The following is a 99,345-nucleotide window of genomic DNA, read 5'->3' on the forward strand; positions in this document are numbered from 1 at the left end:
TGCGAAGAAGGAAGAGTATGAAGCATTTCACTACATCCGTCAACTCCTTCTTTTCCTGCTCATCGCCGTTTCCGGTGATCCTCAACTGCCGCATTTGACTGCGTCTCATTGGGGAGGCGAACTATAGCCAACTCCAGGCCAGGAAGCAAGCTTTATCCTGAGAAATCATCGTGTGCAGCGTAAAATGGCTGCTTTCCCTCGATCCGCACCTGTCATGACCATCCTGCTCTCCACCCTGAACGCCCGCTACACCCACGCTTCGCTGGGCTTGCGCTATTTGCTGGCCAATATGGGTCCGCTGCAAGCGCAGACGCGGCTGCAGGAATTCGTCATCGGTACAAAAACCACGGAACTGGTCGAGCGCATCCTCCTCAACAAGCCGCGCATCATCGGTTTTGGCGTGTATATATGGAACGTCGAGGAAACCACCAAGCTGGTGGCCATGCTCAAGCGCGTGGCGCCCGAGGTCATCATCGTGTTGGGCGGGCCGGAAGTGTCGCATGAGGCGGGCGAGCAAGAGATCGTCAAACTGGCCGACTACCTGATCACAGGCTGGGGCGACGTCACCTTTCCCAAGCTGTGCGGCGAGATCCTCAACGGCCCGAAGCCGCTGATGAAGATCCATGCAGGCGTGCAAGCGCCACTGGCGGAACTGCAACTGCCCTACTCCCTGTATACAGACGACGATATCCGCCACCGCACGATTTACGTGGAAGCGTCGCGCGGCTGCCCGTTCAAATGCGAATTCTGCCTGTCGGCGCTGGACAAGACGGCCTGGCCCTTCGCGCTGGAGAATTTCCTGGCCGAGATGGAATCCCTGCATGCGCGCGGCGCGCGCCTGTTCAAGTTCGTCGACCGCACCTTCAACCTGAATATCAAGACCAGCTTGAAGATCATGCAGTTCTTTTTAGACAAGATCGAAGCCAACCCGGACGATCCCATCTATGCCCACTTCGAGCTGGTGCCCGACCACTTGCCCGATGCCTTGAAAGAAGGCATCAGCAAATTCCCGCCCGGCGCGCTGCAGTTCGAGATCGGCATCCAGAGCTTCAATCCGGACGTGCAAGCGCTGGTGAGCCGCAAGCAAGACAATCAAAAGGCGGCCGACAACATCCGCTGGCTGTGCGAGGAATCGAATGCCCACCTGCACGTGGACCTCATCGCCGGCCTGCCGGGCGAGGATGAAGCCAGCTTCGCGGCCGGTTTCAACAAGCTGGTGGCGTTGAAACCGCATGAAATCCAGTTCGGCATATTAAAACGGCTGCGCGGCACGCCCATCATCCGCCACACGGAAAACTATGGCATGGTGTTCGACCCGCACCCGCCCTACACCATCCTGGCGAACAAGCAGCTCGATTTCATGAGCATGCAGCGCCTCGTACGCTTCGCCCGCTACTGGGATCTGGTGGCCAATTCGGGCCGCTTCGCCAATACGGTGCAGTGGATGCTCGGTGATGCGCCGTTTGAAAATTTCATGGATTTTTCGAACTGGCTGTACGCCCATACGGACGCCACCCACCGCATCGCCATGGAGCGCCTGGCCAAGCTGGTGGCGCAATGGCTGCAGACGCGCGGCATGAGCGCGCTCGAAGCCAATGCCCTCGTGGCCAGCGACTATGCGGGCGGCGCGCAAGCGGCCGCGCATGGCAAGCCAAGCGAAGTGAGTACTAGCGGCGCCAAGGTGCGCCCGGACGTGGCCCTGCCGCAGCGGCAGGCACGCCATCTGGCGTCCTGACAGGCCGGTGATTGAACAGCGGTAGCGGTCTGCGCCATTCTCCCTTAAACTGGCACGATGCCGACTGTACAATCGCCGAAACTGACCCTCTCCCAGACCAGCTCCCAACAGGGAGCCATCGTGACCGCCAGCGGCACCTGGCAGGTGCATGCCCTCGCGCATGACAATGCCATCAAGGCCATCGATGCCCAGCTCAAGCCCTTGCAGGGCGATGCGAAGGTGCAATGGGACCTGTCGGCCATCGACAGCATGGACCATATCGGCGCCCAGCTGTTCTGGAATGCCTGGGGCAAGCAGCGCCCGGCGCAGCTGACCCTGGCGCCATCACAGGAAGAGTTTTTCCGGCGCATCGAAGAAACGGGCCCTTTGGCAACGCCGCCTTCGCGCGCCAACCGCCTCACGCCCGTGATGAAACTGGGCATGGCCATCCTGCTGTTTTTCGAACATTTGAAGGGGTTTATTGCCCTCGTGGGCCAGGTGACGCAGGACATCGGCCGCTTCGCGCGCCATCCCATGCGTGGGCCGTGGCGTGAAATTTCCGCCAATATCTTCCATGCGGGCTTCCAGGCGCTGGGCATCACGGCCCTGGTCGGCTTTCTGATCGGCGTCGTGCTGTCCTATCTATCGGCGCAGCAACTGCGCGCCTTTGGCGGCGACATCTATCTGGTCAACCTGCTGGGCATGAGCGTCATCCGCGAACTGGGGCCCTTATTGGCCGCCATCCTCGTGGCCGGCCGTTCGGGTTCGTCCATCACGGCGCAGCTGGGCGTCATGCGCGTCACCGAAGAGCTCGATGCCATGCTGGTGATGGGCATCTCGCACGGTTTCCGCCTGATCATGCCGAAAGTGCTGGCCCTGGCCATTTCCATGCCCCTGCTCGTGATCTGGACGGATACGGCCGCGCTGATCGGCGGCATGGTGGCGGCCAAGGTGGAACTGAATCTGTCGGCGCGCTACTTCATCCAGAAGCTGCCGGACGCCGTGCCGCTGGCCAATTACATGATCGGCCTGGGCAAGGGCGTCATCTTCGGCATGCTGATCGCGCTTGTCTCGTGTCACTTCGGCCTGCGCATCAAGGCCAATACGGAAAGCCTGGGGCACGGCACCACCACCGCCGTCGTCACGGCCATCACCGTGGTGATCCTGGCCGACGCCGTGTTCGCCATCGTCTTCAATGGAGTGGGATATTGATGGCGGACAACGATAACGCTTGCAAAGTGAGCGAGGGCAACGAGGGCCAGTTCAACCTGCATGGCAGCGCGCCCGTGGTGGACATCACCAATCTATGGACCAAGTTCGGCCGCACCGTCGTGCACCAGGACTTGAACCTGGAAATCGAGCGCGGGGAAATCCTCTCCATCGTGGGCGGCTCCGGCACCGGCAAGACGGTGCTGCTGCGCCAGATGCTGGGCCTGGAACATCCGGCGCGCGGCTGCGTGCGCGTCTTTGGCGAAGATATCAACAAGGCAAGTTCCGACCAGCTGCAACAGTTGCGCAACCACTGGGGCATGCTGTTCCAGCAGGGCGCCCTGTATTCGGCCCTGACCGTGTTCGACAATGTGGCCCAGCCCATGCGCGAATTGCGCGTGCTGCCCGAGGCGCTGGTGCACGACGCGGTATTATTGAAGATGAATATGGTGGGCCTGGGCCCGGAACATGCGCTGAAAATGCCATCGGACTTGTCGGGCGGCATGATCAAGCGCGTGGCCCTGGCGCGCGCCTTGGCGCTGGAACCGAAGCTGCTGTTCCTCGACGAACCCACGGCGGGCCTGGACCCGGACCTGTCGGAAAGTTTTGTCGCCCTGATCCAGTCGCTGCACCGCGAACTGGGCTTGACGGTGGTGATGGTCACGCATGACCTCGACACTTTGTTCGCCCTGTCCACGCGCATCGCCGTGCTGGCGGAAAAACACGTGATCGCCATCGGCCCCACGCGCGAGGTGATCGAAGTCGACCACCCGTTCATCAAACAATTTTTCCTCGGCGACCGCGGCAAGCGCGCGCTGGCCGTCCTCGATGAGAAACAGGCGGCGGCGGGCAAAGCGGCGCAGCCAGGCGACGACGCCGGCACTGACAAGAAAGCGGAGAAGTAATGGAAAACAGATCACATGCCCTGATGACGGGATTTTTTACGCTCACCTTGCTGGTGGCCGCCATTTTGTTCGGCGTCTGGTTCAACCGCGACCGCGTGGAACGGGTGCCGTACCTGCTCGCCACTACCCTGTCCGTGCCGGGCCTGAACCCGCAGGCAACCGTGCGCTACCGGGGCCTGGAAGTGGGCAAAGTCGACGCCATCGACTTCGACACGCAAAAGGCCGGGCAAATCCTCGTGCACATCAGCGTGGCGCCCGACACCCCCGTCACCAACACCACCTTTGCCACCCTCGGCTACCAGGGCGTGACGGGCATCGCCTACATCCAGCTCGACGACGAACAGGTGGGCTCGAAACTGCTGGGCACCAGCAAGGACAAGCCGTCGCTGATCCCCCTGCGCGCGGGCTTGCTCGACCAGCTGGAAAAGCGCGGCAAGCGCATCCTGGACCAGGCCGAGCAGATCACCAACAAGGTCAACAATCTGCTCAGCCCCGACAACCAGGCCGCCATGCTGGGCGCCTTCAATGAAGTGGGCAAGGCGGCCAAGGCCTTTGGCGCCATTCCTCAGCAACTGGAGCCGACGCTGACGCAATTGCCGCAACTGACGGAACAAACGCGGCAAACCTTGACGGCCGTCAGCACGGCCAGCAAGAACGTGTCGGACTTGACGGCCACGTGGAAAAAGCTGGGCAACGACATCCAGGCGCCAGGCGGCGTGCTCGAGAAGGTCAATGGCACGGTCGAGCGGGTCGGCTACTCGGTGGAAACGGTGGCCAATGGCGTGTCGCTGGAAGTCTTGCCGCAGGTAATCGAGCTGAGCGGCGAGGCGCGCTCCTCGATGCGCGCCCTGAAAACCACCATGAGCACGCTCAATGAACAGCCGCAGAGCATCTTGTTCGGCGCCCCAGACATCCAGCCCGGCCCGGGCGAGCCCGGGTTTTCGGCGCCGGGCAAATAAGGAGAACACCGCATGCCTATTTCACGCAATCTCAGCGCACTCATCCTGGCCGCCGCATTCCTGCTGGGCGGCTGCGCCAGCCGCGGCCCCGTCCCCACGTTTTATGATTTCGGCCCGGCCGCGCCGCCGGCAGCCGCGCAGCCGGCGGCGCCAGCCGTGCCCGTGCTGGTCATCGCCGACGCCAACGGTCCTTCCTGGCTGGACAGCCAGCGCATGTATTACCGTCTGCTGTACGCCGATGCGCAGCAATCGCGGCCGTACGCCTACAACCGCTGGAACACGCCGCCACTGCAACTGCTGAGCCAGCGCCTGAAAACCCGCGTGGCGCAAAGCGGCGTGAAAGTGCTGTCCACCACGGACGCGGCTGCCGGCATGCCGCTGCTGCGCATCGACGTCGATGATTTTTCGCAAAACTTCGATACGCAGACGCACAGCAGCGGCCATGTGTCGCTGCGCGCCTCGGTCTTTCGCGGCCACCGCCTGATCGACCAAAAAACCTTCAGCCGCAGCGGACCGGCCGGCAGCGCCGACGCGCAAGGAGGCGCGCAGGCGCTGGCGGCGGCATCGGACGCCATCGCCGCCGACCTGCTGGCCTGGCTGGGCACGCTGACCATTCCGAAAGAATGACGGCACCAGCTTCCCCCGCCGGCCCGGCGGCACCGCTGCCACCGCCGCGGTCCTCGCCCGTGTCGCGCGCGACCCTGCTCGCCTACGTCTTCCTGATCGTATACGCCAGCTGGTTTCCGTTTACGGGTTGGCACAGCAATGGCTTGTCGCCACTGACGTTCCTGGAAAACACGCGCATGCCCCGTTACTGGACGGGCTTTGACGTGGGCATCAACGTCGTCGGCTACATTCCGCTGGGTGCATTGATCGTGTATTCGCTGTTTCCACGCATCACGGGTTTCTTTGCCGTCATCGTCGCCAGCCTGTGCGGCATGTTGATTTCCGGTAGCATGGAAGCCGTGCAAACCTATTTGCCCAGCCGCGTATCGTCGAATCTGGATTTTTATACGAATGCGGCCGGCTGCTGCATCGGTTCCCTCATCGGTGCCGTGACGGCGCGCAAGCTGCTCGACCATAGCCATCTGTACCGCTTGCGCCAGCGCTGGTTTGCCCAGCACGCCAGCCAGGGCCTGGTGCTGGTGGCCCTGTGGCCGCTGGCGCAGATCTATCCGCAAGGCTATCTGTTTGGCCTGGGCCAGCTGCTGCCCATCCTGTCGGACTGGCTGTCGCGCCTGGCGGGCATGGAGATCGACCTGGCCACGTATTTGCGTCCCGATGTGGTGTTGACCGTCGAGCAATATTGGCTCTCGGAAACGATTATCACGGCTTGCGGCATGACGGGCGCCGTGCTTACCTTGCTGTGCCTGCTGCGCCGCGCCGCGCCCCGCGCCGTGCTGATGCTGATCCTCATCGCCGCCGCCTTGATCGTGCGCTCGATGGCCAGCGCCCTGCTGTTTTCACCGGAAAACGCCTTCGTCTGGATCACCCCGGGCGCCCAGGGCGGTTTCCTGATCGGCCTGATCATGCTGGGCGGCCTGGCGTTCGCCCCGCACGTGGCGCAGCGCCGCATCGCCACCGCCACCTTGCTGCTGAGCCTGGTGATGGTGAATACGACGCCGATCAACCCGTACTTCATGTCAACCTTGCAAGGCTGGGTACAAGGCAAGTTCCTGAACTTCAATGGCGCGGCGCAATTCCTGGCTCTGCTGTGGCCGTTCATGGCCCTGTGGTTCCTGTGCCTGCCCTCGCACCGCCTGAACCGGCAGGAAGACGCGCAGCGCCAGCGGCGCGAAGACCACCCATAAGCGTTATCATGGCGCATTGATGAATCAGCAGGAGCATAGTATGAGCGACGCACCGTATTTTGAACGCCACGTTTTTTTCTGCATGAATAAACGTGAAGACGGCCGCAACAGCTGCGGCGACCATGGCGCGGAAGCGGCGCAAAAGCATTGCAAGCGCCGCATCAAGGAACTCGACATGAATGGCGCGGGCAAGATCCGCATCAACCAGGCCGGCTGCATGGACCGCTGCGAAGAAGGCCCGCTGCTGGTGATCTACCCGGAAGCGACCTGGTACACCTATGTCGACACCAGCGATATCGATGAAATCATCGATACGCACCTGGTGGGCGGCAAGGTTGTCGAACGCCTCAAGATTTAATGCCAATTTAAGAGAATGCCACCAGTATGAGCATCATGAACAGAAACTCGGAAAAATTTACCCTCGCCGGCCATGCAGGCAGCATGGAAGGCTTGCTCGATTTCCCGGCAGACACCCCGCGCGGCATCGCCCTCGTTGCCCATCCGCATCCGTTATACGGCGGCACGATGGATAACAAGGTCACGCAAACCCTGGCGCGCGCCTTTGTCGCCCTCGGTTACGTGGTGGCGCGCATCAACTTCCGCGGCGTGGGCGCCTCGGAAGGCGTACATGACCATGGCGCGGGCGAGACGGACGACATGCAATTGCTGTACGAACACATGCGCGGCCTGTATCCGGGCTTGCCCGTGGCCTTGTCCGGTTTCTCGTTCGGCACCTTCGTGCAATCGAAACTGCAGGAACGCCTGGCCGCCGCCGGCACGCCCGTCGAGCGCCTGGCGCTGATCGGCAGCGCGGCCGGCAAGTGGGCCATGGCCGATATTCCCGCCGACACCATTTTGATCCACGGCGAACTGGACGACACAATTCCCCTGTCCGCCGTCTTCGACTGGGCCCGTCCACAAGACATTCCCGTGATCGTGATCCCCGGCGCCGACCACTTTTTCCACCGCAAGCTCAATCACATCAAGAACCTCGTGATTGCCCTGTGGCATGGTGACAAACCCGCAATAGCAGCAGATGACCATTGAAGTGTGGGCTTACTAGCGCCTCCACGGCTATAATTGATCCGTTTTTTCCACGCGGCCATGCAGGTAGCAACAGCATGGCCCTCAGCCTCCATCTTTTTCTCGCAGACCAGCCCCATGAAAAAACTTTTAGCGGCACTGGCCTCCAGTGTATTTTTCTTTTCCGCCGCCTACGCCCAGAGCGTTCCAGCCCCGACCATCGCCGCCAAGTCCTGGCTGTTGCTTGACGCCACCAGTGGCCAGATCATTGCTTCGCAAGATCCGGACGCGCGCATCGAACCGGCATCGTTGACCAAGATCATGACGGCTTACCTGACGTTTGCCGCCATCCGCGAAAAGAAACTGGCGCTGGACCAAAAAGTGAACGTCTCCGTGCGCGCCTGGAAGGTCGATGCGAGCAGTTCGAAGATGTTCATCGACCCGGCCACCCCTGTATCGATCGACGACCTGCTGCATGGCCTGATGATTCAATCGGGTAACGACGCCGCCGTGGCACTGGCGGAAGCCGTTGCCGGCGATGAGGGTACTTTCGTCGTGCTGATGAACCGCGAAGCCCAGCGCATGGGCTTGAAAAACACGCGTTTTGCCAATCCGCATGGCTTGCCTAGCCCCGACAACTATTCCACCGCGCAAGACTTGTCCGTCCTGGCCAAGCGCGTGATCGCCGACTATCCGGAATTCTACAAGATCGATTCCGTAAAAAGCTTTACGTACAACAAGATCACCCAACCTAACCGCAACCGCCTGCTGTGGCTGGACCCAACCGTCGACGGCATGAAGACGGGCCACACGGAAGCTGCCGGCTATTGCATGATCGCGTCGGCCCGCCGTCCCGGCGGCACCGGCGAGCGCCGTCTGATCTCCGTGGTGCTGGGCACCACGTCCGACCAGGCCCGTACGCAGGAAAGCCAGAAGCTGCTGAACTGGGGCTTCCAGAACTTCGATACGGTCAAGCTGTACTCGAAAGGCCAGGCCGTGGCCACGCCGGAAGTATGGAAGGGCTCGAAAAGCACCGTGAAAATCGGTTTCGCCCGCGATGTGCTCGTCACCGTACCAAAAGGCACGGCGGCCAAGATGAAACCTGTGCTGGAACGCAAGGATCCGCTGGTCGCGCCCCTGGCCGAAAACGCGCCTGTCGGCAAACTGAAAATGATGGTCGACGACAAGGTCCTGCTGGAACTGCCGGTCGTGGCACTGGAAACCATCAACCAGGCCACGATCTTCGGCCGCGCCTGGGATTCGATGCGCCTGTGGATGAAGTAAATATTTCTTGTCTCACGTAAAAAATGCCCGCAGATGCTGCGGGCATTTTTTTCGTCCGCAGACTTTATTTCGCCGGCGCATCCTTCAGGTGCGGCTGGCGCGCCACGGGCGGGAAGGTGCCGTGGCGGCCGGCCGCAAACGTCGCTTCCGTCTGCGATGCTTGCACCGGCACGGACACCTTGCGCACCTTGGCCACCTGCGCCGCCGTCACCGGTGTGCCGCGGTTGCCCCAGCTGGTCTGGATGAAGGTCACCACCTGGGCAGTCTGCTCGTCATTGAAAATGTCGGCATACGGCGCCATCGTCAGCGCCGACGGCGCCGTGCGCGTGGCCGGCACGGCGCCGCCCGACAGCACGATGTTGATGGCCGACGTGGGATCGTTCGTCTGCAGCACGGCATTGCCGGCCAGCGCAGGAAACGCCTTGTCGTAGCCCTTGCCGTCGGAACGGTGGCAGCCGGCGCAACGGTCCAGGTACAGCTGCGCGCCTTTTGAGTTGACGATACCGCTGAACAATTGCTTGCCCAGCTTGTCGTCCGCCACGAACGCCGGCGTGGCCGGGTTCGATGGCGGCAAGGACTTCAGGTATTTCGCCATCGCCGCCAGGTCGCCATCCGTCATGTGCTGCATGGAATGGGCCACGACGTCGTTCATGGCGCCGAACGAGGCCGTGTGGCTGTTGCGGCCCGTTTTGAGGAATTCGGCGATCTGCGCCTCGCTCCAGCGCGCCAGGCCGCCGCCATGCTCATTGCGCAAGGAGGGCACGGACCAGCCGTCGATCACGCCGCCGCCCGCCAGAAAGGTGGTATTGCCCGCGTCCGTCAGCGATTTTTCCTGCATGCCCACGCCACGTGCCGTATGGCAGGCGCCGCAGTGGCCCAGGCCCTGCACCAGGTAGGCGCCGCGCAACAATTGTGCGTCACCCGCGACTGGCGCCTTGTACGGCTGCGGCGTGGGGGCAAACGCCCAGCGCCAGATGGTCAACGGGAAACGCATCGACAGCGGCCACGGGATGTCGGCCGCCTTGTTCGGCGTCGGGTTCGCCTTCACGCCATGCATGAAGTAGGCGTACAGCGCCTGCATGTCCGCTTCGCTCAGGCGCGAGTACGATGGATATGGCATGGCCGGATACACGGTGTAGCCATGTTTCGTCACGCCGGTGCGCATCAGCTTGTCGAAATCGGCAAAGCTCCAGTCGCCGATGCCGGCCTTTTTATCGGGCGTGATGTTGGTGGAATACACCTTGCCGATCGGCGTTTCCATGCCCAGGCCACCGGCGAACGGCTGGCCTTTCGTGCCGGCCGTATGGCAGGCGATGCAGTCGCCGGCGCGGGCCAGATATTCGCCCTGGCGTATCAGCTGGGCGTTCGGGGTGGCGGCGGACCAGGCGATGCTGGGGGTACTGGAGGCGAGCGCCAGCAGCAGCGCGCCCATGGTATGGGTGAATGGTTTGTTCATCTTCTTGTTCTTTATCAGGCGACCAGGGGACGGGGATCTTTCAGGTATTGCTCGCGGATGGCCTTGGCCGACCAGTAGGTCAGCGCGCAGGCGAGGCCCGTCGGGTTGTAGCCGATGCCGACCGGGAACACGCTGGAGCCGACGGCAAACACGTTGTGCACGTCCCAGCTCTGCAGATAGCGGTTGACGACGCTGGTCTTGCGGTCCGCGCCCATGGCCGTCCCGCCCGCCCAGTGGGTAGTCTGGTAGTTGCGCAGATCGAGGTGGTCGCCCACGCTCTTGACGGACACCTTGATAGCTTCCGGGTTCATGGCTTCGGCCACCTTCATCATCTTGTCCGTGACGAAACGGCTCATCTTGATGTCGTTTTCCTTCCAGTCGAAGGTAAAGCGCAGCAATTGCTGGCCAAACTTGTCCGTATAGGTCGGGTCGAGGTCGACATAGCAGTCGCGGTAGGTCATGTTGGCGCCATGACAATCGAAGGAGACCGTGTTCAGGTAGCTCTTCTTGACGGCCTTCTTCCAGGCCGCCCCCCAGGCGGGCGTGCCATCCGGCGTGGCGATGCCGGAAATTGGCTTCGAGCCGGCCGGGTTGCACCAGGCGGGCGAGCCGCCGACAAAACCCAGCGGGCCATGGTCGAAATTGTCGCCATTCCAGTCATCGAGCGCGACGCCGGTGCCGCCGGCACCGATGAAGGGGTTGGTGTTCGTGTCTTCCTTGAAGAAGGTCTGGATGGTGGACATCATCTGGTAGGCGATATTGCGCCCCACCACGCCTTCATTGCTGACGGGGTCGTATGGCTTGCCGATGCCGGAGAGCAAAAACAGATGCGCATTGTTGTAGGCAAAGGCGCTGGCGATGACCAGGTCGGCCGGCTGCTCGACGGCCTTGCCATCCGCATTGATGTAGGTCACACCCGTTGCGCGTTTTTTGCTGCCGTCGAGGTTGATGCGCACGACGTTGCAGTTGGCGCGCAACTCGAAGTTCGCCACCATGCGCAGGGCCGGCATGATGTTGACGTTGGGCGACGCCTTGGAATAGTTGTAGCAGGCGTAGCCGGAGCAGAAACCGCAGAAGTTGCACGGGCCCATCTGGCAGCCATACGGGTTCGTGTACGGGCCGGACGCGTTCGACGAGGCGTTGACGAACGGATGGTAGCCGACGGCCTTGGCCGCGCGGCGGAACAGCTCGGCCGTGTACGGTACTTTTTGCGGCGCCAGCGCGTAATTGTCGGAACGGTCACCCTCGAACACATTGCCGTCGCCGACGACGATGCCGTTGACCTTGTACGCCTGGCCCGAGGTACCAAACACTTTCTCGACGAAATCGAAGTGCGGCTCCAGCTCGGCGTAGGTCACGCCAAAATCCTGGATCGTCATGCCTTCGGGAATGAATTTCTTGCCATAGCGGCGTTCGTAATGGCTGCGGATTTGCAGCTCTTCCGGCAAGACGCGCCAGTGCATGCCCGACCAGTGCAGACCTGCGCCGCCCACGCCCGTGCCGGGTTTGAAGGCGCCGATCTGGCGGTAGGGCACAGCCACACCCGTGATGCTGTGGCGGAAGGTGAACGTGCTCTTCGACATATCCTGGAACAGCTTGCTACGCTGGATATAGGTCAGCTCGTCGAGGGTCTTCGGATAGGCGCCGTCGGGATAGGTGTCGCGGTACTCGCCGCGTTCCAGCGCGACCACGTTCAGGCCCGCCTCCGTCAATTCCTTGGCCATGATGGCGCCGGTCCAGCCGAAGCCGACAATCACGGCATCGACAGGCTTCATTTTTACATCGGGTTTGATATCACTCATGATGGTTTTTCTTTTTCTTTGATCTGCTACAAAAAGTTTTATGCTATGGAGACCGGCGGCAGCGGGTATTTCTTGCCATACTGTTCCACCCAATCCATGTAATCGGCGCGCGCGCCGGGAAAACCCACCATCTTCCAGGCCAGCATGTCCTTGTTGCCGCCATGCACGGGATCGCAAAAATATCCTTCGCGCGTGTTTTGCAGCAGCTGGTTGAAGAAGACTTTCGACGGCACCGCGCCGATGTCCAGGCTACCCTTTTGCAATTGCATGATGATGGCGTCGCGCTCGGCCGCGTTCAGTTGCACGAAAGGCTTGCCGGACTGTTTATGCACGGCCGCGTTCACGCCGGCCAGGGCGCTCTGGTACAGCTCGCGCGGCGCCATGTGGAACTGGTAGCCGAACTGCTCGATCGATGGCACGAATGGCCCCTGCATGTACCACAGCGCGCCATACGCGTACGGCGTGTTCATCTGCGCGTCGATGAATTCATGCGCGCCCGCTTCCAGCGCGCCCGGCCCCTCGCCATCGGCGGGAATCAGGCGGTCGACCAGTGCCGTCAAGGTGGCCCATTCGGTGGCGTCGAAAAAGCGCGGTTTGTAGGCAGGCTGGTCCTTGGAGACGGCCATGGCCAGGCCGCCGCCGGCGCCGGCCAGCAAGGCCACGGCAGGCGCGGCGCCAACGGCCTTGCGCAGGAACTGTCGCCGCTGGGGCGAAATCCCGATGATTTTCATAGGTTTTCCTCAGGCGGCACGAGCCGCCACAGTGGTGGATGTGGGAGTCAGAAAGAAAATGCGGGCATGCGCCGCGGAGAGTGCAGATTTCACGTGGAGATGACTGGGGTATCGCGGCGCATCCACTTGCCGGTGAATTGACCAAGATGATTGACAAGCAGTTGCTTTACATTTACGGTGCGCATCGTACCATAATTAAAAGAAACATTCAGAGACAGGCTCAACGTGATTAAAAAAGAGGCAGCAGCGCGTGGCCGCCCGCGCAAGGCGGGCGTGGAAGATGCGGTGCTCGAAGCGATTGTCATGCTGGTGCGCCAGCATGGGCTGGAAGCGGTGACGATACAGATGGTGGCCGACGCGGCCGGCGTGGGGCGCCAGACGATCTACCGGCGCTGGCCACGGCGCGAAGACATGCTGCTCGACGCGCTCGTCAAGCGCACGGCGGAAAAGCTGCAGCGCGCGCTCGACATGCCGGACGGCCAGGAAATCGAGGCGATCTGCGCGCGCATCTTCGACAACCTGAACGCCGATGGCCGCTTCACCTGCGATTTATTGGTGCTGATCCACAATGATGCGGCCGCGCAGCTGCGCTTTCGCGAACAGATCGTCGCGCCGTGGATCACCCTGGTGGTGCAGCGCCTGGTCAACATCGGCGTGCGCGCCGACCTCGACCTGCGCCTGTTCGCCTTCATGCTGCAATCGGCGCTGGTGTACCAGATGCAGCTGGATGGCCAGCTCGACGATGCCCTGCAGGAACGTTGCTGCCGCTTTATCCGCAGCATGCTGTAGCACTGGATATAATCGTGGCGTCACCTTCTTCGCCACCACCAGAAAGCCAGCCCATGAGCCATGTATTTCCCGCCAGCCTGCAAGCGCCGCGCAGCCGTTTGAGCAGCAACGGTCCCGAACTGTCGCGCATCGTCGCCGGCATGTGGCGCATCGGCGAGTGGAATATGTCGGCGCAGCAACGCCTGGCCTTCATCGAGCAATGCCTGGCACTGGACGTGTCCAGTTTCGACCATGCCGATATCTATGGCGATTACAGCGCCGAGGGCTTGTTCGGCGAAGCGCTGGCCCTGCAGCCGGGCTTGCGCGACAAGATGGAGCTGGTCAGCAAGTGCGGCATCAAGCTGCTGTCGCCGCACCGTCCCGGCCACGCCATCCAGCATTACGACACGAGCGCGGCGCACATCACCAGTTCCGTGGAACAGACCTTGCGCCAGCTGCAGACCGACCGCCTGGACTTGCTGCTGATCCACCGTCCCGACCCGCTGATGGATTTCGACGAGATCGCCGGCGCATTTACCCAGCTACAACAAGCGGGCAAGGTCTTGCACTTTGGCGTATCGAATTTCAGCCGCCACCAGTTCGACTGCCTGCACCGGCGTTTCCCGCTGGTGACGAACCAGGTGGAATTCTCGCCGCTGCACGTGGCGCCCCTGTTCGACGAAACCTTCGACGGCTTGCAGGACGTGGGAGTGGCGCCGATGATCTGGTCGCCGCTGGCCGGTGGCCGGCTGTTCCAGGGGGGCGACGCGAACGTGGAGAACTTGCGCAATGTCATCAAGCAGATCGCGGATCAACTGCAGCGTCCGTTTGCCAGCGTGGTGTTTGCCTGGATCATGCAACTGCCGTGCCGTCCCCTGCCGTTGACGGGCACGGGACGCATCGAGGCCGTGGGCGTGGCAGTGGAAGGCACGCAGTTTACGCTCAGCCGCAGCGACTGGTTCGCCATCCTGCGCGCCGCGCGCGGGCACGAGGTCGCCTGAGATTAATCGATCTCGTCCGGGTCGTTGAACACCTGAGGCAAGGCGATGCCGCGCCAGCCCAGGTACCACGCCAGGTTGAGCAGCAGGGTGGCGGCGATGTAGACGGCGAAGAACAGCGCGAAGAAGCTGGTCTTCAGCCACACCAGCAGGGCGACGGCCACGATCAGCACCAGCAGCGCGGCCAGGCTTTTCTTTTGCTTGGAGCTGGGGAAACGCAAGGTCGACACCATCAGGCTGCCCACGCCGACGAGCAGCAGCATCAGCAGATAGCTGTGCAGCATGGAATCGATGGGCGCCGGCCACGCCACCACCACGGCCGCCACGCAAGCGGCCCCGGCCGTGATCGGCATGCCGACGAAATACAGGGGATCGGTACGCCCCACGTTCACATTGAAGCGCGCCAGGCGCATGGCGCCGCAGGCGACGAAGAAGAAGCTGGCCATGCCGCCGAAGCGCAGCAGCAGCGGATCGTGCACGCCCATCTGCACAAAGCCGTAGCAGTACAACAGGACGGCCGGGGCGCAGCCGAAATTCATCACGTCGGCGATGGAATCGAGCTGCACGCCAAACTGCGAACTGGTGTTCGTCAGACGCGCGACGTAGCCGTCGAGCGCATCGAACACGCCGGCCAGCACCAGCAAGGCGGCGGCCAGGCGATAGGCATCCGCGTCGCCGACAGTCGCGTTATCGACGGAAATGACGATGCTGGCAAAACCGCAGGCTATCGAAAGCAAAGTCACCATGCTGGGCAAGGCGTACTTGGCGCGCTGCAGGCGCGACTTGGGCGATGTGTTCAAATTTGTGGGCAATCAAAGAAATCGGCAATGAGGCTACGCAGCACCAAACGCTGCACTATGCCCATTCTACCCTGCGCAGCTGCGGCACCGTCCGCGCACGAGCACGCGACATATCTTTTCATGGATGCTCTACGGCAGATAAAAATACCTTAGAATCGTTTCACAGGGCAACACGCTGCCCACCACCTCTGTCCGCCTACCTATACAGGAGTCAACTTGATTGCCTCGTCACTGCGTTGGAAATACTGGATACCCGCCCTGCTGAGCGCAGCACTGCTGAGTGCCTGTGGCGGCGGCGATAGCGGCGACAAGACGTCGCTGAGCACCTCGACCCCGGCCGGGCAGCTGACGCAGGAACCGGGCGCTCCCGCCCTCAGCAACAATATCGCCACCGATGGCTTCAACTGGATCAATTACCGGCGCGCTCAGATCGGGCTGACGCCGCTGGTACGCAATGGCCCAATCGACAACGCGGCACTCGGCCACTCCAACTATCTGAACAGCAATAGTGTGGTGGTGCACAATCAAATCAAGGGCAAACCAGGCTTTACCGGCGAAACACTCTACGACCGCCTGACCGCATCAGGCTATGGCGTCACTTCCGTCTGGGGGGAAGTCATCGCGGGCGTGGCGACCAACTCCGGTTTCTACATGGCGGAAAACCTGATCACGGCCGTGTATCACCGCTTCCTCATCTTTGAACCGATCTTCAAGGAAGGCGGCGCCGGCGCGGCCGTCAACAACAGCGGGTATGCCTATTTCACCACCGACCTGGCGGGCAATAGCCGCTATGGCCCCGGCTTGCCAGCCGGACAGATCGTCAGCTACCCGTTCACCGGACAGACCAAGGTCGCCACCAGTTTCTCCAGCAATGAGGAAGAACCCGATCCCGTGCCCAACCAGGACGTGGTCGGCTACCCCATCAGCGTCCATGCGAATTTCGATGCCACCCTCAGCGTGACGGCGTTCACCGTGCGCCAGCGTGGCGCCGGCGCGGACCTGACGGTACGCCTGCTCAGCAAGGAAACCGATGCCATCAATACATCGCGTTCAGTGGCCGCCATCATCCCCTTGGCCCCCCTGCGGGCGGCCACCACCTACGACGTGAGTTTCATCGGCAAAGTCAGTGGCGCGGACGTCACGCGCAGCTGGTCATTCACGACGCGATAGCGATATTGCCGACTGCCAAGCGGGCGCAGCGTCGGGCATGACTGGATGTAGAATAGCTGTTCCTGCTTTACGGCAATTGACAAGTTTTGGGGCGCTCTGCACAGCATGCTGAAACCACACGCCACTTGCGATGATGATGATGATGCCGCCGTTGCGGCATCCGACATGGTCCGTATTCTCGATGTCGAGAACGGACTGGGCCGCATCATGGGCGACCGCATCCTGTACCTGAAAATCCTGCGCCGCTTCCTGCATGACCACGGCACCACGCCGTGCCAGATCCGCGCCGAATTCGACACGGGCAACTATGCCTCCGCGCGCCTGAAGGCGCATACCCTGAAAGGCGCCGCCGGCATGATCGGTGCGCACCATGTGCATGGCCTGTCGGCAACCTTGGAGTCGGCGCTGCGCGCGCAGGCAACCGACCTGGCCCGGCAGATGCTGCAACTGGAACTGGCGCAGGATCAATTGCTCGGTGCGGTCAGCAGCATGCTGGGCACGCCGGAGGCCACCCACACGGCGGCGCAGGACGTGGCGCCCGACCCTGCTGCGCCCGCCATCCAGCTGCTGCTGGCGCGCCTGGCCAGCCACCTGCGCGAAGGCGACGGCGCGGCCATCGACATTCTGGAAAACTCGGCCAGCCTGCTCGCTGCCAGCCTGGGCGTGCATGTCTACCAGGAAGTGGCCGCGGCTGCGCATGAGTTCGACTACGACGGCGCGCTGGCGGCGCTGCTGCGGCGCCGCTAGCGCTCAGCTGTTGTACTGCGCCTCTTCCGCATACGCCACGCCACAACTCTTGCAACAGAAACGGCGCACGGCGTCTAGCGGCTTGTCGCAATACCAGCACGCGCCTTTCGGCGGCAAGGAGGCGATCAATTCCGGCATGGCGGGCAGTGGGCGCGCCACTACCCCATCCTCGCATTCCACGACATCCGGCTGTTTGCTGTCCATGGCGCTTCCTTTCCTAGCGGCACTTCAAGGCCGCTCAGCAAGATTACGTCATTAAAGTTGATGCGGTATGAGCATGCGCAATAGACCGCTCTCCCGTGGGATACATGGCAGCAAATGGCGCTATTCGCGGCGAGGCTGGGTTTGCACACTCGGCCCCACAAGATCGGCCCGTTCCATGCAGTAAGGCTCCCACTCTGTCTCCTGCCGCATGACGAAAGTCATATTGGCAAGACGCGCACCGTGCGCCTGGATGGCTTCCTTGCGCTGGGGTGTATTGACAAGCAAGGCCATCACTTGACCTACCTTGTTTTCATCCTCGCGGACCAGCTCGCCAAGGCCAGCCAGGCATTCACTGCTGCGTATCGCCATCGAATGCGCATGTGACGATTCCCAGGGTGTGGTTGCCAGAATAGCCGCCTGGCTGCTGATGGCAACATTTGCCATGCCCCGCAGAAGCCGGGCATCTCGCGAAAAATGCCGCCGCAGGAACAACTCGACATCATCGCGCACGCCATTATCATTGCTATCAATACCGGCAAGCGTTTGTTTGCCAGCAGCACCAGGATCAGGCGGTAGCACAGTGTCGATCGTCAATTGCAATGGGGCGGCAGCCAAAACCGCGATAGGAGAAACAAGCGCCAATGCGAAAAAAACAATAGCGGTGCTACGCGGGAATGAAGGATATGTCATAGGAACTCCTGGTTGGGAATTCCGACTATAAAACCGTCACACGGCAAGCTATTGCTGTTACACAATCAATATGAATTTGCTTGCGGATACAGAGCCGGCTGAAAACCACATCCAATAAATCATCCGGCGAAATTTCGCCGGTGGCGCTCGACAGTTGCACCTGCGCCAGGCGCAGCTCTTCGGCGAACAGATCGAGCGCCGGTCTTTTCGCCGTTCGAGGTGTATGCAAAAAAACACCTCCGATGCTTATTTCCGAAAGCTCCTGACGGCATCATTTGCATGCTCGGCGATGAGTTTCTTAAGCGCCGGCTGTCCAGCATACTTGGCAGACAGCCGTTTCCACTGCTTCTGCGCCTGGCCGCACGATTGCTCGACGGCCTGCGTGATCTCGCGCTGGCGCTCCTTGTCGTGATCATCCCACTCGCCGGCAAAATGCTCGCACATTTGCGCCTGATCAATGAACTGCGCCACGTCGCGCGGCAGCTTTTCCTCAGCCTGAGCCAGCAAGGGCAGGCAGCACAGTGCGGCAGCGATCCACATTTTCATCGTTGCCCCTTACTTGCCGATGCAGAAACGGCTGAAAATCACGCCCAGCAGATCGTCCGGCGAAAACTCGCCCGTGATGCTCGACAGCTGTACCTGCGCCAGGCGCAGCTCTTCGGCGAACAGGTCCAGTGACTGGTCGTCCTGCGCCGCGTGTTCGGCGGCGATATCAAGGTGCTTGCCGGCCGATTTCAAGGCGATCAGATGGCGTTCGCGCGCCAGGTACAGCGATTCGCCCGTCTGCTGCCAGCCGGCGATGCGCAGCAACTCAGCACGCAGCAAATCGATGCCGATGTGCTCGTGCGCCGACAGATACACGTGGGTGGCGTCCGGCAGGGCATCCACACTGGGCTTGTGGCCCGACAGGTCAATCTTGTTCCACACGCGCACCACGGGCACGCCTTCGGGGAAGGCGGCGACGATGGTTTCGTCGGCCAGCGTCGGACCGTGGTCGGCATCCAACAGGTGCAGGATCACGTCGGCCTTGCCGATCTCGCCCCAGGTGCGCTCGATGCCGATGCGCTCGACGGCGTCGATGGTGTCGCCCGCGCTGCGGATGCCGGCCGTGTCGATGATGTTGAGCGGAATACCCTCGATCTGGATGGTTTCGCTGACCTTGTCGCGCGTGGTGCCGGCAATCGGCGTGACGATCGCCACGTCGGCGCCCGCCAGCGCGTTCAGCAACGAAGACTTGCCCACGTTCGGCTGGCCGGCTAGCACGACATTGAGACCTTCGCGCAGCAGCGCGCCCTGCGCCGCCTGCGCAAACACTTTATTCAAGGCTACGATGACGGCTTTCAACTGGCCGCGCGCGTTCGATTTTTCCAGGAAATCGATTTCTTCTTCCGGGAAGTCGAGGGTCGCCTCGACCAGCATGCGCAAGCCCGTCACCTGCTCCACCAGCGCGTGGATGGTGTTCGAAAACGCGCCCGACAGCGATTGCGAGGCGGACTTGGCCGCCGCTTCCGTGGAGGCGTCGATCAGGTCGGCCACGGCTTCGGCTTGCGCCAGGTCAAGCTTGTCATTCAAAAACGCGCGGCGCGTGAATTCGCCCGGTTCGGCCAGGCGCAAGCCGCTGTCGCGGCCCGCTTCGAGCACGCGCGCCAGCAGCAGCTGTAGCACCACGGGGCCGCCGTGACCCTGCAATTCCAGCACGTCTTCGCCCGTGTACGAATGCGGGCCCTTGAAGTGGATGGCGATGCCCTGGTCGATGATGGCGCCGTCGCTTTCCGTGAAGGGCAAATAGCTGGCGTGGCGCGGTTTGAGTGGCTGCGCGCCGAACAGGGCGACCATCAAAGGGGCGAGATTTTTGCCGGAGGCGCGTACCACGCCGATGCCGCCGCGCCCGGGGGCAGTGGCGATGGCGGCGATAGGGGAAGAGTCGAGTTTCATGGGGATATTGTAGATTAAAAAAAAGCCCGCGCGAGGCGGGCTTTCTGGTCGCTGGCCGGAATTACTTGACGGCTGGCGCGTATTTCTTGGTGATCACCCATTGCTGGCCGATCGACAGGACGTTGTTGACAACCCAGTAGAGTACCAAGCCCGACGGGAAGAAGAAGAACATCACCGAGAATGCCAGTGGCATGAACAGCATCATCTTCGCTTGCATCGGATCGGCCGGAGCCGGGTTCAGCTTGGTCGTGATGTACATCGAAATCGCGTACAGCACGGGCAGGATGCACCATGGGTCATGCTGGGCCAGATCGGTGATCCAGCCGATCCATGGCGCGCCGCGGATTTCCACGGAAGCGTTCAAGACCCAGTACAGGGCGATAAAGACGGGCATCTGGATCAGGATCGGCAGGCAGCCGCCCAGCGGATTGATCTTTTCCGTCTTGTACAGCTCCATCGTGGCCTGGTTCATCTTTTGCGGATCACCCTTGAAGCGTTCGCGGATGGCTTGCATCTTCGGCGTGACCAGTTTCATCTTCGCCATGCTGCGGTAGCCGGCGGCCGACAGCGGGAAGAACAGCAGCTTGATCAGGATCGTGAAGGCGATGATGGTCCAGCCCCAGTTGCCCAGTACGCTGTGGATCTGTTCCATGACCCAGAACATCGGCTTGGCGATGATGGTCAGCCAGCCATAATCCTTGACCAGTTCCAGGCCAGGCGAGACGTTTTCCAGCAGATGCGCGATTTGCGGACCCGAGTACAACTTGCTGTCCATGCTGGCCGAGGCGCCAGGCGCCAGGGTAGGCAATGGCAGCACGTTGCCGATGGCGTACAGGTTGGGGCCGACCTTCTTCGTGAAGATGTCGCGCTTGGCGTTCTCGGGCGGAACGAAAGCGGACACGAAGAAGTGTTGCGAAATCGCAAACCAGCCGCCAGTCGCCGTGGCCGGATACAGGCCCTTCATGGCATTGTCGTTGCCCTTCTTCTCGTCTTCCACGGCCGCTTTTTCGATTTTCTCGAACGTCAGCTTCTGGTACTTGTCCTGTGGCGTGTACAGGGTCGGACCGGTGAAGCTGCTGTTGAAGAACGAATCGCCGACCGGCTTGTTGCCGTCATGCGTCAGCTGCAGATACAGCTGCGGCGTGACAGGTGCCGCGCCCACGTTGGCCACGTCGTGGCGCACGTCGATGACGTAGTCGCCGCGCTTGAAGGTAAACGTCTTGGTCAGCTTGACGCCGCCTTCGACCGCTTCCATCACCAGTTGCACTTGCTTGCCATCGGCCAGGGTGCGTACGCCAGGTTGCACGGTGAAACCGCTCGCGTGCGTAGGGAAGGGGCCGCCGACCAGGCCCGATTGCGCCAGATAGGTATGGTTCGCGCCTTCGTCGAACAGCACTTCGTTTTGCTTGCCGTCATCGGGCTGGCACCACTTGAACAGGCCGAAGCAGCCGCCAAACCAGCCCGGATTGCCCGCGCCCTTGAACTTCAGCAATTCCAGACGCTTGACCTGGCCGCCCAGGGTGTCGATATCGACCTTGATGACGTCGGTGGTGATGGTAATCACTTCGCGTTTGAACGCGGCGGGATCGACAGCCTCACCCGGCAGGGCAGGCACGCCTGCCGCAGCCGAGGCAGCCAGGGCATCCGTCTTGGCAGGGGTCGCAGGCGCCTTGGCGGTTTGTTCCGTGTTCGCGGAGAACATCGACGGCTTGCCGTTCGAGATCATCCATTCGTTCCAGAGAATTACCAGCGAGACGGAAAACACGATCCACAGGATGGTACGTTTATTGATATCCATTAGGGTATTTGTCAGGAGTGGTTGCAACCGCAAGCGGTCGTTGAAGATTGTTTGGCGTCGGCCGGCGGCACCGGGTCGACACCCCCCTCATTCCAGGGGTGGCAACGGCACAGGCGCTTGGCAGCCAGCAGGCTGCCCTTGGCCGTGCCGTGCACGCGCAGCGCTTCCATCGCGTAATGCGAACAGCTCGGATAGAAACGGCAATTCTGTCCCAGCATGGGGCTGATCAGCAACTGATAAGCGCGCAGCAGGAACAGCAGCAGGGTTTTCATGGCGCGGATGGTGGTGGCGTAGCAACAGAACGGGCCTGGGCGGCGATTTGCGCCGCGAACAGGCGGCCCAATTCCTCACGCAGCTCGGCTTTGAGCCGGGTCGTGGTGGCCGGGCCATCCTTGCTGTTGACGGCGCGCGACAAACGCACCACGCAGTCGACCGGCGGCATCGCGCTGTTGCGAAACAGCTCGCGCGTGACGCGCTTGATCGTGTTGCGGGTCGCCGCGCGCGGCGCGAAACGCTTGGCCACAACGACGCCCAGCCGCGCATGCGGCAATTGATTGTGTCGGGTGTACAGCACAAAATGCGCTGTTTTTTGCGAAGGGCGCAAACGAAAAACGGATGAAAATTCATCCGTTTTAACGATACGCCGAAAGCGCGCGAAGTCGTGTGAACCTTCGCGTTGATTGCCGACTGGAGTACAGCTAGCCACGCGATCAGCTGTCAACGACAAGCCTAGACGGCCAGACGTTTGCGGCCCTTTGCGCGACGTGCGTTGAGCACATCACGGCCACCACGGGTAGCCATACGAGCGCGGAAGCCGTGCGTACGCTTGCGGCGAACGACGGAAGGTTGGTAAGTACGTTTCATGTTGGTCTCGCTAAAAACAAAAAAAATGCAAAATCGGGTCTGACGTCCCGTCAGTTTTTGGTGCCAATGACAATCGCGCACTTATGCCAAGGCACAAGCTGGCCAATCTCATCGCCCGCTTGAACGCGCACCAAATCTACTACGCGGAGCGATTTGCGGCCTCCGGTGCTCACTGTGCCTTCGCACAGTTGCGCGCCTCAGCCACAACTCATCACCGCTCGCTACGATTTGGTACTGCGTCGTTAATCCACGCTTAGTCCATATTGTCGTTCCAAATGAATAAACACGGAATACGGGCGGGGAACCCTGAATTATTCAGCATATGCCCCCCTCTTGTCAAGGATTGCCGTGATCGCCTGGAAATTTTCGCGCCGCCCGCCAGTTGCTGGCAAGGCCACGCCACAGGCCGCGCCAGCACTGCCTGTGACGGGATAACCGGGGGATAAGTCGCCTCTTATGCACATGGCGCCCCACCCCGCCACAGAAAAATAAGCGTCGCGCCTGTGGATAACTTTGTCAGTCGGGAGTAGAATAGCGCGTTACGTGTGGCGAGCCCTCGCGCGACGCCGGCCTTGCAACACGGTGAACGCAGGGCAGAATCGATACGCCCTCCCACACCTTTTCACATAGACATACATGGATAATTTCTGGCAGGCCTGTTCCGCGCAGTTGGAACTGGAGCTGACACCGCAACAATTCAGTGCGTGGATCAAACCGCTTATCCCTCTCGATTACGAAGAGGGCAAGCTGCGCATTGCTGCGCCCAATCGCTTCAAGCTCGATTGGGTCAAGACCCAGTTCGCCAGCCGCATCACTGCGCTGGCCATTCAGTACTTCGAAGCGCCGACGGAAGTGCAGTTCGTGCTCGACCCGCGCCTGGCCCTGCCGAAGAAACCCGTCACCGCCAGCACCCCGGCCAGCGATCCGAATGGCGGCGCGCCCAGCGCGCGCGCCGCGGAGCCGCAGCCGAGCGTGCCTGAACTGAGCATCGGCGCCGCGCCGCGCCGCGAGCAGAGCCGCATCAACACCGACCTGACCTTCGACAGCTTCGTGACCGGCAAGGCCAACCAATTGGCGCGCGCCGCCGCCATCCAGGTGGCGAACAATCCGGGCGTGTCATATAACCCGCTGTTCTTCTACGGCGGCGTCGGCCTCGGTAAAACCCACTTGATCCACGCCATCGGCAACCAGGTGATGGCCGACAATCCGGGCGCGAAGATACGCTACATCCACGCGGAACAGTACGTCCGCGACGTAGTGACCGCTTACCAGCGCAAGGGTTTCGACGACTTCAAGCACTACTATCACTCGCTCGACATGCTGCTGATCGATGATATCCAGTTCTTTGGCGGCAAGAGCCGCACGCAGGAAGAGTTTTTCTATGCGTTCGAGGCATTAATTGCCGCGAAGAAACAGATCATCATCACCTCGGATACCTATCCGAAGGAAATCACGGGCATGGACGACCGCCTGATCTCGCGCTTCGACTCGGGCCTGACGGTGGCCATCGAACCGCCGGAACTGGAAATGCGCGTGGCCATTCTGTTGAAAAAAGCCAAGCAAGAAGGCGTGACCTTCTCCGACGACGTGGCGTTCTTTGTCGCCAAGCACTTGCGCTCGAACGTGCGCGAGCTGGAAGGCGCGCTGCGCAAGATCCTGGCGTACTCGCGCTTCCATGGCAAGGACATCACGATCGATATCGTCAAGGAAGCCCTGAAGGACTTGCTGTCGGTGCAGAACCGCCAGATTTCCGTGGAAAACATCCAGAAAACGGTGGCCGACTTCTTCAATATCAAGGTTGCCGACATGTATTCGAAGCGCCGCCCCGCGAATATCGCCCGGCCGCGCCAGATCGCCATGTACCTGGCCAAGGAATTGACACAGAAGAGCCTGCCGGAAATCGGCGAGCTGTTCGGCGGTCGCGACCACACCACGGTGCTGCATGCCGTGCGCAAGATCGCGCTGGACCGCACCAAGAACCCGGAATGCAACCATGAATTGCATGTGCTGGAACAAACGTTAAAAGGCTAAGCGCCGCTTGGGCAAGGCTGGCTCAAAACGTGCTTTACCCTTATTATCTGGGAGAGCGCCGCAGCCGGCCTGCCGGGGCTCCCCTTGCAATGATTGTTAAATTACTACGTTAAACTTCATACCTATACATTGAGGATAAATATGCAATTGGTCAAAACCACCCGAGATACCCTTCTCCGGCCACTGCAGATCGTGAGCGGTATTGTCGAGCGTCGGCACACTATGCCGATTCTGGCCAATATCCTCATCCGCAAAGACGGTGAAAATGTCTCCTTCCTGTCGACCGACACCGAAGTGCAGATCACCACGCACGCGCAAATCGGTTCCGGCGCGGACGTCACCGGCACCACCGTGGCCGCGCGCAAGCTGCTGGACATCCTGCGCGCCCTGCCCGAATCAGGCGACGTCACGATGACCCTGCTCAACAAGCGCCTGACCGTGCAAACGGGCAAGTCGCGCTTCGCCCTGCAAACCCTGGCGGCGGAAGAGTTTCCAACCGTGCAACAGGCGGAAAGCTACAACGCGTCCGTCACCCTGCCCCAGAAAACCTTGAAGCACCTGTTCAACATGGTGCATTTCTCGATGGCGCAGCAAGACATCCGCTACTACCTGAACGGCTTGCTGCTGGTTCTGGATGGCAATAATGTCATCGCCGTGGCCACCGACGGCCACCGCCTGGCGTTTTGCCAGGTCGCCACCGAGCAGACGTTCGCGCGCCAGGAAGTCATTATTCCGCGCAAGACCATCATCGAACTGCAGCGCCTGCTGGAAGAGAACGATGAGCCGGTACAGCTGGACATCGCCGCCAACCAGGTGAAACTGACCTTTGCCGACATCGAGCTGATCTCGAAACTGGTGGAAGGCAAGTTCCCCGACTACACGCGCGTGATTCCAAAAGGCTACAAGAACGACTTCACCATCGGCCGCGATGAACTGCTGCGCTCGCTGCAACGTGCCGCCATCATGACCAGCGACAAGTTCAAGGGCGTGCGCTGCATCATCACCCCGGGCAGCATGAAGATCAGCTCGACCAATGCGGACCAGGAAGAAGCCGTTGAAGAGCTGGAAATCGATTACGGCGGCGACTCCGTCGACATCGGCTTCAACGTGACGTATCTGCTGGACGTGCTGAACAACCTGAAATGCGAATACGTCAACATCGCACTGGGCGACTCGAACTCGTCCGCCCTGATCTCCATCCCCGACAATGCCGACTTCAAGTATGTCGTCATGCCGATGCGCATCTAAAGACCACAGCAATGACGTAGGTCGGATTAACGCAGCGTAATCCGACATGCTGAATCGCCGTCTGTCGGGTTACGCCGTTCCGGCTAACCCGACCTACGGTCATCAGCCAGCAGCCCCGAATCAATCAGCAATCGTTATTTGAGAAAGCAGTCCATGTCCGAGAATCCACAAGACACCCCGATCCAGGCCAAAACGGAAGAATACGGCGCCTCCTCCATCCAGATCCTGGAAGGCCTGGAAGCCGTGCGCAAACGCCCGGGCATGTACATTGGCGACACCTCGGACGGCACCGGCTTGCACCATCTGGTATTCGAAGTGCTGGACAACTCGATCGATGAATCGCTGGCCGGCCACTGCACGGAAATCCACGTCACCATCCACAGCGACAACTCGATCTCGATCACCGACAATGGCCGCGGCGTGCCGACCGGCCTGAAAATGGACGACAAGCACGATCCGAAGCGTTCGGCGGCGGAAATCGTCATGACCGAGCTGCACGCCGGCGGCAAGTTCGACCAGAACTCGTACAAAGTCTCGGGCGGCTTGCACGGCGTGGGGGTGTCTTGCGTGAATGGCCTGTCGAAATTGCTGAAACTGACCATCCGCCGCGATGGCAAAGTGCATCACATGGAATTCGTGCGCGGCGTGCCGCAAGACCGCCAGATCGTCATGGTCGGCGACATCGCCACCTCGCCGATCAAGGTCATCGGCGACACGGACAAGCGCGGCACCGACGTGCACTTCTGGGCCGACGAAGAGATTTTCACGCACGTGGAATTCCACTACGAAATCCTGGCCAAGCGCATCCGCGAACTGTCCTTCCTGAACAATGGCGTCAACATCAAGTTGTCCGACCAGCGCACGGGCAAGGAAGAAGTGTTCGCCTTCGAAGGCGGCACGCGCGGCTTCGTCGAATACATCAACAAGGCCAAATCGGTCTTGCACCCGACCATTTTCCAGGCCACGGGCGAGCGCATGTCCGACCAGAACACGAACATCTCGGTCGACGTGTCGATGCAGTGGAACGATGCCTACAATGAACAGGTGTTGTGCTTCACGAATAACATCCCGCAACGCGACGGCGGCACCCACCTGACGGGCTTGCGCGCGGCCATGACGCGCGTAATCAACAAATACATCGATGAACACGAGTTCGCCAAGAAGGCGAAAGTGGAAATCAGCGGCGACGACATGCGCGAAGGCCTGACCTGCGTCTTGTCGGTGAAAGTGCCGGAACCGAAATTCTCGTCGCAGACGAAAGACAAGCTGGTATCGAGCGAAGTGCGCGGCCCCGTCGAAGAGATCGTCGCCAAGACCCTGGCCGATTACCTGCAAGAAAAACCGAACGACGCCAAGATCATTTGCGGCAAGATCGTCGAAGCGGCGCGCGCCCGCGAAGCGGCACGCAAGGCCCGCGACTTGACGCGCCGCAAGGGCATCATGGACGGCCTGGGCCTGTCGGCCAAGCTGGCCGACTGCCAGGAAAAAGACCCCGCCCTGTGCGAACTGTACATCGTCGAGGGTGACTCGGCAGGTGGCTCCGCAAAACAAGGGCGCGACCGCAAGTTCCAGGCCATCCTGCCGCTGCGCGGTAAAGTCTTGAACGTGGAAAAAGCCCGCTTCGAAAAAATGCTGTCGTCCGAGCAGATCACCACCCTGATCGCCACGCTCGGCACCTCGATCGGACCGGACGAATTCAACGTCGAAAAGCTGCGCTACCACCGCATCATCATCATGACCGATGCGGACGTCGACGGCGCCCACATCCGCACCCTGCTGCTGACCCTGTTCTACCGCCAGATGCCGCAACTGGTCGAACGCGGCCACATCTATATCGCGCAACCGCCGCTGTACAAGGTGAAATCGGGCCGCGACGAGCGCTATCTGAAAGATGACGCCGAGGAAGCGAGCTACATGATGACGGTGGCGCTGAACACGGCCGTGCTGGTGCCGCGCACAGGCGCGGAAGGCATTTCCGGCGAGACCCTGACGGAACTGGTGCGCAAGTTCAACCTGTCGAACACCATCATGACGCGCCTGACGCGCGTCATCGACCGCGCCGCCCTGACGGCCATCATGACGGGCGTGCAGCTGGACCTGTCGACCCTGGACCTGGCGGAAACCTCCGCCCTGGCCCTGCAGACGGCCATCAACGACAGCGCCGTGCGCGTGCACGTGCGTTCCGACGACCTGTCGGAAAAACACATGCTGCGCATCGAACGCATGCACCACGGTAACGTCAAAGTCAGCGCCATCGACGCCGACTTCGTGCAAGGCCCCGACTACGCCGTGCTGAGCAGCGGCGCCGCCACCTTCGAAGGCCTGATCGGCGAAGGCGCCTTCGTGCGCCGCGGCGAAGGCGAGCGCATGAAGGAAATCGCCGTGGTCGACTTCCACCACGCCATGCAATGGCTGCGCGACGAAGCCGAACGCACCGTCTCGAAACAGCGCTACAAAGGTCTGGGCGAGATGAACCCGGACCAGCTGTGGGAAACCACGATGGACCCGACCGTGCGCCGCCTGTTGAAAGTGCAGATCGAAGACGCGATTGCGGCAGATCAAATCTTCACGACGCTGATGGGCGATGATGTGGAGCCGCGCAGGGCGTTTATTGAAAATAATGCGCTGCGGGCGGGCAATATTGACGTGTAAGCCAGCGTCCTTGGTTTCCGTTGCAGCCAAGGCGGCCCTCTTCAGGGCCGCTTTTTTTATGCACGCCAGTATCCTGCTACCAGATTGACATACTTGCTAAAAGCAAGCAATAATATGCCATAAGCAAGCAACTGGGAGCTATCACATGCAGGCGGATCAACTCGGCGAACGCACGGAGACCGTGCGTCGTTTCAACCGTTTCTATACGCGTCAGATTGGCGTACTGCATGAACACTTGCTCGACAGCGCGTTTTCGCTGACAGAGGTGCGCATCCTGTATGAACTGGCGCATCAGGCGCAACTGACCAGCGCGGACCTGTGCCGCGAACTGGGCTTGAACGCGGGCTATCTGAGCCGGGTCATTGCCGGCTTCGAAAAGCAGGGGCTGATCGCCAAGACGCGCTCGCCGACGGATGCGCGCGCGGCGCAATTGCAGCTGACCGAACAGGGACAGCGCACCCTCGCGTCCCTGGTCGACGCCTCGCGGCACGAAGTCGCTGCCATGCTGGAGCGCTTGCCGCCGACGGCGCAGCAGGAGTTGGTCTCTGCCATGGAGCAAATCCAGGGTTTGCTGGGGGAGGGATCGCCCAGTTCATCGCCCAGTTATATCCTGCGCAATCCGCAGCCGGGCGACATGGGCTGGATCATCCACCGGCAAGCTGTGCTGTATGCGCAGGAATATGGCTGGAACAACGAGTACGAGGCACTCGTTGCCGAGATCCTCGCCAAGTTCGTGCGGGAATTCGACCCGGCCCGCGAGCGCTGCTGGATCGCAGAGAAGGACGGCAAGGTAATCGGTTCCGTCTTCATCGTGCGCCAGGATGACACGACGGCCAAGCTGCGCCTGCTGTATGTCGATCCCTGCGCGCGCGGCCTGGGCATCGGCAGCCGCCTCGTCGAGGAATGCCTGCGCTTCAGCCGCCAGGTCGGCTACATGAAAATGGTGTTGTGGACCAACAGCATACTCACCGACGCACGCCGCATCTACGACAAGGCCGGCTTCCAGCTGGTCGAGGAAGAGGCGCATCACAGCTTTGGCAAGGACTTGATCGGCCAGGTGCTGGCGCGTGGCCTGTAAGCAGGCGCTTGACAGCTCCTGATGTGAAAGCGACTGTGGCGACACGAGGACAGTGGCCGCCGATTTCCTCGCTCATCTCCCCACTGCCCCCAAGAAACCAGTACACTAGTTCCTGAGCGCAACTAATTTTGTGCGCGCGCCAAGCCGCCTGCCGTTGCCGGGAGGCGTCCCTGCCGCAAGGCGTGTTGTCTGCCTGGACAAATGTCATGTTCACTTCGCGCAGCCTGTCTCCTGCCTTCTATTACCTGTTCTTTTCAGGAGAACGGGAGCAGCAGCAGCGCTTTTTCAAGGAACTGCATTTCATTTCGATAGCCATCCTGACGTTTGGCCTGGCTTGCTGGCTGGTCACGTTCAGCCTGACCTTGCCGCGCGCTTCGCTCGATCATGCGCAGGCGGCGCTGGGCGTGACGGGCATGCTGGTCGGGCTGGTGCTGACCAAGTATGCGAAGTCGCTGCAAGCGATCATCGTCAGCGGCACCATCAGCGTGCTGTTCATCGCTTTCAGCTTTCGCGTGCTGATGCTGGGCACGGAAGATCCCTCGTTCTGGGTATTGCCGCTGGGGGTGATGATCACCCTGACGACGGCGCCCATCTTCAGCGGCATCGCGTATTACCTGGGCGTGTCGCTGTGCGTGTGGGCCATCCTGGGGCTGGGGCAGTTTCCCGTGCATGCGGGACAGGCTGACCAGCATTGGCCGGTGCTGGCCGTCACTATCAGCGTGATCATCGGCCTGGCGCTGAATATCTATTTTCTCGTCTTGCGCATCCATAACTACCGCGCCCAGCGCGAACTGGCGACGATGGCTTACAAGGATGGCTTGACCGGGCTCAACAATCGCCGCATGTTCACGCAAAGCGCCCGCATCCTGCAGCGCACGGCGCACACGCCCGCATATTTTCTGATGATCGACATCGACGACTTCAAGCAGATCAATGACGTGTACGGCCATGACGCGGGCGATGAGGTGCTGAAAAAGATCGCCGACCTCATCGCGGGGCTGTCGGGCGAGCACCTGTGCGGCCGCCTGGGTGGCGAGGAATTCGCCGTCATTTACCTGGGTGAAAAGAACGCGGCCTGCGCCTTTGCCGCGCAGCTGGTCGACAGCGTCGAGGCGGCTTTCGTGCCGGAACGCAAGGTGTCCGTCAGCATCGGCATGGCGGAACTGATCAAGGAAGCGGACTTGTCGCACAGCTACCGGCGTGCCGATGAGTCGCTGTACCAGGCCAAGAAAAGCGGCAAGAACCGCTACGTGCTCAACGCCGCCTGAGCATTGCCGTTGGGCGCTGCATCGAGCAGCGCCAGCAACGCTTGTGGCGCAATCTTCCAGGGGTCGCGCTGCTCCGGGTCCACCTCATCCCAGCTGTCCTGGGCGCCGATCTTGAGGATGGTCAAGGGAATGTCCTTGCTCTCGAAGAAGGCCAGCATGCGGCGGATCAGACGGCTTACCTTGGCGTGGTCATCTTGATACAAGGAGCAGGTATAGAAACAGCCCTTCTCTCCCATGCGCAATTTCCTGGCCGCGCCGAGACGCGAGTAGACCCCGTACTTGTGCAGGAACTCGGTCACGACCGCATCGTCGACGGGAATACGGCAGGAAATGGTGATCTTGGCCATGGCAAGCGGGACAGTGATTCAATAGCCGAGCTTAGCAGAAAGCGTTTCATTCCTGAAATGCTAAGATCGCGGCCCGCGCATGCCGGCAAGCCCTCCGGCATGGCGTCCCGAGAAGGATAGCCATTGAACACCCGAGGAAACATCACTTTTCGCATGCTGTCGCTGTGCGCCGCCCTGTGCCTGCCGCTTTCCAGCATGGCACAAGCCATTTCTGCCGAGGATGCCGCCTTCGTGGCCGCCACCGTGCCCGTCTCCGTGCCGTCGCCACCGCTCAGCCTGAACGAGCATCCACAAATCCGCGCCGACGTCTTCCGGCTGCTGGGCTATGCGCGTGGCGACTATACGCAGGGCGATACCCTGGTCGCGCTCCAGGTGCTCGACAGCATGCGTTCGCTGCATGACATCGAGCGCACCATGCTGCCCGACGGACGCTCGGTGCTGGCCTCCATCGATGCCGGCACGCACGGTGCGCAGCGCGCCGCCATGCTGTTCGACCCGCAACGCAAGCTGTTGGCGCTGGCCCTTGTCAACGGCCATTGCCAGGCCGCCATCGGCGATGCCGCACCCGCCTGCCTGCCATCCACGCATGCCGTGCTGACCTTGTTCCTGCCACCGGACGCGGAGGATGAGATGGCCGCGCCGCTGCTCGTGTGGGCGCGGCAACTGCCGCCCATGCTGGCGCAGGCTGCGCCGCACCAGCGGCAAAGCATTGCTGTGGTGGAATACATCACCACCCGCCCCGACCAGCCCGGCTGGGAGCAGCGCGACGTGCCGCCCGGCTTCCCCCCCAGCTTGCAGCACCTGCTGCTGCCGAACGCGGAACTCAACAGCAGCTCCAGCGGCGGCAAACTCATCGCGCCGGCGGGCCTGGCCGGTTTGCCCATGCGCACGCCCACGGAAGCGGCCGAAGCCGGCGACGAGCCCATGCCCGATGCCAGCATCACCCTGCGCAGCTATGCCGACTTCCACTGGGTGCTCAACACCTACGCCAAACTGGCCAAGGGCGCGCAAGTGAAGGGGCATGACGACAAGGTGGTGTTCACGGGCAGCGATACGAGCGGCCGCTACACGGTGACCTTGCGCGAACAGGGCAAGAAAGACAGCGTCTTCATCACCGTGGCCAGCTGGAAGAAAGAATAGCTCCTACAAGTAGGCGCCACCCGAGACTTCGATGCGCTGGCCATTGACCCAGCGGTTGCTGTCCGACAACAGCGAGGCGATCATGGCGCCGATGTCATCCGGCTGGCCCACGCGGCCCAGCGCCGTTTGCGCGGCGATGAACTGGTTCGTCTGCGGATTGTCGCGCACGTCGCCGCCGCCGAAATCCGTGGCGATGGCGCCCGGCGCCACCGTGTTGACGGTGATGCCGCGCGCGCCCAATTCTTTGGCCAGGTAGCGCGTCATCACCTCGACCGCGCCCTTCATGGCCGCGTAGGCCGACATGCCCGGCAAGCTGAAGCGGGTCAAGCCGCTCGACAGGTTCAGGATGCGCCCGCCATCGGCGATCACTGGCAGCAGAGTCTGGGTCAGGAAGTAGACGCCCTTGAAATGGACATTCATGAGCTGATCGAACATGGCCTCACTGGTATCGGCAAACGGCGCCATCAGGCCGATGCCGGCATTGTTGACCAGATAATCCAGGGTATCGCGACCCCAGCTTTGCAAGGTGGCTTGCAGCGCATGCGAAAAACCGTCGAACGAGGCCACGTCGCCGCAATCGAGTTGCAAGACGGCGGCGCGGCGGCCCAGTAGCCCGATTTCGGCCGCCACCGCTTCGGCTTCGCCACGTTGCGCATGGTAGGTGAGGATGACGTCGACGCCTTGCCGGGCCAGGTGCAGGGCGGCATTGCGGCCCAGGCCGCGGCTGGCGCCCGTCACCAGTGCGATTGTTTGAGTGGTTGACATGTGCATTCCTTGGGTGGGTGAAGAGGCGACCAGTGTCGCGCCGCAGACAGTCCGCGTGAATAGGCAAAACTCCACATTCCATGCCTAAAACTCCAAACAGCTTGCCAGCCAACTAACAGGCACGCTACGATGGCTGCACAAAAAATAGTCAACACCGTCGCTGCTATCAGACCGGGAATGCCATGTCCACTAACTCATTGGCGGCCGCCATCGCCGCGCATACCGCAACGCGCGACACGCCGGATGGCTTTTATGCGACCGAGATCGCGGCGCTGAAACTGATGCGCATAGGCGAAAAAACCCTGCCCGCCTATGCGCTGTACACGCCCGCCCTGTGCCTGGCCGTGCAAGGTGCCAAGCAAGTGATGCTGGGCGATGCGCTGTTCGATTACGGCGCCATGGATTTTTTGATTGTCAGCGTGGACTTGCCTATTCTTGGCAGGGTGACGCACGCCACGCCGGAGCATCCCTTCCTTGCGCTAATCCTCGAACTCGACGTCAAGCTGTTGCAGGACGTGATACGCCAGCTCGACGGGGAGGCTGTCGCGCCGGGCACGGCGGCGCTGGGCGTCTTCGTGGGACGGCTGGAAGAGCAGGCGGCCGATTGCCTGCTGCGGCTGGTGCGACTGCTGGGCCAGCCGCGCGCCATCGCCATGCTGGCGCCATCCATCCTGCGCGAACTGTATTACTGGCTGCTGTGCAGCCCGCAAGGCGAACAATTACGCCGCCTGGTGGCGCCCGACAGCCGCACCCTGCGCATCGCCGAAGCCATCCACCTGATGCAAGCGGATTTTGCCGCCCCCATCGGCATCGGGCGCCTGGCGGCGCTGGCCGGCATGAGCGTCTCGTCCTTCCATGCGCACTTCAAGAGCATCACGTCGCTGACGCCGCTGCAATATCAAAAACAGCTGCGTCTGCTGCAAGCGCGGCGCCTGATCGTCACGCGCGCGGCCAATGCCTCGCAAGCCGCGTATCAGGTGGGCTATGAAAGTGCCTCGCAATTCAGCCGCGAATACACGCGCATGTTCGGTACGCCCCCCAGCCGCGAACGGGTGGCGGGTGATGTCATGCAGCACTGAAAGATTGCCCCCACGCATAGGCAAATGGCATTGTGCTATTTTGCGGTATGATTTTTTCTGTGCGGCTACGCCGAATCCCTGCCCTGCGCATCTATTGAACATCAATTGCCGACCTTGCTGGAATTCATCCCGTTTGCCGGCCCGCTGGCGGCGGCCGTCATCGCCGTGGTCGTGGCCGGTTTCAGCGGTTTCGAGCACGTGTTCTGGCTGATCGGCTTTATCGCCGCCTACCGTCTGTTCCAGGATTACGTGGTCAACCCATATTTAATGAGCGAAGGCGTGGAAGTGAGCCCGCCGATGGTGATCGTCGGCTTGCTGGCCGGCGACCAGTTGGGGGGCGTGGTCGGCATCTTCCTGTCCATGCCCGTGATGGCGGCCATCAAGATCGTCTTCGTGCGTGCGCGGGCGGCCTTGCAGGCGCGCCATGATGCGCATGAGAAAGCGGAACAGGCGGCAGAGGAAGCGCGCGCCCAGGCCTTGGCCGAGGCGGCGCGCTTGCAGGAACAGGGCAGCAAGGCCACCCTGCCAGCGCAGTAACTTAAGCAGTCACTTAGAATTCTTCCCACTCGCCGCTATTATCAGCAGCGGGCTTGGCCGGACGCGGTTTTGCAGCAGGGGCAGGTGCTGCCGCAGCGCGGGTTGGCGCCAGGCGCAGCGCCGGGCGTTTCAGGGCCGTGCTGGTGGTGGCGGCCACGACAGGCTTGCGCAAGGCAGGCTTGGCGGGAGCCGGGCCGCTGTGGGCGGCGTCGAGCTTGAAAATGCTGACCATCTCGGCCAGCGCCGCCGCCTGTTCCTGCATCGCTTCCGAGGCGGCCGCCGCTTCCTCCACCAGCGCCGCATTCTGTTGCGTCACGGTATCCATTTCCGCCACGGCTTGATTGATCTGGCCGATGCCCAGTTCCTGCTCATGGCCGGCGGCGCTGATTTCGCCCATGATGTCCGTCACGCGGCGGATGCTGGCCACGATCTCGTCCATCGTCGTGCCCGTCTGGCTGACCAGCGCGCTACCGGCGCCCACGTTCTGCACCGACGCTTCGATGAGCACCTTGATATCCTTGGCAGCCGAGGCCGAGCGGTGCGCCAGATTGCGCACTTCCGTGGCGACGACGGCAAAGCCACGCCCCTGTTCGCCGGCACGGGCCGCTTCCACGGCCGCGTTCAGGGCCAGGATGTTCGTCTGGAAGGCGATGCCATCGATCACGCCGATGATGTCGGCAATCTTTTTCGACGATTCGCTGATGCTGCCCATGGTGTCGACCACTTGCGCTACCAGCGCGCCGCCCTTGACGGCCACGTCCGATGCGGAGACGGCCAACTGGTTCGCCTGGCGCGCATTGTCGGAATTCTGCTTGACGGTCGAGGTCAGCTCTTCCAGCGAGGAGGCCGTTTCTTCCAGGCTCGACGCTTGCTGCTCCGTGCGGCTCGACAGATCCAGGTTGCCCGAAGCGATTTCATTGCTGGCCGTGGCGATGGCGCCACTGCCGTCGCGCACGCCGCGCACGGTGGTCGACAGGCGTTCCTGCATTTTCTGCAAGCCCGTCAGCAAGGCGCCCATCTCGTCGTGGCGCGTGATGACGATGTCATTGGCCAGGTTGCCGTCGGAAATGGCGCCGAAATGGCGCAGGGCCTGGTCCAGCGGGTTAAAGATGGCACGCAGCAGCAAGATGCTGGAAATAATGGTCAGCAAGGCACCGACGATCATGCCGCCGATGGCCATGGCCACCTGGGTACGGTAGCTGGACTGGCTTTCCGCATACATCCTGGCGGCCGAGGTGGCCTGGAATTGCGTCAAGGTTTCGGCCGCCTGGTCCAGGGTGCGGTACAGCGGCGTCAGCCCCGTCATCATCAAACCGTCCGCCTGTGCGACATTGCCGTCACGCAAAGCCTTGCTCATGACCAGCAAACCGTTGCTGATGTACTCGCTGCGCTTCTTGTCCATGTCGTCGGACAGGCGCTTTTCGTCCGCGCCTTGCGGCAAGGCCAGGTACACCTTCCAGGACTTGTTGGACGCTTCCATGAACGTTTCGGCACGCGCCAGGGTCTCCTTGGCATTGGCCGCTTCGGGGTGCACCATCACGCGGTCCATCGTGAACCGGGCGCGGCCCAGCAGAATCTGCGACTCGCCGATGGCTTGCGTCGATGCCAGCTGATTGCTGTAGACCTCGTTGAGGCTGTTGTTGGCCGATTTCAGGCTGATGATACTCATGACGCCCAGCACGGCGGTCAGCACGCCCAGCACACTCATGGTGGCAATCAGGCGCATTTTTATTGTTATGTTCGACAGCATGCAATTTTCCTTGGTAGGGGCGCAACCATGCCTGCGCTGGCCAAATGGGATGGCAGCAAGCGCCAGAGAGGCGGGTCACGTGAATTGTTCAGGACAGATCGATACGGCGTGTGCGGCGGCAGGGGGGAAGGCGGCCCGCGCATATCGTCAGGAGTGCAATACAGGGCAACGAGGTCGAGGTTTCCCGTACTTTTAATTTCCTGACTGCAAGATACAGGGAAAGATTACCAGTAGCAATATCCAGCATGGATTTTCACACTTTGTAACAAGCGGATGATGTTTTTTGCGCAGAACGGGCATTCCGCTGTCGTGCGCGGTCGCGCCGGAATGCCAGTTATGTTAATAGACGGTTTCTGTCATGAGCTTGCAGTCGAGCATGGTCAGCACGTGCCAGCCACCGTCCGGCGTCGACTTTCACGGCCCCTGTTTCACGTCATCGACGTACAGACCGCCACCGCCAGGTTCGACCCACTGGCCCTGCTTCTTGCCGTTCACATAGTTGCCCTGCCATTGCAGCACGCCATCGATGCGGCGCTCGCTGGGCCCATTCAAGCGGTCTTTCACGAAATGGTCGAAACCGGTGAAGCTGTGCATGTCCGCTGCGCGCCATTCGGCCACGCCCGGGCTCACTTCCCAGCGGCCCGTGCGCTGGCCCTTGATCATCAGTCCCGTCGTCGTTTCATCGCCGCTTGCATACGTCCATGGTCCTTCCGCCTTGTCGTCGACAAAGGCGCCAGACGAGCGGATGGTGTTCGGCTCTTCGTAGTGCCATATGCCGGTACGCTTGCCCTGCACATACTGGCCGCGGGCAAACACGCTGCCGATGTAGCCATTCACGTCGTATTCGATGAGTACCCCGTCCTGGCTGGCGGCAAAGCGTTGCGGCTGCGTTTCCCAGGTGATCCACTTGACGTGGTAGCTGGGCGCGCGGCTCCCTTGCCAGCCCTTGCCCAGCAGATAGGTCACCGTGAGGAAATGACCATCCTGGCCATCCTTTTTCTGGAAAGTTTTTTTATAGGCGAACGCGGGCGCATCGGCCGGCTTGCCGGGCAACAAGTCGCCATCGATATTGAAATAGCCGACCAGGGTGCCGTGCGCATGCTCGATGGCGTCGAACTCGGCCACGCCCGTGGGCGCGTAATCGATGCTGTAATCGATCAGCTGCAAACGGGCCAGCGCGGCGCGCACCCGCGCTTCGTCCATGGTTGTCGCGCCACGCACGATGGCGTCCAGCGCAGGCTGCAAGGTGGCCACCTTGAACATCCTGCCGCCGCTGCGCTCGTAGCGGTAGGCATGCAAGCCGTAGGCGACATCACTGCGGCTGAGCACGAACGTCGTTTCGCCTTCGCTGTCGAGATCAAGCTGGAACACGGCCGCGATGCTGACCTTGCCATACTTGTCCAGGTTCATGCGTTTTTCGCTGCCCTCATTGCACTGGCAGTAGTAGCCATTGACTTCGCCATTTTCCCGCAGGAAGGCCAGCACCACGCCGCCATCGCGGCGCTCGATGACGCTGGGGTAGGCCATCGGCTGGCCTGCATAAAAACGTGCTGCCGCCTGCGCTGGCGCCAAGGTACCCAGCGCCAGCAGCGCCGCCATCGCGCTCGTCCAAAATATTTGCCGCATGTCAACTCCACTGCCGAAAACCGCCATTATGCATGGCCATTCAGGCAAGGCCGGACACGCCAGGACGCCGGCCAAACAGCGGCCGCTGCACCGTCTGCGCCAGCAGCACGCCCAGCAGCGAAATGCCGCCGCCGGCCAGGTGGTACACATGCATGCTTTCGTGCAGCCAGACGATGGCCAGCAAGGCCGTCAGCAAGGGCAGCAGGTTGACGTAGATGCTGCAACGGTTCGGCCCCAGCAGTTTCACGCCTTCGATCCACAGATAGGACAAGACGATGGATGAGCCGATACCCGCATAGCCGATCAAAGGCAAGGTGGTGGCGTCCAGCCTGGCGTTGCCGGCCGGCAGCAGCAGGAACAGCGGCAGCATGCACGCCAGGGCCGCCAGCGCCTGGCAATAAATGGCTTGCCAGGCGGGAATGGACAAACGCCAGCGGCGCAGCAGCACGCCGTACAGAGCGAAGCTCAGGCAGGCCAGCAGCATCAGCGCATCGCCCGCATGCACGCCCTGCTGCAACAGGGCCAGCACGTCGCCGCGCCCCACCAGGTACAGCAAGCCGCCAAACGACAGCACGCCGCCGGCCGCCATGCCGAGCGTCAGGCGCTCGCCCAGCAGCAGCACGCTGAGCAGGGCCGTCATCAGCGGCGCCAGCGCCGTGACGATGGCCATATTCGTCGCCGTCGTCGATTCGGCGGCGCGGTAGGACAGGCTCTGGAACAGCGCCATCGACATCACGCCGCACAGGGCCAGTTGCCACCACTGGCGGCGGATGGCGGCGCGGTTGCGCCACAGCGGACGGGCGATGAACGGCGTCATCACCAACAGCACCAGCACCAGGCGGTAAAAGGTGATGGCCGTGGGGGCGATGCTGGACGCGGCCAGTTTCGAGACGACGACGTTGCCGGCCCACAGCAGCATGGCCAGGAATGGATACAAAAAGGCGCGCACAGGCATGCGAGGCTCCATAAAACATTGCGGGTATTCATCTTGCCGCAGGTGCGGGGCGCCTTCTCGCGCTAAAATGTCTGAACCTATCGCAAAAATGACCTTATTTGATGGATTGCACCTCCCCCGCCTTTCAGGAATTGCTGCCCGTCACGGCGCGCGCCATGGCGCTGGCCGTCGACTATGCGCATGGCCACGTGATTTCCGTGCACCGCCACACGCACGCGCAATTGCTGTACGCCATCGAGGGCGTGATGACCATCGAGGCGCAGGGCGGGCGCTGGGTGGTGCCGCCCACGCGCGGCGTGTGGCTACAGCCCGGCATCGCGCACCAGGTGCGCATGAGCGGCGCGGTGAAAATGCGCACCGTCTTCATCGACTGCGCCAGCTCTCCGCTGCTGCCGCGCCACAGCTGCGTGCTCGACATCAGCCCCCTGCTGCGGCAACTGATCGTGGCGGCCGTCGACATCGCGCCCGATTTCACGGAAGGCAGCCGCGACTGGCATCTGCTGCAATTGCTGTTGCACGAGCTCGACAGCCTGCCCGTGCTGCCCCTGTATCTACCCTTACCCGTGGATGCGCGCCTGCGCGGCATTTGCGCGCGGCTGATGGCGCAGCCGGGCGAACAGCAGACGGTGGCCCACTGGGCGCAGGAACTGGCGATCACCGAGCGCAGCCTGCACCGTCTGTTCCAGAAACAGACAGGCATGCGTTTTGGCCAGTGGCGCCAGCAGGCGCGCTTGCTGCGGGCGCTGGAACAATTGGCGCACGGCGGCAAGGTCATCGACGTGGCCATGGACAATGGCTACACGAGCCAGAGCGCGTTTGCCGCCATGTTCAAAAAGCATTTCGGCACCACGCCCACGGCGTTTTACCAGGCAAAAGTCATCGCAGCGTAAAAAAAATGCTGCTGTGCATCAATAATCATGGGCGATAGCCGCCGCTCTTGTTATCATCGCAAGCCTTATCGCAGCGCGCCCATCCTGGCAGCGCTGCTGATCCCATTTTCACGCCACCATGACACAGAACTTCTTCCAGACTTTTATCCTGCTCTTGCTCGTTACCGATCCGTTCGGCAACGTTTCCCTGTTCGTCAATGCCCTGAAACGGGTGCCGGTCGAGCGGCGCTGGAAAGTCGTGGTGCGCGAATGCATGATCGCCTTCGGCATCTTGCTGCTGTTCATGTTCTTCGGCCGCCATTTCCTGAACGCCTTGCAGTTGTCGGAAGTAGCGCTGCGCATCGGCGGCGGCGTGATCCTGTTCCTGATCGCCATGCGCATGGTGTTTCCGCAGCCCAACGCGGGCAATAGCGACCACGAGATGGGCGGCGAACCGTTCATCGTGCCGCTGGCCATCCCCGCGCTGGCCGGCCCGTCGGCCCTGGCGACCGTGCTGCTGTTTTCCTCGCATGAAATGAACGAAGTCATCGCCCACGTGGCGGGACTCACGGCCGTGGCCGTCGTCTGGCTGGCCGTCTTCCTGTGCGCCGAACGCTTGCAGCGGGCGCTCGGTCCAAGAGTCATGACGGCGTTTGAACGCCTGATGGGCTTGATCCTGACGGCGATGGCCATTGAAATGCTGCTGGCCGGCATACGCGCGTTCCTGAAGTCCGTTTAACTTCATCATTCATCCACTCAAGGAGTCCAGCATGAGCCGTTGCGCCCACCTTTGCCTGATGGCCGATTACAACCAGTGGATGAATGCCAAGGTGTATGCAGCGGCGGCCAGCCTGCCGCCCGGCGAACTGCAACGCGAGCGGGGCGCCTTTTTCGGCTCCCTGCTGGCTACCTTGAACCACGTGATGGTGGGCGACACACTATGGCTGCAGCGCTTTGCGCAGCACCCGGCCGGCTTCCCCCTGCTCGCCCCCATCCGCGCCATCACGCCGCCCGCGTCGCTCACGCACCCGCTGTTCGCGGCCGAGGATTTTGCCGCCATGCACGCGCACCGGCAATGGCTGGACCAGCTCATCATCGACTGGGCCGCCTCCATCCGGGAAGCCGACCTCGACCATTTGCTGGACTACCGCAACAGCAAGGGACCGAACCGGCGCGAGTTTTTCAGCCTGCTCATGCATTTCTTCAATCACCAGACGCACCACCGTGGCCAGGCCAGCACCCTGCTGTCGCAAACGGGCGTGGACATCGGCGACACGGATTTACTGTTTCGCATCCCCAACCATATTGCCGACTGACGGCGCGCGGTACACCCACGCTTTCACGGCAATCGCTGCCAGCGCCAAGGCCCCCAACAGCGCGCCGCAGGCCAGCGCCCCCGGCATGCCGTAGGACGCGATGGCCATGCCGCCCGCCAATGCGCCCACCGTCACGCCCAGGTTGATGGCGGCGATATACACGCCGATGGCGAACGCGGGCGCCTCGCGCGCTTCGCTGCTGAGCCACACTTGCGTCACGATCAGTCCGCTCGTGTGCGCCGCACCCCAAAACAGCAGCAAGACGGCCAGCGCCGCCCAGCCGATACCGCTGTCCGCAGACTGGTACAGCAGCCAGTACGCCAGCCCCAGCAGCACGGGTTGCAACACCACCGTGCGCAGCACATGCGTGCCCAGCTGGCGCCCCGCGAACAGATTGCCGGCCACGCCGCCCACGCCAAACACCACCAGCGCCAGCCCCGTCTGGCGTGCCGACAAGCCCGCTTCCTGCTGCAGGAACGCGGCCGCATACGCATATACGGCAAACATGGCGGCAAACACCAGCACGGCGGCGGCAATGTTGAGCCACAGGGCGGGTTTGCGCAGCACGGCCAATTGACGGCCATACGCCAGCGGCGCTTCGCGCGGCGTGTCCGGCAAGAACAGGTACAGCCCCAGCGCGGCCAGGGCGTTGACGAGGGCACAGGCGAGGAACGATGCCTCGTAGCCATACTGGGCGGCGATCCAGGTGGTCAGCGGAATGCCCAGCACCATGCCCATGCTGGTGCCCGTGAACGCATGCGCACCGGCCCGCGCCGCCTGCCGCGGCGGATACAGGGCGGCGGCGGCCACCATGGCCAGCGAGAAATACACGGGGTGGAACAGGGCCGGCACGATGCGCAGCGCCAGCAGCCACCCGAAGCGGGGCGCATACGCCGAGGCCACGCTGGCCAGCGCGAACACCAGCAGGGAGGCGATCAGCACCGGTTTGCGGCGCCAGCGCGTGGCCAGCAGCACGAGAAAGGGGCCACCCACGGCGATCACGAGGGCGAACAGGCTCACCAATGAACCCGCCTGCGCAGCCGTCACGCCATAGCGCTGCATGATCATCGGCAAGATGCCGACGACGCCAAACTCGATGCAATACACGCCGAACAAGCCCAGCGCAAGGAAGACGACGGGATGCGGGCGCGTCATGGCATTTCCTTGGCGCCATACACTGCCTGGCACAGTTCCGTCACGAACGGCCCCGCCATGCCCTCCAATGCCGTATTCGTAAACGCCACCACCGACAATTCTTGCGCCGGGTCAACAAACCACGAATGGCCATACGTGCCACCCATGCGCCAGCTGCCCACGGACTCCGGCGTGGCCGCCAGTTGCGGGTCGGTCAGTACCGTCACCCCCAGGCCAAAGCCACGTCCGGGCCAGAACGGCAAGTCGAAATCTCCCGTCTGATTTTCGCCCACCTGGCGCGCCAGCGCCGGCGGCAACAGCGGTGCGCCGCCCAGGCGCAGGGTTTCCAGCAGGCGCATGAAGTCCGGTGCCGAACCCACCATGCCGGCGCCGCCGGACGGAAACGCGTGTGCATCGAGCGCGCGCGCCGGCGATAAGGCAAAACCTGCCATGCCGTCGAGAAACGGCAGATGGTCATCCCCCGCATCGAGCAAGCGGCGCGGCCGGGACTCTCCCGCTGCGCGGTCCGCATACGCGACGGCCAGGCGCGCCGCATCCGTGGTTACAAAACCCGTATCGTGCATGGCCAGCGGCGCCGTCACCAGCTGTGCCACGGCGTGCGCCAGCGGCAAACCCGTCACCGCTTCGATCACGGCGCCCAGCACGTCGGTGGCGATCGAATACGCCCAGCGCTCGCCCGGCGCATACGCGAGCGGCACGGTGGCCAGGCGGCGCAGGTTATCCTCCAGGGAAATACGGGACGCATCCATGCCGTCCGATACCCCCGCCTGCGCATACGCGCCGCCCGGCGGCTGGAAGAAACCGTAGTCGAGCCCGGCCGTGTGCGTGAGCAAATGCCGCACGGTCATCGCCGCCACGGCGCCGTCCGGCTGGCGCGGCGCAAAATACGGCAGCCAGCGCGCCACCAGGTCATCCAGCTGCAAGCGATGCTGCCCCACCAGCGCCAGCGCGGCCGTCGAGACGATGGGTTTGCTGACGGACGCGAGGCGGAAGACTGCGTCCTCAACCATGGGCGTGCCCGCCTCGCGGTCCAGGTAGCCGGCCGCGCGGCGATACACGTCCCGGCCACGCTGGCGCACCAGCACCACGGCGCCCACCAGGCGCTGCTGCTGCAAAACGGCGTCGAGCATGGGATCGAGACGGGCGGACAGGGCAGCAGGAGAGAAGTTGTACATCATGGCTAAGCCTTTCAAATGATCAGACTGCCAAGGTAAGGCAGGCGCGATCAAAGAAAAACAGGCTATAGTTTCTGTCTGTGCGGATGTTTTCATCCGCAATCAATGGTGAGGAAACTGAAGCGACATGGATAATCTGGCGGGATTCACGGCCTTCGTACAGGCGGCAGAGACGCGCAGTTTTGTCGCGGCGGGCCGGGTGCTCGGCATTTCCGCCTCGGCCGTAGGCAAGAGCATCGCGCGGCTGGAAGAGCGCCTCGGCGTGCGCCTGTTTCACCGCAGCACGCGCAGCATCGCGCTGACCAGCGAGGGAACCGTGTTTCTCGAACGCTGCCGGCGCATCCTGGGCGAGATCGAGGCGGCCGAGCTGGAGTTATCGAATAGCAAGAGCGCGCCGCAAGGCCGGCTGCGCGTCAGCCTGCCGCAGGTGGGCAGCCTGCTCAATCCCGTGCTGGCCGCGTTCGCGCGCGCCTACCCGCTGGTGGAACTGGACCTCGATTTCAGCGACCGCCGGGTCGACGTGATCGAAGAAGGCTACGACGCCGTCGTGCGCGCGGGCGAAAGCGCCGACAGCCGTTTGATGAGCCGCCAGCTGGGCCAGTTCCAGCTGCAACTCGTGGCCGCGCCCGCCTACCTGGCGCAGCACGGCACACCCACGCTCCCGGCCGACTTGGCGCATCACACTTGCCTGCTGTACAAATTTCCCAGCAGCGGCAAGGTCGAGGCCTGGCCCTTGCCCGAGTGGCAGGCCCTGCAGGCCGCCGGCTTGCCGGCACTGCTCAACTGCAACAATGTCGAGACCCTGCTGTACTTTGCCGAAAGCGGCCTGGGCATCGCCGCCCTGCCCGACTTTGCCGTGCGCGCCGCGCTGGCCGCGGGCCGTTTGCAGCCGGTGCTGGACGCGCACCGCCAGCACGACGGCGCCCTGCGCATCCTGTGGCCCAGCAGCCGCCACCTGACGCCGAAACTGCGCGCCTTCATCGATTTCCTGGCCACCCACATGTTTGCGGAAAACTGAGTCCGCCTCCGGCGCCGCGCTCGTTGTTTCCACACGACAACTTATTTAATTTGCTACCAATTTTTAAACTTTTCGGGGACTTGATACAAGTTTTTGTGTTGCAGTGCGGAATTTTGAGGAACAATTACAGGCTGGTCGCCCTTACGTATAAACCCGTAGCCGTGGCCTGTCGACGTTTTCCTTCACTTCCGCACCACGAAAGCAATCATGTCACTCACACAATTCAAAATCGGCACCCGGCTCGGGATCGGGTTTGCTGTCGTCCTCGGCCTGCTGGTGGCCGTCTTGCTCGTCGGCCTGTACTCGATGGCGCAACTGAGCGCACGCACGCACGACATCGTGACCGACAAGAACGTCAAGATGGCCGCCGCCAATACCATGAGCGACAACGTGCGCAACATTACCCTGGCGATCACCAGCGTGGTGGTGGCGCCGACGGAAGCGCTGGTGCAGGCGGAACTGGCGAAGATCGGCGAATCGCGCAAGAAGTACGGCGCCGCCAAGGAAACCTTGCAAAAGAAAATCTCGACGGACAAGGAAACGGCCCTGATGGCCGAACTGGACGCGGCCCTGAAATCGGGCGCGCCACTGAACAACAAGGTCATCGAACTGCGCAATGCGGGCCAGACGGAAGAAGCGATCGCCTTTTTGACGCAGCAGGCGGCACCGAGCCTGAAGATCGTGCTGGGCGCGCTCGACAGCCTGGTCGCCTATGAAGCGCAGCAGGCGGCGCAGGCGGCAACGGACGCCGAGACGCTGAGCGCGAGCGCGCGCGCCTCCATGATTGCCCTGGGCAGCGTGGCCGTGCTGCTGGGCGCTTTTGTTGCCTGGATCATCACACGCTCGATCACACAGCCCATCAATGCGGCCGTCAGCGTGGCCGAAACCGTGGCCTCGGGCGACCTGTCCTCGCACATCGTCGTCAATTCCAGCGATGAAACGGGCCGCCTGCTGGGCGCCCTGAAAGCCATGAACACCAGCCTCTTGGGCGTGGTGGCGCAAGTGCGCCACGGCACGGAGGCGATCTCCACGGCATCGAGCGAAATTGCCGCCGGCAACCTCGACCTGTCTTCCCGCACGGAAGAGCAAGCCAGCTCGCTGGAAGAAACGGCGTCGGCCATGGAAGAGCTGACCTCGACCGTGAAACAGAACGCGGACAATGCGCGCCAGGCGAACCAGCTGGCGAAAAGCGCGTCGGAAGTGGCCGTGCGCGGCGGCAGCATCGTCTCGCAAGTGGTCGACACCATGGGCACCATCAACGAATCGTCGAAGAAAATCGTCGACATCATCGGCGTCATTGACGGCATCGCCTTCCAGACCAACATCCTGGCCTTGAACGCGGCCGTGGAAGCGGCGCGGGCGGGCGAACAGGGCCGTGGCTTCGCCGTCGTGGCCACCGAGGTGCGCAACCTGGCGCACCGTTCCGCCTCGGCCGCCAAGGAAATCAAGGAACTCATTGCCGCCTCGGTGGCCAACGTGGACACGGGTTCGCGCCTCGTCAATGAAGCGGGCCAGACCATGGGCGACATCGTCGACAGCATCGTGCGCGTGACCGACATCATGGGCGAGATCACTTCCGCCACGCACGAGCAGACCATCGGCATCGAACAGATCAACATGGCCATTGCCCAGATGGATGAAGTGACGCAGCAAAACGCGGCCCTGGTGGAAGAAGCGGCGGCCGCCTCGCAAAGCATGCAGGAGCAGGCGGGCGAACTGGCGCACGTGGTAGGCTTCTTTAAAACGGGCAACCATGTCGCCAGCGCTCCCAAGCTGACGCCGGTGCGCACAGCAGCGGCAGCGCCCGCCATCGCACGCCCCGCCGCCAAGCCCGCACCCGCGCGCAAGGCCATCGCGGCCGCGCCGGCACGCCGCAGCAATGCCGCCGCCGAAAGCGAGTGGGAGGAGTTTTAAGTCATAGCAGCAAGCTCCAGACGAGTAGGCCAGGCAGGAAGTTGCTGCCTGGCTTTTTTTCGTCTGCAAACAGCACTTTTTTTGCGGCAAAGCCCGCGCAATAGGCAAAAGTGCAAAACGTGCGCCGCGCATACGCTTTACAATCCTCGCTCGCTTTACAAAATATTGGTCATCATGAATCAGGCAGAACAGCAGCGCCTCCTGGCTATCCTGGAGTATTGGCACAAGATCGAATTCTTTATCCCGTTTGACCTGAATCAAATCACGGACGTTGAAGACCAGTCCACCGTGCGTCTCCTGCACCGCGAACAGCTGGCGCAATTGCCGCTGCAGTTCGCCACGCAGTGGCAAGTGCCGTCCGACCGCGAGATCGACGGCTTCTCGCTGTTCCTCGGCGTGTTCGACAAGGCTGAAATCAACAAGGTTTGTCCGCCAGCCCATGGCCCGGAAAACATTGCCGAAACAGAAAAAACAGAACTGCTGGGACGCTCGTGCTTTGCCCGCCTGAACCTCAATGCGCTGGGCGAGCCGCAGTTCGATCCCGTGTCCGTATCGACCTTGCCGTGGGCCCTGGGCCGCGCCCGCACGCCTGACTGGTCAGGCCTGAGCCTGGACGCCTTCAGCGACAGCCAGCTGGCGCTGCAAGACAGCCTGCGCAATTTCGCGGCAAGCCGCGCGCCGCAGCCAGTGACGGACGAGGCCGGCAATGTCTCGTCTCCCCTGTCCGGCGTGGAAATGGCGGCCCTGGCCGACCTGCTGCGCGACTGGGCCGGTTTCCACCCGTCGGCCGGCCAGCCGCTGGCCGTGCTGGAATTGCGCACGCGCAAGAAACGCGCCGCCGTGGCGGACGCCGATACGCTGGAGGCCAGCCAGAACCGCAGCCTGGACTTCGGCGACGCGGTGGAACCCTCGATCGATATCCTCAACAGTTTTTACCTCGATGACCTGGAACAGATCATCCGCGCCTTGCGTGGGGGCAAGCTGCCCGCGACGGTCGCCGCCTATCTGACGCCGCTGGCGCAGGAGGAGCGCATCGACCTGTACAGCCCGGCCGGACGCCAGGCGCTGGCCGCCATGCTCAATCCGGCGAACATGAACCGGGGACACTGGCTGGAAGACGCCAGCTACGCCATGAGCCTGATGCAGCAGTTCGCCATCCACGGCGCGCGCACGGGCTTGAGCGAACGGGGCATCTTTTCCGTCAACGGCCCGCCCGGCACGGGCAAGACGACCTTGTTGCGTGAATTGTTCGCCGACAACATCGTGCGTCGCGCCAGCGTGCTGTCCTGCCTGGACCGCGCCGGCGACGCCTTCATCGGCAAGGTGGCCGTGGCCTTCGAAGGCGTGCGCGACCCGATCACCATCGCGCGCCTGCGTCCGGAATTGACGGGCTTTGAAATGGTCGTCGCATCGTCGAACAATGCAGCGGTGGAAAACATTTCCGGCGACCTCCCGAAACCCAAGCAGCTGGGCAAGGAATGGGCGCGCACGCGCTACTTTGAAAGCGTGGCGCGCCGGGTCGTGGCCGACGGCAATGGCGCCAACCGCGCCCTGGGCGAGGCGGAAGCGCCATGGGGCTTGATGTCCTGTGCACTGGGCAACAGCGCCAACCGCCGCCGCTTCGTCAGCAATTTTTATGACGACGACTGGGATAAAACCACGGCGCGCAAGACGCCGAACGCACAGAATATCCGCCAATGGCTGGCCAGCTACCAGGGCGTCAGCTTCGCCCAGGCGGCGCGCGAGTTTCGCGAGACGGAACACGTGGTGGAAAAGGCCCTGGCCGAGCACGCCCAGTACGCGGCCCTGTGGCAAGCCGTGGGCACCTGCACGGAAGCCAACTTCATTGAGGCCAGCCAGCAGGCGCTGATCGCTGCCGAGCAAGAGATGGATGCGGCGAACAGCGCCCTGTCCGGCGCGCTGGCGCAGCAAGACACCCTGCTGGCCAGCAAGAAGGAATTGCTGGAAGAAGAACGCCTGGTGGCGCTAACGCAACCGGGCTTCTTTGCCCGTTTGTTCGGAACAAAACCGGCGCGCGCCTACAAGGAGGCCGTCGTCGCCAACGCCGAGGCGCAGCGCCAGGCCGCGCGCGACGTGTCCGCCATCAAGCTGCTGCTGAAGGGCGAACTGGAACCGCGCTGCGAGCGGGCCCGCAACAGCCTGCACATCGCCCTGCGCACGGCACAATCGCGCCAGCGCGAATGGGATGACAGCACGGAACTGCTGCGCCGCGCGCGCATGCGTTTCCCCACCATCATCGCGCCGGCGACCCTGGACGAGCTGGACGGTGACGCCCTGCAAATTGGCGGCCTGTGGCATGAACCGGCGCTGGCGCGCCTGCGCTCGCGCCTGTTCGCCAAGGCCCTGGCCCTGCACGAAGCGTGGCTGGCAGAAGTGGCAAAGAAGGGCGGCCCCGGCTTTGGCGGCAACTTGCTGGCTGTCTCGAAATTGCTGAAAAACAAGCGCGCCTATGACCAGTCGCACATCGCCATGGTCTGGCACAGCCTGTTCATGGTGGTGCCTGTCGTGTCGACCACGTTCGCCTCGTTCGCGCGCCAGTTCCAGGGCATGGGCCCCGAATCGCTGGGCTGGCTGTTCATCGATGAAGCGGGCCAGGCCGTGCCGCAAGCGGCGCTGGGCAGCCTGTGGCGCGCCAAGCGTGTCGTCGTCGTGGGCGACCCGCTGCAGATCGAACCCGTGTTCACGGTACCGGGCCGCCTCGTGCACACCCTGTCCGCCCTGTCGCCGCACACGCGCGATGGCAGTTATGCGCCGACGTCCGTATCCGTGCAGACCCTGGCGGACAAGGCCAACCGCTATGGCGCAGTCGTCGGCGCCGGCAGCGCACAGCCGCTATGGATCGGCAGCCCCTTGCGCGTACACCGCCGCTGCGTGGAGCCGATGTTTTCGCTGGCCAACAGCATCGCCTACGAAGACAAGATGGTCTACGGTTTAACTGAGCGCACGCCGCCGGCCGGCGCGCGGGGACTCACGCGGGGCCCAAGCTGCTGGATCGACGCTCTTGGTCCCGTCAGCTACAAGCAGGTGGTGCCCGTGCAACTCGATTTCGTGCTGGAGGTACTGCTGAAACTGTATCGCCGCGACGGCAGGCTGCCCGACATGTATGTGATTACGCCGTTCAAGGCCGTGCGCAACGAATTGCGTTCACGCATCATGGACATGGACTGGGACCGCCGCCTCGGCTATGGCAAGGCGCCGACGGCGCGCGAACTGCGCCAGTGGAGCAGCCAGATGGTGGGCACTGTGCACACCTTCCAGGGCAAGGAACAAAGCGTGGTGATGCTGGTCCTCGGCGCCGACGACAGCACGGCCGGCGCCGCGCAGTGGGCGGCGGCCACGCCAAACCTGCTCAACGTGGCCCTGACGCGCGCGCAACACCATGTGTACATCGTCGGCAACCCCTTGCTGTGGGGGCAGTTGCCGCACTTTGCACCCGCCTGCGCGCAATTGGCGCATACGGGCATGCATGAGTTCCTAGTGGAAATGGGCTAAACGGGGAAAACAAGAGTAAACGTCGTGGCGGCCGCGTCGGACGCGACCGTCGCGCTGCCGCCATGCAACTGCATGATGGCCGTGACGATGGCCAATCCTAACCCTGTGGAGGCGGCCGAATCGCTGCGGGCCGGGTCGGCGCGGTAGAAGCGCTCGAACAGGTGGGGCAAGTGGCGCGCGGGGATGGCGGGGCCGAGGTTGCTCACGCTCAATTCCACGCCCGCGCTTGTCGCGTGTGAACGCAATAAAATCGTACTGCCCGGCGCCGCGTGGCGGATGGCGTTCGACAGCAAATTGCCCAGCGCGCGGCGCAGCAGTTGCGGCTCGGCCATCACATTGCCGCTGCCGTGGCACGCCAGCGCCAGACCCCGCTCTTCGGCCAGGCCTTCAAAGAAATCGGCCAGCCTCACAAATTCGTCCTGCACGGGCAAGGCTTGCTTAATCAGGATCATCTCATCCTGCTGCGCCCGCGCCAGGAACAGCATGCTGTCGATCATGCGCGACAGCCGCTCCAGCTCTTCCACATTCGACGACACCAGTTGTTCATACTCGTGCGCGCTGCGGGGGCGGGCAAGCATCACCTGACTTTGCCCCAGCAGATTGGTGACGGGCGTGCGGAATTCATGCGCCAGGTCGGCGGAAAACTGCGACAGCCGCGCATAGCCTTCCTGCAGCCGTGCCAGCATGGCGTTCAGGGCCTGGATCAGAGGCAAGAGTTCTGTCGGCGCGCCGCTCGCCTCGAGTTGCTGCTCCAGCTTGCCCGGCCGCACCAAGGCCGCATGGGCGGCGATATTGCGCAGCGGCCGCAGTCCCCGCAGCAGCATCACGCTGGCCAGCAAGGCCGCCACCAGCGCGCTGACGGCGACGGAGACGACGATCTGCCAGCGGTAGGCGGCAAACATGGCCGTGCGGTCGCCGTAGACCCTGGCCACGGAAATGTCGGCCATCTGCGCCGGCTCGCCGATGCGCGCGCTGGCCGCCACGACCCTGGCCGGATAGCCGTCGCGGCTGGTCCAGCTGACGATGGCGCTGTCCGTGACGGGCGTATCGACGGCCACGGGAACAGCATGCGCCACCGTCTCGCCGTTCGGATTGACGTCGATCAAACGCGTGCCATCGGCGCGCACGATGCGCACCAGGGAATTTTCTTGCCCGCTCATGGTGTCGCGGAAATACTGGGGCCGTTCGCGGATGATGTCGAGGGTGCCCGCGTTACCGAGCAGCTGCTGGATCTGCCGCAGTTTGCCCAGCAACAAAATGTCGTCGCGGCGCTCGATTTCCGCCACGAATGAGCGGTACAGATGCATGCCCAGCCCGGCCGACACGAGCGCCACGATCAGCACGAACACGAGCGTGACGCGCAGGGTCAGCGAGCGGCGCAGTTGCGAGAATTTCATGCGACGCCGCTGTCGGGAGCAGATGGCGCGCGCAATTCGCAGACATAGCCCATGCCGCGCAAGGTGTGGATCAGCTTGGGTTCGAACGGATCGTCGAGCTTGCTGCGCAGGCGGCGGATGGCTGCGTCGATGACGTTGGTGTCGCTCTCGAAATTGATGTCCCACACTTGCGAAGCGATGATGGAGCGCGACAAGACCTCGCCCTGGCGCCGCGCCAACAAATGCAGCAAGCCGAATTCCTTGGCCGTCAGGGTGATGCGCTGGCCTTGCCGGCTGACCTTGCGTTTCATCACGTCGATTTCCATGTCGCCGATGCGGATCACGTCGTCTTCGCGGGGCGGCCCGCGCCGCAGCAGGGTGCGGATGCGCGCCACCAGTTCGGCAAAGGCGAACGGTTTCACCAGGTAATCGTCGGCGCCCAGCTCCAGCCCTTTCACGCGGTCCTGCACCTCGTCGCGCGCCGTGAGGAAGATCACGGGCACGTCCGCGCCGCCTTCCTGCAGCCGCAGCGCACGCAACACTTGCCAGCCATCCATGATGGGCAGCATGACGTCGAGCACGATGAGATCGGGTGACTCCGTACTGGCCATGTGCAGGCCGTCGCGGCCGTTGCGCGCCAGGCTCACCGTAAAGCCGGACTCGGCCAGGCCGCGCAGCAAATAGTCGCCCGTCTTCGGTTCGTCTTCGATGACCAGGATGCGCATGGCAGCTTTCTTGAGGAAATATGGGCCATTTTACGCCGCGCGCAGACCGCCGCGGATGATAAAAATGTCATGCGGCGATCATCTTCGCGTAGGACAACACTGGCCATACTGGCGCCACTTCACTCAATGGATAGCCACATGCACTCTCTACTTCCTGGCATTACCCTGCTGTGCCTGCTGGCCAGCCCGGCCCACGCCCAGCTGCGCAAGGTCGATGACCTCTCGCTGGCGGCAGCCAACAAGCTGGCCGATGCCGCCATGGCCGCTTGCCAGGCGCAAGGGCGGCACATCGTCGTCACCGTGCTCGACCGTGGCGGCAATGTCGTGACGCTGCAGCGCGCCGATGGCGTCGGTCCCCACAACATGGAGGCCAGCCGGCGCAAGGCCTACACGGCCCTGTCCACCAGGAGCGATACCTACGCGCTGGCCGTGGCGGCCCGCAACAATCCGGACATGAGCAATTTGACCAGCGTGCCGGAGCTACTACTGCTCGGTGGCGGCCTGCCGCTGATGGCCCAGGGGCAAGTGGCCGGCGCCATCGGCGTGGCCGGCGGCGGTGGCGCGCAGCAAGACCGCGCCTGCGCCCTGGCCGCCCTGGCCGCCATTCCCGAACTCGATTCCCCCACCCTTTGAAAGAGACAATGATGACTTACCTGAAGAAAATCACCGCCATCCTGGCCTTCGCCAGCCTGTCCAGCATGGCCCTGGCCGCCGCCAATCCCTTGAGCGTGCACATCCTCGACCTGCAAAGCGGCCAGCCGACGGCGGGCGTGACGGTGACCCTGGAGCAAAAGAAGGGTACTGACTGGAAGCAATTGAGCAGCGCCGTGACGAATGCGCAGGGGCGCATCGCGGCCATGTATCCGGCCGAGACGCCCATGCAGGCGGGCGACTACCGCATCGTCTTCAAGACGAGCGAGCACTATGCACGGCTGAAACAGGAAACCTTCTTCCCGGAAATCCCCGTGCAATTCCACGTGGAAAAGACCGACCAGCACTATCACATTCCCTTGCTGCTCTGCCCTTTCGGGTTTTCCACTTACCGGGGAAACTGACCGTTGATCACGCCACCGTCTTCGCCGTCTGGCCGAACAGCACGCTTTTCGCGTCGCCGCTGACGGTAGGCTGCACGTTGATGTCGGCCGCCCGCGCATACGCGCGCACGGTGGCGGGACGGGCGGCAATCGCCGCGAACCAGCGCGCCAGGTGCGGGAAGTCTTCCAGCGTCTGGCGCTGGCGCGCGTGCGGCACGATCCACGGGTAGATCGCCATGTCGGCGATGGAATACGTGTCGCCGGCCACGAATGCACGGTCCGCCAGGCGCTTGTTCAGCACGCCATACAGGCGGTTCGTTTCATTCACGTAGCGCGTGATGGCATAGTCGATCGGTTCGGGCGCATATTGCACGAAATGGTGGTTTTGCCCTGCCATGGGACCCAGGCCGCCCATTTGCCAGAACAGCCACTGCATGACTTCGGCGCGCCCGCGCACATCCATCGGCAGGAATTGCCCGCTTTTCTCGGCCAGGTATTGCAAAATCGCGCCCGACTCGAACAGGGACAGGGGCGCGCCGCCATCGGCCGGCGCCTGGTCGACGATGGCGGGGATGCGGTTGTTCGGCGCGATGGCGAGAAACTCGGGCTTGAACTGCTCGCCCTTGCCGATATGCACGGGAATGATGTTGTAGGGGATGCCCGCTTCTTCCAGGAACATCGTCACTTTGTGCCCGTTGGGCGTGGTCCAGTAATACAGGTCGATCATCGTGGTCTTTCCAGGTAGATAGGTGGGACAAGCGGTGGGGCAGGCGGACTTGGCATAACTATTGTCGCGCCGCAACGGATATGCATGGATATAATGCCACGTAAGCGAAAAACAAGACGGCGCCCAGTCAGGGCAAGCACCCACTAGCACCGTCACGCAGGCATCCCCACATTCCCGAGCACAAACCAAGAAAGCCGACCATGCGCAAACTCCTGATCGTCACGCTGTCCGTCCTGCTGTCAGGCTGTGTCCAGGACTTCGCCATCTATATGTTCGATGGGCAAGACCACTCCCTGACCGTGCGCCGCCAGCAACGTTATTTTTGGCAAGATACCGTGGAAGTGCAGCTGATGGCGACCAATCTGCCGCAATGCCAGCGCCTGCATACCCTGTCGACGGATGCGCCAGCCGACATCACCGTCGAGCTGTTCGCGGCCGGCGATGGCGTGTGGAACATCCGCATGGGCAAGCAACTGTGGCAGGCGGAAACAACTACCTGCAATGAGCTGACGGAAATGGAAAACGACCCGAAAGCCGACCTGGGCCAGCCGGTCGGGCAATTCGTGGTCGTCGATGACAAGCTGGAATTCGAACCGGCGCCGCAAGCGGCGGCGCCAGCCCAGTAAGGCCTTAGCGCGCCGCCAAACTGCGCAGCGGCTTTTTCGCCACGGCGCGTGGCGCGCCAGCGGCCGCCAGACGCGGCGACGTCCCAGGTTCCTGCGCCGACAGCTTGAAGCGCGCCACCAGTTGCGCCAGCACGGCCGCCTGGTCCTGCATGCTCGACGCCGCTGCCGCCGCCTGTTCCACCAGGGCCGCATTTTGCTGCGTCACGCTATCCATCTCCGTGATCGCCTGGTTGACGTGGCCAATACCCGTGCTTTGCTCGTGCGAGGCGGCCGTGATGTCGGCCATGATATCGGTTACGCGCGAGACGGAAGCGACCACCTGATCCATGGTCGTGCCGGCCTGTGCGACGAGGGTACTGCCGGCGGCGATGCTGTCGACGGAAGCGCCGATGAGTTCCTTGATTTCCTTCGCAGCGCCAGCGGAGCGTTGGGCCAGATTGCGCACCTCCGACGCCACCACGGCAAAACCGCGCCCCTGTTCGCCCGCGCGGGCCGCTTCCACGGCCGCATTCAGGGCCAGGATATTCGTCTGGAAGGCGATGCCGTCGATGACGCCGATGATATCGACGATCTTGCGCGACGAGGCGTTGATGGTGTCCATGGTGCCGATCACTTGCGCCACCACGGCGCCGCCCTGGCGCGCCACGGCGGAAGCCGATTGCGCCAGTTCATTCGCCTGCACGGCATTGCCCGCGTTCTGTGTCACGGTCGAGGTCAATTCTTCCATCGAGGCGGCCGTTTCTTCCAGCGAACTGGCTTGCATTTCCGTGCGCGCCGACAAGTCCATATTGCCGCTGGCAATCTCGCTCGATGCCGTGGCAATCGTCTCGGCGCTGTGGCGGATTTCACTGATCGCATCGACCAGGTTGGCCTGCATGGTTTTCATCGCGTACAGCACGCTGTGGCGGTCGCTGGCATGCGTACGCACGGCGCCGCTCAGATCGTTATTCGCGATCTGGGCGGCCACGTCGGCCGCATACTCGGGATCGCCGCCCAGCGCGTGGCGCAGGCTGCGGTTGATCGCCACGACGACGGCCGCCAGCAGGCCGCACACCAGCACCAGCACGCCCAGCGAGGTCAGCAGTGACTGGCGGAAGGCCGCGTCGATATCGTCCATGTAGACACCCACCACGATGGTCCAGCTCCATGGCTTGTAAGCCACCACGCGGCTCATCTTCGGCTCGGGGTTTTTCTGGCCGGGACGGGGGAAATAATAGTGGACGAAACCCTTGCCCGCCTCGCTCTTGCCGACGGCGACGATATCGCGGTACAGATAGGTGCCGTTGGCATCTTTAAAATCCGACATGTTCTTGCCATTGGTTTGCGGCGCGGCGGGGTTCATCACGACGACGGCATCGAGGTTGATGATGGACAAATATCCGGTCTCGCCGAAACGCATGCTCTTGATGACGGCCGTGGCCTGCTTCTGCGCCTCTTCCTGCGTCAAGGCGCCGCTGGCAGCCAGGTCGCCGAACATCTTGACGGCGCCCAGGCCCAGGTCGGCGGCATTGCTCAAGTCGGCGCTGCGCTCCTCGATGCGGATCTTGCGCACTTCCAGCGCGTTATAGACAAAAATAACGGTGATGCACAACAGGCTGCAAATCAGGGGAATCCATAACTTCTGCTGGAACGTCAATTTCTTCATGCTGTGTCTCCAACTATCTATTTGCGGCGGTGGGGCGTGGCCCGCGTCCTGCCCGGCAGGCCAGGAATGCGGCGGCGACGGTGCTCTGGCGGCACCGTTCAGACTGCTCCAGCATACGCTCGAACGACCGATATTTACAATGCCGGGAAGCAATGATTTTTGCCCGGTGTTGTTAATGCGTTGCGACAATTGATGAGAATTGATGCTGCATTGCAGTAAAAAAGCAGGCAGATAGGCGCTGGCAAGGCAGGCGGGGGGGCGTGCATGTGTCAAAATGCATGCCGGATACAAGATGAATCACGAAAGCACAGCATGACCAAGAATGAAGCCATGAAACGCATCAACGACCGCCTGGGCAAACCCACCCTGACGGACAAGAACACGCATTTTGCCAGCGTCGCCAGCTGTGGCACGGACGAAGGCTGGTGGCTGAAGATCCCTTTCCTGACCTTCAAGCAGGAATTGCACTTCATCCTCAACAATGAGAAAACGAAAAGCTTCCAGCACCTGAAAATCGGCGCCAACCAGATCCTCAGCCCGGGCATGAAGTTCCGCAGCACGGGCGGCGCGGCCGACGCCTTCATGTCGGCCTCGGCGCCGAAACGCCTGGTCGACTTGCTCGACGGCGGCAGCAAGTACAACTTTACAAAACACTTCGTCAACGATTATCGCTACTGATGCACAGCCGTGCTGCCGTCGCCTGGCGGCAGTCGCGGCGGCAGCCAGGCCCTGATCAAATGCTGGGCGATGTCGAGCGCGTCGTCGCGGCTGGTGCCGAAATGCAGGGGATAGCCCCAGAACTTGCCAAATAGCACGGCAAAAGCCTTGCCGGCCAGACGCTTGGCCGCGCTCGGTTCGATCAGCACCATGCCCTGGATATACGCGCGGATGGCAGCCTTGTTCTGCTTCATCCACAGTACGGCGCGCTTGCGCTCCTCCTGCGGGTATGCATGCCCGTCCTCATCAAAGCCTTCCTCGCTGAGGATGACAAACGCCTGCCGGCGCGCCAGCAGGGCCTCGAACTGGGCGAACAGCACGTCGGCCTGGGCGCCGGACACGCCGTCGCGGCGCATCCAGACGAAGGGAAAAGTGGACAAATCGAGTTGCATGGGAGACTCCTTCAGGGGTTGCCGTTCTTCCTCACCTTCATCAGAACACTGGCGGCGGCGGTTGCCGTTGAAGCGGGGCTGCGGATGCCCATACGATACCGTTGGCGGCATTGCGCGTCATTGCATAAAATAGCCACAATATTATTCAATCCAGCCAAAGCTCCCTATGCCCCATGCCCTCTTGCCAAGCATGCTGATGGCCCACCTGGGCCTGGATGATGACGCCTCCATCCTCGATTTCGACGTCGATGGCGTGCTGCGGCCCTTGCTGGCCGTGGGTCTGGCCAGCGTGCGCGAGGACGCGGAACAGGCGCCGCACCAGCACCGCAAGGGGCAGCTGCTGTACGCCACGCGGGGCGTGATTCATTGCGAAGTGGACAGCGGCGTGTGGATCGTGCCGCCCCAGTGCGCCGTGTGGATACCGGGCGGTCTGATGCACGCCGCACAGGGCGTGGGCGAGGCGCAATGCTATTGCCTGTTTATCGAGCCGGCCATGGCGCCGGCCTTGCCCGCCGTCTGCTGCACCGTGGCCGTCTCGCCCTTGCTGCGCGAACTGATCGCCAAGGCGGCCGGCTTTCCCACCCTGGCCGCGCTGCAGGGCGCGCAGGAGCGCCTGGTGCTCACGCTGCTCGACGAACTGGCGGCCGCGCCCGTGGAAGACTTGCATTTGCCGATGCCGCGCGATGCGCGCCTGCGCCGTCTGGCCGCCCTGCTACTGGCGCAGCCAGCCGATAAAAGCACCCTGGCCGGATGGGCCAGCCGCATCGGCATGAGCGAGCGCAGCATGAGCCGGCAGTCAATGGAGGAAATGGGCATGAGCGTGGGCCGCTGGCGCCGGCAATTGCACGTCATCCTTGCCTTGCAACGGCTGGCGCAAGGGCACAGCGTGAAAGCCGTGGCGCTGGAACTGGGCTATGAAAACACCAGCGGTTTTGTCACCATGTTCCGCAAGGCCGTGGGCATGCCGCCGGCGCGCTATCTGGCGCAACGGGAATCCAAGAGAATATAAAAGCACATGAAAAAAGGCGGCATTTGCCGCCTTCGTCATTCATCGTCGCCGAAAAATCAGCTTTCGCGTGCCAGCGCCAGAAATTCCGTGCGCAGCGCCAGGTTCGGCTGCATCTCGCCCAGCATGGCCGAGGTGATGGTTTCTTCGCCCGGCGTGCGGATGCCGCGGCTTTCCATGCACAGGTGGCGGCAGCGTACGACCACGCCCACCGATTTCGGTTCCAGCACTTCCATCAGGGCATTGGCGATCTGCATCGTCATGCGTTCCTGCACTTGCAGGCGCTTGGAGAAGCAATCGACGAGGCGCGTCAGTTTCGACAGGCCGACGATCTTGCCGTTGGGCACGTAGCCAATGGTGGCCTTGCCAAAGAACGGCGCCAGATGGTGTTCGCAGTGGCTGTAGACGGGGATGCCGCGCACGACGATCAGCTCGTTGTACTGTTCCGCACCATCTTCAAAGGCTTTCAACAAATCCACCGGATCCTGGCCGTAGCCCGACGTCCAGTGCTTCCAGGCTTTCGCCACGCGCGCTGGCGTTTCCAGCAAGCCAGGACGCTGCGGGTCTTCGCCAAAGCTGCTGATCAGCCGGCGCCAGTCGTTTTCGGAGAATTCTTCTTGAGACATGCTAAACCACCCTAAAATTTTCAATTGCCGCCAGTATATAGAAAATGCGGCAAGCTGCCCGAGCAGCCCCTGCTTTGCCTATACGGTGGGCGGACGGTGCGCCCGCACCAGCAGCGCGGAAATCGACACGCTCGAACTCGCTTCCGGCCACGCATCGCCGGGGCCGAACCAGCGCGCCTCGGCGATCTCGTTCTCGTCAAGGCGGATCTCGCCATCGAGGTAATCGGCCGTAAACGCGATCATCAGCGAATGGGGAAAGGGCCAGGACTGGCTCATGAAGTACTGCAAGTTATGCACGCGCAAGCCCACCTCTTCCATCACTTCGCGGTGCACGGCTTCCTCGATCGATTCGCCCGCTTCCAGGAAACCGGCAAGCGGACTGAAACGCTGCGATGGCGAATGCTTGTGCATCGCCAGCAGCACCTGGTCGCCCTTGCGGATGAGCACCATCATGGCCGGCGAAATGCGCGGGTACGCCAGCATGCCGCAAGCGGCGCAGGTGAAACAGCGTTCGCCGCGCGTGCGGCGCATGGGCGCGGCGCACACGCCGCAATGGCGGTGCGTGCGCGCCCACTCGGCCAGCTGCACGGCGCGGCTGGCCAGGCCCAGGAAAGCGTCGTCGACGGCATTAAACAGCGAACGCATGCCGTGCCAGGCCAGGCTGCCAGCAGCGGGCAAGACGTCGTCATCCGTCCAGACGGTCTGGCAATAACGGCCCTGCCACAGGCCCACGGGCTGGGCGCGGTGCAGGTCGATATCGAGCGCGGCCGCCTCGGCGGCAGTGGGCAGGGTCAGCTCGGGCGTACGCAACAGCAGGCGCCCGCGGTGGAAGACAAAGGTGAGCGTCTCGCTGGCGGCCGGGGCCGGTTCAGGCGCATCGATCAGGGGGACGAAGGCATCGGGAGTCTGCAGCATGCTCGGAAGAAATTTGTAAAGGTTGCTCATCATACTCTGGCCGGCGGACGCTTGCGCGCATAGCAGCGGCAGGGCCGCAAAGCAAGCATTCATGGGCCATGACAGTGTATTTTTTGCGGCACACCCAATCCGTTGCGTAAACGATACTGATAACGATTCTCATTTACGAAATAGCGCCCAGTTATTACAATACGGCCTTCCGTCTCCATCGCCAGCCACTTGCCCGCATGCCCAAGCACAGCGGCGCAGAGCCAGCCAGGAACCACTACCTGACCTTATCGAGAGAGCAAGATGGCAATCAAGAGCCGCAAACACGCCCCAACCCGTTTCAACCAGCACATCGGCGCCGCCCTGGCCGTGATGCTGCTGCCCGTCGCCGCCCAGGCGGCAGACCCGGCCGGCCAGAGCGCCCCGGCAGCGCAGCAAACCCTGAACGAAATCAAGGTCGTGGGCTCCAAGGAAAATGATTTCAAGGCCGAAAAAGCCTCGTCGCCGAAATACACGGAAGAGCTGGTCAACACGCCGCAAACCATCGTCGTGATCAAGAAGGAATTGATCGAACAGCAAGGCGCGCTGACCCTGACGGACGCGCTGCGCAACACGCCTGGCGTCGGCACGTTCTTCCTCGGTGAAAACGGCAACACGAACACGGGCGACGCCGTCTACATGCGCGGTTTCGATTCGTCCGGCAGCATCTATGTCGATGGCGTGCGCGACGTGGGTTCCATCTCGCGCGACGTCTTCAACATCGAACAGATCGACGTCTTGAAAGGCCCGGCAGGCACGGACAGTGGCCGCGGTTCGCCAACCGGTTCGATCAATCTGGTCAGCAAGACGGCGACCATGGAAAACAAATTCAATTCGCTGCTGACGGCGGGCAGCGGCAAGCAGAAACGCGCCACGGCCGACTGGAACCGCGTGCTCGACAGCGACTCGGGCACGGCCATGCGCCTGAACCTGATGACGCAGGACAGCGGCAACGCGGCGCGCGATGAAGTCAAGAACAAACGCTGGGCCTTCGCGCCCACCGTCACCTTCGGTATCGGCAAACCGACGCGCATCACGGCCAGCTACCTGCACGTGGATCAAAACAACGTGCCCGACGGCGGCGTGCCGACCATCGGCTTGCCTGGCTACTCGGCGCCGGACGTCGCCACGAAGGAGCAACCGGTCATCCGCACCTTCCTGAACAGCGCCGCCAGGGTCGACCCGAAGAATTTCTACGGTTCCACCGCGGACTACGACAAGGTCAAGGCCGACATGGGCACCTTGCGCATCGACCATGATTTCTCGCCGAACGTGCAGATCCAGAACACCACGCGCTACGGCAAGACCCAGCAGGACTACCTGCTGACGGCCTTCATGGGCAGCATGGGCAACCTGAAGACGCCGGCCCCGACCGATCCGTCGACCTGGACCCTGGCGCGCTCGCTGCGCACCGTGAAGGACCAGGAAAACACGATCCTGACCAACCAGACCGTGGTCAGCGCGCAATTCGACACGGGCGTGCTGAAGCACTCCCTGGTGGCAGGCGCCGAGTTCACCAGCGAAAAACAGACCAACTACAGCTATGTGCCAGCCACCCTGGGCACCTTGCCGGCAGCGAACCTGTACCACCCGAATCCGCGCGACACCGTCACCGGCCACAACCCCGTGCGCAGCGGCGCCTTCACGGAAGGCGAAGTCAACACGCAAAGCCTGTATGTGTTCGACACCGTCAAGTTCGGCGACAAGTGGCTCTTCAACGGCGGCGTGCGCTTCGACCACTTCAACACCACGTATGACGCCGTCACCCTGCAAGGAGCCGTGACTGCGCCTGCAGTGCAACCATTGCCGGTCGGCACGCGAATTCCTGCCCACCTGACCCTGAGCGACACCTTGGCCAACGGCAAGATCTCGGCCATGTACAAGCCGACGCCGGACAGCAGCGTGTACGCCTTGCTGGCCACGTCGAAAGCGCCGCCAGGCACCAATTTTGCCCTGAGCAGCGCCGCCAACAGCGCGCAAAACCTGAACTATGACCCACAGGAAACCATCACCAAGGAAATCGGCACCAAGTGGGACTTCCTGAAGCAAAAACTGTCGCTGTCGGCCGCCGTCTACCAGACCACCGTCAAGAATGAAGTGGAACAGGATCCTGTCATCTCGACCATTTATTACCAGACGGGCAAGAAGCGCGTGCAAGGCCTGGAACTGGGCGTGGTGGGCGAGATCATGCCGAACTGGCTGGTCAGCGCCGGCTACACGCGCATGAATACCAAGGTCGAGTCGGGCAAGGTCGTCACGGCCAGCGGCATCAATAACCTCAGCTACACGCCTAAACAGGCGTTCACCAGCTGGACCTCGTACACCCTGCCGTTCGGCCTGAAGATCGGCGGCGGCGCGCGTTACGTGGGTGAAATGCTACGCGGCACCGATGGCGCCGTCGGCACGCCGGCCCGCGTGGATGCCTATTGGGTTGTCGACGCCATGGCAACCTACACCGTCAACAAGAACCTCGACTTGCAGTTGAACGCCTACAACCTGGCCGACAAGACCTATGTGGCAGCCATCAACAAGTCCGGCTTCCGCTACACCCCGGGCCAGCCCCGTTCGTTCAGCCTGACGGCGAATGTCAAGTTCTAAACACACATTGCGTCACATCGGGCCCCTCTTCGGAGGGGCTTTTTTATTGTCCTGATAATCTTGCTTTTTTGGCGTAGCGCCACCCTGCCGCGACTAGCGTATGAAAAGTCATACAGCGATGCGCTTGCGCGTCCAATATTTCGCGCAAGCATGCAAGATTGCGACATCTTTGCAACAAAAAATCCTCCTGAAATCAACAACTTAAGAAGTTAGGGTGCAAATTCCGATTTCAGGCATATCCTTTGCTATGTACAGGTTTTGCTGCAAATAATCGCTGGCACGCAAGGGCTTGTTTTTGAGAAATATTGACTCCAAGCTTGAGTTGCTCGCTATCAATAATCCGCTCACAGCGGCGTTTCACCGGAGGAGTCAAAATGAAAAAGAAACGGCCATTAACCCTGTACATCCTGATTGCCATGATCCTCGGCATTGCCGTGGGCTATGGATGCAACACCGCCTTCCCTGATGCCAAGCTCAGCGCCCAGATCGCTGGCAATATTTCCATCGTCACCGACGTCTTCCTGCGCCTGATCAAGATGATCATTGCGCTGCTGGTGTTCTCCACCCTGACGGTCGGTATCGCCCACATGGGCGACGGCAAGACGGCGGGCCGCATCGGCCTGAAAGCCATGTGCTGGTTCGTCGTCGCCTCGCTGGTGTCGCTGGCGCTGGGCATGGTGCTGTCGAACCTGATGCAGCTCGGAACCAACCTCGGTTTGCCTTTGCCGGACGTACACGCGTCGACCAACTTGAAAACGGCCGCCTTCACCTTGAAAGATTTCTTCACGCACCTGGTGCCGAAGTCGCCGATCGAGGCCATGGCCAACAATGAAATCCTGCAAGTGCTGGTGTTCTCGATCTTCTTCGGCGGCGCACTGGCCGGCCTGGGCGAATCGGGCAAGACCCTGACGGCCGTCGTCGACCAGCTGGCGCAAGTCATGCTGCGCATCACCGGCACCATCATGAACCTGGCCCCGCTGGCCGTGTTCGCTGCCATGGCCTCCGTCATCACCACCCACGGCCTGGGCGTGCTCGTCACGTTTGCCAAGTTCATGGGCGGCTTCTACGTAGGCCTGCTGTGCCTGTGGGCCCTGCTGATCGGCGCCGGCTTCGTCGTCATCGGCCCGCGCATCTTCAAACTGGTCGGCCTGATCCGCGAACCGTTCCTGCTGGCATTCTCGACGGCCAGCTCGGAAGCTGCGTATCCAAAACTGCTGACGGCGCTCGACCAGTTCGGCGTGGACCGCAAGATTTCCAGCTTTGTATTGCCAATGGGCTACTCCTTCAACCTCGATGGCTCGATGATGTACTGCACCTTTGCCGTGCTGTTCATCGCGCAAGCCTATGGTATCGACCTGTCGCTCGGCACCCAGATCACCATGCTGCTGCTGCTGATGCTGACCTCGAAAGGCATGGCCGGCGTACCGCGCGCCTCGCTGGTGGTGATTGCCGCTACCCTGAACCAGTTCAATATTCCGGAAGCGGGCTTGCTGCTGCTGATGGGCGTCGACCAATTCCTCGACATGGGCCGTTCGGCCACCAACGCGGTCGGCAATGCCGTCGCCACGGCCGTCGTCGCCAAGTGGGAAGGTGGCCTGGCCACCGAGGAAGAAGCAGCCGCAGCCAACGCGGCCAACCTGAACACGGAAAGCCATTGGGGCGAAGCGGATCACGCTAGCAAAGCCTGATAGCGCCATGGCCCGCCACAAGCGGGCCATTTATTTGTTGTCGATGTTGAGTAACAAGCAGTCAGGTAGTGCGATCAGTAGTCATCCCAACTTATTAGAGAGATTTTCATGAAAAAAGTCCTGTTTACCCTGCTGGCCCTTGGCGCAGCTTCCGGCGGCGCGCTGGCCCAATCGAACGTGACCATGTATGGCGTGGCAGACGCCGGCCTGGTGTTCGACAAGGATGCGGCTGGAGACCGCCTGAACCGCGTCGCTTCCGGCGTCGCCTCGGGCTCGCGCATCGGCTTCAAAGGCAAGGAAGACCTCGGTGGTGGCCTGGCCGCCACCTTCGTGCTGGAAAGCGGTTTCAATATCGACACCGGTACCTCGGGCCAGGGCGGCCGGCTGTTCGGCCGCCAGGCGTACGTCGGCCTGACCGGCAGCGCCGGCGCCGTCACCCTGGGCCGCCAATACTCTCCGTACTACCTGGCCCTGCGCGACGTGGCCGATCCGTTTGTCATCGGCCTGGCCGGCACGGCATCGAACATTATGGCGACGAATTACCGCGTCGATAACATGGTGCAATACAGCACGCCGACCTGGAGCAAGCTGTCGGCCGACCTGGCGTATGGCTTTGGCGAAGTGGCCGGCGACAATGCGAAAAACCGCAGCATGGGCGGCGCCGTGCATTACATCGACGGCCCGCTGAACGTGACCCTGACGCACCACCGCATGGAAGATTTGCAGGCGAAGCAAACGCGCAACACCCTGCTGGCCACGCGCTATGACTTTGGCGTCGTGCAAGGCAACTTCGGCTATGCCGACAACCGCGCCCGTGACAACAGCAAGAGCAACGACATCCTGCTCGGTCTCAGCGCACCGTTCGGCGCCGCCAAACTGGTCGCGTCGTACATCCGCCACAACGACAAGAGCAACGCAAACCGTGACGCCCAGCAGTGGGCCATCGGCGCGTTCTACGCCCTGTCCAAGCGCAGCGACCTGTACACCGGTTACGGCCACATCAGCAACAAGAACGGCGCCACCTTCGTCGTCGGCAATGCCACCGACGATGGCACCGGCACCAGCGGTTTCAATTTAGGTATGCGCCACACCTTCTGATCGCGGCTCACGCTAGCGCAGGCCGCCGGATGCACATCCGGCGGCTTTTTTATTTCCGCGATTACTTAAATGCGATACTGTGGGTTCTTGCAAGTTGGCAGCTGATTTTATGAATAGCAGTAACAAACCCTCCCTTTCCTGGCGCCAGCGCCTGTCACAACGGTCGGGCCGCGAAACGCTGGCCTGGGGCGTGGTGCTGGCCGCCTGTCTGGCCACCGTCTGGCTCGTGTATTTCTGGACCGAACGCATCGCCATCGGCAAGCTGCAGGCCAGCGGCGCGCAACGCCTGGAGGTGTATGTCAGCAGCCTGGAAAACGCGCTGGAGAAATACGACTTCCTGCCCAAGACGCTGGAACTGAACCGCGACGTGATCCGTCTGCTGCAGCACCCGGAAGATCCGGTGCTGGTCGATACGGTCAACCATTACCTTGAGCAGATGAATGCCCAGGCGAAATCGTCGACCATTTTCATCAGCAACCTGGACGGCAACACGCGGGCCGCCAGCAACTGGCAGCAGCCCGACAGCTTTATTGGCGACAATATCTCGTTCCGCCCCTACGCCCAGGACGCGCTGCGGGGCACGCCAGGCCGCTTCTATGGCGTCGGCACGACGCGGCTGGAGCCCGGTTACTTCTTTGCCCACGGCATTTACCAGAATGGCCACATGCTGGGCCTGGCAACGGTGAAGGTGAACCTGGAAACCCTGGAAAAACGCTGGGTGCAGGGCGCCGACAAGGTGATGCTGGCCGACGAGCACGGCGTGATCTTCCTCAGTTCCATGGCGGACTGGAAGTACAAGACCCTGGCGCCGCTGTCGCCCGCGATCGTCGAAGAGCTCAACCGCACGCGCCAGTATTACTCAAAACAGCTGGCAGCCATCCCCTTCGTCTCGGACCGCCAGCTGGGCAATGGGGCCCGCGTGATCAGCGTGCGCGAGCAGGAACATGCCGACACGCCACCGAAGATCAGTTCGAGCGTCATGACGCAGATCAAGCTCAAGTCGCCGCAAGGCTGGACTTTTATTTACCTGTCCGACCTGGCGCAGGCCAAGGCCAGCGCGCGCGCGGCGGCTGCCTTCTCTTGCGTGCTGCTGGGCTTTTTCATGCTGCTGTTCTTTTACCTGCGCCAGCGCCGCGCGGCCGTGGCGCAAAAATTGCGCGCCCGCGAAGATCTGCAACATGCCTACGACAACCTGGAAGCCATGGTCGAGGAGCGCACCTCGGAACTCAATGCCATGACGCAAAGCCTGAGCCAGGAAATCGACGTGCGCAGCAAGGCCGAGCAGAAACTCCACATCACGCAGAACGAACTGTTTCAAGCAGGTAAGATGGCCGTGCTGGGACAAATGTCCGCCAGCATCACGCATGAACTCAACCAGCCACTGACGGCGCTGCGCACCATGTCCGACAATGCCGTCATCCTGCTGGAACGGGGACGGCTCGACGATGCGCGACGCAACCTGGCGAAGATCTCGCAAATTGCGGCCAGGATGGGGACCATTACGGGTCAATTGAAGATTTTTGCGCGCAAGTCGACGACCAGCCTGACCTCCGTCTCGATTCCCACGGCGATCAGCAATGCCCTGTTCCTGGTCGAACGCCGGCTGCAGGTGGAAAATGTGCGTTTCACCCTGCAACTACCGCCCGAAGACATCTTCGCCATGTGCGAAAGCAACCGCCTGGAGCAGGTGCTGGTGAACCTGTATGCGAATGCACTCGACGCCATGAACGGCAGCGACGTGCGCAGCCTGCGCGTGTCCGTCGCATGCACGCCGGAGCATGTGCTGATCCATGTGGCCGACACGGGGCCGGGCCTGTCGACGGAAGTGTGCGAACACCTGTTTGAACCGTTCTTCACAACAAAACCGCAAGGCCTGGGACTGGGCCTGGGGCTGGCCATTTCCGAACAGATCACGCGCCAGTTCGGTGGCGTGCTGCGCGCCGAGAACGCCCCCGGTGGCGGCGCCATCTTCACCATCGAACTACAGATTGCAACGCAGGAGGAAAAACATGTTTGACGGCTTGAAGGTCTTGCTGGTCGAGGACGACCCCACCGTACGCGAAGGCAGCGAACAGGCACTGCAGTTGGCCGGCCTGGACGTGCTGGCGTTTCACTCGGCCGAGCTGGCCTATAAACTGCTGACGCCGGATTTCCCCGGCATCGTCGTGAGCGACGTGCGCCTGCCCGGCATGAGCGGCCTGGAATTGCTGCAAGCGGTCAAGACGCTCGATGCCAACCTGCCCGTGATCCTCGTCACGGGCCACGGCGACATCACGATGGCCGTGCACGCCATGCGCACAGGCGCCTACGATTTCATCGAAAAGCCGTATTCGTCCGAGCAACTGGTCGACGTCATCCTGCGCGCGCTGGAAACGCGGCGCCTGACCCTGGAAGTGCACAGCCTGCGCCGCCAGCTCGAAGACGGCGGCGGCATCGAAGCGCGCTTACTGGGCAATTCCGTGGCGATGCGCGACATACGGCGTTTGATCCTCGACGTTGCCGACGAACCGGCCGACGTGCTGATCTATGGCGACACGGGCACGGGCAAGGAAATGGTGGCCCGCTGCCTGCACGACTTCAGCCACCGCCGCAAGCACAACTTCGTTGCCGTCAACTGCGGCGCGATTCCTGAAAGCATATTTGAAAGCGAAGTCTTCGGCCATGAACCGGGCGCATTCACGGGCGCAGCCAAGCGGCAGGTGGGCAAGATCGAGCACGCGGATCAAGGTACTTTTTTCCTCGATGAAATCGAAAGCCTGCCCCTGTCCCTGCAAGTCAAATTGCTGCGCGTGCTGCAGGAACGCTATATCGAGCGCCTGGGCTCGAACGTGCCCACGCCCGTCGACGTGCGCGTCATCGCGGCGGCCAAGCTGGACCTGGAAGACTTGTCGCAGCAACAGAAATTCCGCAGCGACCTGTACTACCGCCTGAATCTGATCGTGCTGCATCTGCCGCCGCTGCGCGAACGGCGCGAGGATATTCCCATCCTGTTCGAGCACTTCGTGCTGGCCGCCGCCGCCCGCTACAACCGCGCCGCGCCCGTCGTCTCCAGCGCGCAGATGCGCAACCTGATGGCCCATTCCTGGCCCGGCAATGTGCGCGAACTGCGCAATATCGCCGACCGTTTCGTGCTGGGCATCGCCGGTGGCGCCTCGAGCCTGCTGGCGGCCGGACTGGCCAGTCCCCTGTCGCTGGCGGAACAGGTCAACGGCTTCGAACGCGCGCTGATCGAACAGGAACTGCGCGCCTATTCCGGTAACGTCAGCGAGGTGAGTGCAGTGCTCGGTTTGCCGAAACAGACCTTGTATCACAAGATGCAGAAATACAACCTGGTGGCGGAAGAGTTCAGGTAGGCACGCCAACACGGCCCGTGCGCAAGGGCACGACCCAGTCGGGCCTGCCGTTCGCCAGCGCCAGCAGCGCCGCCTTTTCCCAGTCATATTCCACGGCGTGCAACTGCGCCGTCCAGGTACCATCGGCGTCCTGTTCAGCGATGGCATAACGCGCATGCGGCGTGCCGTTTTCCATCACGTGCGGATAGCCATGGTCGTCGTCGTAGGCCTGCAAGCCAACACTGCCCGGATTGACGATCAGCCGCCCATCGGGCAGGCGCACCTGGCGCGGCATGTGCGTGTGGCCGCACAGGATCAAGGCCGCGTCCGTCGTCCCTGTGCGTTCGGCCACCTCCTGCGGCGTGGCGGCGCGGCTGCCTTGCGGCGTGACGCTGTCAAGAAAATACACGAGGTCGCTGCTGGGCGTGCCATGCACGAGCAGCACGTCCTGCCGCAGGCGCAAGGTGGCGGGTAGCGCCGCGATCCAATCGAGTTGCTGCGGCGGCAGTTGCGCGCGCGCATAGGCGTCCGAGACGCCCATGCGGGCCGGGTCGCCCAGCAGCTGGCGCTCATGGTTGCCGCGAATGGTGGGCAAGTCGAGCGCCATCAGGCGGGCCGCCGTGGCGCTCGGCTGCAGATGGCCCGAGACGATATCGCCCAGGTTGACGGTGACGTCCACGTTACGCCGGGCGATGTCGGCCAGCACGGCGTCGAGCGCGTCCAGGTTGCCGTGGATATCGGATATGGCAGCGATTCTCATGCGGTGTCTCCTTTTCGTGCCCACCATTCTGCCCGCGTCCCGCGTTGCAGGCAATGCCGGTGTGCGTACCAGCCGTTACACACGGTAGGACAAATCCGACGGTAATTTGCGACGTGCGGCTACGTGATCTAAATGTCACAGTTGCTACCATTTCCTCATTGCATTACCGCATCACGCCAGCCGCCCTGACGTCGCGGCAGTTTTCACTTTATCCTGAGGAGTAGCCCCATGTTTGCCATGTCCGTGTCCACCCGCCTGTCCCCGCCACGCCCGCACCACCTCGCCTTGCGCGGCGCCATGATGCTGGGCGTGCTGGGCATTGCCACGGCGGCGGCCACGGCGCGGGCCGAACCGTCGCCCACGCTGGACCGTGTGTCAGCCTCTCGGTGGGCGCGTTTTCCGCCGATCCGCGCATCAATATCGGCGCCGACACGCAGTTTGGCCGCATCGACGCGCCCGAATCGAAGCAAAGCCGCACGACCATCCCGCGCGTGAAGGCGGACTTGCTGATCGGCGACCGCCACGGCCTGGCATTCGACTACTACCGCTACGACAAATCCTACACGCCAAGCCTGACGGGCGAAACCCTCATCAATGGCCAGCCCGTCACGGGCACGGCCACGGCGAACGCCGATCTGAAGCTGGACCTGGCCAAGCTGGCCTATAAATGGTGGCTGGGCAGCGGCAACGACACCTTCGGCATCGGCCTGGGCGCCGCCTACTACCACGCCGGCCTGAACGGCACGGCCACCGGCGTCGTCAACGGCGAAACGGCCACGGCGCGCGATTCCATCAGCGAGCACGCGTTTGCGCCGCTGCTGGAAGTGGGCTGGCGCCACGCCTTCACGCCGGACTTGCGCATGTATGCGGAAGCGTCGGGCATCAAGAAAAATGGCGGACGCATCAATGGCCACATCTACGGCGGCAATATCGGCGTGGAATGGTTTCCGTTCAAAAACATCGGCTTCGTGGCCGATTACGGCATGTCGAAAATCAAGCTGCACCGCGACAGCGAACGCGATGCCGACCTGAACATCCGCCTGACGGGACCGTCGGCGTATGTGAAAGTGCGCTTCTGAACGCGCTCAAGGCGCCGGTTTCAGCAAGGTCAGCTGGAACTGCGGCAAGTCCGGATCGTCGTACGCCTCGACCCCGGCAAACGGCAGGCGCGCAAACGCCTGCCGCCAGAACGCACAGGCAGCGGCATCGTCGCGAAACGTCGCCACCAGCCACGTCTGCGCGCTGTCCAGCAGCACCCTGCGCACCACTTCCAGCGCCACGCCCCGGCGCCGGTATTTCTTCAAAATGAAAAAGTCGCTGAACTCGTGCACGGCCAGCTCACCCGCCATGCCAGGCTCCGTAATGAAAAAGCCGGCCAACTCTCCATCGACCACGATCCAGCTGGCCGTGTGGCCCGCTGCATGCACATACGACGCCAGCCCCGCATCGCACACATCATAGCGGCCATCGGCCAGCAGCGCCTCGCCGCTCCAGGCCGAATTATCGTAGCAATACAGCTGGAACAGCTGCGCCAATGCGCCCTCTTCGCCAGGGGCAATGGCGCGCAATGTCATGTTCTGTAGTACCGGCATAGTCCCGTCTTTCCGCCACCTGGCGTCGCTGAGTTGGCGAGTCTAGCACCACGTCACTCATCTGTCTCTCCTGTCTTTCAGCCCTGCATTTCCACCGTTGGTCGCAAAAAAGATTACTTTTTCGCAATTGCCTATATATTATTTTCTCCAAGCAACGTCCGCCATCGCGGCTGAAAAACAAGGGTGATCCCCTTTTACAGACCGGCAGGCTGCCGTCTGCCGGCTTTTAGACCCAAGCTCTGGAGAGTGCTGCACATGCTATCGATCAAACAGCGGAACAAAACAGATGCCAATGGTGACGGTCACGGTGAAGGAAAAACCGTTTGAGGCGGGTGTCGATCCGTACAACAAGATGATCGACCATGTCTCGCGCGATCACCGCAAGGAAGTCAGTTTCAAATCAGGCTTGCTGCAACGCACTTGATGCAACGCAAACCGGCCGCGCTTTCGATACGTGCGCGGCCGGTTTTGTTATGCAAGATCAATGCATCAACGGTACACAAGACCACCATCGATCAGCGGCGCCTGGCCCGTCATGTAATCCGCATCTGGCCCTGCCAGGAAGGAGACGAGGCCCGCCACGTCGTCCGGCGTCTCGGCACGTCCCAGCGCGATGCCATCCACGAATTTTTTATACGTCGCGCCCAGCTCGGCGCCCGTCACTTCGGCCATGCGCTTGTCGATCTCGACCCACATGTCCGTGCCGACGACGCCGGGGCAATATGCATTGACGGTGATGCCGTCAGCCGCCAGTTCCTTGGCCGCCGCCTGCGTCAGCGCGCGCACGGCAAACTTGGTGGCGCAATACACGCCCAGCAACGCAAAGCCGTCATGCCCGGCAATGGAACAGGCATTGATGATCTTGCCCTTCTGCTTGCGCTGCTTGAAGGTCTTGGCGGCCGCCTGGATGCCCCACAGGGTACCTTGCACATTGATGCGCATGATGCGATCGACCTCTTCTGGCGTCACATCGAGCAGCGGCTGCACTTGCGCGATGCCGGCGTTGTTGACGATGATGTCGAAGCCACCCAGTTCCTTCTCGGCAAACGCCACCGCCTCGGTCACCTGATCCAGTTGCGACACATCGGCAATGAAGGTGACGGCGCGGCGCCCCAGCGCGCGCACTTCGGCGGCGGCCGTGTCCAGTTTTTCCTGGTTCAGGTCGACCAGCGCGATATCGGCGCCATCCTTGGCCAAGCGCAAGGCGATGGCCTTGCCGATGCCTTGCGCGGCACCTGTGACCAGTGCGACTTTTCCGGAGATACCCATGCTGCGTTCCTTTCAGTGTAGGGAGAAGAGCTGCAAAACCAGTCCGACGCCACGGCGTCCGCGGCCAGTTCCGCATCGAAGAGACGCTTCAGCCTACCTGAAATCTCTATTTGGCCGCGTCTTGAAACGTGCGCAGCGAAAAAAACTACCTAGGTCAAGAAAGGTGAAAAAAACCGTGCCCGGCCATGCCATATCGGCGCTGTCGTACGGGCAACTGGCGACCGCTGGCGTAAGATGGGCGGCGTCGCCATTGACTGGTTTTGATCCACATCCCAAGGGGAACTCGCATGCTGCACCGTCCATCGTCCATCCGCACCTGCCTGCTGCTGGCAGCACTCTTTTTGACCACGCCCGCCTGGAGCGCTGACCCTGTCCATAAGGAAAACGTGGAATTGATTGCGGGCAAAACCGCACATAGCGCGAAGGGCAAGATCAAGGGCTACGCGACGGCCGAATACACGCTGTCAGGCAAGGCGGGCCAGACCCTCAGCGTCAAGCTGAAAACCAATCAGCCATCGAACTACTTCAACATCCGCCAGCAGGGCCAGGATGAAGCCCTGTTCATCGGCTCGACCAGCGGCAACAGTTACCAGGCAAAATTGCCGGCCGATGGCGAGTACACGGTGCAGGTGTATTTGATGCGCAATGCGGCGCGGCGCAATGCGGTAGCGAATTACAGCCTGGCAATGAGCATCAAAGAAGCCGCATCGCATTGATCCACATCACGCCGGCTTGCTGCCAGCCGAGTATTTGCTGGCGGCGATCGCCAGGCACGCGGCCAGCAAGAGGATGGCGGCCAGGACAAATGCCGCACCGCTGTCGTGGCTGGCAGGATCAACGGCGACCAGCATGGCGAACAGTGCCGGTGTCGCCAGCCCCGCCAGGCTGCCGGCACTCTTGACGGCGCCCTGCAGCCAGCCCTGCTGCCGCGCCGATACGGCGCTGGTCAGCAGACCCTGCAATGCCGGGTTGGCCATTTCTCCCACGCCGAGCAAAAAAATGGCCAGGTAAGCACCAGCCGACTGGCGCGACAGGGCAAGGCACAGGAAGCCTGTACAGCAGCCGGCATAGGCCAGCATGGCCGTGCGCCGCAGGCCGTATCGCGCCATCAGAAAGGGCGCACATTTCAGTTGCGCCACGCCGCCCCAGCCTGCCAGCACGGCAAGCATCAAGCCGACCTGGGTGGAGTCCCAGCCATACCGCTGTTGCGTGTAAAACACGAACGCTACGGAAATCGACCAATGCGCGCTGGCCACCAGCAAATACGCAAGGGTCAGGAAGCGCAGTTCGGGACGCCTGGCCAGCTCGAACACGGCACCGAACGGATTGCTCATGCGCCAGCTGACGGGAACGCGCTTGTCCTGCGGCAAAGATTCGGGCAAGACCAGCACGCCGTACAGGAGATTACCGAGCGACAACCAGCCGGCAAGGTAGAAGGGCAGGCGCACGTCGATATTGCCCAGCCAGCCGCCCAGGGCCGGCCCGGCCACCAGTCCCATGCTGTACGCCGCCCCCATCGAGGCAAAGGCGCGGGTGCGCGCGGCGCCCTCGGAACAGTCGGCAATAAATGCATAGGCGATGCCAAAGCTGGAGGCGGTGATGCCGCACAAGATACGCCCCAGTACCAATTGGGCCAGCGTTTCAGTGTCCGCCAGACAGAAAAAATACACGGCCACGCCCAGGTTCGACAGCAGCAGCAGGGGGCGCCGGCCAAAGCGGTCCGACAATGCCCCCAGCAGTGGCAAGGCAAACATTTGCGACAGCGAAAACAACATCCCCAGATAACCGAGCCATAACACAGGCTGGGCGGGACTGTCCGTCAATTGCAGCAACAGGCGCGGCAAGACGGGGGCCACCAGTCCCGCGCACAGGACGTCGATCAGGACGGTCATGAAGACCAGCGGAAAACCGAATAGCTGTACCGACCGACCCTGCACCGTGCGCATCAACACAGTGCCAGCCGCCTCAGGCGGCAAGCGCTGGTGTGCCACTCTTCCATTCCGCCGGTGCATGCAAGGCAAACCCGTCGAGCAAGGGTCCGCCATACGGCTGCAGAGCAAGCGCGACCAGGCCGCCAAACGCCTGCTTGCCGGCGGGTGGGTCGAGCAGGATCGCGCGCATGGCGGCATGCAGGTCATCTGCAATCGACGGGCTATAGGCCCTGAGCCGGCGCGCCAGATGCTTGCCGACGCCGCTCCATGCCCCCCCGGCCCGCAGCACGAAATTGGCCAACACATCGTACAGCTTGGTGGCGATCGCCAGTGTTTCCTCGGCTACCGTACTGTCAACCAGGTCTTCCAGCAAGGTCGTGATTTCATAGCGCCGGCTGGCCAGGGCATCGGGCGTCAGCGCCGGCGGGCCTTCGTCGTAAATCGCTTGCGCCAGCTGGTACAGGGCGGCGGACGCGCCCGTCTGCGGCAAGAGATTCTTGCCCTCGATGACCATCATCGCCATCGGTATCCGGCCACCGGGGCGATCCATCTTGCGGCAAAAGTAATCGAAGGAGCGCAAGTCATGGCCATACAATTCCACCGTCTGCTGGCCCAGCTTGAGCGTCTCGCGCCAGGCATGCGGCACATTCTCGAACAGGAGCAGAAGATCGATATCCGAGGTAGCCGTTCCCTGGCCGCGCGCGATGGAACCGCCGATGATCGCCGCCTTGACATGCGGATAGGCGGGCAGGATGTGTTGTTCCACCAAATGGCGGGCTGCGTCGAAATTCATTCCATCATCCCCTGCAGATCAGGTAACTCCACCGCTTGCGAACGGCCCCGCTGGCGCTCGATTTCCGGCGCGCTGAAACCGACATACTGGCGCGCGGCGGCATTGAAAAACCGCCCGCCGATCACGCTCACCTTGGACGACTCTTCCAGCGTGCGCAGGCGCTGCACGGCCTGCGCACCGAGCAGGGTGTGAAAACTGGCCAGGCCATTCTTCACGTGGTTGACCTCGTCGATATAAATGCATTCATGCAACAGGGATATATCGGCGCGCCCGATGGCACGGTACAGCTCGGCATAGTACAGGTCGGCGCCCAGCGAAAAACCTTCGCCGATCACCTGCTCGAGGCCGATGCAGTCGGCCGCATTCTGGGCCGCCCGGCAACTTTTCCAGATGCCCAGGGACACCGGCGTTTCGCCGATGCTGCCCCCTTCGTTCGCCAATGCGCCCAGCAGCAGCTGCGCGTGGCGGTATTCTTCCGCGCACTGCAAGGTCAGCGATTCGGCCACGTCGCCCGGCAACTCCGGGAATCGCAGCACCAGCATGGCGCACACTTCGCCGGCGCACACTTCCACATTGAAAATCTGCTGGTGCAATTTCCTGCGCGGATAATCGCGGTCCAGCTCATAGCGCACGTAGTCGACGATCTCCAGCTGTTCGGGGCGCCCGGGCAGCTCGGGACAATCCCACAGGGCCGGCAGCACCTGGCCTTCGAGGCGCTGGCAGCCGCTCTGCATGGCAGGCAGGAGCCACAGGACTTTCTGTGCCGCCAGTTCGCTCTTGGCCCACAGGCCAAGCGAGGCGAGCGCCTGCATGCTGTGCCGGAGGGTGGCGAAATGCGCGTCGATGTGCACGCCCTCGTCCGCGCAACGCGGATTGCCGGGTGCCGCGCCCAGGGCAAAACTCTGGCAGCAATCCTGTACCGTCGACAGCGCCTGCTGCGCCGCATGCAAGGTCATGGACCAAGCGATCTTGCCAGCCACCTCGCGCTCCGTGATCAGCGCGTGCGCCGAGGCGTTTCTGATGGCCGTGAGGGCGTGGGCGGCGGCAGCCAGGTGTGCCGTGTGTTCTTTGATGACGGACATATCATTCCCAACGGTAGATAGTGGAGTAGCAACAACATCTGAACAACCGTGGTGCGCGGCAATGCAAAGGAAACCCAGGGGCAAGGCGCGCCAGCGGTTGCTCGGCAGGCTAAGTAACCCCCAATAAATTATTGTGATTTCTGACTTCCATAACCGGCGCTCTGCGGCGTTGCCCGCTGCTAGCAGTGCTCGCACTGCGTCGCAGCGGGCGCCTTGCATAGCATCCGGTTCTGTTCGTCATAAATTCATAATAATTTCCAGAGGATTACTTAGGCGGTGGTGCGCAACATCCTGAGGAAGCGTTCCCGCAGCGCCCAGTTCACTGGCTCGAGCGTCTCATAGCCCAGCACCTCATCCACAGGGAACACCGTCTCGCCGGCAGAACCTTCCTTTGCCGCCCAGCGCAACATTTTCTCGGGCAGGCCGGGAAAAGCCGATGCCATCCAGTACGCCATCGAATAGTACGCGTTGCGTCCCTCCGCATAGCCCGGATAACGGTCTGCGTAATTCGAAAATGAATACGTGGGGAAGCAGCCGTCGATAATTTTCTTGGGCGTCATCCACAGGGGATAGACCAGGGTGACGTCGCCAATCGGACGGGCCGGCAGGGGCAATAGACGGCGTTCCGTCGCCATGATCGCGAACATCTCACCGAGCAAGTCTTCGAAATTCAGGCCGGTGGCGATAAATTTCGCGTCCAGCGATTTGGCCACGCTCGTCAGTACGCGCCGGATGATCAGGGTGCCAAGAAACTCAAAGTCATCGTCCGGAAATTCCCGGGCAAACCGGTCCGTGATGCCCAGGCCGCCAGCGCTGGCGCCGAGTATCGCTTTCGATTCTTCTTCCGATACCACGGTCAGCGGCAAATTGTAGGCCTGCGCCAGCTCGCGCGCGCGCGGAACGCCAGAATTCCACTCGCCCGGTCCTTCGATAATGACCGGATGGATGTCAATTGGAAACTCGTCAAATTGCGACAAGGCATACAGCAAGGCATTGCTGTCGCCTCCGCCACTCACGCCGACCACCAGCTTGTCGCCAGGCGCCAGGGTGTCGCGCAGCGTTTGTGCCACGGCATCGCGCACGGCCAGCTTGCACTCATTCGACGAGAGGCGTTTCAGGATATTCGGGCCGCCCTTTGCCGCGCCGTTGGCATAGATATATTCGGCAACGGCTTCTTCATTGTTGGCTGGCGGGGAGACCTGCAAGGTGTTGTTGGTATGCAGGAAAGGATCAATATTTCTTTGAAAAAATGCAAACACTTGCCGGTCCGGCGGGATCGCGCTGCCAGTTTCACTCAAGCAAGGAAAAAGGCTATAGGCGCCAGATGGATCGCGCAGATAGGTCGCCACCGCCGTCCAAGGCACATGATTGCGCGCCAGGGCATCGAGCACGCGCTCATCCTCACCGATGTCAAAACTGGATGTTCCATGGGTCGTTACTACAATTAATTCTCGATTCATTGAGCCTCCCTCGGATAAAGCCCAAGGTGGGCTAGCGGCTAGCACCACCTTGGGCACAGTCAGTGATTACATCGACGACAGCACGGTGCTCGGGCCGACGATGCACTCGAGGTTGTTGCGCGAACATTTCGGAGCGGCGCCGTGCATGCGGCTGTTTTCCAGCGCGGCAATATCCAGTGCGGCAACGGCGACATTGCTTGCAGGGGCGATGTCGCGGCTGGCGCGTTTCAGGGAATAGCCAGAGGTGTTGAAAGACCCGGTACCATGAACCACTTGAGTGTTACTAATCATAAGTTTCTCCTTGAGTGATGGACCTGCGCTCGGAACCGCAATAAATGCACAATTCCGGCCACCGGCAAAGGGCGGCGTAGATTATTTTATAAGCTTTCATCTACGACATTCTCTCGTTTTGTCACCACTCGACAGTAAACTGTATCGACAACGGTTTTTCTCCATCAGGAAAATATTGCGTCCCTGTCTGTGCGCTGGACGTGCCCGCCCGCGCATCGCAAAGAAAAATGCCCTGCAAATCAAATACTTGCAGGGCATTTCGGTTAAAACGAGGTGTTCGGATTAACATGGTTATCGCTACTAAGTGTTGATAGTTTGCGGTGAGTAAGTGAAATCGACCAATTTCAGCAGAAATTTAGAAGTTGAATGTTGGTACTCAAGGTGTCTGAAGGCCCCGCTGAGAACGTGATGGCGTTATGCAGGTCGGAAGGGACTTGTCCTCTTCCGCTTTGTCGGCCCGGACTGAAATCGGGCTTGGTCGAAGCCGACGCGCTGGGTCAAGAGTTCCTCGTTGTCGATACGCTCGGCCAGGCTCATGATGTCGCCCTTCGACACGCCGGCGTGCTCGAAGTGCTCCTGCCAAGTGTTCACAATATCAATGACGGCGACAACTTCGGCCGCCGCCTCCCTGGGTAGCAGGCCAAATGCATCGCACTGCGACATCGCGTTTTCGAGGGTAGAATCTCGGCCATAGGCGCCGCAGATAAACTCTTGGAACCCCTGCCCCGAGTTTGTAGGAAGGACATCATAAGCCGGCGCCAGCTTCAGGCGGCCATTCCCAAGCGGGTTCACGACCAGCAGGGAGTGGTTCTTCTCGTGGTCATCGGTGTTGTCGACCAAGATATTGAAGACCATGCGACGAAAAAGCTCGCGTGCATCCCTCTGGTTGATGTCGTCTTGCGTGATGCCGACACGGCGGAGAATACGCGCTAGCTGGGGATACCCCATTTCTGGCTCTTCGCCGGATGTAGTAGCCGCGCGAATGGCGGTACCCGCTGAAATGCTGTGAATCCGCCGGCCCGGTTCGCGGTCGAAGCGACGGACAGCGATAGCGTTAGCGCCGGCAAGGGAGATGACCTGAGTCTCGGCCGTGGTGATACCCGCGCGCTTCGCAAGCGTCATCGTCGCATGCTCGATGAGCGGCGTGTCGACGGGCTCTCCGTTAAAAAACTTGATGACCCACTGCTCGTCACCGATTTCGATAAGTGCCTTTGGCTTCGCTCCGCCGAGGCTGCTGCCAGCGCGGATAATCTTCGCCTCCAACGCGCTGATGGGCTCCGCGGCCTCAATCTTTGCCGCTACCTCACTGAGCTGTTGTACATCAACGAGCCGAGGAAGTGGGCTCGCGGCTTCCGGACTGTAGGTACTCGACGACGTAGAGACTCCGAGCGCGCCGAATCGGTCATCACCGGCGTAATACAGGTACTCCATCAAGGAGAGGCGCTTAGGTTTGACCACGAAGCGAATGACCTTCTCGCCCCAGCGGTCCGGTCGCGCGTCATCGACCGCGCCGACGGCGCGCGGCGCATCGGCCGCCAAGCGGCCAGGTGGCAAGGCCTCGTTGTCGATGAGCGGCAAGTCTTCGCTCAGTGCGAAGCCATTGGTCAGCCAATCTTTCCCGTAATGCAATGAAACGCCTTTGCCTGCGGAGACCAGCTTTAATTTCCCGATGTAGCACGGTGCGACGGGGTCAGCCAAGTACCAAAGGTACAAGTCGTCTAAACGCATCTCAACCTTTCGTCCAGTTTGCGCTTATGCGTGCTTCCGCAGAGGCTTGAGCGCGCGTGCGACCTAGTTCAACGGCTTCACGGACATCCATTTCTATGGCGCCTTGGTCGTGTTCGGGCGCCGCGAGATTTGCCAGCTCGCTGTCGCGCTTGATGAGCCAGAGCGCGGTCGCCACGATGCCGACCCCAACAGCCGGGTCACCGGCTTCTAGCCGCTGCAGCGTAGGCACAGAAACCCCCATACGCTGTGCCCAGGTCTTCAAGGACTCCTTGCGGCGCAAGCGGGCTACCGCCAGGTCGGCACCGAGCTTTTCGATAGCGGCGGCAGTTGCTGGCGGAAGTTGCAGTAGGGCACGGGAAGTTTTTGGCATACATATAGAATAGTATGAAACAGCCATATCCGTCAACATCTATATGTACAAATACCGATAAACGAGGGAGCAAGCGAGTACACGTCTGCGCGTGTGGCAGTGTCAACTACAAAGCGACATGGATGATTAAGCGCTTCAGAAAAAGTTCGACTTCCATCGCAAGTGGGCTCCACAGGCAGTAAAAGCGAAACGACTTTTCTGCACACAGACGCCTTCGGGTGACCGGAATCAGTATCGAGCAGCATCGGCAAACGTTCGCCGTCCTGGCAGACCACCGTCTTTAGAGCGTACTTTGCACACATTTTTATTTACACTTCCGAAAGTTCTCCCCTTCCGAAAAATTACACTATGGCAAATAACGTGGAAACAAGAAAAAAGGCCCGCAGTATCTCGGCTGCAGGCCTTTTGTTTACGAATTAAGGAAAGTGCCTATTAAAAGGGGATGTCGTCATCCATATCCGAGAAGTTCGGTGCGGGCTTCGGTGCCGGGCGTGGCGCCGGTGCCGGGGCTGGGCGCGGAGCCGGTGCCTGGCGCGGGGCCGGGGCTTCGTAGCCGCCACCACCACCGTAGCTGTCATCGCCACCGCCGGCGTCGCCGCCCATGCCGGAGCGGCCACCCAGCATTTGCATCTGTTCCGCGATGATGTCGGTTGCGTACTTCTCGACGCCGTCCTTGTCCGTGTATTTACGGGTTTGCAGACGGCCTTCGACGTAGACGGACGAACCTTTTTTCAGGTATTGGCCGACGATTTCCGCCAGGCGGCCGAAGAACGAGATACGGTGCCACTCTGTCAATTCTTTTTGTTCGCCCGTGTTGCGGTCCTTCGATTTGTACGAAGTGGCCACGGCGATGTTGGCGATCGCGTCGCCGCTAGGCATGTAGCGGATTTCCGGGTCACGGCCCAGATTGCCGACGATGATGACTTTGTTGACTGATGCCATGAATAACTCCTGATGAACTGCAGCGGGAGCCGGTGTCCCGCGCGTTAGTTTAGTGTGCTAAACGAGGATTATAAGCGACCACGCGGTGCAAAGCACCCGCTTTCTGGCGGACGCCATCTCCCGCGCGGCAGCCCGTTTTTTTCACGGCAGGTGAAAACAAGAAACTTGAATACTGTTATTATATACAGTACTTAAACGTCTGCACGCATCTGCATCAAACTTTGTCAGGGCACGTTCGCCCGGCGGCGCAATCCGCCCATGGACGCCTCAGGCATGCAGAACAAAACCCGGCTATAGTAACAGGTTGACCCGTTGTGGCTCCCCATCTGCACCCAGGCACAATGCGCCGGCCGCACCACTCACTGAAAGCAAGGCAATCACATGGAACAGATCCGCATTCGCGGCGCTCGCACGCATAACCTCAAGAACATCAATCTCGATTTGCCGCGCAATAAGCTGATCGTGATTACCGGCTTGTCCGGCTCCGGCAAGTCTTCGCTGGCCTTCGACACCCTGTACGCGGAAGGCCAGCGCCGCTATGTCGAGTCGCTGTCGGCGTATGCGCGCCAGTTCCTGCAATTGATGGAAAAGCCCGATGTCGACCTGATCGAGGGCTTATCGCCCGCCATCTCCATCGAACAGAAGGCAACGTCGCACAACCCGCGTTCGACGGTCGGCACCGTGACGGAAATCCACGATTATCTGCGCCTGCTGTACGCGCGTGTCGGCACGCCCTACTGCCCCGACCACCCGGAAAACGCGCTGGCCGCCCAGTCCGTGTCGCAAATGGTCGACGCCGTGCTGGCCATGCCGGAAGACACCAAGCTGATGATACTCGCGCCCGTCGTCGCCAACCGCAAGGGCGAGCATGTCGACCTGTTCGAGCAGATGCAGGCGCAGGGCTTCGTGCGTTTCCGCGTGCAGAGCGGCACGCATGCGGCCAAGATCTATGAAGTCGATGACCTCCCGAAACTAAAGAAAACAGAAAAACACACGATCGACGTCGTCATCGACCGGGTCAAGGTGAACCAGGAAATCAAGCAGCGCCTGGCGGAAAGTTTCGAAACGGCCCTGCGCCTGGCCGATGGCCGCGCCATTGCCTATGAAATGGATACCGCCAAGGAACACGTGTACTCCAACAAGTTCGCCTGCAATGTGTGTGGCTATTCCCTGCAGGAACTGGAACCGCGTCTGTTCTCGTTCAATAACCCCATGGGTGCCTGCCCGGAATGCGACGGCCTGGGACACATCGAATTCTTTGACCCGAAACGCATCGTCGCGTTCCCGAACCTGTCGCTGGCGTCGGGTGCCGTCAAGGGCTGGGACCGCCGCAACCAGTTTTACTTCCAGATGCTGTCGAACCTGGCCGCGTATTACGAGTTCGACCTGGACATGCCGTTCGAGCAGCTGGCACTGAATGCCCAGCAAGCCGTGTTGTACGGTTCCGGAAAGCAAGTAATCCCGTTTACTTATGTCAACGAACGGGGCCGCACCGTCATCAAGGAACACACGTTCGAAGGCGTGGTCAACAATCTGCAGCGCCGCTACCGCGAGACGGACTCGATGGCCGTCAAGGAAGAACTGGCCAAGTTCATCAATGAAAAATGCTGCCCCTCATGCGATGGCGCGCGCCTGCGCGTGGAAGCGCGCTTCGTCAAGGTCGGCACGGGCAAGCAGCAGCGCGCCATCTATGAAGTGGCGGCAAAACCGCTGCGCGAGACGCTGGAGTTCTTTGAAAAGCTGAAACTGACGGGCGCCAAGAAAGAGATCGCCGACCGCGTGGTCAAGGAAATCATTTCGCGCCTGAAATTTCTCAACAACGTGGGCCTCGATTACCTGTCGCTGGACCGCAGCGCCGACACGCTCTCCGGCGGCGAAGCACAGCGCATCCGTTTGGCATCACAGATTGGCTCCGGTTTGACAGGCGTCATGTATGTGCTCGATGAACCGTCGATCGGCTTGCATCAGCGCGATAATGACCGCCTGATCGAAACCTTGAAACACTTGCGCGACATCGGCAACAGCGTACTGGTGGTCGAGCATGACGAAGACGCCATCCGCACGGCCGACTACATCGTCGACATGGGCATCGGCGCGGGCGTGCACGGCGGCGAAATCATCGCCGAAGGCACCTTGTCCGACATTCTCAAGAACAAGAAATCGCTGACGGCGCAATACCTGAACGGCAAGCTGAAGATCGCCGTGCCCGCCAAGCGCCACGCCAGCAATCCGGAAAAGCAGCTGGTGATCACTGGCGCGACGGGCAACAACCTGAAAAAGGTGTCGCTGAGCTTGCCGGTGGGCTTGATGACCTGCGTGACGGGCGTATCCGGCTCGGGCAAATCGTCGCTGGTCAACGATACCCTGTATCCAGCCCTGTCGCGTCATTTGTATGGTTCGCAAACGGAACCGGCGCCGCACGAATCGATCAGCGGGCTGGAGCATTTCGACAAGGTCATCTCCGTCGACCAGGCGCCGATCGGCCGCACGCCGCGCTCCAACCCCGCCACCTACACGGGCTTGTTTACGCCGATCCGCGACCTGTTCTCCACCGTGCCGACAGCCAAGGAACGGGGTTACAGCGCGGGCCGCTTCTCGTTCAACGTCAAGGGCGGACGCTGCGAAGCGTGCCAGGGCGATGGCGTGATCAAGGTCGAGATGCATTTCTTGCCCGACGTCTACGTGCCATGCGACGTGTGCCACGGCAAGCGCTACAACCGCGAGACGCTGGAAGTGCACTACAAGGGCAAGAACATCACGGAAGTGCTGGGCATGACGGTGGAAGAGGCGCACGAATTCTTCAAGCCGGTCCCCTTGATCGCGCGCAAGTTGCAAACCCTGCTCGACGTGGGCCTCGGCTACATCAAGCTGGGCCAGAGCGCCACCACCCTGTCCGGCGGCGAGGCGCAGCGCGTCAAACTGTCACTGGAACTGTCCAAGCGCGACACGGGCCGCACCCTGTACATCCTCGATGAACCGACCACGGGCCTGCACTTCCACGATATCGACTTGCTGCTGAAAGTCATCCACCGCCTGCGCGACCAGGGCAACACCCTCGTCATCATCGAGCACAACCTGGACGTCATCAAGACGGCCGACTGGATCGTCGACCTGGGCCCGGAAGGGGGCGCCGGCGGCGGGCAGATCATCGCCACGGGCACGCCGGAAGACGTGGCCCTGAACCCGGCCAGCGTGACGGGCAAGTACCTGGGGCCGCTGCTGAAGCAATAAAACAGCGCTGCCCGCTCGATCCCCCGGCCAATGATCTTGTTCGGGGGATTTTCAGTTTGGGCAAGCTGCCCTACGAGCATTCGGCATGCTGCCGCGGACTTATTTCACATTAAATCCCACCACCGAGCCTCCAAGCGCGCTGATATATAAAACGCCATTGGCCGACATCGACAATACCCCACCGGTCGGCTCGGTCCATACAAGCTGGTGGGTCTTCACATCCAGCGCATAGGTAGTCCCGCTGAACGAAACAAAAACCAGGTTCTTCGTTACCAGGAGATCCGTGCCGGAGAACGATATTAAGCGCCGCGGCACTTCCCAGCTCCATAATAATTTGCCGTCGCTTTCCGCGCGCGCTTCCAGCATGGACGTCGCATCATCCACTACGTACACCACGCCTTCCGCATACGCAAAATTATCGCCATAGGTGCCAGTGCTGGACCACGCCACCTTGTTTTGCTCAACGTTAAAATTGACCAGTTTTCTGGTCTTGCTGGCACTTTCCGGCTGCGTCATGCCGAAGATGGAGCCAGGTGCACCGGCGACCGGCGCCAGCGAAGATGCGCTCGTAGAGGTCCACATCATCTCCGGGGTGGCCATCGTCCTCTGGAGTGTTCCCGTCGCAGCGTCGGCCAGGGACAAGCCTTGGTCAAGGCTGAACAAATTGCTGCCCTGTAGCGTCGCCGAAGTCATGGGCGCAAACCATAATGGCGTTCCCGTGAGCGCCTCCAGCGCCTGCACGCCATTCGTATCGCCACTGGCAACGCTATGGAACAGCTTTCCACCACTGACCATCGGCTTCATCCATAAAGGAGGTATGGTATAGCCGTCGCGCTTGGGGAATGATGAGTAGGATGTGAACACCGTCGTTCCGGTGCTCGCATTCAAACCATACAGTACTTGCCGGCTGTCATCGGTGCCAGTTCTCACATACAGCATATCGGCCGAAGTGCTGGAAAAAGGATCTCTGCCGAAATCACGGCTCCAGGCGACGCTGCCGTCGGATTCCTTCAGCGCATACAGAATCGCACCTGCGTTCAAGAAAACATGATTGGCGGAAATCACCATTGGCGTGCGGTGCATATAGCTGGCGCCGGGAATGGGCCAGGTCCAGCGCCTGGAAAATTTCGACACATCGAGCGTGACGGGTACATAACTGGAGCGTTGCGCATTGCCTCGCTCACCTTGCCAATCGGACACACCCGGCCAGCGCGTCAACGCAGTCAAGGTAGACAACGCCCTGACTTCAACGTCATATGGCACCGACATGGTCGTCACCGGATAGCGCGCGCTGCACTCAAGGTCACGGCAGGCGCGTATCTCAATGTTACCGCGATAGCGTCCACTGGCCAGGGCTGGCACCGTTTTCAGCGTGAACTCATACATGAAGTCACCATTCCAGCGGAAGTCGGACGTTTTGATAAAGACGCCTTTCGGATCGGTGGCGGTAATGTACAGATTGATTTTAGACTGTCCGGATGGTGCCGCAAGCACGCCGCTGGTCGTGGCGGCCTGCCCCTCATAAAAAGATTCGGATATGGAAATTGGATTAACAAACTCCACCGGTATGACGTGCAAGGCGCTGACCGAGTAAGGCAGCAACTGCCTTGAATAGGAGATCGGATTGCTGCAGGCCGCATCCCGGCAAACCTGGATTTCCATATAGCCTTCATAAGTACCAAACGACAGCGTGCTCGGCATCTTGATCAGGGCGGTATACGTCACATTATTCTCTTGAGTAACGGAACTACTCAACTGCAATACGCCAGTTGGATCGAAGAAGCGGAAAAAAAGCGGTTCTGTCGCCGGGCTGCTCAAAGTAATCTGCACTTTCGATACCTTGCTCTCGCCAAGCAGCATGACTTCCACCATCTTCGATGGCGTAAACGTCAACGCCGGATAGATCACACCAGGCTTGGTGGGTACGACTGGATCTGGCTGTGCAGGGGTCACCGGCGTTACTGGCGCAATCGGTGTTTCGGGTACTGGTACGGTCGGTGGCACCGTGACCACAGGCGGCGTCGGGGTCGGAGGAGCGACATTGCGCCCCCGCCGCCACAGGCGCTGATACAGCATAGGATAATCGAGGCGAGCAGTTTCTTTACAGACATCAGCATATCCACATTATTTTCCATCAAGAAATTTTCAAGTTGTCAAATAATATAGATTGATAAAAATATTGTCTATCTTTTAAAACATGCTTCTGCGCCGCGATGGTTTGACGCCACGCTAAAAAGAGCCCTGCATGGAATATCTCGGCCCAATAAAAAACGGCGCGGATTGCTCATGCAATCCGCGCCGTTTCTCTTTTTGATAGCACCCCAGTCATTGCCGGCGTGTCATTTATCGCACGCCAGTCTTTGCCGGCGTGTTTCTCCCCCACTACTAAATCTTACTCAGCCAAACGCTTCTCCAGCGCCGCCTTGTTATCTGCCAATTCTTGCGGCAGATGATACGCGAGTTTTTCGAACAACTCCGTATGCAATTTCAATTCTTCCACCCACGCGGCCTTGTCGATCGAAGTGATGGTGTCGAACTGTTCTTGCGTGAATGGCAAGCCATCCCAGTTCAGGTCGCCATACTGCGGCGTCGTGCCGAACAGGTTTTCCACGCCGCCCGCCTTGCCTTCGATGCGCTCGAGCATCCATTTGAGCACGCGCATGTTGTCGCCAAAGCCAGGCCAGACGAACTTGCCTGCTTCGTCCGTACGGAACCAGTTGACGCAGTAGATCTTCGGCAGGGCGGCGGGGTTGACTTTGCCCACCTTGACGCCCATGTCCAGCCAGTGCTGGAAGTAATCGCTCATGTTATAGCCGATAAACGGCAACATGGCAAATGGATCGCGGCGCACGACACCCATCTGGCCCACGGCCGCGGCCGTCGTTTCCGAACCCATGGTGGCGGCCATGTAGACGCCTTCAACCCAGTTGCGCGCTTCGGTCACCAGCGGCACGGTGGTCGAGCGACGGCCGCCGAAGATGAAGGCCGAGATCGGCACGCCGGCCGGATCGTCCCAGGCGGCGTCGATCACTGGGTTTTGCGTAGCGGCAACCGTGAAGCGTGCGTTCGGGTGCGCCGCCTTGGTGCCGGACGCTGGCGTCCAGTCCTTGCCCTGCCAGTCGATCAGGTGGCTTGGCGCTTCCTTGCTCAAGCCTTCCCACCACACGTCGCCGTCGTCCGTCAGCGCCACGTTGGTGAAGATCGTGTTGTCGCGCATGGACGCCATGCAGTTGTAGTTGGTTTTTTCGTTGGTGCCCGGCGCCACGCCAAAGTAGCCCGCTTCCGGGTTGATGGCGTACAGGCGGCCATCCTTGCCCGGCTTGATCCAGGCGATATCGTCGCCGATGGTGGTCACTTTCCAGCCGTTAAAACTTGCCGGCGGGATCAGCATGGCGAAGTTGGTCTTGCCGCAAGCCGATGGGAACGCTGCTGCGACGTAATGCTTCTTGCCTTCCGGCGATTCCACGCCGAGGATCAGCATGTGCTCGGCCAGCCAGCCCGGATTGTTGTCCGATGCTTGCGCTTCCTGGTAGCCCATGTTCGAGGCGATGCGCAGGGCGAAGCATTTCTTGCCCAGCAAGGCGTTGCCGCCGTAGCCGGAACCGAAGGACCAGATTTCGCGCGTTTCCGGGAAATGCACGATGTACTTGGTGCTGTTGCACGGCCATTTCACGTCTTGCTGGCCGGCCGCCAGCGGCGCGCCCACGCTGTGCACGCACGGCACGAACGCGCCATCCGTGCCCAGCACGTCGTACACGGCACGCCCCATGCGGGTCATGATCTTCATGTTGACGGCGACATAAGGCGAGTCGGACAGTTCCACGCCGATGTGCGCGATCGGCGAGCCCAGCGGGCCCATCGAGAAAGGCACGACGTACATGGTGCGACCACGCATGCAGCCGTCGAACAGGCCGTTCAAGGTGTGGCGCATCTCGCCAGGTTCGGTCCAGTTATTCGTCGGGCCGGCCGCTTCTTTTGTTGCCGAGCAGATATACGTGCGGTCTTCGACGCGGGCCACGTCACTCGGGTCGGAGCAGGCCAGGTAGGAATTCGGGCGCTTTTCGGCATTGAGTTTTTTCATGGTGCCGCTGGCAACCATTTCAGCGCACAGGCGCTCGTACTCTTCTTGCGAACCATCGCACCAGTAGATGCGGTCTGGCTTGGTCAGCGCGGCAATGTCGGCCACCCAGTTGATCAGTTTCTGTTGTTTAATATAAGCTGGGACGTTGAGTGCGGCGACGCCACCCATGACGGGCTGATTCATATTACCTCCAATACCAATAAAAGAAATTCTGGTCGTTCCGGCAAGACAGGCAGCATCGTTGAGAGGTGGCTGCGGCTCACTGCGGGCGGTGCGTTCACGCGGGCAGGGCTCTGGTGTCGTTTACCTGGATCATGCACCCAGGCTGCAGGAACAGTTTGCGCTATAACTATACTCAGGAAGCTTCAAAAGTGCCGGCGATTGTACACCCGCGTACCGGCTATTCTCGCAAAAATGTAGGAGAATAGCTTGACTAATGTAGTAGGCTATTCAGCATTTCCCGTATCCTGTTATTTCCCTACCAAATCCTCACTAAAATCGGCCATCCACCATGAAAATTGCCATCCTCGATGATTACCAGGATGCCGTGCGCGGCCTCGATTGTTTCCAGTTGCTCGATGGCCACGAGGTCAAAGTGTTCAGCAATACGGCGCGGGGCCTGGGCCAGCTGGCGATCCGCCTGGCGCCGTTCGACGCGCTGGTGCTGATCCGCGAACGCAGCAGTTTCAACCGCGCCTTGCTGTCGAAACTGCCGAATCTGAAACTGCTTTCGCAAACGGGCAAGGTCAGCGGCCACATCGATGTGGCGGCCGCCACCGAGCTGGGCATCGCCATCGCGGAAGGCATCGGCTCGCCCACGGCGCCGGCCGAACTGACGTGGGCGCTGATCATGGCGGCGCAGCGCAAGATCGTGCCGTACGCGCAACATTTACAGGAAGGGCTGTGGCAAACGTCATCCATCGAACCGGCGCGCAACACGCTCGGCACGGTCTTGAAAGGGCGCACCCTGGCGATCTGGGGCTACGGCAAGATCGGTCAATTGATCGCCGGCTATGGCCGCGCCTTCGGCATGACCATCCTCGTGTGGGGCAGCGAAGCGAGCCGCGCGGCGGCCGTGGCGGCCGGCGATACGGCGGCAGCGTCGCGCGAGGCCTTCTTTGAACAGGCCGACGTCTTGACCCTGCACCTGCGCCTGTCCGACGCCACACGGGGCCTGGTGACAAACGAGGACCTGGCGCGCATGAAGCCGACGTCCCTGTTCGTCAATACCAGCCGCGCCGAGCTGGTCGCCGATGGGGCGCTGGAAGCGGCGCTGCCCCAGGGGCGTCCGGGCGCCGCCGCGCTGGACGTATTTACGGACGAGCCGCTGCCGCCCGGCTCGCCACTACTGTTGCTGCCGAACGTGCTGGCCACGCCCCACCTGGGCTACGTCGAGCGTGACAGCTATGAACTGTATTTCCGCTACGCCCTGCAAAACATCGTCGATTTTGCGCAGCATCAATGCACGCGCCTGCTCAATCCCGAGGTGCTGGCGCATGCGCGGCAAGTCCCTCAGGAGCGCTGAAACCCCTTGATGAGGTCCGGCTCGCCCGTGATGCGGATGGCGGGCGCGGGCAGCACATGCCGACCGCGCCACAGCCCAGCCCAGCCGGGCGGCCAGGCAATGTCCGGTCCGCCGTACGGCGCCACGCCGGCGCGCACGGCGACGACCGGCACGGGCGGCATGTCGGGCAAGGGCTCGCCTGCCGTGCGCGGCATGTCCAGGCTGTACATGTAATTGGGTAACAAAGCTTCGCAGACGCGGCCAAACCAGTCGCTATGGTCGTCGTCGCGCCCCAGCGCCTGCGCCAGCCCCTGCGGGTCGAAACGTGCCAGGGCATCGATCAGCTCGCCAGTGGTGGCGCCCGGCGTATCGCCCCAGCCCATCACGGGGTTGACGTTGTAGTCGGCGCCCGAGCCATACCAGCCTTCGCGCCAGGGCCGCTGCATCCAGTCGCGCGGCCCCGTAAACAAATGCCAGCGCCAGTGCAGGCCGGACGGCTTGGGCCAGGAATACAGATACAGTTTTTGATAGCCAGCCTGGTGCAGCTCGCGCACCATGGCCATCAGGCGTGCATGCGGCATGCGGTCCGGTGGCGCGCGGCGAAACAGGATCGCTTCGCCATCGGCAAACTGCACGTCGTCGGTCGACAGGTTCAGGTCCAGGGTCCGCGCTTCGCTGCCGAAACGGGCGGCAATCCAGCCCGTCAGCAAATTGACGGACGTGATCACCCCGTAACCGCGGTGGCGGTGAAAAATGACGGTGCCGGGAGCGAGCGCTTTCATACGGAGTCGGGGTGGCAGGCAAACAAAGAAACCAGTGTACTCACAGATGGCCAAATTTTCCAGATGCGGCGCGGTAGCAGGGCGGCAAGCACACGGCCCCATCTGCGGCGCATTCACGCAACGGCGACAATCCACGCTATCATGCGCGTCATTCTCCACTGACATCGTGACCACATCATGACTTTGCGCATACTCGCCACCGGCGGCACTTTCGACAAACACTACAACGAATTGAACGGTACCCTGGGCTTTTCCGACAGTCATTTGCCGGCAGCGATTGCCCGCGCGCGCATGACGGCGCCCGTGGCGCTGGAGCAATTGCCGCTGCTCGATTCGCTCGACATGCAGGATGCGGACCGCCAGCGCGTGCTGGCCTCGTGCCGCGCGGCGCACGAAAAAGCCATCGTCATCATCCACGGCACCGACACCATGCGCGAAACGGCGCAAGTGCTGGGCGCGGCGAACCTGCAGCAAACGGTGATTTTGACGGGCGCCATGATTCCCTACGAAATCGACAACTCCGATGCCCTGTTTAACCTGGGCTTTGCCTGTGGCGTGGCGCAAACCTTGCCAGCCGGCGTGTACGTGGCCATGAATGGCCAGATCTTTGCCTGGGACAATGTGCAAAAGAACCGCGCCGCCGGCGTATTCCAGCCCTTGTAAGCCAACGCCTGACAGGGCGCGACAGGCAGACCAGCAAACGCTCTGGCTGACACGCTGTCACAATTCGACCAGCCCGTTTTCAACGGGCTTTTTTACGTTTTTTTACCTTTCACAAATTCTGCAAAGCAACGGTTTTCCTCGAATTATTGTAGGCAAAGCATTGAATTGCCAATACAATAATTTTATGTTGTAAAAAAACGCCATTGATCCTTTTTAAAAACGGCGATATTGTTAAATATAAAACTGTAATTTAACAATTAAATTAAATATTCTTCTGTATCCATAATTTATTGCCAAATCCGACACGGTTGAGGTGCATTTTTTCTTGCTGAGACGACATAATGATTGCCTCGACAAGTAATAAGTGCATTTATAACAATATTGTGCTAAGTAGTCTTCCACCTCCCACCGACGTGGTTCCGCCTACCGTACACGAGCACCGCTAGCCCTCTATCCGATGGCTTGATACGTGCTCGTGTGCTGCTTGTCGTTATTAAAACTACTACGGAGTAATTGTTATAATGGCATTCAAAGAAAAAATTGGCGTGCGCAGCGTACGCCTGGCCCTGACCGTACTGGCAGGTAGCGTCTTGTTCTCTGGCCAATCCATGGCGGACGAAGCAATTCAAAAAGTTGAAATTACCGGTTCGAGTATCAAGCGTATCGCTGTCGAAGGCGCCTTGCCAGTACAGCGCCTGTCGCAAGAAGCGATCGCCAAATCGGGCGCCACTTCGGTAGCCGACCTGATCCAGGCTCTGCCAGCCATGCAAGGCTTCACCATCGGCGCAGTTGCTGCCGGCTCCGATTCGGGCGGCAATACCAGTGCATCGCTGCACGGTATCGGCGAGTCCTACACCCTGGTACTGCTGAATGGCCGCCGCATCGCGCCACAAGGCTCCGGCACCACGGTCAACCTGAACGCCATTCCGATGAGCGCCGTTGAGCGCGTCGAGATCCTGACCGACGGCGCTTCGGCCCTGTACGGCTCGGACGCCATTGCCGGCGTACTGAACTTCATCCTGAAGAAAAACCAGCAAGGTGCCACCCTGGAAGCCACCTATGGCGGTCCGGAAGACAAAGGCGGCAACGCCTGGAATACCAGCGTCACCTACGGTTTCGGCGACCTGGACGAAGACCGCTTCAACGTGCTGCTGTCGTACCGCCACGACGAGCAGTCGAAACTGAGCGCCACCGACCGCAAGTTCGCCGCTACCTCGTATGTGCCATTCAGCCGCAACGGCAACAACTACGTATGGGACCGCACCAGCACCTCGGCTTCGCCAGCAGGCGCCACTGTTGCCTACAATAGCGGTGCTAAATCGACAGCCTTTACGCCTTACCTGGCGATGAATGGCAAGTGCCCTGAAGACTCCTACAAGACGACCAGCAACGCGCGCGCTTGCGGCTTCGACACGGGCTCCACCGTGGAAGTCGTACCGCAATCGAAACGCGACAGCCTGTTCTCCAAAGCTACGTACAAGCTGAACGACAACCTGAACGCGTTCGCCGAACTGGCCTACTCGCGCTACGACCTGACGGCGCGTATCGCCGCCAATCCGATCCCGATTTCGATCGCCAAGGGCAGCGCGCTGTACAACACCTATGTATCGCCCTACCTGACGCCAGCGCAACGTGCCGACGTCAAGTCGATCACCGCCAACTACCGCAGCACCGACTTCGGTCTGCGCGCCAGCAACACCATTACCGAAACCAAACATATGGTCATTGGTGTGGAAGGCGAACTGGGCGCGTGGAACTTCGAAAGCGGCCTGACCTGGTCGCAAAACTCGATCGACGAGCGCTACACGGGTGGTTACCAAAAGAGCCAGGAATTCAAGAACATCCTCGCCAATCCGGATTTCGATCCGTTTGCAACCACGCAAAAACCATCCGTGCAGGCACAAATCGCTGGCGCGCAGTTCGTCGGTTCGGTGCGTACCGCATCGACCACGATGCGCGGCCTCGACACGCACGGTTCGCGTGAATTGTTCTCCTTGCCAGGCGGCAAGGCCAGCCTGGGTATCGGTGGCGACTACCGCACCTATACCTATGAGCAATCGCCAGGCAGCAATGCCACCGGTGACGATATCTACAACTTCAACACCAAAGCCGCCTACGACATGAGCCGCGACACCTACGGCGCGTTCGTCGAGTTGCTGGCGCCGCTGGCCAAGTCGTTCGAAATGACCGTGGGTGGCCGTCACGATGCTGTCAAGGCGATCGATGACAAGCTGAACCACAAAACTGTCGGCAAGAAAGACAGCGCCAATACCTACAAGGTATCGGCACGCTGGCAGCCAGTACAGACCGTGCTGATCCGCGGTTCGTACGGCACGGGCTTCAAGGCACCAAGCATGCTGGAAATTGCTCAGCCACTGGTCAACGCCGGCTTTACCGCCAAGAAATTTGACTGCCCATACCCAGGCAACGCACTGTGCCGCGCGGAAGCAACGCAATACAACGCCGTGTCGCAAGGCAATCCAGATCTGCAATCGGAAAAGTCGAAACAGTTCACCCTGGGCTTCCGTGTCGAGCCTAGCTCGGCCTTCTCGTTCGGCGCCGACCTGTGGGATGTGAAACTGCGCAATGCCGTGTCGGAAGTTTCCGAAGAGCAAGCATTTGCCGATCCGATCAAGTATGCGTCGAGCTTCGGAACTTATACCGAGCCATCGACCGGCATCACCTATTACTCGTTCAAGAAACTGTCGGTCAACATCGGCAAGAAGGAATACCGTGGTATCGACTGGGATCTGTCGGCCAACCACAAGTTTTCCTTCGGCAAGCTGACGGCCCAATTGAGCGGTACGCACATGTTGCACGCCAACTACACCAAAGCCGGTAGCGATAATATCTACACCAGCAACATGAACTTCTTCGGCGACACCAACGAAGTCACGTTCCGCAACCTGATGAAGCTGACGACGACCCTCGACACGGGCCGCCTGAGCAACACGGTAACCGTCAACTACCGTAACGGCTACACCGATGCAGCCGCTACCGTGTATAACCTGGCGACCCAGCAAGAAGAGAAAAACTTCCGCCTGCAAGTACCGTCGTACACCACGTTCGACTGGCAAGCACGTTTCGCCTTTGACAAGCAAACCACGATCCGCGCAGGCATCAAGAACCTGTTCGACCGTGCACCACCGCTGTCGCTGCGCGCTTCGTCGGGCCACCAGGTTGGTTTCGACCCACGCTACGCCGATCCAATGATGCGTTCGTTCTACATCACCGGCAACTACAAGTTCTAATTTGACGTTTTGAATTAACTTGTCTGAAAGCGCCTTGCACTTCACCGTGCAAGGCGCTTTTTTTATGCCGAAACATATTGCACAGGCGAAAAAAAGGAGCCGCAGCTCCTTTTCCATACCGATATACCTGCTTTTATGCAGTTGCTTCGCCGCCCAATGCTTCGACCACGTCGGCCATCAGCTTGCTCAGTTCGCCCGTCATCAGCATCACGTCGCCGTCGAAACGCTCGTCGTCGTTCTTCGTGCTCGATTCCGTTTCCTTGATCACGTCCAGCGGCTTGACGCTCTTGATGGCCAGGGACTCCGTCAGCACGAACGAGATCTTGTCGTTCCAGGTCATGGCCAGGCGCGTGCACTGCTTGCCGGCCGCGATGTGGCGGCGCACGTCGTCCGCTTCCAGGGTGTGGCGCACGTAGCGCACGGTGGCCTTGCTCTCGCCCGTGGCGCGCAGTTCCGTATCCATGTCGACCGTGAAGCCGGCAGGCGCATCGTCGGCCTGCAGCCATTCCGTCATCACCGCCACGGGCGAGCGCTGCACGCGCAGGCTTTCCAGCGGCAATTTGTCGACGGCTTTCAACAGCAGCTTGATGACTTCATCGGCTTTCGCCGGGCTGGCGGCATCGACCACCAGCCAGCCATTGACGGGGTCGATCCACGTCCAGACGTTGCTGCGGATGCTGAAAGCGCGCGGCAGCAACTCGTCGGCCACGCGTTCCTTCAATTCCTTCATGGCTTTTTTACCCGGCGCAAAGCCTTGCGCTTCTTCCATCTCGGCGGCGCGGGCCTTGGCGACCTGGTTGATGACGGTCGCTGGCAACAGTTTCTTTTCCGTGCCCAGCAAGATCAGCATTTGCTTGTTGACCACGTGGACCAGGCCGCCGTTCGGGCGTGGCGTATCCCAGCCCTGGCGCATCAGATCCATGCTGGTCGCCGGCGTAAATTTGTTCGAGGACAAGGCCTCTTCCAGTTGTTCTGGCGTATAGGCCCATGGTGCGGGCAGGCGGTAAATCTGAAGATTCTTGAACCACATAGTTTTTGTCTTCCGTTTGTTTCAGTAGTGCCAGGGGAACGCCATTCTACACTTTCGACATGAAAATGCCGTCAAAAGCGCGGTCTGGCGCGGTATGTGTCTTACAGGAAACGTGCTACAGGGCCGGGAACAGCTCGGCCTGGGCGGGAACCTGCCGCATCACGATGGCCGGGTCGCACAGGGCAGAAATGCGCACGCCCAGCAGGCGGATTTTCTTTTCGAATGGCACGCGCCGCAAACAATCGCGGCTGGCGCGCAGGATGGCGGCGGCGTCCGCCGTGGCGCTGGGCAAGGTGACGTCGCGCGTGACGGTGCTGAAATCCTCGAAGCGCAGCTTGATGCCCACCGTGCGCCCCGCCAGCGACTGTTTATCCAGGTCGCCCGCCACGCGCGTGCACAGGCTTTCCAGCTTTTCCGACAGGGTGGCGCGGTCGCGCACCACCTGCAAATCGCGCTCGAACGTCGTTTCGCGGCTGACGGATTTGGTTTCCCGGCTCGTCTGCACGGGGCGATCATCGATGCCCAGCGCCGCCTGGCGCAGCCAGCCCGTGTACAGGTCGCCGAACTGCGTGCGCAGCATGGCCATGTCGGCCCGGGCCAGCTCGCCGATCGTGACTATGCCCAGGGCTTCCAGCTTGGCCGTCGCCTTCGGGCCGATGCCATTGATCTTTTTCGCCGGCAAGGGCCAGACGCGCGTTTCGATATCCTCGGGCGACAAGATGGTGAGCCCGTCGGGCTTTTCCAGGTCGGAACAGATTTTTGCCAGCAATTTGTTCGGCGCCAGGCCGATCGAGCACGACAGGCCTGTCGCCTCGAACACGGCCGCCTTCAGGCGCGCCGCCATGGCCGGCGCCTGCTCGCCGTATTCGCTCAGGTCGACATAGATTTCATCAATGCCCACGTTCTGGATGATCGGGCACAGCTGGGCCACGGCTTGCTTGAAGCGCGCCGAATATTCACGGTAGGCCTCGAAGTCGGCCGGCAGCAGGATGCTGTCGGGCGCCAACTTGGCCGCCTTCATGATGCCCATGGCGGAAAACACGCCGAACGCGCGCGCCGCATACGTCGACGTGGTGACGACGCCGCGTCCCACGTAGTCGCGCATGCGCGCAAACTGCCGCGTACCGTCTTCCAGTAGCACGGGCTGCTGCAAGCGCCCGCCGCCGATGACGACGGCCTCGCCGCGCAATTGCGGATATTTCAACAGTTCCACGGAGGCAAAGAAAGCGTCCATGTCCAGATGGGCTATCCAGCGGCGGGCGGGTGACTCGGGAAGTGGGGAGGCAGATGTGGTCAAGGACACCTCGCGGCAAGATACTGTAGTTATATACAGTATCGCTGGAAATGCCCATGGATGCAAGTTGAAACACGCGCGCACCGCAGTTGCTTTTCTCAATAGCAAGATTACAATCCTGACACAACTATTCAAAGGAGTCGCCTTGTCCATTACCCATCACGCTGCGCGCCGCCGGTCCATTTGGTCATCCATCCTGCCGGCCCTGCTGCTGTCCACCTTGGCGCCAGCCGCGCTGGCCGCCGATGCAGCCGCCACCGCGCCTGTCGCCGCCAAGACAGCCTGGCAGGAAACGCGCCACGGCACGGTCGTCACGGACGACTACCGCTGGCTGCAGAAGAAAACCGATCCTGCCGTGATCGATTACCTGAATGCGGAAAACGCCTACACGGCGGCCGTCACGGCCCCGATCCAGCCGCTGGCCGACAAGGTGACTGCGGAAGTCAAGGGACGCATGCAGGAAGTGGACTTGTCCGTGCCTGCGCGCCAGGGCAATTTCTACTATTACACGCGCATGGAAGCGGGCAAGCAATACGCTATTCACTGCCGCCGTCCCGTCGGCAAGAACGGCGCCTACGATGCCCAGGCGGCTGAGGAAATCCTGCTGGATCAGAATCAATTGGCCGAAGGCCACAAATTTTTTGCCGTGCGCGCGTTTGCCATCAGCCCGAATGAACAGCTGCTGGCCTACACCACCGACACGACGGGTTTTCGCCAGTACGAACTGCACGTCAAGGATTTGAAAACGGGCAAGTTGCTGGGCGATACCATGCCGCGCGTGACGTCCCTGGCCTGGGCGGCGGACAATGCCACCCTGATGCTGACGCAGGAAGACGCCACCACCAAGCGCGCGGACCGATTGTTCCGCCTGCCGCTGGGCGGCACGCCGCAGCAGGTCTACCACGAGCCGGTGGAACAGTTCGCCATCGGCGTGAGCCGCACGCGCGACCAGCGCTACTTTGTACTCACCGCGCGCAGCACGGACACGAGCGAGGTGCTGCTGCTGCCAACGAGCAAGCCGCAAGGCAGTTTTCAGTCCGTGCTGAAACGCGAAAAGGGGCACCGCTACGGCATCGAGCACCGCGACGGCCAGCTGTACATCCTGACCAACAAGGACGCGAAGAATTTCCGCGTCGTCAGCGCGCCATTGAGTGCCCCGCAGCCGAAGCACTGGAAAAGCCTCGTGCCGCACAACAAGGATGCCGTGATCCAGTCCATCGACGTCTTCCAGGGCTACCTGGTGGTGATGGAAAAGGCACGCGCCCTGAACCGCGCGCGCATCCTTGATTTCGCGCACAAGAACTGGAAGACGGTGCAGTTCGACGACCCCGTCTACCTGGCCACGGCGGCCGGCACGCCGGAGTTTTCCGCCACACAATTTCGCATGTCCTACCAGTCGCCCGTCACGCCGCCCACGGTGATTGACATCAGCATGCAGGATGGCAAGCGCACGGTGCTGAAGCAGCAGGAAATCGTCGGCGGCTTTGACGGCAGCCGCTACACCACGCAGCGCCTGTGGGTGACGGCGCGCGATGGCGTGCAAGTGCCGCTGTGGATCGTCTACAAGAAAGGCGTCAAGCTCGACGGTTCCGCACCGCTGCTGCTGTACTCGTACGGTTCGTATGGCATTTCCACGGAGGCCAGTTTTGCCATCAGCCGCATCAGCCTGCTGGATCGTGGCGTCATCTATGCCCAAGCGCATATCCGCGGCGGCACCGACATGGGCGAAGCCTGGCATGAATACGGCATGCTGATGAAGAAGAAAAACACCTTCAATGACTTCATCGACAGCGCCGACTACCTGGTACGCGAAAAATGGACCAGCCCGAACCGCCTCATCATCCAGGGCGGCAGCGCGGGCGGCCTCCTGATGGGCGCCGTCGTCAACATGCGCCCCGAGCTGTTCCATGCCGTGCACGCAGCCGTACCGTTCGTCGACGTGATGAACACCATGATGGACGCCAGCCTGCCGCTGACGACGGGCGAGTACCTGGAATGGGGCGACCCGAACCAGAAGGCGGCCTACGACTACATGCTCAGCTACTCGCCTTACGACAACATTGCGCGCAAGAATTATCCCGCCATGCTGGTGACGACGGGCCTCAACGACAGCCAGGTCATGTACTGGGAACCGGCGAAATATGTGGCCAAGCTGCGCGCATATAAAACGGACGGCAATCCGCTGCTGCTGAAAACGAACATGGGCGCCGGCCACGGCGGCGCTTCCGGCCGCTATAACGCAATTGCCGAGAATGCGTTCAATATGGCATGGATGCTATCGCAGTGGGACATTACAGAGTAAAGTGAAAAAAGCGCTTGCAGAAGGATTTCGCCCGTCCTATAATAGCGCCTCTTCCAGACGTGGTGACAAACGTCGGGATGGTTTTCTGAGACAAGCAACGGGTGCTTAGCTCAGTTGGTAGAGCGGCGCCCTTACAAGGCGTAGGTCGGGAGT

The 99,345-nt window shown here is 61.5% G+C and carries 87 protein-coding genes and 1 pseudogene; 45 read left to right on the forward strand and 43 right to left on the reverse strand.

Going from position 1 to position 99,345, the window contains the following annotated elements; translation table 11 throughout:
- The first annotated feature begins 214 nt into the window (after positions 1 to 214).
- From AC54AF_RS14990 to AC54AF_RS15030, 9 genes are all read left to right on the forward strand, one after another.
- Complete coding sequence (locus AC54AF_RS14990) at positions 215 to 1,735, forward strand: B12-binding domain-containing radical SAM protein (protein ID WP_496637167.1); 1,521 nt, start codon at positions 215 to 217, stop codon at positions 1,733 to 1,735.
- A gap of 57 nt (positions 1,736 to 1,792) precedes the next feature.
- The gene (locus AC54AF_RS14995) at positions 1,793 to 2,926 is read left to right on the forward strand and encodes an MlaE family ABC transporter permease (RefSeq protein WP_496637168.1); all 1,134 of its coding nucleotides are present in this window, start codon (positions 1,793 to 1,795) and stop codon (positions 2,924 to 2,926) included.
- Entirely contained in the window at positions 2,926 to 3,828 is a 903-nt protein-coding gene (locus AC54AF_RS15000; protein WP_496637169.1) for an ABC transporter ATP-binding protein, read from the forward strand. The genes AC54AF_RS14995 and AC54AF_RS15000 overlap by 1 nt, the downstream gene beginning before the upstream one ends.
- Positions 3,828 to 4,787 (forward strand): MlaD family protein, encoded by a 960-nt coding sequence (locus AC54AF_RS15005; protein WP_496637170.1) that lies wholly within the window; start codon positions 3,828 to 3,830, stop codon positions 4,785 to 4,787. The genes AC54AF_RS15000 and AC54AF_RS15005 overlap by 1 nt, the downstream gene beginning before the upstream one ends.
- Before the next feature lie 12 nt (positions 4,788 to 4,799).
- Complete coding sequence (locus tag AC54AF_RS15010) at positions 4,800 to 5,414, forward strand: ABC-type transport auxiliary lipoprotein family protein (protein WP_496637171.1); 615 nt, start codon at positions 4,800 to 4,802, stop codon at positions 5,412 to 5,414.
- On the forward strand, positions 5,411 to 6,598 hold the full coding sequence (locus AC54AF_RS15015) for a VanZ family protein (protein WP_496637172.1): 1,188 nt from the start codon (positions 5,411 to 5,413) through the stop codon (positions 6,596 to 6,598). Before AC54AF_RS15010 ends, AC54AF_RS15015 begins: the two co-directional genes overlap by 4 nt.
- A gap of 40 nt (positions 6,599 to 6,638) precedes the next feature.
- Positions 6,639 to 6,956 (forward strand): (2Fe-2S) ferredoxin domain-containing protein, encoded by a 318-nt coding sequence (locus AC54AF_RS15020; protein WP_070310269.1) that lies wholly within the window; start codon positions 6,639 to 6,641, stop codon positions 6,954 to 6,956.
- Positions 6,957 to 6,991: 35 nt separating this feature from the next.
- Positions 6,992 to 7,645, forward strand: a complete 654-nt coding sequence (locus AC54AF_RS15025) for an alpha/beta hydrolase (RefSeq protein ID WP_035828394.1) — start codon at positions 6,992 to 6,994, stop codon at positions 7,643 to 7,645.
- Positions 7,646 to 7,759: 114 nt separating this feature from the next.
- Positions 7,760 to 8,905, forward strand: coding sequence for a D-alanyl-D-alanine carboxypeptidase family protein (locus tag AC54AF_RS15030; protein WP_496637173.1), 1,146 nt, complete (start codon positions 7,760 to 7,762; stop codon positions 8,903 to 8,905).
- Between the two features lie 64 nt (positions 8,906 to 8,969).
- Here AC54AF_RS15030 and AC54AF_RS15035 read toward each other — a convergent pair whose 3' ends face one another.
- Genes AC54AF_RS15035 through AC54AF_RS15045 form a run of 3 tightly spaced genes read right to left on the reverse strand, consistent with a single transcriptional unit; the run spans position 8,970 to position 12,894 of the window.
- Complete coding sequence (locus AC54AF_RS15035) at positions 8,970 to 10,361, reverse strand: cytochrome c (RefSeq protein ID WP_496637174.1); 1,392 nt, start codon at positions 10,359 to 10,361, stop codon at positions 8,970 to 8,972.
- A 14-nt stretch (positions 10,362 to 10,375) separates the two neighbouring features.
- Complete coding sequence (locus AC54AF_RS15040; protein WP_496637175.1) at positions 10,376 to 12,163, reverse strand: GMC family oxidoreductase; 1,788 nt, start codon at positions 12,161 to 12,163, stop codon at positions 10,376 to 10,378.
- Between the two features lie 38 nt (positions 12,164 to 12,201).
- Entirely contained in the window at positions 12,202 to 12,894 is a 693-nt protein-coding gene (locus tag AC54AF_RS15045; protein WP_496637176.1) for a gluconate 2-dehydrogenase subunit 3 family protein, read from the reverse strand.
- 225 nt (positions 12,895 to 13,119) lie between these two features.
- Between AC54AF_RS15045 and AC54AF_RS15050 the strand changes: the two genes are divergently transcribed.
- Positions 13,120 to 13,683, forward strand: coding sequence for a TetR/AcrR family transcriptional regulator (locus AC54AF_RS15050; RefSeq protein WP_496637177.1), 564 nt, complete (start codon positions 13,120 to 13,122; stop codon positions 13,681 to 13,683).
- Positions 13,684 to 13,736: 53 nt separating this feature from the next.
- A complete protein-coding gene (locus AC54AF_RS15055; protein ID WP_496637178.1) occupies positions 13,737 to 14,663 on the forward strand; it encodes an aldo/keto reductase in 927 nt (308 codons plus the stop codon).
- A 2-nt stretch (positions 14,664 to 14,665) separates the two neighbouring features.
- On the opposite strand, the gene pssA is transcribed toward AC54AF_RS15055, so the two are convergent.
- Positions 14,666 to 15,460 carry a CDP-diacylglycerol--serine O-phosphatidyltransferase gene (pssA, locus tag AC54AF_RS15060; RefSeq protein ID WP_496637179.1) on the reverse strand — a complete coding sequence of 265 codons (795 nt, stop codon included), beginning with the start codon at positions 15,458 to 15,460 and terminating at the stop codon, positions 14,666 to 14,668.
- Between the two features lie 216 nt (positions 15,461 to 15,676).
- On the opposite strand from pssA, the gene AC54AF_RS15065 reads away from it, so the two are divergent.
- The gene (locus AC54AF_RS15065) at positions 15,677 to 16,630 is read left to right on the forward strand and encodes a CAP domain-containing protein (RefSeq protein WP_496637180.1); all 954 of its coding nucleotides are present in this window, start codon (positions 15,677 to 15,679) and stop codon (positions 16,628 to 16,630) included.
- A gap of 105 nt (positions 16,631 to 16,735) precedes the next feature.
- On the forward strand, positions 16,736 to 17,377 hold the full coding sequence (locus tag AC54AF_RS15070) for an Hpt domain-containing protein (protein ID WP_131689709.1): 642 nt from the start codon (positions 16,736 to 16,738) through the stop codon (positions 17,375 to 17,377).
- A gap of 3 nt (positions 17,378 to 17,380) precedes the next feature.
- Here AC54AF_RS15070 and AC54AF_RS15075 read toward each other — a convergent pair whose 3' ends face one another.
- From AC54AF_RS15075 to rpmH, 9 genes are all read right to left on the reverse strand, one after another.
- The gene (locus tag AC54AF_RS15075; protein ID WP_496637181.1) at positions 17,381 to 17,581 is read right to left on the reverse strand and encodes a hypothetical protein; all 201 of its coding nucleotides are present in this window, start codon (positions 17,579 to 17,581) and stop codon (positions 17,381 to 17,383) included.
- A 120-nt stretch (positions 17,582 to 17,701) separates the two neighbouring features.
- Positions 17,702 to 18,271, reverse strand: a complete 570-nt coding sequence (locus AC54AF_RS15080) for a hypothetical protein (RefSeq protein WP_496637182.1) — start codon at positions 18,269 to 18,271, stop codon at positions 17,702 to 17,704.
- Between the two features lie 25 nt (positions 18,272 to 18,296).
- Positions 18,297 to 18,500, reverse strand: a complete 204-nt coding sequence (locus AC54AF_RS15085) for a hypothetical protein (RefSeq protein ID WP_496637233.1) — start codon at positions 18,498 to 18,500, stop codon at positions 18,297 to 18,299.
- A gap of 17 nt (positions 18,501 to 18,517) precedes the next feature.
- Positions 18,518 to 18,817: a hypothetical protein gene (locus AC54AF_RS15090; RefSeq protein ID WP_496637183.1), complete on the reverse strand. Its 300-nt coding sequence runs from the start codon at positions 18,815 to 18,817 to the stop codon at positions 18,518 to 18,520.
- Between the two features lie 9 nt (positions 18,818 to 18,826).
- Positions 18,827 to 20,206: a tRNA uridine-5-carboxymethylaminomethyl(34) synthesis GTPase MnmE gene (gene mnmE / locus AC54AF_RS15095; RefSeq protein WP_496637184.1), complete on the reverse strand. Its 1,380-nt coding sequence runs from the start codon at positions 20,204 to 20,206 to the stop codon at positions 18,827 to 18,829.
- A 61-nt stretch (positions 20,207 to 20,267) separates the two neighbouring features.
- Positions 20,268 to 22,004 carry a membrane protein insertase YidC gene (yidC, locus tag AC54AF_RS15100; RefSeq protein ID WP_496637185.1) on the reverse strand — a complete coding sequence of 579 codons (1,737 nt, stop codon included), beginning with the start codon at positions 22,002 to 22,004 and terminating at the stop codon, positions 20,268 to 20,270.
- Positions 22,005 to 22,015: 11 nt separating this feature from the next.
- Positions 22,016 to 22,276: a membrane protein insertion efficiency factor YidD gene (gene yidD / locus AC54AF_RS15105; protein WP_099380761.1), complete on the reverse strand. Its 261-nt coding sequence runs from the start codon at positions 22,274 to 22,276 to the stop codon at positions 22,016 to 22,018.
- Positions 22,273 to 22,725 (reverse strand): ribonuclease P protein component, encoded by a 453-nt coding sequence (gene rnpA / locus AC54AF_RS15110; RefSeq protein WP_496637186.1) that lies wholly within the window; start codon positions 22,723 to 22,725, stop codon positions 22,273 to 22,275. Before rnpA ends, yidD begins: the two co-directional genes overlap by 4 nt.
- An 8-nt stretch (positions 22,726 to 22,733) precedes the next feature.
- Positions 22,734 to 22,868: a 50S ribosomal protein L34 gene (gene rpmH, locus AC54AF_RS15115; RefSeq protein ID WP_010401996.1), complete on the reverse strand. Its 135-nt coding sequence runs from the start codon at positions 22,866 to 22,868 to the stop codon at positions 22,734 to 22,736.
- Between the two features lie 636 nt (positions 22,869 to 23,504).
- Between rpmH and dnaA the strand changes: the two genes are divergently transcribed.
- The 5 genes from dnaA (at position 23,505) to AC54AF_RS15140 (ending at position 31,145) form a co-directional block, all read left to right on the forward strand.
- Positions 23,505 to 24,899, forward strand: a complete 1,395-nt coding sequence (gene dnaA / locus AC54AF_RS15120; RefSeq protein WP_034781304.1) for a chromosomal replication initiator protein DnaA — start codon at positions 23,505 to 23,507, stop codon at positions 24,897 to 24,899.
- A 141-nt stretch (positions 24,900 to 25,040) separates the two neighbouring features.
- Positions 25,041 to 26,147: a DNA polymerase III subunit beta gene (gene dnaN / locus AC54AF_RS15125; RefSeq protein WP_071075104.1), complete on the forward strand. Its 1,107-nt coding sequence runs from the start codon at positions 25,041 to 25,043 to the stop codon at positions 26,145 to 26,147.
- A gap of 153 nt (positions 26,148 to 26,300) precedes the next feature.
- Positions 26,301 to 28,799, forward strand: coding sequence for a DNA topoisomerase (ATP-hydrolyzing) subunit B (gene gyrB, locus AC54AF_RS15130; protein WP_496637187.1), 2,499 nt, complete (start codon positions 26,301 to 26,303; stop codon positions 28,797 to 28,799).
- 145 nt (positions 28,800 to 28,944) lie between these two features.
- The gene (locus AC54AF_RS15135; protein WP_496637188.1) at positions 28,945 to 29,877 is read left to right on the forward strand and encodes a bifunctional helix-turn-helix transcriptional regulator/GNAT family N-acetyltransferase; all 933 of its coding nucleotides are present in this window, start codon (positions 28,945 to 28,947) and stop codon (positions 29,875 to 29,877) included.
- Between the two features lie 206 nt (positions 29,878 to 30,083).
- Entirely contained in the window at positions 30,084 to 31,145 is a 1,062-nt protein-coding gene (locus AC54AF_RS15140) for a GGDEF domain-containing protein (RefSeq protein WP_496637189.1), read from the forward strand.
- Here AC54AF_RS15140 and AC54AF_RS15145 read toward each other — a convergent pair.
- Positions 31,124 to 31,492, reverse strand: coding sequence for a hypothetical protein (locus AC54AF_RS15145; protein WP_496637190.1), 369 nt, complete (start codon positions 31,490 to 31,492; stop codon positions 31,124 to 31,126). The two genes, AC54AF_RS15140 and AC54AF_RS15145, sit on opposite strands and share 22 nt — an antisense overlap.
- Before the next feature lie 123 nt (positions 31,493 to 31,615).
- On the opposite strand from AC54AF_RS15145, the gene AC54AF_RS15150 reads away from it, so the two are divergent.
- On the forward strand, positions 31,616 to 32,632 hold the full coding sequence (locus tag AC54AF_RS15150) for a hypothetical protein (protein WP_496637191.1): 1,017 nt from the start codon (positions 31,616 to 31,618) through the stop codon (positions 32,630 to 32,632).
- A gap of 3 nt (positions 32,633 to 32,635) precedes the next feature.
- Here AC54AF_RS15150 and AC54AF_RS15155 read toward each other — a convergent pair whose 3' ends face one another.
- On the reverse strand, positions 32,636 to 33,397 hold the full coding sequence (locus AC54AF_RS15155) for an SDR family NAD(P)-dependent oxidoreductase (RefSeq protein ID WP_496637192.1): 762 nt from the start codon (positions 33,395 to 33,397) through the stop codon (positions 32,636 to 32,638).
- Between the two features lie 182 nt (positions 33,398 to 33,579).
- On the opposite strand from AC54AF_RS15155, the gene AC54AF_RS15160 reads away from it, so the two are divergent.
- Positions 33,580 to 34,476 (forward strand): AraC family transcriptional regulator, encoded by an 897-nt coding sequence (locus tag AC54AF_RS15160; RefSeq protein ID WP_496637193.1) that lies wholly within the window; start codon positions 33,580 to 33,582, stop codon positions 34,474 to 34,476.
- A 114-nt stretch (positions 34,477 to 34,590) separates the two neighbouring features.
- Positions 34,591 to 35,013 (forward strand): annotated as a pseudogene (locus tag AC54AF_RS15165) (AI-2E family transporter); the annotation flags it as partial.
- A 13-nt stretch (positions 35,014 to 35,026) separates the two neighbouring features.
- Here the strand turns inward: AC54AF_RS15165 and AC54AF_RS15170 are convergent.
- The 3 genes from AC54AF_RS15170 to AC54AF_RS15180 all read right to left on the reverse strand — a co-directional run bounded on the left by AC54AF_RS15170 (position 35,027) and on the right by AC54AF_RS15180 (position 39,344).
- Positions 35,027 to 36,763, reverse strand: a complete 1,737-nt coding sequence (locus tag AC54AF_RS15170; RefSeq protein ID WP_496637194.1) for a methyl-accepting chemotaxis protein — start codon at positions 36,761 to 36,763, stop codon at positions 35,027 to 35,029.
- A 414-nt stretch (positions 36,764 to 37,177) separates the two neighbouring features.
- The gene (locus tag AC54AF_RS15175; protein ID WP_496637195.1) at positions 37,178 to 38,389 is read right to left on the reverse strand and encodes a toxin-antitoxin system YwqK family antitoxin; all 1,212 of its coding nucleotides are present in this window, start codon (positions 38,387 to 38,389) and stop codon (positions 37,178 to 37,180) included.
- 40 nt (positions 38,390 to 38,429) lie between these two features.
- Positions 38,430 to 39,344: a DMT family transporter gene (locus tag AC54AF_RS15180; RefSeq protein ID WP_496637196.1), complete on the reverse strand. Its 915-nt coding sequence runs from the start codon at positions 39,342 to 39,344 to the stop codon at positions 38,430 to 38,432.
- Between the two features lie 101 nt (positions 39,345 to 39,445).
- On the opposite strand from AC54AF_RS15180, the gene AC54AF_RS15185 reads away from it, so the two are divergent.
- The 3 genes from AC54AF_RS15185 to AC54AF_RS15195 all read left to right on the forward strand — a co-directional run bounded on the left by AC54AF_RS15185 (position 39,446) and on the right by AC54AF_RS15195 (position 41,529).
- Entirely contained in the window at positions 39,446 to 40,234 is a 789-nt protein-coding gene (locus AC54AF_RS15185; RefSeq protein ID WP_496637197.1) for an AraC family transcriptional regulator, read from the forward strand.
- Positions 40,235 to 40,352: 118 nt separating this feature from the next.
- Positions 40,353 to 40,952, forward strand: a complete 600-nt coding sequence (locus AC54AF_RS15190) for a MarC family protein (RefSeq protein WP_070302926.1) — start codon at positions 40,353 to 40,355, stop codon at positions 40,950 to 40,952.
- Positions 40,953 to 40,983: 31 nt separating this feature from the next.
- Entirely contained in the window at positions 40,984 to 41,529 is a 546-nt protein-coding gene (locus AC54AF_RS15195) for a DinB family protein (protein ID WP_496637198.1), read from the forward strand.
- On the opposite strand, the gene AC54AF_RS15200 is transcribed toward AC54AF_RS15195, so the two are convergent.
- Together AC54AF_RS15200 and AC54AF_RS15205 are read right to left on the reverse strand one after the other, a co-directional pair.
- Positions 41,494 to 42,684: an MFS transporter gene (locus tag AC54AF_RS15200; RefSeq protein WP_496637199.1), complete on the reverse strand. Its 1,191-nt coding sequence runs from the start codon at positions 42,682 to 42,684 to the stop codon at positions 41,494 to 41,496. The two genes, AC54AF_RS15195 and AC54AF_RS15200, sit on opposite strands and share 36 nt — an antisense overlap.
- Positions 42,681 to 43,862 (reverse strand): serine hydrolase domain-containing protein, encoded by a 1,182-nt coding sequence (locus tag AC54AF_RS15205; RefSeq protein WP_496637200.1) that lies wholly within the window; start codon positions 43,860 to 43,862, stop codon positions 42,681 to 42,683. Before AC54AF_RS15205 ends, AC54AF_RS15200 begins: the two co-directional genes overlap by 4 nt.
- 124 nt (positions 43,863 to 43,986) lie before the next feature.
- On the opposite strand from AC54AF_RS15205, the gene AC54AF_RS15210 reads away from it, so the two are divergent.
- From AC54AF_RS15210 to AC54AF_RS15220, 3 genes are all read left to right on the forward strand, one after another.
- A complete protein-coding gene (locus AC54AF_RS15210; RefSeq protein WP_496637201.1) occupies positions 43,987 to 44,877 on the forward strand; it encodes a LysR family transcriptional regulator in 891 nt (296 codons plus the stop codon).
- Between the two features lie 207 nt (positions 44,878 to 45,084).
- Positions 45,085 to 46,791, forward strand: coding sequence for a methyl-accepting chemotaxis protein (locus AC54AF_RS15215; protein WP_496637202.1), 1,707 nt, complete (start codon positions 45,085 to 45,087; stop codon positions 46,789 to 46,791).
- A gap of 174 nt (positions 46,792 to 46,965) precedes the next feature.
- The gene (locus tag AC54AF_RS15220; RefSeq protein WP_496637203.1) at positions 46,966 to 50,304 is read left to right on the forward strand and encodes a DEAD/DEAH box helicase; all 3,339 of its coding nucleotides are present in this window, start codon (positions 46,966 to 46,968) and stop codon (positions 50,302 to 50,304) included.
- Here AC54AF_RS15220 and AC54AF_RS15225 read toward each other — a convergent pair.
- The gene (locus tag AC54AF_RS15225) at positions 50,301 to 51,701 is read right to left on the reverse strand and encodes a heavy metal sensor histidine kinase (RefSeq protein WP_496637204.1); all 1,401 of its coding nucleotides are present in this window, start codon (positions 51,699 to 51,701) and stop codon (positions 50,301 to 50,303) included. The genes AC54AF_RS15220 and AC54AF_RS15225 overlap by 4 nt on opposite strands.
- The gene (locus tag AC54AF_RS15230; protein WP_496637205.1) at positions 51,698 to 52,405 is read right to left on the reverse strand and encodes a heavy metal response regulator transcription factor; all 708 of its coding nucleotides are present in this window, start codon (positions 52,403 to 52,405) and stop codon (positions 51,698 to 51,700) included. Before AC54AF_RS15230 ends, AC54AF_RS15225 begins: the two co-directional genes overlap by 4 nt.
- Before the next feature lie 138 nt (positions 52,406 to 52,543).
- Here AC54AF_RS15230 and AC54AF_RS15235 point away from each other — a divergent pair, with 138 nt between their 5' ends.
- The gene (locus AC54AF_RS15235; RefSeq protein WP_496637206.1) at positions 52,544 to 53,038 is read left to right on the forward strand and encodes a GlcG/HbpS family heme-binding protein; all 495 of its coding nucleotides are present in this window, start codon (positions 52,544 to 52,546) and stop codon (positions 53,036 to 53,038) included.
- A gap of 8 nt (positions 53,039 to 53,046) precedes the next feature.
- Positions 53,047 to 53,460, forward strand: coding sequence for a hydroxyisourate hydrolase (uraH, locus tag AC54AF_RS15240; RefSeq protein WP_496637207.1), 414 nt, complete (start codon positions 53,047 to 53,049; stop codon positions 53,458 to 53,460).
- 7 nt (positions 53,461 to 53,467) lie between these two features.
- Here the strand turns inward: uraH and AC54AF_RS15245 are convergent, their stop codons facing one another.
- The gene (locus AC54AF_RS15245; RefSeq protein WP_496637208.1) at positions 53,468 to 54,166 is read right to left on the reverse strand and encodes a glutathione binding-like protein; all 699 of its coding nucleotides are present in this window, start codon (positions 54,164 to 54,166) and stop codon (positions 53,468 to 53,470) included.
- Positions 54,167 to 54,366: 200 nt separating this feature from the next.
- On the opposite strand from AC54AF_RS15245, the gene AC54AF_RS15250 reads away from it, so the two are divergent.
- On the forward strand, positions 54,367 to 54,792 hold the full coding sequence (locus tag AC54AF_RS15250; protein ID WP_131688880.1) for a hypothetical protein: 426 nt from the start codon (positions 54,367 to 54,369) through the stop codon (positions 54,790 to 54,792).
- A gap of 4 nt (positions 54,793 to 54,796) precedes the next feature.
- On the opposite strand, the gene AC54AF_RS15255 is transcribed toward AC54AF_RS15250, so the two are convergent.
- Entirely contained in the window at positions 54,797 to 56,437 is a 1,641-nt protein-coding gene (locus AC54AF_RS15255) for a methyl-accepting chemotaxis protein (protein WP_496637209.1), read from the reverse strand.
- 312 nt (positions 56,438 to 56,749) lie between these two features.
- On the opposite strand from AC54AF_RS15255, the gene AC54AF_RS15260 reads away from it, so the two are divergent.
- Positions 56,750 to 57,115, forward strand: a complete 366-nt coding sequence (locus AC54AF_RS15260; RefSeq protein WP_131688878.1) for a hypothetical protein — start codon at positions 56,750 to 56,752, stop codon at positions 57,113 to 57,115.
- Here the strand turns inward: AC54AF_RS15260 and AC54AF_RS15265 are convergent.
- The gene (locus tag AC54AF_RS15265) at positions 57,109 to 57,546 is read right to left on the reverse strand and encodes a hypothetical protein (protein WP_496637210.1); all 438 of its coding nucleotides are present in this window, start codon (positions 57,544 to 57,546) and stop codon (positions 57,109 to 57,111) included. The two genes, AC54AF_RS15260 and AC54AF_RS15265, sit on opposite strands and share 7 nt — an antisense overlap.
- A 166-nt stretch (positions 57,547 to 57,712) precedes the next feature.
- On the opposite strand from AC54AF_RS15265, the gene AC54AF_RS15270 reads away from it, so the two are divergent.
- The gene (locus AC54AF_RS15270; protein WP_496637211.1) at positions 57,713 to 58,555 is read left to right on the forward strand and encodes an AraC family transcriptional regulator; all 843 of its coding nucleotides are present in this window, start codon (positions 57,713 to 57,715) and stop codon (positions 58,553 to 58,555) included.
- A gap of 56 nt (positions 58,556 to 58,611) precedes the next feature.
- Here the strand turns inward: AC54AF_RS15270 and folE are convergent, their stop codons facing one another.
- Together folE and nudC are read right to left on the reverse strand one after the other, a co-directional pair.
- Complete coding sequence (gene folE, locus AC54AF_RS15275; RefSeq protein ID WP_034754386.1) at positions 58,612 to 59,178, reverse strand: GTP cyclohydrolase I FolE; 567 nt, start codon at positions 59,176 to 59,178, stop codon at positions 58,612 to 58,614.
- A 78-nt stretch (positions 59,179 to 59,256) separates the two neighbouring features.
- The gene (gene nudC, locus AC54AF_RS15280; protein ID WP_496637212.1) at positions 59,257 to 60,093 is read right to left on the reverse strand and encodes an NAD(+) diphosphatase; all 837 of its coding nucleotides are present in this window, start codon (positions 60,091 to 60,093) and stop codon (positions 59,257 to 59,259) included.
- A gap of 291 nt (positions 60,094 to 60,384) precedes the next feature.
- On the opposite strand from nudC, the gene AC54AF_RS15285 reads away from it, so the two are divergent.
- From AC54AF_RS15285 to AC54AF_RS15305, 5 genes are all read left to right on the forward strand, one after another.
- On the forward strand, positions 60,385 to 62,718 hold the full coding sequence (locus AC54AF_RS15285; RefSeq protein WP_496637213.1) for a catecholate siderophore receptor Fiu: 2,334 nt from the start codon (positions 60,385 to 60,387) through the stop codon (positions 62,716 to 62,718).
- Positions 62,719 to 63,092: 374 nt separating this feature from the next.
- Entirely contained in the window at positions 63,093 to 64,406 is a 1,314-nt protein-coding gene (locus tag AC54AF_RS15290) for a dicarboxylate/amino acid:cation symporter (protein WP_496637214.1), read from the forward strand.
- A 108-nt stretch (positions 64,407 to 64,514) separates the two neighbouring features.
- Complete coding sequence (locus tag AC54AF_RS15295) at positions 64,515 to 65,504, forward strand: porin (RefSeq protein ID WP_496637215.1); 990 nt, start codon at positions 64,515 to 64,517, stop codon at positions 65,502 to 65,504.
- Positions 65,505 to 66,849: 1,345 nt separating this feature from the next.
- A complete protein-coding gene (locus tag AC54AF_RS15300; RefSeq protein ID WP_496637232.1) occupies positions 66,850 to 67,521 on the forward strand; it encodes a sensor histidine kinase in 672 nt (223 codons plus the stop codon).
- The gene (locus AC54AF_RS15305; RefSeq protein ID WP_077398169.1) at positions 67,514 to 68,857 is read left to right on the forward strand and encodes a sigma-54-dependent transcriptional regulator; all 1,344 of its coding nucleotides are present in this window, start codon (positions 67,514 to 67,516) and stop codon (positions 68,855 to 68,857) included. The genes AC54AF_RS15300 and AC54AF_RS15305 overlap by 8 nt, the downstream gene beginning before the upstream one ends.
- Here AC54AF_RS15305 and AC54AF_RS15310 read toward each other — a convergent pair.
- Positions 68,850 to 69,596 (reverse strand): metallophosphoesterase family protein, encoded by a 747-nt coding sequence (locus AC54AF_RS15310; RefSeq protein ID WP_131688869.1) that lies wholly within the window; start codon positions 69,594 to 69,596, stop codon positions 68,850 to 68,852. The genes AC54AF_RS15305 and AC54AF_RS15310 overlap by 8 nt on opposite strands.
- Before the next feature lie 386 nt (positions 69,597 to 69,982).
- Between AC54AF_RS15310 and AC54AF_RS15315 the strand changes: the two genes are divergently transcribed.
- On the forward strand, positions 69,983 to 70,675 hold the full coding sequence (locus AC54AF_RS15315; RefSeq protein WP_496637216.1) for a hypothetical protein: 693 nt from the start codon (positions 69,983 to 69,985) through the stop codon (positions 70,673 to 70,675).
- 6 nt (positions 70,676 to 70,681) lie between these two features.
- On the opposite strand, the gene AC54AF_RS15320 is transcribed toward AC54AF_RS15315, so the two are convergent.
- Entirely contained in the window at positions 70,682 to 71,188 is a 507-nt protein-coding gene (locus AC54AF_RS15320; protein ID WP_496637217.1) for a GNAT family N-acetyltransferase, read from the reverse strand.
- Positions 71,189 to 71,474: 286 nt separating this feature from the next.
- Here AC54AF_RS15320 and AC54AF_RS15325 point away from each other — a divergent pair, with 286 nt between their 5' ends.
- Complete coding sequence (locus AC54AF_RS15325; RefSeq protein WP_496637218.1) at positions 71,475 to 71,612, forward strand: hypothetical protein; 138 nt, start codon at positions 71,475 to 71,477, stop codon at positions 71,610 to 71,612.
- A gap of 65 nt (positions 71,613 to 71,677) precedes the next feature.
- Here AC54AF_RS15325 and AC54AF_RS15330 read toward each other — a convergent pair whose 3' ends face one another.
- Positions 71,678 to 72,457: an acetoin reductase gene (locus AC54AF_RS15330; RefSeq protein WP_131688865.1), complete on the reverse strand. Its 780-nt coding sequence runs from the start codon at positions 72,455 to 72,457 to the stop codon at positions 71,678 to 71,680.
- 287 nt (positions 72,458 to 72,744) lie between these two features.
- On the opposite strand from AC54AF_RS15330, the gene AC54AF_RS15335 reads away from it, so the two are divergent.
- Entirely contained in the window at positions 72,745 to 73,173 is a 429-nt protein-coding gene (locus AC54AF_RS15335) for a hypothetical protein (RefSeq protein WP_496637219.1), read from the forward strand.
- Positions 73,174 to 73,179: 6 nt separating this feature from the next.
- On the opposite strand, the gene AC54AF_RS15340 is transcribed toward AC54AF_RS15335, so the two are convergent.
- From AC54AF_RS15340 to ssb, 8 genes are all read right to left on the reverse strand, one after another.
- Positions 73,180 to 74,349, reverse strand: coding sequence for an MFS transporter (locus tag AC54AF_RS15340; protein WP_496637220.1), 1,170 nt, complete (start codon positions 74,347 to 74,349; stop codon positions 73,180 to 73,182).
- Between the two features lie 73 nt (positions 74,350 to 74,422).
- Positions 74,423 to 75,181 (reverse strand): nucleotidyltransferase domain-containing protein, encoded by a 759-nt coding sequence (locus AC54AF_RS15345; RefSeq protein ID WP_131688862.1) that lies wholly within the window; start codon positions 75,179 to 75,181, stop codon positions 74,423 to 74,425.
- Positions 75,178 to 76,263, reverse strand: a complete 1,086-nt coding sequence (locus AC54AF_RS15350) for a DUF455 family protein (RefSeq protein WP_496637221.1) — start codon at positions 76,261 to 76,263, stop codon at positions 75,178 to 75,180. Before AC54AF_RS15350 ends, AC54AF_RS15345 begins: the two co-directional genes overlap by 4 nt.
- A 269-nt stretch (positions 76,264 to 76,532) precedes the next feature.
- On the reverse strand, positions 76,533 to 77,723 hold the full coding sequence (locus tag AC54AF_RS15355) for a tRNA lysidine(34) synthetase (RefSeq protein WP_496637222.1): 1,191 nt from the start codon (positions 77,721 to 77,723) through the stop codon (positions 76,533 to 76,535).
- Positions 77,724 to 77,789: 66 nt separating this feature from the next.
- On the reverse strand, positions 77,790 to 78,014 hold the full coding sequence (locus tag AC54AF_RS15360; protein ID WP_131688859.1) for a hypothetical protein: 225 nt from the start codon (positions 78,012 to 78,014) through the stop codon (positions 77,790 to 77,792).
- A gap of 414 nt (positions 78,015 to 78,428) precedes the next feature.
- A complete protein-coding gene (locus AC54AF_RS15365; protein WP_496637223.1) occupies positions 78,429 to 79,742 on the reverse strand; it encodes a type II toxin-antitoxin system HipA family toxin in 1,314 nt (437 codons plus the stop codon).
- A gap of 1 nt (position 79,743) precedes the next feature.
- On the reverse strand, positions 79,744 to 80,004 hold the full coding sequence (locus AC54AF_RS15370; RefSeq protein WP_496637224.1) for an XRE family transcriptional regulator: 261 nt from the start codon (positions 80,002 to 80,004) through the stop codon (positions 79,744 to 79,746).
- A gap of 540 nt (positions 80,005 to 80,544) precedes the next feature.
- Complete coding sequence (gene ssb / locus AC54AF_RS15375) at positions 80,545 to 81,054, reverse strand: single-stranded DNA-binding protein (RefSeq protein ID WP_034781209.1); 510 nt, start codon at positions 81,052 to 81,054, stop codon at positions 80,545 to 80,547.
- Between the two features lie 381 nt (positions 81,055 to 81,435).
- On the opposite strand from ssb, the gene uvrA reads away from it, so the two are divergent.
- Positions 81,436 to 84,285 (forward strand): excinuclease ABC subunit UvrA, encoded by a 2,850-nt coding sequence (gene uvrA / locus AC54AF_RS15380; protein ID WP_496637225.1) that lies wholly within the window; start codon positions 81,436 to 81,438, stop codon positions 84,283 to 84,285.
- A gap of 99 nt (positions 84,286 to 84,384) precedes the next feature.
- Here the strand turns inward: uvrA and AC54AF_RS15385 are convergent, their stop codons facing one another.
- Both AC54AF_RS15385 and AC54AF_RS15390 read right to left on the reverse strand, forming a co-directional pair.
- A complete protein-coding gene (locus AC54AF_RS15385) occupies positions 84,385 to 86,361 on the reverse strand; it encodes an outer membrane protein assembly factor BamB family protein (RefSeq protein ID WP_496637226.1) in 1,977 nt (658 codons plus the stop codon).
- A 316-nt stretch (positions 86,362 to 86,677) separates the two neighbouring features.
- Positions 86,678 to 88,549, reverse strand: a complete 1,872-nt coding sequence (locus AC54AF_RS15390) for a phosphoenolpyruvate carboxykinase (GTP) (RefSeq protein ID WP_496637227.1) — start codon at positions 88,547 to 88,549, stop codon at positions 86,678 to 86,680.
- Between the two features lie 328 nt (positions 88,550 to 88,877).
- Here AC54AF_RS15390 and AC54AF_RS15395 point away from each other — a divergent pair, with 328 nt between their 5' ends.
- Positions 88,878 to 89,891, forward strand: coding sequence for an NAD(P)-dependent oxidoreductase (locus tag AC54AF_RS15395; RefSeq protein ID WP_131688853.1), 1,014 nt, complete (start codon positions 88,878 to 88,880; stop codon positions 89,889 to 89,891).
- On the opposite strand, the gene AC54AF_RS15400 is transcribed toward AC54AF_RS15395, so the two are convergent.
- The gene (locus tag AC54AF_RS15400) at positions 89,879 to 90,652 is read right to left on the reverse strand and encodes an L-asparaginase (RefSeq protein ID WP_496637228.1); all 774 of its coding nucleotides are present in this window, start codon (positions 90,650 to 90,652) and stop codon (positions 89,879 to 89,881) included. The genes AC54AF_RS15395 and AC54AF_RS15400 overlap by 13 nt on opposite strands.
- A gap of 177 nt (positions 90,653 to 90,829) precedes the next feature.
- On the opposite strand from AC54AF_RS15400, the gene AC54AF_RS15405 reads away from it, so the two are divergent.
- Positions 90,830 to 91,315 (forward strand): asparaginase domain-containing protein, encoded by a 486-nt coding sequence (locus AC54AF_RS15405; RefSeq protein ID WP_034754431.1) that lies wholly within the window; start codon positions 90,830 to 90,832, stop codon positions 91,313 to 91,315.
- Positions 91,316 to 91,836: 521 nt separating this feature from the next.
- The gene (locus AC54AF_RS15410; RefSeq protein ID WP_496637229.1) at positions 91,837 to 94,566 is read left to right on the forward strand and encodes a TonB-dependent receptor; all 2,730 of its coding nucleotides are present in this window, start codon (positions 91,837 to 91,839) and stop codon (positions 94,564 to 94,566) included.
- 133 nt (positions 94,567 to 94,699) lie between these two features.
- Here AC54AF_RS15410 and AC54AF_RS15415 read toward each other — a convergent pair whose 3' ends face one another.
- Both AC54AF_RS15415 and dinB read right to left on the reverse strand, forming a co-directional pair.
- A complete protein-coding gene (locus AC54AF_RS15415) occupies positions 94,700 to 95,596 on the reverse strand; it encodes a recombination-associated protein RdgC (RefSeq protein ID WP_100874868.1) in 897 nt (298 codons plus the stop codon).
- 115 nt (positions 95,597 to 95,711) lie between these two features.
- Complete coding sequence (gene dinB / locus AC54AF_RS15420) at positions 95,712 to 96,893, reverse strand: DNA polymerase IV (RefSeq protein ID WP_496637230.1); 1,182 nt, start codon at positions 96,891 to 96,893, stop codon at positions 95,712 to 95,714.
- Between the two features lie 142 nt (positions 96,894 to 97,035).
- Between dinB and AC54AF_RS15425 the strand changes: the two genes are divergently transcribed.
- Positions 97,036 to 99,192 carry a S9 family peptidase gene (locus tag AC54AF_RS15425; RefSeq protein ID WP_496637231.1) on the forward strand — a complete coding sequence of 719 codons (2,157 nt, stop codon included), beginning with the start codon at positions 97,036 to 97,038 and terminating at the stop codon, positions 99,190 to 99,192.
- The last annotated feature ends 153 nt before the right edge of the window (positions 99,193 to 99,345 follow it).

This window comes from Janthinobacterium sp. JF4 (assembly GCF_059617925.1).

Bases quoted from the DNA above. Each gene is read 5' to 3' on its own strand.
- yidD (WP_099380761.1), bottom strand. From the start codon at position 22,276: ATGAAAACCCTGCTGCTGTTCCTGCTGCGCGCTTATCAGTTGCTGATC.
- AC54AF_RS15160 (WP_496637193.1), top strand. From the start codon at position 33,580: ATGTCCACTAACTCATTGGCGGCCGCCATCGCCGCGCATACCGCAACG.
- AC54AF_RS15230 (WP_496637205.1), bottom strand. From the start codon at position 52,405: ATGCGCATCCTGGTCATCGAAGACGAACCGAAGACGGGCGACTATTTG.
- AC54AF_RS15285 (WP_496637213.1), top strand. From the start codon at position 60,385: ATGGCAATCAAGAGCCGCAAACACGCCCCAACCCGTTTCAACCAGCAC.
- dnaN (WP_071075104.1), top strand. From the start codon at position 25,041: ATGCAATTGGTCAAAACCACCCGAGATACCCTTCTCCGGCCACTGCAG.
- AC54AF_RS15220 (WP_496637203.1), top strand. From the start codon at position 46,966: ATGAATCAGGCAGAACAGCAGCGCCTCCTGGCTATCCTGGAGTATTGG.
- ssb (WP_034781209.1), bottom strand. From the start codon at position 81,054: ATGGCATCAGTCAACAAAGTCATCATCGTCGGCAATCTGGGCCGTGAC.
- AC54AF_RS15140 (WP_496637189.1), top strand. From the start codon at position 30,084: ATGTTCACTTCGCGCAGCCTGTCTCCTGCCTTCTATTACCTGTTCTTT.
- AC54AF_RS15300 (WP_496637232.1), top strand. From the start codon at position 66,850: ATGTCCGCCAGCATCACGCATGAACTCAACCAGCCACTGACGGCGCTG.
- AC54AF_RS15335 (WP_496637219.1), top strand. From the start codon at position 72,745: ATGCTGCACCGTCCATCGTCCATCCGCACCTGCCTGCTGCTGGCAGCA.
- AC54AF_RS15145 (WP_496637190.1), bottom strand. From the start codon at position 31,492: ATGGCCAAGATCACCATTTCCTGCCGTATTCCCGTCGACGATGCGGTC.
- folE (WP_034754386.1), bottom strand. From the start codon at position 59,178: ATGTCTCAAGAAGAATTCTCCGAAAACGACTGGCGCCGGCTGATCAGC.
- AC54AF_RS15400 (WP_496637228.1), bottom strand. From the start codon at position 90,652: ATGAAAGCGCTCGCTCCCGGCACCGTCATTTTTCACCGCCACCGCGGT.
- AC54AF_RS15270 (WP_496637211.1), top strand. From the start codon at position 57,713: ATGCCCCATGCCCTCTTGCCAAGCATGCTGATGGCCCACCTGGGCCTG.
- AC54AF_RS15025 (WP_035828394.1), top strand. From the start codon at position 6,992: ATGAACAGAAACTCGGAAAAATTTACCCTCGCCGGCCATGCAGGCAGC.
- AC54AF_RS15390 (WP_496637227.1), bottom strand. From the start codon at position 88,549: ATGAATCAGCCCGTCATGGGTGGCGTCGCCGCACTCAACGTCCCAGCT.
- AC54AF_RS15010 (WP_496637171.1), top strand. From the start codon at position 4,800: ATGCCTATTTCACGCAATCTCAGCGCACTCATCCTGGCCGCCGCATTC.
- AC54AF_RS15215 (WP_496637202.1), top strand. From the start codon at position 45,085: ATGTCACTCACACAATTCAAAATCGGCACCCGGCTCGGGATCGGGTTT.
- nudC (WP_496637212.1), bottom strand. From the start codon at position 60,093: ATGCTGCAGACTCCCGATGCCTTCGTCCCCCTGATCGATGCGCCTGAA.
- AC54AF_RS15210 (WP_496637201.1), top strand. From the start codon at position 43,987: ATGGATAATCTGGCGGGATTCACGGCCTTCGTACAGGCGGCAGAGACG.
- AC54AF_RS15175 (WP_496637195.1), bottom strand. From the start codon at position 38,389: ATGCGGCAAATATTTTGGACGAGCGCGATGGCGGCGCTGCTGGCGCTG.
- AC54AF_RS15000 (WP_496637169.1), top strand. From the start codon at position 2,926: ATGGCGGACAACGATAACGCTTGCAAAGTGAGCGAGGGCAACGAGGGC.
- AC54AF_RS15355 (WP_496637222.1), bottom strand. From the start codon at position 77,723: ATGAATCGAGAATTAATTGTAGTAACGACCCATGGAACATCCAGTTTT.
- AC54AF_RS15005 (WP_496637170.1), top strand. From the start codon at position 3,828: ATGGAAAACAGATCACATGCCCTGATGACGGGATTTTTTACGCTCACC.
- AC54AF_RS15195 (WP_496637198.1), top strand. From the start codon at position 40,984: ATGAGCCGTTGCGCCCACCTTTGCCTGATGGCCGATTACAACCAGTGG.
- AC54AF_RS15290 (WP_496637214.1), top strand. From the start codon at position 63,093: ATGAAAAAGAAACGGCCATTAACCCTGTACATCCTGATTGCCATGATC.
- AC54AF_RS15035 (WP_496637174.1), bottom strand. From the start codon at position 10,361: ATGAACAAACCATTCACCCATACCATGGGCGCGCTGCTGCTGGCGCTC.
- AC54AF_RS15350 (WP_496637221.1), bottom strand. From the start codon at position 76,263: ATGTCCGTCATCAAAGAACACACGGCACACCTGGCTGCCGCCGCCCAC.
- uvrA (WP_496637225.1), top strand. From the start codon at position 81,436: ATGGAACAGATCCGCATTCGCGGCGCTCGCACGCATAACCTCAAGAAC.
- AC54AF_RS15185 (WP_496637197.1), top strand. From the start codon at position 39,446: ATGGATTGCACCTCCCCCGCCTTTCAGGAATTGCTGCCCGTCACGGCG.
- rpmH (WP_010401996.1), bottom strand. From the start codon at position 22,868: ATGAAACGTACTTACCAACCTTCCGTCGTTCGCCGCAAGCGTACGCAC.
- AC54AF_RS15135 (WP_496637188.1), top strand. From the start codon at position 28,945: ATGCAGGCGGATCAACTCGGCGAACGCACGGAGACCGTGCGTCGTTTC.
- AC54AF_RS15360 (WP_131688859.1), bottom strand. From the start codon at position 78,014: ATGATTAGTAACACTCAAGTGGTTCATGGTACCGGGTCTTTCAACACC.
- AC54AF_RS15325 (WP_496637218.1), top strand. From the start codon at position 71,475: ATGCCAATGGTGACGGTCACGGTGAAGGAAAAACCGTTTGAGGCGGGT.
- AC54AF_RS15310 (WP_131688869.1), bottom strand. From the start codon at position 69,596: ATGAGAATCGCTGCCATATCCGATATCCACGGCAACCTGGACGCGCTC.
- AC54AF_RS15200 (WP_496637199.1), bottom strand. From the start codon at position 42,684: ATGACGCGCCCGCATCCCGTCGTCTTCCTTGCGCTGGGCTTGTTCGGC.
- AC54AF_RS15265 (WP_496637210.1), bottom strand. From the start codon at position 57,546: ATGCAACTCGATTTGTCCACTTTTCCCTTCGTCTGGATGCGCCGCGAC.
- AC54AF_RS15340 (WP_496637220.1), bottom strand. From the start codon at position 74,349: ATGACCGTCCTGATCGACGTCCTGTGCGCGGGACTGGTGGCCCCCGTC.
- AC54AF_RS15295 (WP_496637215.1), top strand. From the start codon at position 64,515: ATGAAAAAAGTCCTGTTTACCCTGCTGGCCCTTGGCGCAGCTTCCGGC.
- AC54AF_RS15080 (WP_496637182.1), bottom strand. From the start codon at position 18,271: ATGACATATCCTTCATTCCCGCGTAGCACCGCTATTGTTTTTTTCGCA.
- AC54AF_RS15180 (WP_496637196.1), bottom strand. From the start codon at position 39,344: ATGCCTGTGCGCGCCTTTTTGTATCCATTCCTGGCCATGCTGCTGTGG.
- AC54AF_RS15235 (WP_496637206.1), top strand. From the start codon at position 52,544: ATGCACTCTCTACTTCCTGGCATTACCCTGCTGTGCCTGCTGGCCAGC.
- AC54AF_RS15320 (WP_496637217.1), bottom strand. From the start codon at position 71,188: ATGCCGGTACTACAGAACATGACATTGCGCGCCATTGCCCCTGGCGAA.
- AC54AF_RS15365 (WP_496637223.1), bottom strand. From the start codon at position 79,742: ATGCGTTTAGACGACTTGTACCTTTGGTACTTGGCTGACCCCGTCGCA.
- AC54AF_RS15170 (WP_496637194.1), bottom strand. From the start codon at position 36,763: ATGCTGTCGAACATAACAATAAAAATGCGCCTGATTGCCACCATGAGT.
- AC54AF_RS15015 (WP_496637172.1), top strand. From the start codon at position 5,411: ATGACGGCACCAGCTTCCCCCGCCGGCCCGGCGGCACCGCTGCCACCG.
- AC54AF_RS15415 (WP_100874868.1), bottom strand. From the start codon at position 95,596: ATGTGGTTCAAGAATCTTCAGATTTACCGCCTGCCCGCACCATGGGCC.
- AC54AF_RS15090 (WP_496637183.1), bottom strand. From the start codon at position 18,817: ATGAAAATGTGGATCGCTGCCGCACTGTGCTGCCTGCCCTTGCTGGCT.
- AC54AF_RS15345 (WP_131688862.1), bottom strand. From the start codon at position 75,181: ATGAATTTCGACGCAGCCCGCCATTTGGTGGAACAACACATCCTGCCC.
- AC54AF_RS15410 (WP_496637229.1), top strand. From the start codon at position 91,837: ATGGCATTCAAAGAAAAAATTGGCGTGCGCAGCGTACGCCTGGCCCTG.
- AC54AF_RS15330 (WP_131688865.1), bottom strand. From the start codon at position 72,457: ATGGGTATCTCCGGAAAAGTCGCACTGGTCACAGGTGCCGCGCAAGGC.
- AC54AF_RS15055 (WP_496637178.1), top strand. From the start codon at position 13,737: ATGAGCCATGTATTTCCCGCCAGCCTGCAAGCGCCGCGCAGCCGTTTG.
- AC54AF_RS15075 (WP_496637181.1), bottom strand. From the start codon at position 17,581: ATGGACAGCAAACAGCCGGATGTCGTGGAATGCGAGGATGGGGTAGTG.
- uraH (WP_496637207.1), top strand. From the start codon at position 53,047: ATGATGACTTACCTGAAGAAAATCACCGCCATCCTGGCCTTCGCCAGC.
- AC54AF_RS15040 (WP_496637175.1), bottom strand. From the start codon at position 12,163: ATGAGTGATATCAAACCCGATGTAAAAATGAAGCCTGTCGATGCCGTG.
- AC54AF_RS15255 (WP_496637209.1), bottom strand. From the start codon at position 56,437: ATGAAGAAATTGACGTTCCAGCAGAAGTTATGGATTCCCCTGATTTGC.
- AC54AF_RS15395 (WP_131688853.1), top strand. From the start codon at position 88,878: ATGAAAATTGCCATCCTCGATGATTACCAGGATGCCGTGCGCGGCCTC.
- AC54AF_RS15225 (WP_496637204.1), bottom strand. From the start codon at position 51,701: ATGAAATTCTCGCAACTGCGCCGCTCGCTGACCCTGCGCGTCACGCTC.
- AC54AF_RS15020 (WP_070310269.1), top strand. From the start codon at position 6,639: ATGAGCGACGCACCGTATTTTGAACGCCACGTTTTTTTCTGCATGAAT.
- AC54AF_RS14995 (WP_496637168.1), top strand. From the start codon at position 1,793: ATGCCGACTGTACAATCGCCGAAACTGACCCTCTCCCAGACCAGCTCC.
- AC54AF_RS14990 (WP_496637167.1), top strand. From the start codon at position 215: ATGACCATCCTGCTCTCCACCCTGAACGCCCGCTACACCCACGCTTCG.
- AC54AF_RS15045 (WP_496637176.1), bottom strand. From the start codon at position 12,894: ATGAAAATCATCGGGATTTCGCCCCAGCGGCGACAGTTCCTGCGCAAG.
- mnmE (WP_496637184.1), bottom strand. From the start codon at position 20,206: ATGAAACTCGACTCTTCCCCTATCGCCGCCATCGCCACTGCCCCCGGG.
- AC54AF_RS15250 (WP_131688880.1), top strand. From the start codon at position 54,367: ATGCGCAAACTCCTGATCGTCACGCTGTCCGTCCTGCTGTCAGGCTGT.
- dnaA (WP_034781304.1), top strand. From the start codon at position 23,505: ATGGATAATTTCTGGCAGGCCTGTTCCGCGCAGTTGGAACTGGAGCTG.
- gyrB (WP_496637187.1), top strand. From the start codon at position 26,301: ATGTCCGAGAATCCACAAGACACCCCGATCCAGGCCAAAACGGAAGAA.
- AC54AF_RS15190 (WP_070302926.1), top strand. From the start codon at position 40,353: ATGACACAGAACTTCTTCCAGACTTTTATCCTGCTCTTGCTCGTTACC.
- AC54AF_RS15245 (WP_496637208.1), bottom strand. From the start codon at position 54,166: ATGATCGACCTGTATTACTGGACCACGCCCAACGGGCACAAAGTGACG.
- AC54AF_RS15305 (WP_077398169.1), top strand. From the start codon at position 67,514: ATGTTTGACGGCTTGAAGGTCTTGCTGGTCGAGGACGACCCCACCGTA.
- AC54AF_RS15385 (WP_496637226.1), bottom strand. From the start codon at position 86,361: ATGCTGTATCAGCGCCTGTGGCGGCGGGGGCGCAATGTCGCTCCTCCG.
- AC54AF_RS15260 (WP_131688878.1), top strand. From the start codon at position 56,750: ATGACCAAGAATGAAGCCATGAAACGCATCAACGACCGCCTGGGCAAA.
- AC54AF_RS15205 (WP_496637200.1), bottom strand. From the start codon at position 43,862: ATGATGTACAACTTCTCTCCTGCTGCCCTGTCCGCCCGTCTCGATCCC.
- yidC (WP_496637185.1), bottom strand. From the start codon at position 22,004: ATGGATATCAATAAACGTACCATCCTGTGGATCGTGTTTTCCGTCTCG.
- AC54AF_RS15155 (WP_496637192.1), bottom strand. From the start codon at position 33,397: ATGTCAACCACTCAAACAATCGCACTGGTGACGGGCGCCAGCCGCGGC.
- AC54AF_RS15030 (WP_496637173.1), top strand. From the start codon at position 7,760: ATGAAAAAACTTTTAGCGGCACTGGCCTCCAGTGTATTTTTCTTTTCC.
- AC54AF_RS15405 (WP_034754431.1), top strand. From the start codon at position 90,830: ATGACTTTGCGCATACTCGCCACCGGCGGCACTTTCGACAAACACTAC.
- AC54AF_RS15070 (WP_131689709.1), top strand. From the start codon at position 16,736: ATGCTGAAACCACACGCCACTTGCGATGATGATGATGATGCCGCCGTT.